This is a genomic window from Bradyrhizobium sp. SZCCHNR1093 (assembly GCF_032381175.1).
In the GTDB taxonomy this organism is placed as follows: Bacteria; Pseudomonadota; Alphaproteobacteria; order Rhizobiales; family Xanthobacteraceae; genus Bradyrhizobium.
On the sequence record NZ_JAUHJJ010000011.1, the window covers coordinates 1 to 113,876 of the forward strand.

Sequence of the window (113,876 nt, forward strand, 5' to 3'; positions counted from 1 at the left end):
CTCCAGCAGAGGCGCTTGACGAGCTGCTGTCACGAATGAAAACACTGGGTGTTGCGACCACCGCTTGAGCCCGCCGGTGCTTTCGGCCGTACCTGTGGTGACCGCCGCGTGCTTTTTTCTTTGCACGCGGGCCATGGGTGCCGGCCAGGCATCCGGCCTTCCCTGCGCCCTCGCGTGTTTTCGAGGGTGAAACGATCGGCAAAGCTCGGCGCGATAGCGCGCGAGGATGAAAACTGATGTCTCCACGTCATTGCGAGCGAAGCGACTTGTCCGCCGAAGCTCGAAGAGCGAAGGCGGAAGCAATCCAGAGTCGCGCGGGACTCTGGATTGCTTCGTCGCCTTCGGCTCCTCGCAATGACGGAAGAGAAACTCTACCCCACCTGCCCCGCAGCCACCGCCGCCTGCGGCACGGCGACAACAGCCGTACGCCGCGGCGACAGGCGTTCGGCCTGCAGCACGGCGAAGGTCAGCACGATGATGGCCGTACCCTGATGCAGCAGCGCCAGCGAGATCGGCACCAGTGCGAGCAGAGTGAGAATGCCGAGCACGACCTGCACCAGGATGGCGGCGAGTAGCCGGTGGGCGCTGCGCACCACCGCCCGTCCGGCGCCCGCGCGCATCACGTCGAAGGCGTGCCAAGCGGCCAGCGCCAGCAGCGTGTAGGCGGTCATGCGATGCATGAACTGCACCGTCAGATCGTTCTCGAACAGGTTGATCCACCACGGCGAATGGATCCACAGATTGGCCGCCTTCGGGATCAGGCCGCCGTCGATCTCAGGCCAGGTGTTGTAGACGAGGCCGGCGCGCAGGCCGGCGACCAGCGCGCCGAGATAGAGCTGCACGAAGGTGACGCCGACCAGCATCCACGCGGTGAGCCGCAGCCGCGCCGGTGCCGCGGTTTCCTCACGCGACGCAAGCCGGCGCAGGGTCCAGACGATCGACGCATAGATCAACAGCGCCAGCGAGAGGTGCGTCGCGAGACGGACCGGCGCCACCTCAGTGCGCTCCGTGAGGCCGGAGGCCACCATCCACCAGCCGACCGCGCCCTGCAGCGCGCCGAGGCTGAAGATCAGCCACAGCCTGCGGCCGAGCGGCCCGGAGACGGCGCCGCGCCACAGGAACCACAGGAAGGGCAGCAGGTAGACCATGCCGATGACGCGGCCGAGCAGCCGGTGGCTCCACTCCCACCAGAAGATGGTCTTGAATTGGTGCAGGGACATGCCGGCGTTCATCTGCCGGTACTGCGGAATGGTCTTGTAGGCCTCGAAGGCGTCGGTCCAGGCCTGCTCCGACAGCGGCGGCAGGGTGCCGGTGACCGGCTTCCATTCGACGATCGACAGCCCCGATTCGGTCAGCCGCGTGGCGCCGCCGACCAGCACCATCAGCGCGATCAGGCCGGCCACGACGAGCAGCCAGATGCGGATCGCGGCGAGATCTGTGGTGCGGGGAACCGTGGTCATGGACGTTGAACGCTCGATTGAACCGGGGCTGACAGGCCCTTATAATCCCGGGGAAATCACGCGCAAGCCGCGCCGCCCCCAGCCGAGGCTGACAATCCCGTCATGACGATCCGCACCCGCAAACTGATCGGCGCCGTCGCGCTGCTGCTGCTCGCTTTCGCCTGGTCGATGATGGGCATGGTGATGGCGCAATTCCCTCTGATCGCCAACTCCGGCTGGCTGCAGGCGGTGTATTACGTCGTCGTCGGCATGGGCTGGGTGCTGCCGGCGATGCCGATCGTGAGCTGGATGCTGCGCCCGGATCCGGAGCGGCAGCAGGGCTGATCAGCCGAGATCGAGCTTCGGCTGCGGCGCGGATTTTTCCCGCGGCAGGGTGATGCCGGCCATCAGCACCTTCAAGGCCCGCAGCGAGCGCGAGCGGCCGTCCCAGGCGATCCGCGGCAGCATGTGCAGATGGGTGCGGCCTTCGCTCTGCACGACGCCTGGCATCGTCGAGGCCGCGCTGACGAAGCCCGCCTGCTCGGCGAGCACGACGTCGCTACGGCGGAACGAATAGCGATTGCCGAACGGATACGCCATGTGCCGGACCGGTCGCCGCAGCGCCGTCTCCAGCACCGCCTTGCCCATCGTGATCTCGCGCTGGGCGTCGGCATCCCGGAGATTGGCGAGCACGGGATAGTGCACGGTGGCACTGCCGATCGTGACGTTGGGGTCGGCGGCGAGACGGGCGATGTCGGCCCAGTCCATCGCGGACTCGCGGCTCAGGGCGGCGAGATCGACCGAATGCCGCGCGCAGAGGTCGCGGATCGCGATCGACAGCTCGGCCGGCGGCAGCTTGCGCAGCCAGCCTGCGAGATGGGCGAACAGCTCGTATTTTTCGGCCGTCGTGACCACATTGAAGCGCTGCTCCCGATGCTCGATCACGAGGCTGATGCGGGCCTCGCGCGCGATCACGGCCTCCAGCGCCAGCCACCAGGCCTCGCCGAGACCATCGGGAAAGGCCGGGGGCACGTAGACGGTGAACGGCACGCCGTGGCGGGCGAGCACGGGATAGGCATGCGTGATCACGTCCTTGGAGGCGCCGTCGAAGCTCAGGCAGCCGAAGCGACGGCTTTCGGGCAGCCGGACCGACCGGTCGCAGGCCTCGTCGAGCGAGACGATCTCATAGCCCCAGCGCTTCAGCGCCCGGATCACCTTGTCGAGGAAAACGGGCGTGATCTCCACGCACTTCAGCGGCTGAAACGCCCCCTTGCGCCGCGGCCGCACCCGCTCGAACCGCAGCACGGCACCGGCGCCGCCCGTGGCCCGCGACGCGAGCAGCGTGCGTCCGCTGAAATAGGCCAGCTCGAGCCGGGCGCTGCGCAGCCACCTGTTGTCCGACGACAATTCCCGCGCCCCTTCCCCGAATCCCACTTGAAACCAAACCGTCCGCGCCCACCTGATGCTGTCAGACCATGGCGCCATCGCGTCATGGTCGCCGCCATCCGATGATAGCGGTCATCCGCCGTCAAGATCGCGTGGCCGATGCCGATTTGAACAGGTCTTTGTTTGTGTCTTTCCCGATTTGGGACGAAGTCATTGCCATTACCTTTTGTTGAGACTTCTTTGCGAGGGTCTCCCGACGTCAAGCAACAAAATTCCACGACAACGCGAGCTGCGCGATGACCATGGCCGCCGTGATCGAGAGCCGGACGGCGCAGGCGCCCGCGCGGCGACTGCCGTCGGGGCTCGCGCGGGTCGACATCGTGTCCGATCTGGCTGCCGCCGAGCCGGTCTGGCGCGCGCTCGAAGTCCCCGAACATGTCTCGACGCCCTACCAACGCTTCGACCTGCTCGGCGCATGGCAGCGCGACGTCGGCGCGCGCGAGCATGCGACGCCTTTCATCGTCATCGGGCGTGATGCCGAGCAACGCCCGCTGCTGCTGCTGCCGCTGACGTTGCGGCACGCCTGCGGCATGCGCATCGCCACCTTCATGGGCGGCAAGCATACGACCTTCAACATGCCGCTGATGGATCGCGAATTCGCCACGCGCGCCAGCGCCGGCGATCTCGACGTCCTGCTCGCAGGGGTGCGCGATCGCGGCGGTGTCGACGTGCTCGCCTTGACACAGCAGCCGCTGCACTGGCGCGATCTCGCCAATCCACTGGCGCAATGGCCGCACCAGTCGTCGGTGAACGACTGTCCGGTGCTGTTGATGCCGCCGGGGGCTGCGCCGACTGCGCTGTTGTCGAATTCGTTCCGAAAGCGACTGAAGAGCAAGGAAAAGAAGCTGCAGGCGCTGCCCGGCTATCGCTACATGGTCGCGAGCAGCGACGCCGAGATCGCCGAGCTGCTCGACTGGTTCTTCCGCACCAAGCCGATCCGCATGGCCGAGCAGAGGCTTCCGAACGTGTTCGCGGAGCCCGGCATCGAGGCCTTCGTGCGAAGCGCCTGCATGGCAAAGCTCGACTGCGGGCATCGCGCCATCGATATCCACGCGCTGCGCTGCGACGACGAGATCATCGCGTTGTTTGCCGGCGTCGCCGACGGGGCGCGCTTCTCGATGATGTTCAACACCTACACGCTGTCGGAGAATGCGCGCTGGAGCCCCGGGCTGATCCTGATGCGCTCGATCATCGATCATTACGCGCGAGAGAATTTTCGCGCCCTCGATCTCGGCATCGGATCTGACGACTACAAGCGGATGTTCTGCAAGGATGACGAGCCGATCTTCGACAGCTTCATGCCGTTGACCGCGCGGGGCCGCGTCGCCGCAACGACGATGGCTGCGGTCGGACGGGCCAAGCATGCCGTCAAGCACAGCCCTGCCCTGTTCCGTCTGGCACAGCAGCTGCGCGGCGCGCTGCGAGCGCGTGGCGGCGCCGCCCAGGTGGACGAAAAGGCCGACGAGAAGGTCGGAGATTAGGCGGCGACGCCGCGCGGCCCCGGCTGGTTGCGGTTGGCGCCTCCGACCGGTGCCTTCAGCATGGTGACGGCGCCGAAGCCGACCTCGCGCAGCTGCTCGCTCATCTGGCTGCGCGCCTCGGCAGGCATGTTGGGATCGGGCACGACGATGGCGCGCGCGCCTGCGGTCAAAAGCTCGGCCGGCAGATCGGAGGCGTTGCCGGCGTCGAGCAGCACGTGGTCGTAGACTCGCAGCAGCGCATCGATCGCGAGCGCGAGCCGCGGCGATTGCAGTTGGCTGCGGTCGGCGCCGGGGCGGCCGGCGTTGACCAGATGCAGCCGCGAGGCCTGGTCCTTGGTGATGATGGACGCAAACGATGCCTCACCCAGCATCAGCTCGATGAGGCCGGGCGCGGCCGGATCGACCGACACGCCTGCAAGCAGTTGCGGGCTGCCGGCGAGGTCGACCAGCACCGCGCGCGCCTGCGCTGCCATGGTGCGGGCGATCGCGAGCGCGGTGGACGTGACGGCCTCGCCGCCGGCCGTACCGAGCACGGTGACCTTGCGGGCGCCCTCGCCCGCGGCGAGCAGATCGGATGCGAGCTGCTCGAACTCGTTCATCGGCGGTGGCTTGACCGGTTCGGGCGGGACGGCGGCCACCGCTGGCGGCACGACCGCGGCGGGACGCGCCGCTGCAGTCGATGCCGACGCGGCAACGGCCGGCGCTGCGGCGACCATGGGCGCCGCGATCATCGGCTCGACCCGGGCCGCGAGCACCATGACATCCGGCATCGCGTTCGCCGCTGGGAGGCGCGGCGCGGTCAGACGCAGCAGCTCGCCGGTGATGACCACGCCCGAGGTCAGCATCAAGGTCGCCAATGTGGCGATCAGCACGATCGGCAGCTTCTTCGGGTACGCCGGCGTGTTGGACAGCACCGCCCGCGAGATGATCCGCCCATCCGCGGGCGGGGTGTCGAGCGACTCACGGGTGTTCGCCTCGCGGTACTTGGCGAGATACGATTCCAGCAGGTCGCGCTGCGACTTGGCATCGCGCTCCAGCGCCCGCAGCTGGACATCGAGGCCATTGGTGGAGGTGGCCTGCTTCTTGGCCTGTTCGAGGCTCTGGCTCAGCATCTGCACCCGCCCGTCGGCGATTCGCGCGTCGCTGTCGAGCGAACGCGATATCTTGCCGGCCTCGTCGCGGATCTGGCGGTCGAGATCAGCCAGTTGCGCTTTCAGCTCCTTGATGCGCGGGTGATTGTCGAGCAGCGTCGACGACTGCTCCGCGAGCTGCGCGCGCAGATTCACGCGCTGCTCGGACAGCCGGCGCATCAGCTCCGAGTTGACCACCTCGGACGCCTCGATCGGCTGGCCGCTCTGCAGCATCTCCCGGATCAGCCGTGCCTTGGTCTCGGCATCCGATTTCAAGGCGCGCGCATTGTTGAGCTGGGTGTTGACCTCACCCATCTGCTGGTTGGACAGCGACGTGTTGTTGGTCCCCATGAACGAATTCGACTTGGCGCGGAACTCCTCGACCCGCGACTCCGCCTCCTCGACCTTCTTGCGCAGCCCCTGGATCTCCCCAGAGAGCCATTGGCTGGCCGATTTCGCCTGCGCCTGGCGGGCATTCTGCTGAACTACGAGATAGCCATCCGCGATCGAATTCGCGACTTGCGCCGCAAGCGCCGGATCCTGCGACTGGAACTCGACGACGAGCACCCGCGATTTGTCCACGGCGTAAACGGTCAAGCGCTCGTAATAGGCGTCCATGACGCGCTCGTCCGGCGTCATGGCGAGCGGATCTTTCACGAGGCCGATCATCGCCGCGACCGACTTCAGCGGGGACACGCCCCGCAGCACGGGATCGAACTCCGGCAGCTCGCCCAGCTTGTTCTTCCTGATGATGTCGCGGGCCAGATCGCGCGACAGGACCAGTTGCACCTGACTCGTGACCGCCTCGGCATCGAGTGCCGTCCGCTCTTCGGTGCGCTCCCCGTTCGGCCGCACGAATACGTTCTCGCGGCCGTCGATCAGAATCCGCGCTTCGGACTTGTAGCGCGGTGTGATCATGTTGACTGCGGCAATCGACAGAACGAGAGCGAGCAGCGTGGGCAGAAGGATGAAGCCACGCTTTCGCGCCAGGGCACGACCGACCAGCCGGATGTCGAGATCGCCGGCCGGACCGGGCTCCGCCGACGACGGCGAGCCTGTCACAGGTCGGGCGGAGGCTCCGTCAACCTGTGTCTTCTTGCCGGCACGCCAGAACGCCAACCGCATCATCCACTCCCGCGAGACCCGCGCCACGCCGCCACCATACGTGGTACAATTACACTCTATTAAGGTTGCTGACGGGTTAACCGGAGCGCCTGCAACCTCGCCCTATCGAACAATCGTCATCCTTCGCCATATGCTGCTCGCAACACGTGAGCTTGCGCCAGATCGTCACAATGCTGGTGCGAGCTTGCCTGGTAGTGACGACAAGTGAGACTTTGTTAACCATCAAGCCTCTATCGAGGTTGGAGCTATCGATATTCAGCGACGAGAGGCGCCCGTGCTTCCGCTATCCGCCAGTCGTCAGATCAGCTCGCGCAGCGGCGCCTGGCAAAACCAAGCGCAAGCCGAGGGCGCGGGCGAGTTCGACATGGCACCGTCGCAGAACAAACCTCTCAAAATCCTTCACGCGGTCAGAGCTCCCGTCGGCGGCATCTTTCGGCATATCCTCGACCTTGCCAACGGTCAGGTCGATCACGGGCACGACGTGGGCATCATCGCGGACAGCCTGACCGGCGGCGAACGCGCCGATGCCGCGCTGGCCCAGATCGCGCCTCGCCTGACACTCGGCGTGCACCGCATCCCCATTCATCGGGAGCCTTGGCCGAGCGACATTCTGGCACTGAGACGGTTTTATCGACTCGCCCGTACACTCGCCCCGAACGTTCTGCACGGCCACGGCGCCAAGGCCGGCGCATTCGTCCGCCTGCTGCCGCACCGGCCAGGAACGATCCGCATCTACACGCCTCACGGCGGTTCGCTGCACTACCCACGCGACACGTTCAAAGGCGCGCTGTATGGCCGGCTTGAACGTGCGCTGATGAACCGGACCGACCTCTTCCTGTTCGAGAGCGTATTCGCCCGCGATACCTATGAGCGCATGATCGGCCATCCTCAGGGACTGGTGAATTGCGTCTTCAACGGTGTCACTGCAGGCGAGTTCGACCCGATCGCGCCAGCCCGGGACCAGACCGACCTGGCGTATGTCGGCGAGTTCAGGCACATCAAGGGCACGGATCTGCTGATCGATGCCGTCGCGGAGCTGCGCTCCCGTGGCCGCCCGCTGACGCTGACTTTGGGCGGCGACGGCGAAGAGATGACGAAACTCAAGGCTCAGGTCGAACGCCTCGGTCTTGCGGCCGCGGTGCGTTTCATCGGCCACGTGAAGGCCCGCGACGGATTTTCCAAGGGACGACTGCTCGTCGTTCCCTCGCGTGGCGATTCCATGCCCTATGTCGTGATCGAGGCGGGAGCCGCCGGGGTTCCGATGATCGCGGCGAGGGTCGGCGGCATCCCTGAGATCTTCGGACCGCACGACGACGCGATGTTCATGCCGGGCAACGCGACCGCGCTTGCCGACGCAATCGCTGTCGCACTGGACGATCCGGCTACCACGCAACTGCGCGCCAAGGCGCTGCGCGAGCGGGTCTTCCAGCATTTCTCGCAGAAAGCGATGGTCGAGGGCGTGCTCGACAGCTACCGCGAGGCGTTTACCAAGACCTGACGTCATTTACCATCGCTAACCGTTTCTTCCGATTTGGCCCTTAATCCCGCCGGTGGGGAATTTCCCCCGGCGCCATCAGCGCTTACATGACCACAAATACTAACAAACATAATCCGGGCTTGTACGACTGTGGAACCGATCAACGCTCGCTCGATGTTGGATGCTGCTGCGGCGACGGCCGCATCGACCGCCGCGGCCGGACGGCCGGCCGTTGAACGGCGTCGCCGCCTGTCGCCGGCGGCCCTCGCGGTCGCCAATCAGAAGGTTCACCGCGCCTACTCTCCAATCGTCCTCGCCGGCATCGTTCGCATCACCGATTTCGTGCTGCTGAGCGTCGTCGGCAGCGTCATCTATTTCGGCTACGTGGTTCCGCTCAGCGGCTTCCATTGGGAGTATCTCGTTGCCATTCTCGGCCTGGCCGTGACCACGGTGGTGTGCTTCCAGGCCGCCGACATCTACCAAATCCAGGTCTTCCGCGCCCAGGTGCGGCAGATGACCCGGATGATCTCGTCCTACTGCTTCGTCTTCCTGCTGTTCATCGGACTCTCCTTCTTCGCCAAGATCGGCAACGAAGTCTCCCGTCTCTGGCTCGCCGCGTTCTTCTTCGTGGGGCTCGGCGCGTTGATCGCGAGCCGCGTCGTGCTGCGCAACCTGATCCGCAGCTGGGCCAGGCAAGGACGCCTCGATCGCCGGACCATCATCGTCGGCGCCGACCAGAGCGGCGAGGACCTGGTGCGTGCGCTGAAGGCGCAGGACGACTCCGAGATCGAAATCCTCGGCGTGTTCGACGACCGCAACGACTCCCGAGCGCTCGAGGCCTGCGCCGGTGCGCCGAAGCTCGGCAAGGTCGATGATATCGTGGAGTTTGCGCGCAGAACCCGCGTCGACCTGGTGCTGTTCGCGCTGCCAATCTCGGCGGAGACCCGCATCCTGGACATGCTGAAAAAGCTGTGGGTGCTGCCGGTCGACATTCGCCTTTCGGCCCATACCAACAAGCTGCGCTTCCGGCCGCGCTCCTACTCCTATCTGGGCGCGGTCCCGACGCTCGACGTGTTCGAGGCCCCCATCACCGACTGGGACCTGGTGATGAAGATGCTGTTCGACCGGCTGGTCGGCGGCCTCATCCTGCTGCTTGCGCTTCCGGTGATGGCGCTGGTCGCGCTCGCGATCAAGCTCGACAGCCCGGGGCCGGTGCTGTTCCGGCAGAAGCGGTTCGGCTTCAACAACGAGCGCATCGACGTCTTCAAGTTCCGTTCGCTCTATCACCACCAGGCCGACCCCACGGCGTCCAAGGTCGTCACCAAGAACGATCCGCGGGTGACCCGCGTCGGCCGCTTCATTCGCAAGACCAGCCTCGATGAGCTGCCGCAACTGTTCAACGTGGTGTTCAAGGGCAACCTCTCGCTGGTCGGTCCGCGGCCGCACGCCGTGCAGGGCAAATTGCAGAACCGGATGTTCGACGAGGCCGTCGACGGCTATTTCGCCCGCCACCGCGTCAAGCCCGGCATCACCGGCTGGGCGCAGATCAACGGCTGGCGCGGCGAGATCGACAACCAGGAGAAGATCCAGAAGCGCGTCGAGTTCGACCTCTACTACATCGAGAACTGGTCCGTGCTGTTCGACCTCTACATCCTGCTCAAGACGCCGCTGGCGCTGATGACCAAGAGCGAGAACGCCTATTGATATCGGGGATCCGGAGCGGGCAAACGGCCGCTTCGCGCGTGTGTCTGGCCGATCCCGCCATGCGTTGCGTATGAGTGTGAGTTCGCGATGGCCATGACGGCGGCAGCCGGAGAGTTCGCATCGAGGCCGATCGCCCCTCCGGGCGTCGTCGCCCTGCAGCGTGCGCTGGTCTGGCTGGTCGGGGTCTCCGGCGCCATCGTGTTCATCGAACCGAGCCCCTATGAACTCGTCACGCTCGCCTCCGCCGCGGTGTTCTTCGCGACCGGCATGAGGCTGCGCCTCGTCTTCCTGCCGCTCCTGCTGTTGCTGGTCCTGGTCAATCTCGGCTACACGATCAGCGCCATACCGCTGCTCGACGATTCCAAGATCGCGACCTGGATCGCTACCTCCTGGTACATGGCCTTCACGGCGATCTTCATCGCCATGCTGACGTCGGACGACACAGAAGCGCGGCTCGACATGCTCCGCCGCGGTCTCGTGATGGGCGGCGCGATCGCAGCCCTCGCGGGCGTCGCCGGCTATTTCCATCTGGTGCCGGGTGGATACGATCTCCTCACCCTGTATGGCCGTGCGCGCGGCACCTTCAAGGACCCGAACGTGCTCGGCGCGTTCCTGATCCTGCCGGCGCTGCTCGCGCTGCAGAACGTCGTGACCGCCCGCTTCGCCGCGACCTTGCGCGCCAGCTTTGCGCTCGGCGTGATGGCGCTCGCCATCCTGCTCGCCTTCTCGCGCGCGGCCTGGGGCGGCCTCGTCCTCACCGCCGCCTTCATGCTGGCGACGATGGTGCTCACCAGCCAGACGCGGGGCGAGCGCTCCCGCATCATCTTCATGACGTTGGCGGCCGCCGTGGCCGGCATCGTCCTGATCGGCGTTCTGCTCTCCATCGATTCCATCGCCGACATGTTCAAGCAGCGGGCAAGCTTCGACCAGAGCTATGACGAGGGCCGGTTCGGACGCTTCGGACGCCACATTCTCGGCGCCGACATGGCGCTCGACCTGCCGTTCGGGATCGGGCCGCTGCAGTTCCACAACTACTTCCCCGAGGACACCCACAACTCCTATCTGAACGCCTTCATGTCGGGCGGCTGGCTGTCCGGCATCTGCTATCCCGCGCTGGTGTTCACCACTGTCATTCTCGGCTTCCGCTATCTGTTCGTGCGCGTGCCCTGGCAGCGCACCTACATCGCAATCTTCGCAGCATTCCTCGGCACGGTCGGCGAAAGCTTCATCATCGACACCGACCACTGGCGGCACTTCTTCCTGATGCTCGGCACGATGTGGGGCATGATCGCCGCCACGCGCGCCCATCAGGCCGAAGCGAACCGATCCGCAGCGATCGGTGCGCACATCACCTCTTAATCCTCCACCGCAAACGTCAGCCCGGCATTATCCACCAGCCGCTTGATCAGGCTGTCGCGGAGCGCAGCGCCCGGGGTCCAGAATCCACCTTTCACGCCGGCGCCGTCGCGTAGCAGGCCGACGGCGCATTCACTGATCATCTTCGAGGTCGAACCGTAGCCGGGATCGCGGTTGCCCTTCACGGATGCGCGGACCTGGCGGCCGTCGGGGGCGATCGCGACGAAGAGAAGATTGTAGTAGCCGTTCTCGCGCTCCTCCTTCGAGGGACCCTCGCCCGGCTTCGGCGCGTTGGGCCCGGTTTTCTCGGCATTTGCCGCCATCACCTTCTTGGCGTTGGCCTCGCCCTTCTCGCCCGGGCCGGTCAGCACCATCTCGTCATAGACGAAGTCCTGCCCGTAGGGAAAACCCATCAGCATGTTGGAGCGGTGGACATTGCGGGTGTTGATCAGCGCCATCATGAACGGTGCCGTCCAGGACTGCAGATCTTCCTCATAGACGGGCTTGTTGCCCGACGGCTGCTTCGGGCCCTTGAAGCCGGGCGTCAGGGCGAACGAGTCCTTGAGGATCGCTACCAGGCTCAGATCCTTGGCGACCGCATCGAAGGTCGCCTTGGCGCTCGCCGCGGTGCCGCCCGAGAGCGTGCCGCTCATGCCGCGGACGCGGCCCTTCACGCGCGACGCTGCGGCGCCGAGCACCTTCTTGGCCTGCTGCTGCACGAAATAGACGCCGAGCTCGAACGGCACGGAATCAAAGCCGCAGGAGAACACGATGCGCGCGCCGCTCTTCTCGGCGGTGGCCTGATGCTTGTCGATCATCTGCCGCATCCACACCGGCTCGCCGCACAGATCGACATAGTCGGTGCCGGTTTCGGCGCAGGCCGCGACGAGCTCGTTGCCATAAAGCTGATAGGGACCGACGGTGGTCAGCACCAGCTTCGTCTGCGCCACCATGGCCTGCAGGGATGCAGGATCTGAGGCGTCCGCCGCGATCAGCGGCGTATCGGCAGGCGCACCGATCTGGTCCCTGACAGCCGCGAGCTTGTCGAGGCTCCGGCCCGCCATCGCCCAGCGCAGCGACGTATCGCCGCGATACTGCGCGGTGAGATATTCGGCGACGAGCTTGCCCGTGAAGCCGGTGGCGCCGTAGACGACGAGGTCGAATTTGGAAGACGTCATTCTTGTTCCCTAGATCTGCTGCAAATGAGTTGCTCCGTCATTGCGAGGAGCGCTTGCGACGAAGCAATCCAGACTGTCTCTGCTGAAGGACTCTGGATTGCTTCGCTGCGCTCGCAATGACGATCACCTATTTCTTCCCATACGACACGCTCATGCCGGCGCGGACATCGTTCTGGATGCCGTAGGGCGCGATCGGGTAGCGCAGGCCGTTCTTGGCGAGCTGTTTCATGCCGGTGATCGCCTTGGCGAGATCGGCCGGCTTGAGCGCCATCAGCATCTCTTCATCCGGCACGCCGCCATAGCGGCGCTCGGCGAAGCACGGCAGCGACAGGCTCGGCTCGCCGGTCTTCAGCGCGCGGCCCCAGGAGTCGGCGCAGGCGGTCTCGCCGACGACGCCCCATTCGAACTTCTTGTAGCCTGTATATTGCAGGCCGTTGATCAGGATGATCATCTGTCCCGGCGTCGCATAGACGAGGCAGATGTCCGGCGGATCGAGCCGGCCGCTCGACAGCGGGCTGACCGCCATGGCCTGGTAGCGGCCGAACGGCACGACGTCGAGCGCCTCCTGCCGCTTGCGCGCATCCTCGGCCGTGCCGTGCCAGACTCCGACATAGTTCTCGCCCTTGAGCCAGGTCTCGTCCTGCGGGCCGAGCCCGATCACGGCCCGGCATTGCGCGCCGACGAGATCGTCGCCGGTGATGCCGACGGTCCAGCCGAGCCGTGCGGCCATGCTGACGATCTGGTCGGTCGTGTGCACGGCGTTGGGACGGCGGATCTTCTCCACCGCCTCCATGTCGGCGACGCGGGCGAACATCTTGATGCCGATGACGGTCGTCTTCAGCCGCAGCAGGTTGTTGAGATCGGCGACCATGGCAACCAGATCCAGCCTGTCCGGCGCGCTCGGCTGTTGCATGTGGCGTTCCCCTCTGCCGCACCCATCGGATGGCGCGATCCGTGCGTTCGATGTCGGGCGCTTGTTAATGCCTTGCACCGGCCGAGGCCAGTATTTCTGCGCGACGCGCTCGCACGCCATACCATGATCCTTCTCGATGTCCCTAGAATCACTTATGAATTTTTGATCCTCGGACAGGGCCCCGCGATGAGCCAGCGCGACCGGAAAGATGGCGCGACAAGCGCGAAGGCCGGCCCCGGCGGAGCGCCGGTGCTGTCGCCGGCCGCGCTCTACGAGGCCGGGCTGCATCACCTCGGCGCCGGCCAGCTGCTCGATGCGCAGATGTGCTGCGAGCAGGCGCTGGCGGCCGACCCGAACCACGCCGACAGCCTCGCGCTGCTGGGCATCGTCGCGCTGCAGACCGGGCAGCACGACCACGCCGTGGCGTGGTTCTCGCGGGCCATCCGACAAACGCCGAAGATCGACTATCTCACCAGCCTCGGCTTCACCTTGAAGCAGATGGGCCGGCTCGACGATGCGCTCGCGGTGTTCGACAAGGCGATCCAGCTCAAGCCCGACGATGCCGAATTGTGGAAGCATATGGGCGGCGTACTGCTGGCGCTCGACCGCGGCGCCGAGGCGCTGCTGAGCTATCAGCACGCGCTGACGATCGATCCCGCCCACCGTGAGGCTGCGTTCCAGAGCGGCCTGCTGCTGCATCAGCAGCAGCGCTATGAGGAAGCCGCCCGAGCCTTCACGATATGCCTGACGCAGCAGCCCGACGACCTGCAGTCGCTGCAGATGCGCGCCCGGTGCGTTCGCGAGCTCAAGCTCTACGACGACTATCTGGCCGATTGCGAACGCGCGCATGTGTTGGCGCCGACCGAGCCGATGGTCTGCAACAATCTCGGTGATGCCTTCGTGTGCCTCGGCCGCAGCGCGGAGGCGCTGCCGTGGTTCGACCAGGCCCTGGCGTTGCGGCCGGACTTCGTTGAGGTGCTGCTCAACAAGGGTTTTGCGCTGCTGCAGCTCCTGCGTTTCGAGGATGCTGCTGCCGTCTACCGGCAGATTCTCGCGCTCGTCCCCGATCATCCCAAGGCGGCGTGGCAGCTCGCGCATATCGAGCTGCAGTGCGGCGACTTCGTCTCCGGCTGGGCCCGGCGCGAGGCCCGCTGGGCCATGCCGGATTTCTCGATCGACTATCCGCGCTTTGCCGAGTCCAAATGGCTGGGCCACGAGGACATCGCCGGCAAGACCCTCCTCATCGAGGAGGACGAGGGTTTCGGCGACACCATCCAGTTCGCCCGCTACCTGCCGATGGTCGCCGCGCGCGGCGCCAAGGTGATCCTGGTGGTCCGGGAGGCGCTGCGGCCGCTGATGGCCGGCATCGACGGCGTGACGCAATGCCTCGCCTACGCACCGGAGCTGAAGCGGCCGGTCTTCGACATGCACTGCCCGGTGATGAGCCTGCCGCTGGCCTTCGGCACCACGCTCGATACCATCCCGCCCGCTTCCTATCTGCCGCCGCTCCCCGCCGGTCGCATTGTGGATTGGGAGCAGCGGCTGGGGCCGCATGATCGGCTGCGGGTCGGCCTGGTCTGGTCTGGCAACCCGCACCAGGGCAACGACCGCAACCGCTCGATGCCACTGTCGACCTTGCTGCCGCTGCTCGATCTCGGGGCGGATTTCATCAGCCTGCAAAAAGAGCTGCGGCCAGCCGACAAGGCCGTGCTGGCGCAGCAGAGCGGCATCCGCGACCTCACCGTCGAATTGACCGACTTCGTCGAGACCGCGGCGCTGATCTCCTGCCTCGACGTCGTCGTCACCGTGTGCACCAGCGTCGCGCATCTCGCCGCCACACTGGGACGTCCGACCTGGATCATGCTGCCCTACCTCGCCGACTGGCGCTGGCTCAGGGATCGCGACGACAGCGCGTGGTATCCGAGCGCGCGGCTGTTCCGGCAGGATTCGAGCTGCCGCTACGAGCCGGTCGTCGCGCGCGTGCGCGGCGAGCTGGCCGCGAAAGCGGCGGGCTTCAGCAAGACGATTGCCTAGGCCGGTCCCGGAAACAGATCGTCGATGCGGCCGCGCAGGCGGTAGGCTACGAGCCCGACCCATTCGCGCACGGCGATGTCGGCGCGGCGCAGTCCGAGCAGCGAGATGCCGTCGAAGTCGAGCACGCGGCCGACGCGCCAGTCCACGGGATAGGGCTCGACCGGGAAGCCGACCTTGCGGAACAGCCCCACCGAGCGCGGCATATGATAGGCCGAGGTCACCAGCAGCCAGCGCTCGCCCGGCTTCGGAGAGATCATCGCCTTGGAGAAGATCGCATTCTCGTAGGTGTTGCGCGACTGCCGCTCCAGCAACAGCCGCTCCCTGGGCACGCCGAGGCTGAGCAGGATCTCGGCGCCGACATCGGCCTCCTTGGCCTCTGTCGCGATCAGGTTGGCGCTGCCGCCGGTGAACAGGATGCGCGCATTCGGGTAGCGCCGCGCCAGCGCGGCTGCCTGGATCACCCGGTCGGCGCCCGCCACCGTCACCGGCATGCCGTACATGACCGACAGGTCGGAATCGACGGGACCGCCAAGCACGATGATGCCGTCCGGCGCGCCGTTCGCCGGGTCCCATTTCGGAAACCGGCTCTCCAGCGGATAGAGCATCAGGCTGCCGAGCGGCGTCAGGCCCACGATCGCCAGCAGCAGCATGGCCGAGACGACCAGCCTGCGCCCCAGCACGGCAAACCGGGTCAGCATGAGGATGGCGCCGAGCAGGCCCAGCGCGATCATGAAATTGGTCGGCAGCGCCAGCAGGCCGAGCGTCTTCGACAGGACAAAGAACATTGCGAGCTCCGGCGCGGGGTGAGGTGCCACGGCCGCCCTCATACACGACAGCCGCCATGCGTCGCCATCTCTCTGCGGCGGCCAGCAGATGCGCTATGCTCGGTCCCGAACCGGTACGAATGAGAGGACCATGGCCCATCACCATCTGCACGCGAGCCCCGAGACCTGCCATTGGGGCTTCTTCGAATCCCGGCTGAAGCCGGTGCTCACGATCGACAGCGGTGACGAGGTCACGATCGATTCGATCAGCGGCGGGCCCGACGTGGTGCCCGACACCAGCAAATTCCACGTGCCGCCGGAATTGTTCGACGTCCACGCCCGCAGCGAGCGCATGGTGCCCGGCCACATCCTGACCGGCCCGATCGCGGTCAAGGGCGCGGAGGTCGGCGACGTGCTCGAGGTCGACATCCTCGACGTCCAGCTGCGGCAGGACTGGGGCTACAATTTCATCCGGCCGCTGGCCGGCACCCTGCCCGACGATTTCCACGAGAGCCGGCTGATGAACATCCCACTCGACAAGACCAGGATGGTCGGCAAGATGCCGTGGGGGCTGGAGCTGCCGCTGGCGCCGTTCTTCGGCGTGATGGGCGTGGCGCCGCCGCCGGCCTGGGGCCGGATCACATCGCTGATCCCGCGGGCGATGGGCGGCAATCTCGACAACAAGGAGCTTAGGCAGGGCGCCAAGCTGTATCTGCCGGTGTTCGTGCCAGGCGCGCTGTTCTCCTGCGGCGACGGCCATGGCGTGCAGGGCGACGGCGAGGTCTGCGTCACCGCGATCGAGACCGCGCTGCAGGGCCGTTTCCGTCTCACCGTGCGCAAGGATCTCAAATTCGACTATCCGCGCGCCGAGACGGCGACGCACTACATGACGATGGCGATGGACCCCGACCTCGACCAATGCGTGGTGCGGGCGCTGCGCGACATGATCGTGCTGCTGGGCGAGAAGCGCAATTTGTCGCGCGAGGACGCCTACACGCTGTGCAGCCTCGCCGCCGATCTGCGGGTGACCCAGACCGTCAATGGCTCCAAGGGCATTCATTGCATGATCGCGAAGGCCGTCGTGCACGGGTGAGAAGACAGGGCTGAGCGTCGGGCCAAACACACTGCTGTCGTCCCTGCGAACGCAGGGACCCATAACCACCGAGCCAAGTCCTGACGAGAGGTGGCTGGACTTGCGCAAGCCAACTGCTCCCTGGGGTTATGGGTCCCCGCGTTCGCGGGGACGACGCCATTGATGCCGCGCGAGGGAGCGCATCGAACGACGCGTGACGTCGCGCTGCCGCGGCAGATCCTGCCCGGGTCATGCTGCAGCATCTCACCCTCTGAAAGGTCGGAGGGCGCAGGGAAGGCCAGGCGTCGGCTGACGCCCGCGGCCCGCCTGCGAGAAAAAATGCAGGCGGCAGGTACCACAGGTGCAGCCGAGAAACGCCCGGCCTTCCCTGCGCGATGGTCTTCACGCTTATACGCAGTCTGCCTGGTGCGCCGGGCTTGTTGGCCACCATGCGCGATGATGCGCTTTCGCGCACCACCGCGGGGACACCAGCATCGGGGTGTCAGCACGCTGCGACTTCACGTCCGCGCCGAGCCGTTCGTCCGCGCGTCCATAAGGACACGCTGCGGCTCCATCGCGGCCATCGCTCCCCGCCTCGCGTGTCGTGACGATCGCGCGCAACGCCCCTCCGGCTGAGACGGGATGGCGGCACTAAAGCACAATTTCCGGAAAAACGAAAGAACAATTTCTGGAATGACGAATTTTTTTCGCAGTGACCGCGATGGCCGCCGCCTGCTCTGCGGAAATTTCAGCCAGGGTTCCCCAACCAGGCACCGTGGCACGACGGTGGTTGAAGAGACCATCGGACACCGCGGCTCACGCGAATCTTCTCGACCCGTGCTTCGCCGTCGGATTCCGGCCCCGGACTCGCCGAGCGGGCGGAGAGTCACCGTCGCGACCGGTCAGGTCCGTCATATTTCCATAAAATTCAATGCCTTAACCAGTTATCCCCAAGCCGCTGTACAACCTATTGGATTCCTAATAGAGTCTAAAAAGTTACTTTTCTGTACACCGGTTACGGACTAGCTTTTAGGCATGGCGACGGAAAAAGCCGAAACTGACCGCATCCCCGTAACCCTAGCCCTGGCAACCATCGGCTATCTCGAAAAGCTCGTGAAACAGGGAACCCATGGCACCAGCGTTCCGGGTGTCTGCAGAACGTTGATTGAAGAAGGCATCCGGCTCGCCATCAAGGATGGGCTGCTGTCGATTCGCGACAACGGACGGGCGTAAGCTAGGGACATGCAACGCGGACAACAGTTTTCGGTGCAGCCGTCGGCCAGGACGATCCAGGACGGATCAAACTTGGAAGCGACAACAATGCCCGCCGAACGACAGACACTCCCCACCTGGACCGAGGAACGGCTCCAGGCCCTGAAGCAGCACTTTGAGGCCGGGCTGACCTGCCGAGAGATTGCCGCCGAGCTCGGCGTCAGCCGCAACGCCGTGATCGGCAAGATCTCCCGCCTGGCACTGACGCGCGACAATGGCGGCGATTCCAGGCGCGTGGTCCGCGCCGAGACGACACGCGATGGCGCACGCCGTCCCGTGCCAAAGCTGCGCCGCCGCATCCTGCGCGCGGTGCAGAACGACCCGCCGCCTGTGATCGTCGAGGAGCCGGTCGGCACCGTCGTGAATGGCTGCTCGCTGTTCGAGCTCTCCAAGGAACGCTGCCGCTGGCCGATCTCGACGCCCGGCGCCGATGATTTCTGCTTCTGCGGGTCGAAGCCGATCGAGGGCTTGCCGTATTGCCCGAGCCATACGCGAATGGCGTATCGGGTGGCGTCGTCAAGGTAATGAGGGCGGCGTAGCAAAGATCCTACGGGCCTAATGGCTTTCACGCTTTGCCTAGTCTCCGCATTTTGCGGGGACGGTGCGGCGGCCTCGTCTCCCCTCCCCCTTGCGGGAAGGGGTCGGGGGTGGGGGTCCACGCGCGCTGAATTTCGTGAAGTACACCTTCGATGTTTCCCAGGACATCGCTGTTCCAGAAGCGCATCACCCGATATCCCAACGCCTCGATCTGCCGCGTGCGGGCCGCGTCTTCCTCCTGCTGCCAATCATGTTGGCCTCCATCAACCTCGATAACTAATTTGGCCTTGCGGCTGACGAAGTCGACGATGAAGGGCCCGTTCTGAGCCTGACGGCGGAAGTGAGAACCGGCCAGATCGAGATCGTGGCGAAGACGTTGCCAGAGGATCCGCTCGGCCTCGGTGGGCTCGGCGCGCATCCGGCGGGCGAATGTTTGCTGGCGATCATCCATGGCGGAAAATCTCATCACACGCAGCGCGACTCGTGGACCCCCACCCCCGACCCCTCCCCGCAAGGGGGAGGGGGCTCACCGTCTCCGGGGCGAGAGATTCCGTCCCAACTCCCCAACTGAACCAATAGGCCCGCCCCTACCCCAGCTTCCACCCCGCCTCCTGCGCGAAGCGCTGGAAGAATTCCGGCTCGTATGCCTGCTCCGGCGACTGGCGGACGCGCAGGTCCAGCAGCTTGGCGTCCTCGCCCACCAGAATCCGCCACTGCTCGGCCTTGACGCCGTCGAGGATGATCTTGGCGGCCTGCGCCGCCGTGGTCGGGGCGTCCTCGAGGAAGCTGCGGGCGCGCTCGCGGGCGGCAGCCTGGATGTCGGCGTCGCTCATGGCGGCGACGTCGATGCCCATGCCCTGCATGCGCTGGCGGGCCAGGATGATCTCGGTCTCGCTGAGCTCGTCGGACTCGGTGCCGCTCTGCACCTTGCGCGAGTTGGAGACGATCGAGGTGCCGATATGGCCGGGCATCACCACGGAGCATTTGATGTGCGGCGCGTTGAGGCGGAGGTCGTTGATCAGCGCTTCCGTAAAACCCTTCACCGCGAACTTCGCGGCGCTGTAGGCGGTGTGCGAGACGCCCATGCCGACCGAGGCCCAGAAGCCGTTGACGCTCGAGGTGTTGACGATATGCGCCTCGTCCGCCTTCAGCAGCATCGGCAGGAAGGTGCGGACGCCGAGATAGACGCCGCCCCAGCAGATGTTGAAGGTGCGCTCCCACTGCTCGCGGCTGTTGGTGAACAGGCTGCCGCCGCCGCCGATGCCGGCATTGTTGAACAGCAGATGGATCTTATCGGTGGCCTGCTGCTCGGCGAGCTCGTCGCGAAAGCGTTGGAGCTGCGCTTCGATCGAGACGTCGGCGACATGGGTGGTGACGCGCAGGCCCTGCGGCAGCTTCTCGGCCTCGCACAGCCGCTTGGTCTCGGCCATCGCCTCGACCGAGACGTCGCACATCGCGACGTTGCAGCCCTGGGCCACGAGCTGGCGGGCAAGCTCGCGGCCCATGCCCGTGCCGCCTCCGGTGATCACGGCGATCCTGCCGGCGAAATCCTTCATCAGATGCTCTTCCTTCCCTGCTGCGGGCGCAGCCCTGCCGCCCGGCCACTTCCTCGTTCTCTTCGCGGAACGCGTCCCGAGCTTAGGTCGTTTCGCGGGCCTGACCAGAGGGGATGTCGGGGATTTGCGTTGCAGCGCACGCAACGAAGATTTCAGCTTGGGGTTGAACCTTTCCAAGGGGTGTCCGACTTATCCCACGGGGAGGCAGGCTCGAGGAGGTTCGCATGGCGTACCAACAGGGGCACTGGCAGGAGGAAGGCTGGCGCGACACGATGGTCGATCCCGCGGGATCGGACGACGGCGCCTATGTGACGGGCTGGACGATCAGCGGGCTCGCTGTGATCGGCACCATCGTCGCGGTCTGGCTGCTCGGGATCTGAGACCCCAGACAGTCTGCAGCAGATATGAAAAGGGCTCGCTCACCGGCGAACAGCCTGCGGAGGACGATTGCGCCACCGCTCCCCCTCACTGCGACATTCGTTCTGCCTCGCTTTGAGCTGGCGGCCGCCGCCGCGTCGCAGCCTCCGGCTCGCGGGCACGGTTGGCGCCGGTCCCACGCGGCCGAACTCGTTGCATACAATTGAAGTCGATTGATTATTTTATAGGCTGAAACCGAGCAGGGAATTCGTCTGCCCAAGCTCCGATCATCTGCAAAATGGCGCCATTTCAACGACTTGGTGCGCCTGCCTGCCCGCGCGGCGCTGGCACAAAGCTTGCGATCACTCCCTTTCGAGGCTCCGCCGTGCCGGTGAAGCCGTGATGACAGCGCGGGCGGATCGACCCGCCGAGGGAGCTCACCAATGGACTTTGGCAGGATTTCACGACGGCATCTGTTGCAGGGTGGCGCGGCGCTGACGCTCGGCGCAGCCGCCGGCCTGCGGCCGGCCTTCGCGGCGGAGACGACGATCGGCTTCATCTATGTCGGCTCGCGCGACGACTACGGCTACAACCAGGCGCATGCGCAAGGTGCAGCGGCGCTGAAGAAGCTGCCTGGGCTGAAGGTCATCGAAGAGGAGAAGGTGCCGGAGACCGACGCGGTCGAGAAGACGATCGAGTCGATGATCAATCTCGACGGCGCCACCCTGCTCTTCCCGACCTCGTTCGGCTACTACAATCCGCACATGATCAAGATGGCCGCGAAGTACCCGAAGCTGCGCTTCGAGCACTGCGGCGGCCTGTGGAGCGAGAAGGACCCGAAGAACGCCGGCTCCTATTTCGGCTATATCGATGAGGCGCAATACATCGCCGGCATCGTCGCCGGTTATACGAGCAAGAGCGGCAAGCTCGGCTTCGTCGCGGCCAAGCCGATCCCGCAGGTCCTGCGCAACATCAACGCCTTCACGCTCGGCGCGCAGCTCGCGAACCCGAAGGCCACCACGCAGGTGATCTTCACCGGCGACTGGTCGATGCCGGTCAAGGAGGCCGAGGCCACCAACAGCCTGATCGACCAGGGCGTGGACGTCCTGACCTGCCATGTCGACGGTCCCAAGACGATGGTCGAGAACGCCGCGCGCCGCGGCGCCTTCGTCACCGGCTATCACGTCAACCAATCGCCGCTCGCGCCCAAGGCGTATCTGACCGGCGCGGAATGGAATTGGGAAGCGCTGTATCCGAAATTCGTCAAGATGCTCCAGGCTGGCGAGAGCATCCCGAACTTCTATCGCGGCGGCCTCAAGGAAGAAGTGGTCAAGATCTCGGCGTATGGCGAGGCGGTCTCCGAGCAGGCACGCAAGCATGCCGACGAAATCAAGAGCAAGTTCCTCGGTGAGGGCTACACCATCTTCAAGGGCCCGATCAAGGACAACAAGGGCAACACCGTGATCACCGCCGGGACCGAGCGCGGCCAGAAGGATCCTGAGCTCGAGAAGATGGACTACCTGGTCGAGGGCGTGATCGGAGCCACGTCGTGACATCAGAGGCGGCCGATCCGGTTGATGCGGCCGCCATCGCGCCGGCCGCCGACGCAGGTTTCCTGCAACGTTACGGCGGGAGCATCGAGTACATATTGATCCCGGGCGCGGCGCTTGTCGCCGCGCTCATCGTGTTCGGCATCTTCGTCGCGCTGTTCGGCAAGAACCCGCTCGATCTCTACTGGTACATGTATTACGGCGCCTTCGGCACCTGGTTCTCCTGGCAGAACACGCTGACGCGGGCAGCTCCCTTGATCCTGACGGCGCTGTGCACCGCCCTGCCCGCGCAATTGGGCATGGTGATCATCGGCGGCGAAGGCGCGCTGCTGATCGGCGCGCTGTCGGCGACCTCGGCGGCCCTGGCGCTGCAGGGCATGCCGCCGCTCGTGGTGCAGATCGCGATGGTGATCGCCGGCATGACTGGCGGCGGTTTGTGGATCCTGCTGTCCGGGGCCTTGCGGCAGTATCGCGGTGTCAACGAGACGATCTCGAGCCTGCTGCTGGTCTACATCGCGCTCGCGATCCTCAATCATCTCGTCGAAGGCGCGATGCGCGATCCGGCGAGCCTCAACAAGCCGTCGACGCGTGAGATCGGCGCGGCCAACATGATCGGCAGCATTCCCGGCACCGACGTGCACTGGGGCCTGGTGTTCGGCCTGATTGCCGCCATCGCGGCCTATGGGCTGATCTACCACACCACCTTCGGCTTTGCCGCGCGCGTCGCCGGCGGCAACATCCGCGCCGCCAAGATCGTCGGTCTGTCGGTCGGCAAATTGATCCTCACCGTCTGCTTCCTCGCCGGCGCCTGCGCCGGGCTGGCCGGCATGGTCGAGGTCGCCGCCGTGCAGGGCCGCACCAACGCCAATCTCGCCGTCGGCTACGGTTTCACCGGCATTCTGGTCGCGTTCCTGGCACGGCAGAATCCGCTCGCCATCATTCCGGTCGCGATCCTGCTCGGCGGCATCAATGCGTCGGGCGGACTGCTGCAGCGCCGGCTCGGCCTGCCCGACGCCTCGGTGCTGGTGCTGCAGGGCATCCTCTTCATCTCGGTGCTGGCGAGCGACGCGCTCTACGGCCGCATCGGTTTCCTCAAGGGAAAGTCGTGATCCATGGCTGACGGCAATATCGGGCTCTGGACCGTGCCGCTCGCGGTGCTCGGCGGCGCCATCCGCGTCTCCACGCCCTTCCTGTTCGTGAGCCTCGGCGAATGCATCACCGAGCGCTCCGGCCGCATCAATCTCGGCCTCGAAGGCACGCTGGTAATGGGCGCAATGAGCGCCTACGGCATCTCCTACCTCTCGGGATCGCCGTGGGCAGGCGTGCTCGCCGCCGGCCTCACCGGCGCGCTGCTGGGGGCCTTGCACGCCGGCATCTGCTCGCTGCCGCGCGTCAACGACGTCGCGGTGGGAATCTCCTTGATGCTGTTCGGCACCGGCCTCGCCTTCTTCCTCGGCAAGCCGCTGATCGAGCCGACGGCGGCGCGGCTTCCGGCGATCGATTTCGGCTGGTGGAGCGACGTGCCGCAGGTGCGTGCGGCCTTGCGCATCAACGTCCTCTTCCTGCTCGGCGTCGTGCTCGCGCCGCTGTTGCTGTGGGCATTCCGAACCACGCGCTGGGGCCTCCTGATCCGCACCGCCGGCGAGAGCGCCGACGCGGCGCGGGCGATGGGCCATTCGGTGCTGATGATCCGACTGCGCGCCACCATGGCCGGCGGCTTCCTCGCCGGCATCGGCGGCTCGTTCCTGTCGCTGTTCTATCCCGGCAGTTGGAACGAGGGCTTGTCGTCGGGACAAGGCATCACGGCGGTGGCGCTCGTGATCTTCGCACGCTGGGACCCGATGCTGTGCCTGTGGGCCTCGCTGGCTTTCGGCGGTGCTGCCGCGCTCGGACCGGCGCTGCAATCGGTCGGCGTCACCTCCGGCTATCATTTGTTCAACGCCGCGCCCTACATCCTGACGCTTCTCATCATGATCATCACCTGCTCCCCGAAGCGCACCCTCAACGGCGCGCCGGCCGAATTGTCCATCACCCGCTAGTCCAGAGGCCCGCCATGACCGCGCGCACCATCCGCTCCGAGCCCTATGCCTGGCCTTACAACGGCGATCTCCGTCCAGAGAACACGGCACTGATCGTGATCGACATGCAGACCGATTTCTGCGGCGTCGGCGGCTATGTCGACAAGATGGGCTATGACCTCTCCTTGACCCGCGCCCCCATCGAGCCGATCAAGACGCTGCTCACGGTGATGCGTGCGCAGGGCTTCTGCATCATCCACACCCGGGAGGGCCACCGCACCGATCTCTCCGACCTGCCCGCCAACAAGCGCTGGCGCTCGCAGCAGATCGGCGCCGGCATTGGCGACCCCGGCCCCTGCGGCCGCATCCTGGTGCGCGGCGAGCCGGGCTGGGAGATCATTCCCGAGCTGGCGCCGCTGCCCGGCGAGATCGTGATCGACAAGCCCGGCAAGGGCTCGTTCTGCGCCACCGATCTGGAGCTGATCCTGCGCCTGAAGGGCATCCAGAACATCGTGCTGACCGGCATCACGACCGACGTCTGCGTCCACACCACGATGCGCGAGGCCAACGACCGCGGCTTCGAATGCGTGCTGCTGTCGGACTGCTGCGGCGCCACCGACAAGGGCAATCACGACCACGCGCTGAAGATGATCAAGATGCAGGGCGGCGTGTTCGGCGCAGTCGCGACATCGTCGGCGCTGATCGAGGCGCTGTCGTGATCGGCGACGATCCGACGCCTGCGGGGGCATTCGGGGTCGAAGCGATCGCGATGACGATGCGCTTCGGCGCGTTCACCGCGCTCGACAATGTCGAGCTGAAAGTGAAGCCCGGCTCGTTCCACGCGCTGCTCGGCGAGAACGGCGCCGGCAAGTCGACGCTGGTCAAATGCATCATGGGCTACTACCGCCCGACCGAGGGCGACGTGCTGATCGGTGAGCGCGAACGGGAGATCAACAATCCCAAGGACGCGCATGCGCTCGGCCTCGGCATGGTCTACCAGCACTTCACGCTGGTACCGGCGATGACGGTGGCCGAGAACCTGGTGCTGGCGCGTGACGACATACCGGCGGTGGTCAACTGGGCCAAGGAGAGGAAGGAGCTGGAGGCCTTCTTGGCGCGCATGCCGTTCCGCGTGCCGCTCGACGCCAAGGTGTCGGACATCTCCGCCGGCGAGCGGCAGAAATGCGAGATCCTCAAGCAGCTCTATCTCAAGCGGCGCTTCTTGATCCTGGACGAGCCGACCTCGGTGCTGACGCCGGGCGAGGCGGATGAAGTCCTGGGCATGCTGCGCAAGATGGTCGAGGCCGGCGAGCTGACCATTTTGATGATCACCCACAAATTCCGCGAGGTGATGGCGTTCGCCGACGAGGTCACGATCCTCCGGCGCGGCAAGCTCGCCGGCCGCGGCAAGGTCTCCGAGCTCACGCCTGACGATATGGCGCGGATGATGATCGGCGCCGAGCAGCTCACCGTTCAGCCGGCGCGCTCCGGCGAGGCCGGCGTGGTCAGGCTGGAGGTCGAGAAGCTGGTGGCGCGCGACGATGCCGGCGGAGTGGCCGTGCATGATCTGTCGCTGACCGTGCGCGCCGGCGAGATCGTCGGCATCGCCGGCGTCTCCGGCAACGGCCAGCGCCAGCTGGTCGAGGTGCTCGCCGGCCAGCGTGAGGCCGAGAGCGGCGCTGTCCGTGTCTCCGGCCAATTCTATTCCGCGAGCCGCGAGGAGATGCGGCGCCACAAGATGTCGCTGCTGCCCGAGGAGCCGCTGAAGAACGCCTGCGTCGGCGGCATGAGCGTCGCCGACAACATCGCGCTGCGCGAGTTCGACCGCGCTCCGTTCGCCCGCGGTGGCTGGTGGCTGAACAAGTCCGCCTTCCGAAAGGATGCGACCGCCAAGATCAACCGCTACAAGATCAAGACCCGCACGCCGGATACGCCGATCTCGGCACTGTCCGGCGGCAACGTGCAGCGCGCCGTCCTGGCGCGCGAGCTCGGCCACGACGTCGAAGTGCTGATCGCCGCCAATCCGTGCTTCGGCCTCGACTTCGCGGCGGTGGCGCAGATCCATGCCGAGATCATGGCCGCCCGCAACCGCGGCGCCGCGGTGCTGCTGGTCAGCGAGGATCTCGACGAGCTGCTCGAACTCTCCGACCGCCTGGTCGTGATTTTCCACGGCCAGCTCGTCTACGAGACCCGCGTCGGCGAAGCCGACCTGACCGAGATCGGCCGCCACATGGCGGGACATTGAGCCGCATGCGGATAGACGACCTCAACGTGTTGACGACTAATTCATCCCACCGCGGTAACATGACCCTCGGCGGGTTTTTATTCGGCTTTTGATACGCCGCGCCTGCCGGCATTTTCGTCATTGTGTTTCAAACCCTTGGATAGCAGGTCGATCTCATGAAGGCCTATTTCATCGGCGGCGGCATCGGCTCGCTCTCGGGCGCAGCATTCATGATCCGCGACGGCGGCATCCCCGGTCAGGACATCACCATTTTCGAGAAGCGCCTGCCCTATGGCGGCAGCCTCGACGGCACCAGGCTTGCCGACGGCTCCTACTCCATGCGCGGCGGACGCATGCTGACGACCGAACAATACGAATGCACCTGGGACCTGCTGTCGACGATTCCCAGCTACTCACGGCCCAAGGAGAACATCCTCAACGAAACCGTCGCCTTCAACGAGCTCCACGTCACGCACGCGCAGGCGCGGCTGGTCGATGCCAACCGGCACAAGGTCGACGTTTCCACCATGGGATTCTCGATGCAGGATCGCATCGAGCTGACGAGGCTCACGGAGACTTCCGAGGAGAAGCTCGGCAATTCGCTGATCTCGGACTGGCTGTCGCCGCCGTTCTTCACCACCAATTTCTGGTACATGTGGCAGACGACCTTCGCCTTCCAGACCTGGCACAGCGCCGTCGAGTTCAGGCGCTATCTGCGGCGCTTCATGAACGAATTCCCGATGATGAATACGCTCGGCGGCGTCAAGCGGACCGTCTACAACCAGTATGACTCGATCGTGCTGCCGCTGGTGCGCTGGCTCGAGGGTCGCGGCGTCAACTTCGTCGGCGGCGCCGACGTCGAGGACATCGAGATCGTCACCACGGACGGCCGCCACCGCGCGAGCCGGCTCGTGCTCAATCAGGACGGCGCACGCCGCAGCATCGATCTCGCGAGCAACGATCTCGTGTTCTACACCGCGGGCTCGATGACCGACGCGACCAGCCTCGGCAGCCATGACAGCCCGCCGAAGCCGCTTACCAAAGCCGACAGCCATGGCTGGACCTTGTGGGAGAAGCTCGCGGCCGGCCGGCCCGAGTTCGGCAATCCCGCCGTGTTCAACGCGTGCATCCCGGAGTCGAGCTTCGAATCCTTCACGGTGACCTGCCGCAATCCACGTTTCTTCGACGCGATGCAGGCCTTCAGCGGCAACGTCGCCGGCACCGGCGGGCTCGTGACCTTCACCGACTCGAACTGGCGCATGTCGATCGTGCTCTATACCCAGCCGTACTTTCCGAACCAGCCTGACGACATCCAGATCTTCTGGGGCTACGGCCTGTTTCCCGATCGCGTCGGCAATTTCGTGCCCAGGCCGATGTCCGAGTGCAGCGGCGCCGAGATCCTGAAAGAACTATGCGGGCACCTGCGCTTTCCGCTCTCGGTGTTCGCCGACGCGAGCTGCGTGCCGTGCTGGATGCCGTACATCATGAGCATGTTCATGCCGCGCAGCTATGGCGACCGGCCGCTGCCGGTGCCGCTCACCTCGCAGAATCTCGCCTTCATCGGCCAATATGTCGAGCTGCCCGAAGACGCCGTTTTCACGATCGAATATTCGGTGCGCGCGGCCATGCATGCGGTCTATCAGCTCTTGAAGATCGACCGTGCCATTCCGCCGGTCACGCCGTATGACAAATCGCTGAAGGTTTTGCTGCAATCGGTGGTGAAATCATTCGCCTGACCGCACGCGCGCGATCGTGATCTCCGCACGCGTCTGCAGTTGATCTGAATCAGTTCCGCCAGGGAACACAGCGGCTAAGCCCCGGATCGCAACAGACGATCCGGGTGAACCATCATGAAGGCGTATTTCATCGGCAGCGGCATCGGCGCATTGGCCGGCGCGGCATTCCTGATCCGTGACGGCGGCGTCGCGGGACACGACATCACCATCTACGAGAAACATCTGCCCTATGGCGGCAGTCTCGATGGCGCGCGGCTGCCCGACGGTTCCTATTCGCTGCGCGGCGGCCGCATGCTGACGACCGATCACTACGAATGCACGTGGGACCTGCTCTCCACCATCCCCAATGCCGGCGATCCCGGCCGCACCGTGCGCGACGAGACGCTCGCCTTCAACGAGGCCCATGTCGCGCATTCGCAGGCGCGCCTCGTCGATCGCAACCGGCACAAGGTCGACGTCTCCACCATGGGCTTTACGATGCAGGATCGGCTCGAGCTCGTCAGGCTGACCGAGGCCTCCGAGGACAAGCTCGGCAACTCCCGCATCACCGACTGGCTGTCGCCGCCGTTCTTCACCACGAATTTCTGGTTCATGTGGCAGACGACGTTCGCATTCCAGCCCTGGCACAGCGCGGTCGAGTTCAAGCGCTATCTGCATCGCTTCATGAACGAGTTTCCGCGCATCGAGACGCTGGCCGGCGTCAAGCGCACCGTGTTCAATCAGTACGACGCGATCGTGGTGCCGCTCGTCAAATGGCTGGAGGGCCATGACGTGAATTTCGCCGGCGGCGTCGATGTCACCGACATCGAGATCGCGACGGAAGCCGGCAAGCACGTCGTCAAGCGCTTGCCCCTCGATCGCAACGGCAAGCCGGAGACGGTCGTGGTAGCAACCGACGATCTGGTCTTCCTGCAAAACGGCTCGATGACGGATGCGACCAGCCTGGGCACGCAGGATGCGCCGCCGCCGCGGCTCACCAAGCAGGACAGCCAGGGCTGGACGCTGTGGGAGAAGATCGCAAGGGGACGCCCGGAGTTCGGCAATCCCGCCGCGTTCAACTCATCGATCCCCGAATCCTGCTGGGAGTCCTTCACCGTCACCTGCCGCAATCCGCGCTTCTTCGACGCGATGGAAGCGTTCACCGGCAATGTCGCCGGCACCGGCGGGCTCGTTACCTTCACCGAGTCCAACTGGCTGATGTCGGTCGTGCTGTATCACCAGCCGCATTTCGCCGGCCAGCCTGCGGACGTGCAGGTGTTCTGGGGCTACGCGCTGCATCCCGACCGCATCGGCAACTTCGTGCCGAAGGCGATGGCCGATTGCGGCGGCGCCGACATTCTCAAGGAACTATGCGGCCATCTCAACTTCGACCTTTCGGTGTTCGACAACGCGACCTGCGTGCCCTGCCGCCTGCCCTACATCACCAGCATGTTCATGCCGCGCAACACCAGCGACCGCCCGCTGCCGGTGCCGGCGAATTCGAAGAATCTCGCCTTCGTCAGCCAGTTCGTCGAGATTCCCGACGACGTCGTGTTCACGGTGGAATATTCGGTGCGCGCGGCGCAGATGGCGGTCTATCAGCTGCTCGGCATCACCCGGGCGATTCCGCCGATCACCCGCCACGACAAGTCATTCCGCGTGCTGATCGAGACGGTGGAAAAGGCCTTCGCATAGCGCCGTGGCCCTTCGCATCTGCAAAAACGCGCGCCCGGATCAGGCTCGATCCGGGCGCTTTCCATCTCGCGAGGCAGAGTGCGCCTCTATGCTTGCGTGAGCTATCAGTAGCCGAGCAGTGCGAGACCGACCCAGCTGACGGCAAACAACGACACCACCGAGGTTGCAGCGGCGAAAACGGACAGCGACACTTTCAAAGTCCTGAGGACCATACGCGCCTCCTTCAACGACAATGAACAGCACATCGAGGTGAACCCCGATGTCAGCCTGAAATTTCCTGAAACCCGACTCCGCGACGAGCCGAACACAGGATTGGTGCGCGCGTGCGCGCAAAGGTTCAATGTCAGGGTGTGGGCCCCGACTGAGCTGCTTGATCGTTAACGACATGGCCGGATCGCGGTTCCCCGACGAGAACTGGAACCGCTCCAAGGTCGGCCCGCTCCCCCGAGCTCTGCATCCGGGACTCGAGGGTTGAGATGGCTCTTGGCTACACGTTTTAGGAAGGGGCAGGCCGTCAGGGGCTATTTGAGCGGCAGGAACAGGTCCGCAGCCGTCTCGTGCTCGGGAACCTCCGGGAAGAAGTTCAGCCGCTGGCAATAGATCGGGAAGTCACGCGCCTCCTCGCCGCTGGCCGGAAGCCAGTCGCGATAGAGAAACAGCGCGGCCGGCTCCAGATTGTGGGTGTTGCCGACGACCCGGAGCACCGCGCAGCGTCCGCCGGGGATCTCGCCGATCCTGATTGTCGCGTCATCCGTCTCGACCGGCTGATCGGTCCCGACACAGAGATCCACGCTGTAATCGGCAGGCGACGCAGGGCGCCGCTCGGAGCGCCAGACCGTGAAGGTCGGATTGGTCCTGGGGTGCAGGCCGGCAGCCTTGCGCCAGGCGATGAAGCGCTGGATCGTGGCGCCGAGCGTCGCCGGGTCGCCGCGATGCGCCATGATCGCCACCGGCGTGGTCGGCACCTCGCGAATCGTCACGTCGTCAGGGGTATAGGTCGTCCGCATCAGCTTGCTCCTTGCTTCGTCGAAAGGCCCGAAGGTCGCAAGCCACGGCTCCCAGTCGGGAGATTTCCGGAACGATGACGGCGATTGCCCGAACCGTTGCCGAAAGGCGCGGGCGAAGGCGTCCGGTGCATCGTAGCCGGCATCCATCGCGACCTCCGTGACGGTTTGGGCATCGCTGTAGGCCAGCTGATAGGACGCCCGCTTCATGCGTGCGAGCTGGATGTAGCGATGCACGGACAGCCCGAAGGTCGCCGTGAACTGCCGGTGGAAATGATATTTCGAGTAGGCAGCGATGCTGCTCAGCGCGTGCAGGTCCAGATCATCGTCCAGATGCCGGTCGATGTGATCCAGGACCCGCTGCATCCGCGCATGGTAGTTCTGCAGCGCCGCCTTCATCGTTCAGTACTCCGTGGCCGCAGCAGCTAAGCGCGCTCAACGCTGACGCGCTCGACCGATCTTGCGGCTTTGTCACGGGGGCAAAACCAGCACGAAGGATCGGGTCACCTCTTGTTGGCCTGGTCCTTTCTGCTCGCGCATATCTTCACGAAGACTGGATAAGCGGCGCCTGTTCCATGCTCATACAAATTGAAAATGTAGCGGCCCGGCTTGTCCGTGTAGATGATCCGATCATCCGCCTCGCGGTAGCCATCCTTGAGGAAACCATCAGGACCGTTCACCCAGACCTGCGCGCCACTATAGACAACCGCCTCCATCCCACCTTTCTCGTTCAATTGCTGCTCGACAATCCCGACGGTCAGAGCTTGGCCGCCCGCAAAGTTGCCGTAAAATCGCGTATCCAATCCTTGGTAGGACCAGCATTGTGAGCCTGGCTGCATATTGATTTGAACGTCGGCCTTCGCCGCCGACAGGAAGCCGACCAACACGGCACCGGCTGAGAGCAGTCTCGTCATCTTGCACATCTCGAAACGCGTTCTTTCTGTCGCATATGCGCTGATCGTAAGCTCCGCGCTCGCATAGATGGCGCCGCGCTTGGGCTCCGGCGCGGCCGTCGCATTACGGATCGACCGCAGTCACGATCCAGAACGATGCCGGCACCACGACGCGCGGCCCCTTGGCGTAGCGCGCCAACGCCTTCCTCACGGCAGCGATCGCGGCCTCCGTGGTCTCGGACGGCTGCCCGGCCACGGCACGGCCGGCGGGCCCGATCGCGAGCGCCGTCTGCACCGCGCTGTCGAGGCCGGCGCCTCCGCCGAAGTCGAGCGCGATGTCGTGGCGCTCCAGCCGAATGCGCCGCAGCCCGGCATCGGTCATGACTTTCTCGATCCATTCGGCGGCTCCGAACGCGAAATCGTCCGGCGCGTGCGGCGGCAATCCCGGCAACTTCGGCACGTGGTCATAGGCCGCCTGCAGCGGCTCCAGCGCCCACGGGTTGTCGCGCAGCTCGCCCCAGCAGGCGAAGGCGACGCGCCCCTCCGAGTGCAGCGCATTGCGGATGTTGAGCACGGCGCGCACCGGATTGGCGAAGTACATGACGCCGAGGCGCGAGATCATGAGATCGGCGCTCGCGGCCTTGAAGTGATGCACCATGGCGTCGCCCTGCACGAAGCTCACCGGCGCATCGGCGGGGGCGAACTCGTGGGCCGCGGTCAGCATGGCTGCGGACACGTCGAGGCCAAGCACGCTGCCGCCGGGGCCGACCTTCTCGGCCGCCGCGATCAAGGTCGCCCCGCAACCGCAGCCGATGTCGAGCACCCGCTCGCCCGCCTGGATCGCCGCACGCTCCAGCAGCGCCTCCTGCACCGGCGCCAGTAGCGCATCGATCTCGGCGCGGCGCGCGACCCAGCGCCCGCCGCCCGCACCGTTCCAGAAGGCGATCTGCTCGGCGTTCTCGAAATGCCCAAAGGAGATGTCGGCGACGGCGGCGTCCATGACGGAAGTCTCGGCAACAAAGTTCACAAATGAAACGAGCCGGATCGAACGGCGTCCAGCGGCCCAATTCGGGAGTTTAGGGGGCGGTCTGCGGCTTGAAAAGCCAGTCTCACGGACGAAGCGGCCGCGGCAGGGCCACGCTGAAACGCATCGGCCGATGTCAAATGTGGCGATTCGAGAAAATGGTCGGAGCGGCGGGATTCGAACCCACGACCCCTAGTCCCCCAGACTAGTGCGCTAACCGGGCTGCGCCACGCTCCGATGGCCGATCGTGTAGCCGTGATCGGGATGGGATGCAAGGCACGGCGGACGGGTTTCGTTGGCGCGCTGGATAGAGCGGAGGTCGGGGACCCCCACCCCCAACCCCTCCCCACAAGGGGGCTACGGGATTCCCGGTTTTATGCTTTGGGTTGCAAGTAGATAGCCTTCAAGCATTGCAGCGAGACGATCCCAGCCGTCTCGCATTGTCTTTGGCCCTGGTGGTTTACCGTAGCAATTCCAGCCGCCGAGGCGTGCCGCGATCCATGCGACGAACGCGAGGGAATCGGGAGGATGTGGGTTCTGCTGCCGCGCGGTCTTGCCTTCGAGCGTTTTTGATAGGTGCCCCAGAGCTGGTCTGAAGGCCGGGTCGATCACGTCGCTCATGGGACGGGGACTGCCGTCTCTGGCGTCGACAAGCTGGATGGTCCGGATAGCGCCAGCAAGCCCGATCGCCGCGAGATTGAACATGCGATCGGCATCGATGACCTGACTGTCGTCGAGAGCCAAGCCATCGCTCTTGAGAGCACGGAAGACCTGTTCGATGCGCCAGCGCAATCGATAGAGTTGCACGATCTGTTCGGCATCTGCCGCGCTGGCAACGGAATGGGTCGTGAGCAGATGCCACAACAACGGTGTTTTGCCGGCGGGCGCATCGATCTCACGCGCCTGTATCAAAGTCATTTCGATGGCATCGCAGGCCTCTGATCGTTTCAGGCTCTGTGGCCGGGCAAGAGACACGCTTCCGGCGCGAAGCTCGACGGTCGCCCCGCGCCCTTTATCGCCGGGGCCGCGCGGCGCCACCTTGACGAGGCTTGTTTTCAGCACCTTCGTCTCGGCAAGCGCTGCAAACAGCATTCTGCCATCGGACAGGCAGCGATCTTGCGCAGCACGCACGATCAGATCGAGCCCTTCCGGCTTACGCGTAAACAACGGGTAGATGTCGCTTTCGCGATCGGCGACCATCGTGACGCTGGCCGCCTCCGATAAGACGCCGGCAGCCGCCTGACAGCCATACAGCCAGCGTATCGACTCCTTATCCTCGATCGCTCGCTTGCGGCGAGCCGGAACTCGTCCGGCTGAGCGCGTCCAGATTTCCGCATCGACAAGTCCCAACACCGCCTCGCTCTCGACGTCGAGGGCAATCACGGGATGGATGAAGAAGCCGGGTGTTTTTCCGTCCCCGCCAGGACCGAAGCCGCGCCGCTTCTTGTCACGGCCGGAGAAATTGATCTCGCTCGTGTCCTGGATCGCCAGAATACGCCGTCCCACGCATTGAGCCGCAGTCCGAGCCGCCAGCGTCTCGACGATCCGATCGACCGAGACGTGGTGCGAGGACAGAAATCGGTGAATGGCCTTCTCGCCGGCTCGCGTCTCCCCCAACTTCCGCAAGACCAGCGTGCCTGCTGTCGCCACCCGTTCGATCAGCCAGTCAGCCCGCTCCGCAACTCGAATATCGCCAAATGACATTCAAAGCTCTCCACCGAACCGGTCGAAAACTTTGAATCACATCCAGAAATCGCTTGGAATCGCTTTCGGGCATCCCGTAGCCACAAGGGGGAGGGGAGCGCACCGACTCGTGGCGCCGCTGCGGCTCCGAACTGGCAAATGGCTTGGCGCCGTCGGCTCATCCTGTGTTTAGGGCAGCAGGCGCCCCTCACACCTCTTTCATGGCGCGATCGAGCAGCGCGCGGCAGTCGAGCAGCTCCTTGAGCACGCCCTGGAGCTTGTCGCGCTCCTCCGGCTTCATGCCGGCGCGGGCGGGCGGGCCGACCCGGAAGGTGTCGAGGATGTCGTCCTCGGTGTCGACGAAGCGGAAGTCGATGCCCTCCTCGTCGGAGGTCTCCTCCTCGTCCTCCGATTCGACCTCGGCCTCGCCGATCGGTTCCTCCTCCATGAGGGCCTGGCCGAGCGTCTCCTCCATCGCACCGAACGAGACCGCGGCAGAGCTGTCGGCCAGTCCCTGGACCGACTTGACGCCGTGCTCCTTCAGGATCCGCTGCACCCCCTTGATGGTGTAGCCTTCGCCATAGAGCAGGCGCCGGATGCCCTTGAGCAGGTCGACGTCGTCGGGCCGGTAATAGCGCCGGCCCCCGCTCCGCTTCATCGGCTTGATCTGGGCGAACCGGGTCTCCCAAAACCGCAGCACGTGCTGCGGAATGTCGAGCTCCTGCGCGACCTCGCTGATCGTCCGAAACGCATCCGGCGCCTTGTCCAAATGCCCGTTCCCCTTCGATCGTGCTGACAAGAAAGTGGCAGACTACGCTGAATAGATTGGACGAACTGTACGCGGAACGAACAATACGCGTTCGTCACGGCCCTGCCGACAATGCGGCGGGGCGACGGCCCCGGCCCTATTCCGGCTCGGCGCCGAACTCGGCGCTGGCCTCGCCGTTCATCTTGCCGTTGCCCTGTTGGCCGTTGATGCGCTGCTTCAGGATCGCGGACGGCTTGAACACCATGACCCGCCGCGGCGAGATCGGCACTTCCGTGCCGGTCTTGGGGTTTCGTCCGATGCGCTGCCCCTTCTTGCGCACCATGAACGACCCGAAGGACGATAGCTTGACCGTCTCGCCGCGCTCGAGGCAGTCGGTGATCTCTTTCAAGACCAGCTCGACGAATGCAGACGACTCCGTCCGCGACAGCCCCACCTTCTGGTAGACTGCCTCGCAGAGATCGACGCGTGTGACTGTTTTTCCGGTTCCCGCCATCGCCTGCCCCAAACTCACGGCGAATAATTCGCTCCGGAAATTAAGAGGTTAAGCGGCGGTGGTCAACAGCAGCGTGAATAGAAGTACAGGCCGTAGTGCCGATCTCTGGGCGTAATCCCGCCGCACGGCAGGCTCACCAGCGCACCAAAGCCGAGCCCCAGGTGAAGCCGCCGCCCATCGCCTCCAGCAAAACCACGTCGCCCTTCTTGATGCGGCCGTCCTTGACGGCCACGTCCAGCGCCAGCGGGATCGAGGCAGCGGAGGTATTTCCATGCAGATCGACCGTCAAGACCACCTTCTCCGGCGCGATGTGCAGCTTGTGCGCCGAAGCGTCGATGATTCGCTTGTTGGCCTGGTGCGGCACGAACCAGTCGATGGTCTCGGCCGACAGGCCGGTGGCATCGAAGGCGTCGACGATCACGTCGGTGATCATGCCGACCGCGTGCTTGAACACCTCGCGGCCCTCCATCCGCAGATGCCCGACGGTCTGGGTCGAGGACGGACCGCCGTCGACATAGAGCTTGGCCTTGTGGCGACCGTCGGAGCGCAGATGCGTGGTCAATACGCCGCGATCGGCCGAGGTGCCGCCCTGCTCCTGGGCGTCCAGGATCACCGCGCCCGCGCCGTCACCGAACAGCACGCAGGTGGTGCGATCGTTCCAGTCGAGGATGCGCGAGAAGGTCTCGGCACCGATCACGAGCGCACGCTTGAACGAGCGGCTGCGGAGGAAATTGTCGGCGGTGGCGAGCGCAAAGACGAAGCCCGAGCAGACCGCCTGCAGGTCGAACGCCGCGCCATGGTGGATGCCGAGTTCGTTCTGGACCGCAACCGCGGTCGCCGGAAAGGTGTTGTCCGGCGTCGAGGTGCCGAGCACGATCAGGTCGATCGACTGCGGATCGACGTCGGCCGCCGCAAGGGCGGCCCGAGCCGCGTTGATCGCCAGATGTGAGGTGAACTCGCCGTCGGCTGCGACATGGCGCTCACGGATGCCGGTGCGCTGGACGATCCACTCGTCCGAGGTCTCGATGCGGCTTGCCAGCTCGGCATTGGTCACGACCCGCTGCGGGAGGTAGGAGCCACAGCCGAGCACGACCGAACGAATTGTCACGAGACAGCCTCCTGGACGACGGATTCGGACGCCGGTGCGCCGCCGTCGGGATTGAGTGTTTGATTGATCTTGGTCAGGAGATCGTAGCGGGCCATCTCATAGCCAACCCTGACCGCCGAGGCAAAGCCCTCGGCATCGGTTCCACCGTGGCTCTTGACCACCATGCCCTTGAGGCCGAGCACCACGCTGCCGTTGGATTTGCGCGGGTCGAGCCGGGCCCGCAAAGCGGCAAAGGCGCCGCGGGCCAACAGATAGCCGATCCGTGCAAGCCAGCTCGCCTGGATTGCGCCGCGCAGGAAATCCGTGACCTGGCGGACGGTGCCCTCGGCCGTCTTCAAAGCGATGTTGCCGCTGAAGCCCTCGGTCACGACCACGTCGGCGGCGCCCTTGCCGATGCCGTCGCCCTCGACGAAGCCGATATAGTCGAGCTGCGGCAGGTTCATCGCGCGCAGCTGCTCGGCCGCCTCGCGGATCTCCTCATGGCCCTTGATCTCCTCGACGCCGATGTTGAGAAGGCCGACGGTCGGCCGCGGCTTGTTGAACAGTACGCTCGCCAGCGCGCCGCCCATCACGGCCAGCGCGACGAGATGGTGGGCATCGCCGCCGATCGTCGCACCGAGGTCGAGCACGACCGATTCGCCGCGCGCGGTCGGCCAGATCGCGGCCAGAGCCGGCCGGTCGATCCCGTCCAGCGTGCGCAAGCAGAAGCGCGCCATCGCCACCAGCGCGCCGGTGTTGCCGGCGGATACGGCGACGTCGGCCTCCCCCTTCTTGACCGCCTCGAGCGCGAGCCACATCGACGAGGTCTTTCGGCCGCGCCGGAGCGCCTGGCTCGGCTTGTCCTCCATGCTGACGGCGACGTCGGTGTGGATGACCCGCGAGACGGCCTTCAGCCGCGGATGCCGGTCGAGTTCGGGTACGATCTTGGCGCTATCGCCGAACAGCAGAAACTCCGCATCCGGATGGCGGCTCAGTGCGATCGCAGCACCGGGAATGACGATGGCCGCGCCGAAATCCCCGCCCATGGCGTCCAGCGCGATTCGAACCTTTTGAGGCATGACGTCCCGGAAACCTGATCTCGAGCTTTGTCTCGTCTTGGCCGTGACTTGCTTGGCCGTGTTTGGCGGTCGTTCAGAGGCATTGCGCGGCCGATGGACGGGCCAGAGGCCGTCCGGGCCTTTTCGTCGCACCCCGACCCGGGCGCGACAATAGCGTCTCTCCGTGTCGAAACAACCTCCCGGGGGCAATGCAATTTGCAACCGCCACGCGGTCCGGGGCCAGCAGGGACCCGTCTTTGCCATCGAAATCAGCAGCTTGAGAGGATTTCGAGAGGCTTTGTGACAGGATCGACCGCTTCCGGCCTGCACGACGGCGCGTCAATCCTCACCCGTTTTCTTCGCTTTGACGACGCCCGGCCCGGCGGCGTCTGCCGATTTCAGCGCCTTCAGCGCCGCGAAGGGATGGTCCTCCGGCTCGGCGGCTGCCGCCATCGGCTGCTCGAACACGGCACCCGGCTTGCGCGGATAGGGATCGATCCCCAGGAACAGCGCGTCGGCGGCAAGCCGGCCGAGGTCGATCTGCCCGCCAATGATCGGCTCCGGCGGATCGGCCGTCTCCACCTCGCTGTTGGGATCGTCCTCGACCAGATCGGCGAGCTCCGGAATCTGCTCCGGCGGGGCGAACATCAGGTCGATCGGCTCGTCGATCTCGATCTCGATCGGATCGAGCGTGACGACGCAGGTCTGACCGATCCGGGCCTGCACACGGCCCTCGACATGCACCTTGCCGTCCCGCTTCTGCACGACGTCGAACGAGGCATGGGCCGAGATGACCTCGCGCAGATCGGCAATCGCGGCGAGCGCGTTGCGCGTGGCCTGGTCGGCCTCGATCTCGCGATGCAGGCCGGCATCCGGAATCTGCGCCACGATCACCGGCGGCGCCCGCCAGGGATCCTTCGCCGGATCTCGCCCCGTCTGTCGCGATGTGTCTGTGTCTCTGCTCATCTCGCTAGTCCTGCTGCACCGGCTGCGGGAAGCTCCAGCCGGCGCCGAGCAGCCTGTTGTCGTCGAGAGCGGCGAGGTGCGCGGCCACCCGCGCCGCATAGGCGGCAAGTCCGGCCGCGCTGTCCGGATGCTCCCCGTTCAAGATATTCTTCTGCAGCGCCTCCGCCAGCCGGGCCTCGCTCTCGGACCAGGCGAGGTCATAGGCGGCGGTGCGGCCATAGAACGCCTCGCCGAACTTCTGCATCCGCTTCGGCACGGTGAGATCCCCCACCCCCATCTCGCGCAGATTGTCGTCCATGTCGTCGCAGAAGCGGTCGAATAGCGCCTGCGATAGCTCCGACCCCACCCCGCGCAGCCGCCGCAGCACCAGCCAGAGGTGCAGAATCAGCAGATCGAGCCGTCCCTCGACCGTGTCGGGGACATTCAAGTGTCTATAAAACAACGGGTCTCGGGTTTGTGCCACGATCGTGCCATAGATCGGCTCGATGGTCCCGCGCGGGGACGGTCGGGATTTGCTGAGAAGGTTGAATGGCCAGAGCATGACGGTTCCGCGGTCGAGTTTCCCTGACCCTGTTCGGGGGCATGTTGCAATCCGCAAGTTTGCCCGGTACGTCAACGCCCTGCCCGACGCAAGGGGACGGGATCCGATCTGAAGAAGATGACCCAGACAATGCGAACGACTGCCCGCCTGCTCTCCCGCGGCCTGAGCACCCGACTGCGCACCGCCGGCGCGATCGCGCTGACCTGTCTGGCGCTGGCCGCCTGCACCGGCGAGCAGTTCCAGAAGGGCTACATCATGCCCCCCGGCGCGCTGGAGCAGATCCCGATCGGCGCCAGCCAGGACCAAGTGCTGATCGTGATGGGCACGCCGTCGACGGTGGCGACGCTCGACGGCGAGGTATTCTACTACATCTCCCAGCGCGCCGAGCGCCCTGTCGCCTTCATGAACCAGAAGGTGGTCGATCAGCGCGTCATCGCGATCTATTTCGACAAGAACCGCCAGGTCCGGCGGCTCGCCAATTACGGCATGAAGGACGGCAAGATCTTCGACTTCGTCAGCCGCACCACGCCGACCTCCGGCCAGGAGCTCAGCTACCTGACACCGCTGTTCAAGCTGCTCAGCTTCAACTGATCCCGACACGATCGCCGCAGCCCGGAATGTGATTCCGGGCCACGGCACAAAGCCGGACCGCTGCGCTGAATTGCGCAGCTTGCGCGCAATTGGCCTGCTTGCTCTGGCGCTGCAATCTTCCCTACCCTGCTGCAAAACAAGAGCAGGGAGGAATCATTGGCTCATTGCATCGCGCTGTCGCGCCGCAGGCTTCTGTCCGGAGCCGCAGCGCTGTCGACCGCCGCCATTCTGCCGCGCACGAGTCTCGCCGACTGGCGTCCGACCGAGACGATCAAGCTGATCGTGCCCGCCGCGCCCGGCGGCAGCACCGACGTGATGGGACGGCTGCTGGCCGCGCATCTGCAGACGGTTTGGGGACAATCGGCGGTGGTCGAGAATCGCTCCGGCGGTGGCGGCACGATCGGCACCGCCGAGGTCGCGCGTAACACCAAGGGGGACGGGTACACGATCCTGATCGGCAATCCCGGTCCCAACGCGATCGCCTATTCGATCTTCCGCAACCTCGCCTACAAGCCGGATCAGCTGCAGGCGGTGTCCAACATGATCCGCATCCCGAACATCGTCTCGGCGCATCCGTCGACCGGGATCAAGTCGATCCCCGAGCTGATCGCCTACCTCAAGGCCAATCCCGACAAGCTCAACTACGGCTCGTCAGGCGTCGGCCAGAGCCCGCATCTCACCGGCGCCTGGTTCCTGCAGCTCACCGGGTTGAAGATGACGCACATCCCGTTCCGCGGCGCCGGCCCCGCGCTGCAGGCCGCGCTCGCCGGCGACATCCAGATCCTGTTCGACAATCTGTTTCCGTCGCTGCCGCAGGTGCAGGACGGCAAGCTGACCGGCCTGTGCGTGACGACGCCGGAGCGCAGCGCCAATGCGCCCGACCTGCCGACGATGCGCGAAAGCGCGCCGGAGCTGGCCAAGTTCGACGTGTCGTCCTGGTTCGGCGTGTTCCTGCCCAAGGCCTGCCCGCCGGAGATCGTCAGCACGCTCAACCTGCAGGTCAAGGCGATGCTGGAGCGCGAGGACATCGCTAAGAACATCGCGGCCATGGGCGCCCGCGCCGACTACGGCACGCCGCAGCAGTTCGGCGACTTCGTCCAGGCCGAGACAGCCAAGTTCGCGTCGATCATCCAGAAGGAAGGCCTGCAGATGGACGTGAAGTAGCCCCTGGGCCCGGCGGCGCCGCGTCTCGGTGGAGCATTGGAATAGGGTTCGTGGTGTAACGGCACCTTAAGCGGGATGGTGCGATAGATGGCGGCCGCGCGTCCTTGATCTGGTTGCGAGATACCATCAGCCGATGCCGGGCCGACGACCTCGCGTGGATGCGGTCCGATCACCGTCCGAGGGGCAGGCGCCGGCGATGTCCATCGCATGAGCCGTGCCTTGCCCAACAGCGTTCTCCACCAGCTCGAAGACATTCTCGCCAGCCGATACGTGTCGCGGCGCGCCGAGATCCTGGAGCGCGTCACCGACCTGTTCGTCGTGGGCTCGGGCAAGTTCACCGAAGAACATGTCGATCTGTTCGACCACGTGCTGTTCAAGCTGCTCGACAACGTCGCCATTGCGGCGCGGGCGCAGCTCGGCAGCCGGCTCGCGATGCTGCCTGACGCACCGCCGCGGCTGCTCCGTCTGCTCGCCAGCGACGAGACGATCGCGGTGGCAGGTTCCGTGCTGCGCCAGAGCGAACGGCTCGACGACGAGACCCTGGTCGCGACCGCGCAGACCCGGGGCCAGGAGCATCTGCTCGCGATCTCCGACCGCAAGATCCTCACGGAATCCGTCACCGACGTTCTGGTCGATCGCGGCAATCAGGCCGTCGTTTCGAACACCGCCAACAATGGCGGCGCGCGCTTCTCCGATCACGGCTTCTCCGGCCTGGTGACGAAGGCATCCGAAGATCCCGGCCTCGCCTTGAAGCTCTGGAGCCGACCCGACAGCCCACGCGAGGTGCTGGTCCGGCTGTTCGTCGAAGCCTCCGACGCGGTGCGCAGCCAGCTCGCCAGCGCTGATGCGGCGCGGGCCGAGATCGTCGAGCTCGCCGTGGCGCAGGCTTCGGATCATCTGCAGGCCGCCGCGCGGACGCGCTCGGCCGATTTCGTCACCGCCAAGGACTATGTCGAGCTGCTGCACGCGACCGGCCAGCTCCACGAGGCGCAGCTGCACGGCTTCGCCAAGGAAGGCAGCTTCGACAAGGTCACGCTGGCGCTGTCATTGATGTGCAAGCTGCCGCTCGACGTGATCGAACGCGCCTTCGTGCGCAACCAGCCGGACCAGCTCCTGGTGCTCGCCAAGGCGCTCGATCTGTCCTGGGTCACGACGACGACGCTGCTGTTCATGCAGGCCAGCGCCAGCGGCAGCGTGCGCCCGCAACTCGACCAGCATCTGGCAAGCTTCTCGCAGCTGCAGCCGCGAACCGCGCAGAGCACGTTGCAATCGTATCGCACGCGGCAGCGCGCGGCGGAATAGACGGCGTCACGACACAACGAGAGACAATAAAAAACCCCGCGGCTCGCGCCGCGGGGCCTTTATTGGTCAGGACATCGCCCCGCTCAGTGCGCGAGGATCGCCAGCAGCAGCAGGGCCACGATGTTGGTGATCTTGATCATCGGGTTCACCGCGGGGCCGGCCGTGTCCTTGTAGGGGTCGCCGACGGTGTCACCCGTCACCGCCGCCTTGTGAGCATCCGAGCCCTTGCCGCCGTAGTGGCCGTCCTCGATGTACTTCTTGGCGTTGTCCCAGGCGCCACCGCCTGAGGTCATCGAGATTGCGACGAACAGGCCGGTGACGATGACGCCGAGCAGCATGGCGCCGACGGCCGAGAACGCCGCCGACTTGCCGGCCGCGCCGCCGCCCGCGATGGCGTAGATCAGGAAGTACACGACGATCGGCGACAGCACCGGCAGCAGCGAGGGGATGATCATCTCCTTGATCGCCGCCTTGGTCAGCAGGTCAACCGCCTTGCCGTAGTCCGGCTTGTCGGTGCCCTGCATGATGCCGGGCTTCTCGCGGAACTGTCGGCGCACCTCCTCGACGATTGCGCCGGCCGCACGGCCGACCGCGGTCATGCCCATCGCGCCGAACAGATACGGCAGCAGGCCGCCGAACAGCAGACCAACCACGACATAAGGGTTGTTCAGCGAGAAGTCCGGCTTGATCCCCGCGAAATAGGGATGGTGCGCCGAATCCGCGATGAAGAACTGGAGGTCCTGGTTATAGGCCGCGAACAGCACCAGCGCGCCGAGACCGGCCGAGCCGATCGCGTAGCCCTTGGTGACCGCCTTGGTGGTGTTGCCGACCGCGTCGAGCGCGTCGGTCGACTTGCGGACCTCCTTCGGCAGACCGGCCATCTCGGCGATGCCGCCGGCATTGTCGGTGACCGGGCCGAAGGCGTCGAGCGCGACGATCATGCCGGCCAAAGCGAGCATGGTCGTGGTGGCGATCGCGATGCCGAACAGGCCGGCCAGGCTATAAGTGACCAGGATGCCGGCGATGATGACGATCGCAGGCAGCGCGGTCGATTCCATCGAGATGGCGAGACCCTGGATGACGTTGGTGCCGTGACCGGTCACCGAGGCCGCCGCAATCGACTTCACCGGGCGGAAGTCGGTGCCGGTGTAGTATTCGGTGATCCAGATGATGAGGCCGGTGACGACCAGGCCGACCACGCCGCACATGAACAGCGCCGTGCCGGTGTAGTCGACGCCGTCGAGCTTGCCGAAGCCGATCAGCCAGGCGATGGCCAGCGCCACGCCACCGAGCGACAGGACGCCGGTCGCAATCAGGCCCTTGTAGAGAGCGCCCATGATCGACTGGCTGGCGCCGAGCTTGACGAAGAAGGTGCCTGCGATCGAGGTGATGATGCAGATGCCGCCGATGGCGAGCGGCAGGGTCATCATGTTGGTCAACAGCGACGACTTGGCGAAGAAGATGGCCGCCAGGACCATGGTGGCGACCGCGGTCACCGCGTAGGTCTCGAACAGGTCGGCGGCCATGCCGGCGCAGTCACCGACGTTGTCGCCGACGTTGTCGGCGATGGTCGCGGGGTTGCGCGGATCGTCCTCCGGGATGCCGGCTTCGACCTTGCCGACGAGATCACCGCCGACGTCGGCGCCCTTGGTGAAGATGCCGCCGCCGAGACGGGCGAAGATCGAGATCAGCGAGGCACCGAAGCCGAGCGCGACCAGCGCGTCGATCACGGTGCGGCTGTCCGGCGCGAGCTTCATGAAGCCGGTCAGGATGCCGAAATAGATGGTGACGCCGAGTAGTGCGAGACCGGCCACGAGCAGACCGGTGATGGCGCCGGCCTTGAAGGCGAGTTCGAGGCCGCCGGCGAGCGAGGTGATGGCCGCCTGTGCCGTGCGGACGTTGGCGCGCACCGACACGTTCATGCCGATGAAGCCAGCCGCGCCGGAGAGGATCGCGCCGATCGCAAAGCCGATCGCGACGAGCATGCCGAGGAAATACGCAAGGAGCACGAAGATCACGACACCGACGATTCCGATCGTCATGTATTGGCGGCGAAGATAGGCCTGCGCGCCCTCACGCACGGCCGCCGCGATTTCCTGCATGCGCGCATTGCCGGCGTCCGCGCTGAGCACCGATTGTGTGGCCCAGATCGCATAGACGATCGACAGCGCTCCGCAGAGCACGATCACCCATAAAGCTGACATTTAGTTTCCTCGGCTCTTTGCTTTTCTAACTACGTCACGCCGCGATGGTGCGACGCACGCCCCCTGTCAGGCCGCCCCGGGCGGAGCCGCCTCGAACATCATGAAGCTTGCCAAAATCGCCATGATGACGCAACGCCGCGACGCCTGAACCGCTCCAAATTCAGACGCTTCTTTGGTCGCATTGTGCGGTGCAAATAGGTATCAGAAGTGGCTGAAGGACAAACGCGTCAGTGTGACTGGACGGCCCTGCCCGTCCAGGAAGCGCGGGGCTCGCGTTCCTTCGACGATGGCGCCGATGTCGGTGACGGCAACGCCCGCCGTCTCGGCTGCAGCACGGAAGGCTGCGCATTGCGCTGCGGGAACAGTGCAGAGGATCTCGTAATCGTCGCCGCCGGAGATCATGCTTTCAAGCTGCGCGGCCCCGACAGCGAGCAGCTTCGCCGCCGCCGGCGATCGTGGAATGTGTGACAGCGTGATGTCGGCGCCCACGGAAGAGGCGGCGCAGAGCTTGATCAGGTCGCCTGCGAGGCCATCGGAGACGTCCATCGAGGCGGTCGCGTAGTCTCTCACGGCCGCGGCCAGGGCATTGCGCGGCTGCGGCGTGCGATAGCGGCCGATCAGCATATCCCGCGCGGCGGGATCGTCGGCCAGCGCCGCCGCCTCCGCTGTGCCCGTCAGCATGCACAGGCCGAGCGCGGCATCACCGATCGTTCCCGTGACCATCACCCGGTCGCCGGCACGCGCCCCGAACCGATGCACCATCCGGCCCCGGGGCACCCGCCCCCAGGCTGCGATCGAGATCATCACGGGACCGGGCGTCGACACGGTGTCGCCGCCGAGCAGCGGACAGCCGAACGCAGCCGCGTCCTCGCCGAGGCCACGCGCGAACTCCGACAGCCACGCCTCGTCCTTCTCGCGCAGCGCCAGCGTCAGGACGAAGCCGGTGGGCACGGCGCCCTTGGCGGCGAGATCGGACAGGTTCACCCGCAGCGCCTTGCGCGCGACGGTGTCGGGGGGATCGCTGGCGAGATAATGGACGCCTTCGACGATGGCGTCGGTCTTGACGACGATGTCGTCACCATTGGCCGGAATGATCGCGGCATCGTCGACGAGGCCGAAGGCGCCGGGGTCGGTCGCCAGCGGCTTGAAATAGCGGGCGATCAGGGAGTCTTCGCCGGAGGGGTTGTGGGTCACGCGCTCGTCCCCCACACTTTGCACACTCTGCTATCATCGCCCGGCTCGACCGGGCGATCCAGTACGCCGCGGCCCTTCCGTATCCCTTGAACGTCTCTGGAATACGGGATCACCCGCCGTCGCGGGTGATGACAGTCGAGGAAAGAGACTGGCATCGCGCCGGTTCGCAGCGATCGTGCTCCGGCGCCCCCCATCGCTACTTCGGCCCCATCTCGTCGGCTCGGTATTGCCGGGCGAGTTGCTCCAGCACGGCGTTGACCATGCCGGTCTCGTCGCGCTCGACGAAGGCATGGGCGATGTCGACATATTCGGACACGACGACCCGCGCCGGAATGTCCTTGCGCCGCTCCAGCTCATAGGCGCCGGCACGCAGCACCGCGCGCAAGATCGCCTCGATCCGCTGCAGCGGCCAGCCGCGCTCCAGCGCCGTATCGAGCACGGGATCGATCTTGGTCTGGTCGCGCACCACGCCGGAGACGATGTCGCGGAAGAAGGCGGCCTCGGCCGGCAGATACTGCTCGCCCTCGACCTCGTTGCCGAGCCAGTGGCTCTCGAACTCGGCCAGCACGTCGTTGATGCCGGCGCCGGCGATGTCCATCTGGTAGAGCGCCTGCACGGCGGCAAGCCGCGCCGCGCCGCGCCGGTTGGCCTTCCGATCGTTTGCTCTGACCGGACCCTTGAACGGTTTGTTGCTGCTCTCGGCCATCTCAGCCTCGCGCCAGACGGCGTTTGATGCGCAGCACGGCGAGCGCGGCCCGCGCAGCATCGCCGCCCTTGTTCATTTCCGAGACGCGGGCGCGCGCCCAGGCCTGATCCTCGGTGTTGACGGTGAGAATGCCGTTGCCGAGCGGCAGGCCGCGCGCCACCGACAGGTCCATCAGCGCCCGCGAGGACTCCTGCGACACGATCTCGAAATGGATGGTGTCGCCGCGGATGACGCAACCGAGCGCGATCGCCGCATCATAGGGCTTGCCGTTCTTGGCGGCCGCATCGAGCGCAATGGCAATGGTCGCCGGAATCTCCAACGATCCGGTGACCGTGAGAACATCATAGCCCACGCCCGCCGCCTTCAGCTCGGCGGTGGCGCCCTCCAGCAGGGCATCCTGAAGATCGTCGTAGAAGCGGGCCTCGACGATCAGCGCCCGGGCGCCGGAGATGTCGGTCTGGTCTTTGAGCGGCGCGCGCCGTGCGTCTGCCATGGTTCTGTTTCCATTGTCTTCAGGTGCCTCGTCCCAAGGGAGCGGCCATCCGGCCGCCTCGCGAAGGGCGAGATGAAATCGGCCTCATGCTGCGAGACGACACATCAGCGCCTCCTCGCAATCAGGGCTGGCCTTGTAGGCGCCAGCGCCCGCAAAGCCAAGACGGAAAGCCCCCTTCGAGGCTACTTCATTTCCGTGAGGCGCGCGGCATAGCGCGCCATCAGGTCGACCTCGAGATTGACCTCGCCGCCGGCCTGCCAGGACGACAGCGTGGTGACCGACAGCGTATGCGGAATGATCAGCACCGAGAAGGCCAGTTCGTCGACGGTGTTGACCGTGAGCGACACGCCGTCGAGGGTGACTGAACCCTTGGTGGCGATGAAGCGCGCCAGATCCCGCGTTGTCTTCAGCACGAACCGCGCCATATCAGGCAGGTCGTTGCGGCTGACGATGGTCGCAATACCGTCGACATGACCCGAGACGATGTGACCGCCGAGCTCGTCGCCGATCTTCAGCGCCCGCTCCAGGTTCAGCTTCGTTCCGACGCGCCAGTGCTTGGCCGTGGTCAGCGCCAGCGTCTCCGCGGCGGCATCGACCTCGAACCAGGTCTTGCCGTCGGCGAGGCCCGACTGCACGACCGTGAGGCAGACGCCGTTGTTGGCGATGGACGCACCATCGGCGATCGTGGCCTCGTCGTAGCTGCAGGCGATGCGCAGCCGGTGCAGCTTGCCCTCGGTCCGCGCCGTCAGGCTGACGATCTCGCCGATGTCGGTGACGATGCCGGTAAACATTACGCGCGCTCGTAAATCGTAAGGGTGTCGGGATCGAGCGTTTCGCTAGCACGAACGCGATAGGCCGGCGACTGCGTGATTGCGGTCAGCGGCAATGCATCCAGCGCAGCGATCCCGTCCGCTCCGATCTCCCCGGCACCACGCAGCAGCCAGATTTCATCGACCAGGCCACTTGCCATGAAAGATGATGCGACGCGGCTGCCGCCTTCGATCATCAAACGGGTGATGCCCTTCTCGGCGAGCGCCTTGAGCACGGCGGGTGGCTCCAGTGCCGACGGTGCGACCTGCGGCGGCAGGCGGATCACCTGCGCGCCGGCGGCCCCCAGCTTGGTCGCTGCGGCGGGCTCCGCCACCTCAGAGGCAACGAGCCAAAGCGGCGTCGTCCGCGCTGACTGCACCAGACGGCTGGCGGTCGGGAGGCGCAGGACGGGGTCGAGCACGACACGGACCGGCGAGCGGGATTCCATGCCGGGCAGCCGGCAGGTCAGCAGCGGATCGTCGGCGATCGCGGTGCGCACGCCGATCAGGATCGCGTCGCTCTGGGCACGCAACACATGCACGCGCGTCCGCGCCGCTTCGCCGGTGATCGCGACCGGCGTGTTGCCCGCGGCTGCAATCTTGTCGTCGGCCGAGACGGCAAGCTTCAGGATCACATGCGGCCGCCCGTCGCGGATGCGTCGGAAATGACCCGAATGGTCGCGCTTGGCGTCCGCCGAGCAGAGGCCGACCTCGACCTGGATGCCGGCGGCGCGGAGCTTCGCATGTCCCTGCCCTGCGACCTCCGGATTGGGATCCTCGATCGCCGAGACGACGCGGCTGATTCCGGCTGCGATGACCGCGTCCACGCAAGGCGGCGACTTGCCGACATGCGAGCACGGCTCCAGCGTCACGTAGAGCGTGGCGCCTTTGGCTGCCTCCCCGGCACGGCGCAGCGCCTCGGGCTCGCCATGAGGACGTCCACCGGGCTGGGTCCAGCCGCGGCCGACGATCACGCCGTCCTTGACCACCACGGCACCGACGGCGGGATTGGGCCAGGTCCGCCCCAACCCGCGGCGGCCGAGCGTCAGCGCGAGCTGCATGAAGCGGCGGTCGGCGTCCTTCTGAGCCTTCAGCTTCTCGCCGACCTGATCGACCAGAACCCGGAAGATCATTTGCGGACCGGCGCGAGGCGCGGTGCTTCGTCCTCCGCCGAGAGCTCGCCGAGCACGGCCTCGAAGTCCTTGGCCTCGCGGAAATTGCGATAGACCGAGGCGAAGCGGACATAGGCGACGTCGTCGAGATCGCGCAGATGCTCCATCACGATCTCGCCGATCGCCTCCGAGGACACTTCCGACTCGCCGCCGCTCTCGAGCTCGCGCACGATCGCCGACACCATCTTCTCGACCCGCTCCGGATCGACCGAGCGCTTGCGCAGCGAGATCTGCACCGAGCGCATCAGCTTGTCGCGATCGAACGGCACGCGGCGGCCGTTGCGCTTGATGACGGTCAGTTCGCGCAGCTGCACCCGCTCGAAGGTCGTGAAGCGGAAATTGCAGGTGACGCAGACCCGCCGCCGCCGGATCACCGAGGAATCCTCGGTGGGGCGGGAGTCCTTCACCTGCGTATCGAGGCTGTTGCAGCTCGGGCAGCGCATTGTGGCTTCAAGCCTTACTGATAGATCGGGAACCGGTCGGTCAGCGCCTTCACCTTCTCCTTGACCGCAGCTTCCACCAGCGGCGCGCTGCCGTCGGGCGCCTGTGCGATCGCGTTCAGCACCTCGGCGATCAGGCTGCCGACCTGCTGGAATTCGGCGACGCCGAAGCCGCGGGTGGTCGCCGCGGGGGTGCCGAGGCGCAGGCCCGAGGTGACGAACGGCTTCTCGGGGTCGAACGGGATGCCGTTCTTGTTGCAGGTGATGCCGGCGCGGACCAGCGCCTTCTCCGAGACGTTGCCCTTCAGGGCCTTGGGCCGGAGGTCGACCAGCATCAAATGGTTGTCGGTGCCGCCGGAGACGATGTCGAAGCCGTGCGCGCGCAGCGATTCCGCCAGCGCCTTCGCGTTCTCGACGATGTTCTTCGCGTAAGTCTTGAACTCCGGCCGCAGCGCCTCGGCGAAGGCCACCGCCTTGGCCGCGATCACATGCATCAGCGGACCGCCCTGCAGGCCCGGGAAGATCGCCGAGTTCAGCTTCTTGGTCAGCGCCTCGTCGTTCCAGAGGATCAGGCCGCCGCGCGGGCCACGCAGCGATTTGTGGGTCGTGGTCGTCGTGACGTGGGCATGCGGCACCGGCGAGGCATGTACGCCGCCGGCGACGAGACCGGCGAAGTGCGCCATGTCGACCAGGAGGTAGGCTCCGACGTGGTCTGCGATCTCGCGGAAGCGCTTGAAGTCCCACGGGCGCGAGTAGGCGCTGCCACCGGCGATGATCAGCTTCGGCTTGACCTCCTCGGCCTGCTTGGCGACCGCATCCATGTCGATCAGATGATCGTCACGGCGGACCGTGTAGTGCGCGGCTTTGAACCACTTGCCGGACATGTTGACCGGCGAGCCGTGGGTGAGATGGCCGCCGGCGGCGAGGTCGAGGCCCATGAAGGTGTCGCCGGGCTGCAGGAGCGCCAGGAACACGGCCTGGTTCATCTGGCTGCCGGAGTTCGGCTGGACATTGGCGAAATTGGCGCCGAACAGCTTCTTGGCGCGGTCGATCGCGAGGTTCTCGGCGACGTCGACCCATTCGCAGCCGCCATAATAGCGCGCGCCCGGATACCCTTCCGCGTACTTGTTGGTCATCACCGAGCCCTGGGCCTCCAAGACCGCCCGGCTGACGATGTTTTCCGAGGCGATCAGCTCGATCTCGTGCCGTTGCCGACCGAGCTCACCCTTGATGGCGGCGGCGATTTCGGGATCGGCCTCGGCCAGGGTGGCGGAGAAGAAGGAATCGACTGACGAGGCGGGCTTGGCGCTGGAAGCGGTCATCGGCGGAATATCTCCACGTCCGCAAGGCCTTAGGTGGCCTGCGGTCGGTTCAGTGAAGTCGGTCGGAAAAGACCCCTGCCCTTACCATATGGGCGGCGGCAGGCCAAGGGACAGGCCAAGCGGTTGCGGGTCAAACCGGATATTTGCGCCAGATATGGTGGACGAGGTCCGGAGCAAGCCCTGCTCAAGCCCCGCCGCAGGAGTGCCAGCTTTCCGACATCTGCCACATTTCCTTGGTCCGGAGATTGGTCGCCTTGTAGATTCGCCCCCGATCATCGCCGGGCGGGCATTGCTTCGGCTTCCAGACGGTGCAGAGACGCACGGGATCGCCCAGTTTGGAATGGGCCACGACGGCGTTCCACTCTGCGTCGATCTGCTCGGCACCGTTCTGGTACAGCACGTGCATCCCCGGATCCATAATGGGATCACCATACTTGTCGCGCTTCTCGCCGCGCTTGAACGGGGTAGGCGACAGCGGCTCATCAAACCGATCAGCAATTTTCGTGATCGTCGTCGCTGCGCAGGCGCCTATTCTGGCCAGTGCTTCTCGACTGTTCGGTCCCTTCTGGGGTTAAACCGTCTCAGCCATACTCCTCGTGGGCAGGCTCAGCTCACCGCACGCGAAGGCCAAGATTGCTGCCACGACAATGACTCGGGACACCAAATGCATCGCCCCCAAATACAAACAACCTGCATGAAACCGGACGGTCTCATACAGGTTGTGAGGCAAGCGCGCGGCGAGCAATGCCGCACCGAAAGACATCAGAGGCCGGTGTAGCCCGCCTTCACCGGATCGACGCGGCCATCGAGCTGACGCAGATAGGTCAGGCCGCATACCGTCAGGCGGTGCGGATCGCGCTCGCCGGCTTCGAACAAGGTCTGGATATAGGCGCTCACCTTGCGGCGCGCCTCGTCGCTCGCCGCGGCGGTGCGGTTCGCCAGCAGGTCGTAAGTGTGCATGATGCGATCGATGGCGGCTTCCATATCATCCCCTCTTGAACGTCAGGCCGTCAGGCAGACTTGAACATCGAGATCGCCTTGTTGGCGAGCTTGAGCTTGTTGAATTCTCCGCGGTGAATCAGCTGAACGATGATGTCGACAAGTCTCTCGTTCGGCGCGAACTCCTCTGGCAGCTCGCCGGAGAGACGCAGATAGTTGGAGGCGATGGCATAGGCATCCCCGACCATCGCCACGTTCATGACTTGCATTCCGGCATCGTGCAGCATGGTCCGACCTCCGGTCCAGGGACATAAGCCCAGGAGCCTCGATTGGTTCCAATTCGGACCGGGGTTTTTGCCAAGGTTTTTGCCAAGGCGAACAAGAAAACGCCGGCCCGAAGGGGCCGGCGCAAGAACGACTTCCAGACGATCAACGGCTGTCCGGTTTTGGCTCTCGATGTCTGAGGCCGGCTCAGCCGAAACGGTGAGACCGGCTCAGAGGCGATACAGGATCTGGTCGGTCCAGAACCGCTCGAGACGATGCAGCGACTTGTTGAGCGTGGAGAACTCCTCGCTCGAAATGCCGCCGACCTGCTCCACGGTCTTGACGTGCTTCTGATACAGCGAGTCGACGATGCGGCGGATCTCCTGCCCCTGCGGGGTCAGGCGGATGCGGACCGAGCGGCGATCGACGCGCGAGCGCTGGTGGTCGAGGAAGCCGAGCTCCACCAGCTTCTTCAGGTTGTAGGAGACGTTGGAGCCGAGATAGTAGCCGCGCGTGCGCAGCTCGCCCGCGGTCAGCTCCTTGTCGCCGATGTTATAGAGCAGCAGCGCCTGGACCGAATTGATATCGGAACGACCACGGCGGTCGAACTCGTCCTTGATGACGTCGAGCAGACGGCGATGCAGCCGCTCCACCAGCGTCAGTGCTTCCAGATAGAGCGACTGCACGGTGCCGCCCTGGCCCGGCGCAGCAGTCTCCACGGCCGTCGCAACGGCTTTCATCATGACACTTCCCCTGTCGTCGTTTTTGTCGACTTATTCGACGAAACTTTTGTCCCGTCTGATAGAACGAACTTAAGGGGCGTGCTTTGAAGATCGCCTTAAATAAGAGCATAAAGAGAGAATGAATCGCGGAGAGTGAATCCTCTTTTAATTCAGTAATTACAGAGGCTTTTGCAATAGTCCGTTGACGGTCGAGGGGCGATGTTCGCGGTTCGTTTCACCCACCTGTCGCATTACAAAACACGCTTGGGTAGCGCCGCTAAGGTCTCTGTAACGGCTGTGGCAGACGCTCTTAAGGTGTTCGAAACATTACTTGCATCGCGCTGAAAAGATTTACAGCGTGCAACGAATTTTCCGCACGACCTATGGTGGCCGCTCCCGGGCCGCCATCCAGGCCAGCACGAGATAGGCGGCGAGCATGACCGCCTCGCCCGCGACCACCAGCAGATTGCCGCCATAGATGCCCGGGAACATGAGCTCGATGACCGCCATCGAGACGACCGTGGTGAGCCACACCACCGCGCCCCACGGCGTGGCCAGCCACAGGCCCACGGCGGCGACGAGCTCGATCACCGCGAAATAGACCGTCGCGGCCTGCCAGGCCATCGCCTGGTTCTCGAACGCGTCGTCCTCGCCGCCGATGAAGCCGGTCACCTGGGCCCAATGGTAAAGGCCCTTGGCGATCGAGAGCATGGCCATGACCCGCAGGAACAGCACGAGCCGCCGCGTCCAGACATTGTCGTCGCTCTCGCGCCGATCCGAGGACATGGCGGCAATCGACATGGCGGCGTTGTCACGCGCCAGATCTCGCGCCGAGGGAATCTCAGCCATGGCAGCTCGAGCAGAACAGGCGGGTCGTCATTGGGGCCTCTCAAGACCAGGAGCATGGCGATTCTTGGCCGGCCGGACCGTGAAATCAACCGGGCCGGAAATCAACCGGGCCGCTTGCGTCAGGTCAAGTGACGGGCGACAGGCAAAATGCTACAGATTGTTGGAATTACAACAAGTCAAAATCCGGCTCGCCGGTCAGCAAGGAGCCAGCCCTCATGGCGATCAAATTCGGGCGCCCGATCGACCTGCGCGACACCGCGCGCAATCCGGCCACTGGACTGACGCCGGCGCTCGACCTCACCATCCGTCCCCGCCGCAACCGCAAAGCTGAATGGGCCCGCCGGCTGGTGCGCGAGAACGTGCTCACGACGGACGATCTGATCTGGCCCCTGTTCGTGGTGCAGGGCGACCGGACCCGCAGCACCGTCGCCTCGATGCCCGGGGTGGAGCGGCTGAGCGTGGACGAGATCGTCCGCGATGCCGAGCGTGCCGCCAAGCTGGACATCCCCTGCATCGCGCTGTTCCCCTATACCGAGCCGTCGCTGCGCGACGAGCACGGCTCCGAGGCCTGCAACCCGGACAATTTGGTCTGCCAGGCGGTGCGTGCGATCAAGAAGGAGTTCCCGGAGATCGGCGTGCTCTGCGACGTAGCGCTCGATCCATTCACCAGCCACGGCCATGACGGCCTGATCCGGGACGGCCGCATCCTCAACGACGAGACGGTCGCCGTGCTGGTGCGCCAGGCCCTGGTGCAGGCCGAGGCCGGCTGCGACATCATCGCGCCGTCGGACATGATGGACGGCCGGGTCGGCGCGATCCGTCAGGCCCTGGACCAGGCCGGCTTCCTCGACGTGCAGATCATGGCCTATGCGGCCAAATATGCCTCCGCCTTCTACGGCCCGTTCCGCGACGCGATCGGCTCGGCCAAGACGCTGACCGGCGACAAGCGCACCTATCAGATGGACAGCGCCAACTCCGACGAGGCGCTGCGCGAGGTCGAGCTCGACATCGCCGAGGGCGCCGACATGGTGATGGTGAAGCCGGGCATGCCCTATCTCGACGTCGTCAGGCGCGTGAAGGACACGTTCAGCATGCCGACCTTCGCCTATCAGGTGTCGGGCGAATACGCGATGATCACGGCCGCCGCCAACAATGGCTGGATCGACGGCGACCGGGCGATGATGGAAAGCCTGCTGGCGTTCAAGCGCGCCGGCGCCGACGGCGTGCTCACCTATTTCGCCCCGCAAGCTGCCGAGCGGCTGCGGCAGCAGCGTTGAGGAGGCGCTGGGATCTTTCCAAGACCCCCACGCTCCTTGAGCGCGCCGCTCCTTTCGCCTGCGCGGGCCGCCGGCTCGCGAAGTTCTGGCTTACAAGTCGCGAAATGGCCGGAAATTTGCCGCGCCCCGTGCAAGAACAGCCCTTGCAAGCGCAAGAGGGGTTCCCATGTCCTGGGTGCCAATCCGGAGGGCTTATTCATGGCGTATATGGGTTCAGGCGATAGCAATGGCGGTCCCGGTGCTCGGCCACACGCCTACGATCCCTATCAGCAGCCGGAATTGTTTCGCGGCGTGCTGACGCGGCGGATGATTGCGTTCCTGATCGATCTCCTGGTGCTCTCGGTCCCGGTGATCCTGGCGGTGATCTTCATTGCCGTGTTCGGCGTGGTCACGCTGGGTCTCGGCTGGGCGTTGTTCTGGCTGGTGTCGCCGGCTGCGGTGATCTGGGCCATCGTCTACTACGGCGCAACGATCGGCGGGCCGAACTCGGCGACGATCGGCATGCGGGTGATGGATCTGGAGGTACGGACTTGGTACGGCGCGCCGGGCTATTTCGTGCTCGGTGCCGTGCACGCGGTCTGCTTCTGGGTCTCGGTCTCGGCGTTGTCGCCGTTCGTGCTGCTGATTGGACTGTTCAACAGCCGCCGCCGGCTGCTGCACGATTTCGTGCTCGGTACCGTCGTGATCAACACGTCCGTGCGCTCGCAACTGACTGAACCGGCTCGCACCTGATGAGACGTCCGGTGGCACTGCAAAAGCGATTGACCGGCCGCCTCCGGAGCGCAATTCTGTTGATGATCGCCCCGGAGGCTCACGACGTTCCTTGACCCAGCATTCGCGTGACACCCCGCAATTCTACCTGACCGCGCCCTCGCCCTGCCCCTATCTGCCGGGGCGGCAGGAACGCAAGGTGTTCACGCATCTGGTCGGCGACAAGGCGACCGATCTCAACGACCTCCTGACCCATGGCGGCTTCCGCCGCAGCCAGTCGATCGCTTACCGGCCGGCCTGCGACCAATGCCGGGCCTGCGTGTCCGTCCGCGTGATCGCCAACGAATTCCGCCCCTCGCGCAACTTCCGCAAGGTGCTCGCGCGCAATTCCGATCTGGTCGGCGAGCAGCGCAGCGCCGTGCCGACCTCCGAGCAATATTCGATCTTCCGCAGCTATCTCGATCAGCGCCATCGTCATGGCGGCATGGCCGACATGACGGTGCTCGATTACGCCATGATGGTCGAGGACAGCCATGTCGAGACGCGAATCATCGAGTACCGCCGCCGCAATCTGAGCAACGGTCCGAATGCCCGCGGCGGCGAACTGGTCGCAGTGGCGCTGACGGACGTGCTCAGCGACGGCCTGTCGATGGTGTACTCGTTCTTCGACCCCTCGGAGACCACCCGCTCGCTCGGCACCTTCATGATCCTCGACCACATCGCCCGGGCGCGGCGCCAGGGCCTGCCCTACGTCTATCTGGGCTACTGGATCGAGGGTTCGAAGAAGATGGACTACAAGAGTCGCTATCTGCCGCAACAACGTCTCGCGGCTGCCGGCTGGCTGCGCGTGGATGCCGAAGGCGACACCGCGCCCGAGCCGCAGGACTAGAGGAGGCGAATAGCGAATGGGGAGTAGCGAATAGAGCGCTTCGAACGTCCCTATTCGCTTTTCCCCTTCGCTATTCGCCTCTCCTCATCATCCCGTGGCCAGATCCCACACCAGCTTGGTATTGAGCGCGATGATCACCACCGCGATCAAGGTCGCGAGCGCCGTCAGCCAGCGCGGCGCCACGAACTGCCCCATCTTGGCCCGGCTCGCGGTGAGCAGCACCAGCGGCACGATCGCGAACGGCAGTTGCAGGCTGAGCACGACCTGACTGAGGATCAGGAGCTGCCCGGTCGCCTTCTCGCCGGCCCAGATCGTCACCACCACGGCCGGCACGATTGCGATCATGCGGGTGATCAGCCGGCGCAGCCAGGGCGCGATCCGCCAGTGAAGAAAGCCTTCCATCACGATCTGACCGGACAGGGTCGCGGTGATCGTCGAATTCAGGCCGCAGCACAAAAGCGCGATCGCAAACAGCGTCGGTGCCAACGTCGACCCGAGCAGCGGCGCCAGGAAGGAATGCGCCTGATCAAGCTCGGCGACGTCGCGTTGTCCGGTCCGGTGGAACGTCGCCGCCGCCAGGATCAGGATCGAGGCGTTGATGGTCAGCGCAAGGCACAGCGCGATGGTCGAATCGATCGTGGAGAGCGTGATCGCCTCGCGCTTGTCCTCTGGGCTGTCGCCGTAGCCGCGGGTCTGGACCAGACCCGAGTGGAGATACAAATTGTGCGGCATCACGGTAGCGCCGAGAATGCCGAGCGCCAGATAGAGCATCTCCGGGTTGGCGATCAGCTGTCCGCTGGGGACGAAGCCTTTCACCACCTCGGCCCAGTCCGGCTGCGCCATCGCGATCTGGATCGCGAAGCACAGCGCGATGATGCCGAGCAGCGCGACCACGAACGCCTCGATCCAACGGAAGCCGAAGGCCTGCAGCGCCAGGATCAGGAAGACATCGAGCGCGGTGACGCAGACGCCGATCGACAGCGGCAGCCCGAACAGCAGGCTGAGACCGATCGCAGTACCGATCACCTCGGCGAGGTCGGTGGCCGTGATCGCGATCTCCGCCGACAGCCACAGCGGCAACGAAACCCAGCGCGGCGTCGAATCGCGGCACGCCTGGGCCAGGTCGCGGCCGGTGGCGACGCCGAGCCGGGTGCACAGCGACTGCAGCACGATCGCCATCAGGTTGGACAGCAGCGCGACCGACAATAGCACGTAGCCGAACTTGGCACCGCCGGCGAGCGAGGTCGCCCAATTGCCGGGGTCCATGTAGCCGACCGCGACCAGATAGCCGGGTCCGAGAAAGGCGAGCAGCTTTCGCCAGAGCGACCCCTTGGTTGCGGTTCGCACCGTCGCGAACATGTCGCCGAGAGAGGGCTCACCGCGCTCACCGCGCCAGCCGGAGCGGCCGTCGCTGGGCTGAACCAAGGCTCGCAGTTGCGAAAGATCTGACGGTTTTGCGTCCATTCCGCTATCCTGAACGAAACCGACCTTTAATGCAACTGATTTGCAAGTAGAGGAGCGCTGCGGGCGGGTACCCGCAAGCGTTGGTATTAATCCAATACCATTCCATCATGGCAGCTGCTCGCCCTTGCCGATTCGCGAGAGCGCCTGAAGCACACACGAATCGGCGCGGCCGGGTCCCCGTCTCCCCACTGACCGGATCCAACATGTCTGCCAACCTTGGCCTCCGACCGATCTCCAACGCGCCTGTTCCTTGCAAGATCTGTGACGGTCCTGCCGACCTCTACGGCGTCGTCGACATGAACCGCCCATGCCAGACGGCGCATGCGTATCGCGCGCCGCTCTCGGGTGTGCCCATCTATTACCGGCGCTGCGCGGACTGCGGCTTTCTGTTCACCGACGCCTTCGACGACTGGAGCATCGAGCAGTTCAAGACCCACATCTACAACGACGGCTACGAAGCCGTGGATCCCGACTATCGGGTCAAGCGCCCGACCGACAATGCGGCGGCCGTCGCCCGCTTCTGGGCGCCACACAAGGCCGGCATGCGGGTGCTCGACTTCGGCGGCGGCAACGACGTGTTCTGCACCGGCCTGCGTGCTCAAGGCTTTGCGGAAGCGGTCACCTATGATCCGATGGTGGCCGAGCACGCCACCCGCCCCGATCGCAAGTTCGATCTCGTCACCTGCTTCGAGACGCTGGAGCACGTGCCCGATCCGCTGGCGACGATCGGAGCCATGGCGGCCTGCGTGGCCGAACCGGGCGCGGTGTTCTACTCGACGTTGACCCAGCCGGACGACTTCGACAGCCAGGGCATGTCCTGGTGGTACATCGCGCCGCGCAACGGCCACATCTCGATCTACACCCAGCATGCGCTGGCGCTGGCCTGGCACCGGTTCGGATTCAAGACGGCGCCGCTGAATGCCGGCACCCATCTGGCGTTCCGCACGCTGCCCCCGGAATGGGGATTGGCCGAGGCACCGACCGCGGCATAGGCCGTCCGCAGCACGACGGCCGATACCGGAGATCAGGAAGCGGGTGGGCGCAAGGAGGCGGCGTGGTGATGATGGCCGCATCATCACATCAGGTTCCTCTTCATGCCTCCTTCTCCCGCCCTGCCCGCCGGCTTCCACCGCCTCGCCTGGTCGAACCTCACCGCGCAATCGGCCGAGCAGATCGCGCTCGCCGCAGCACCGATCGTCGCGGTGCTCGCACTCGGCGTTGGCGAGGGCGCGACCGGCCTGCTGCAGACGGCGCTGACCGCTCCCTTCGTGCTGTTCGCGATCCCTGCGGGGCTGCTCGCCGACCGGATGTCGCGACGGCTGCTGATGGCCCTGGCAGAGACGCTTCGCGCGCTCGCGCTGCTCGCGATCCTCATCGCCTTCGCGTCCGGCGCGCTCACGCTGCCGCTGCTGGCGGCGCTCGGATTCGCGGCGGTGTGCGGCACGGTCGTGTTCAGCGTCGCAGCGCCTGCCCTGGTGCCGAGCCTCGTCGCCCCGGCCCAGTTGGCGTCCGCGAATGCGCGCATCGAGCTTGCCCGCACCATCGCCTTTGCCACCGGGCCCGCGCTGGGCGGCATGCTGGTCGGCTGGATCGGCGGCGCTCCGGCCTTCGGCTGCGCCGCGGCGCTCTCGCTGATCGCAGCCATGTGCCTGGCCGGCATCGCCGAGCCCGCCCGTGCGCCGGTGCCGCGCCGCCATCCGCTCGCCGACATCCGCGAAGGCGCCGCCTTCGTGCTGCATCATCCGCTGCTGCGGCCGGTGTTCGTCACCCAGTTCATCTTCAACACCGCGCATTTCCTGCTGCTCGCGGTGTTCGTGCCCTATGCGGTGCACCGGCTCGGCCTGTCGGCGGGAGGCGTCGGCACGGTGCTGTCGATGTTCGGCGTCGGCATGGTGTGCGGTGCGCTGCTGGCGACGCGCATCATGCGGCGGCTGCCGTTCGGCACCGTCATCGGGCTCGGCCCCGTCACCGGCTTCGCCGCGGCGCTCATCATGGCACTGACCACGTTCGTCCCCTCGCCCTACCTTGCCGCCCTCAGCTTCTTCCTGCTCGGCGCTGGGCCGATCCTCTGGGTGATCTCGACCACGACGCTGCGGCAGTCGGTGACGCCGGCGGGCCTGCTCGGGCGGGTGTCGGCCATCAACATCCTGAGCTATGGCGCCCGTCCGCTGGGCTCGCTGCTCGGCGCGGTCGTCGGCGGCCGTTACGGCGCCGACATGTGTCTCTACCTCGTCGCCGCCATCTTCGGCCTGCAGGCGCTCGTCATCCTCGCCTCGCCGGTCGTCGCGATCGCGCGCCAGCCGGAGCCGCAGCCCGCCTAGCGATAGACCAGGATCGGCACGGTCGAATGCGTCAGCACCTTCAAGGTCTCGCTGCCCAGGATCGCCGAGACGCCGCGCAGCCCATGCGAGGCCATCAGCACCAGATCGCAATGCTGCTTGCGCGCGGTCTCGACGATCGCCTCATAGGGCTTGTCGTGCTCGACGCAGAGCGTGGCGCAGGCGACGCCGGCCTGCTCCGCGTCGTCCTTCACATGATCGAGGTATTTCGCGGTCTGATCGGCCACCAGCGACTTGTATTGCGCAAGCGCCTTGGTCGCAGCGTGGGGATCGACGACCAGCGAATGCAGCGGCGTCGACACCACCAGCGCCGTGACCCTGGCCCCGGTCGCCTTGGCGAGCGCGATACCGTGCTTGATTGCGGCCTTGGAAAGGTCGGACCCATCGGTCGGCAGCAGAATATGTTTGTACATGAGCTTTCACCTCCCGGCAGAGGATGCTGGGCAGACTCGCTTCTGCTGGGCATTGACGTGGGTCAAGGGTGCGACATCTCGTCCGCCAGGTAGTTCTCGTAGGCCCGCGTGGCCGATGCGCTGCCGGCAAGTTCCGGATCGAGCGTGAAGAGATCCTGCGCGCGGCCGATGCCGCGCAGCGCGTAGCGTCCGGTCGACACCAGATAGCGGCGACCTTCGTCGTCGAGCCCCTCGCAGAACTCGGAGGATGCCAACAGTTCACGATCGACCGAGCGGCACATCGAGGCGATGCGGCTGACCTCGTTGACGGCCGGTCCCACGACGGTGAAGTCGAGCCGGTCCTCGCTGCCGATATTGCCGTAGAACACCTCGCCGACATGCAGGCCGACATAGGCCGAGGTGACGGGCCGTCCCTCGCCGGCGCGCCGCGCGTTCAGCTTCATGATGTTCAGCCGAAAGCGATGCTCGGCGCGCAGCGCAGCGTGACGGGCCGAGGCCATGTCGCCGCCGGTGAAGATCGCCAGCACGCCGTCGCCGATCAGCTTCAGCACGTCGCCGCCCGACTCGTAGATCGCGTCGATCGATGCCTCCGCATAGTCGTTGAGCAGCGGGATGATCTCGTCCGGCGAGATGCTCTCGCTGATCGCGGTCGAACTGCGCAGGTCGGAGAACCACAGCACCGCATTGATGCGCTCGGTGACACCGCGGGAGATCCGGCCGCGCAGCACCTGCTCCGAAGCATCGCGGCCGAGATAGACGCGGCCAAGGGTTCGCACGATATCGACCTGCTGCGCGGATTTGATCGTCAGCGCGAGCAGCGGGACCAGGTCGCGCAATGCGCCGATCTGCGTGTCGGTGAAGCCGCCGTCACGTCGCGTCAGCCAGTTGGAATAGAAGCAGTCCATCTGGCCGAGCGTGCCGGCTTCCCCGAACCGGTGCACGAAGGCGAGATAGTGCCGATGCCCCTGTGCGGAAAGCTCCTCGATGACCGGAAAATCGAGATGCGCACAATTCGTGAAGTCGATGCTGAACTCGTCATGGCCGTTCTCCAGCATGTGGTGGAAGACCGAGCGCCGCCAATTCTGTGCCGCCTCTCCCTCATTGCTGGAGCCATATTCAAAGCTGTCCGCTTCGTTCGTGTCGAAATCGTTCCAGCGGAAGCCACGCCCCTCGAAAATCGGATGCAGCGTATCGATGATCGCAAGGCTGCGCGACAATTCAAGCCCGGCCACGCGGCAGCGCTCGCAGAAGCCGCGCAGGATCTCATTTTCGGGCATGCCGGTCAGGCTCTGAGCCACGAGCCAGTTCGCCACTTCGAGACGGGTCGCCGTATCCATGGTTTCAGCTCACCAACGCGTCACGATCCGGAAAGCTTCAGGCAGGCCGGCTCACCACCTCGCCGTCCTCCTTGGTGAAGGAGGAGACGGGATGATCGAGCAGGTCGAGCACAAGTTCGGACGGGCGGCAAAGCCGCGCGCCCTTGCTGGTCACCACGATCGGCCGGTTGATCAGGATCGGATGCGCGAGCATCGCCTCGATCAGCTGGTCGTCGGTCCATTTGGAATCGCCCAGCCCAAGCTCGGCATAGGGCGTGCCCTTTTCGCGCAGCACGTCGCGCACCTTGACGCCCATCGCGTTGATCAGCGCAATCAGCTGCTCGCGGCTCGGCGGGCTTTTCAGATATTCGATCACCTCAGGCTCCTCACCCGAGGCGCGGATCATCGCGAGCGTGTTGCGCGACATGCCGCAGGCCGGATTGTGAAAGATCGTCACGGGCATGGGCTGTCCAGTCGTTGCGTTCCAAAGGCACATTCCCGTGCCATGCGTCTCACCCCACGCATCGTGTCCCTGATGGTGCGGCCGCGATGCGGGAAATGGTCACTGTTACCACGGCGCCGCCGCCGGCCGGAATGGGAACTCCGCCGGTCGAGAGAAATCGCCGGCGCGCTGTGCAGACTGGCTGGCGGGAGCTGACCCATCGCGGCTCACACCACGTCGGCAGGAGCGAGCTTGCAGGCGCAGCCATCGGCCTCGATCTGCAGGGTCGGATGCTGGATGTTGAAGCGATGTGACAGCTCGGCGCAAACGCGATGCAGGAATGCATCATCCGTTCCGCCTGCCCGTACCAGATGCGCCGTCAGCGCGGTCTCGTTGGTGCTCATCGCCCAGATGTGGAGGTCGTGCACCTCGCTGACGCCGTCGAGGGAGGCGAGATATTCGCGCACCTCCGGCAGCGCGATGTCGCGCGGCACAGCGTCGAGCGCCAGATTGACGCTGTCGCGGGCGAGATCCCAGCCACTCAGGAGCACGACGAGCGCGATGACCAGGCTGACCACCGGATCGATCCACAGCCACCCCGTCCAGATCGTGACCAGCGCCGCGACGACCACGCCGAACGACACGGCGGCATCGGCGGCCATGTGCAGGTAGGCGCCGCGAATGTTGAGGTCGGTGTCGCGGCCGCGCATGAACATCATCGCGGTGGCGCCGTTGATGGCGATGCCGAGCGCGGCGACCCACAGCACGGTGGTGCCGGCCACCTCGCCCGGATTGCGCAGGCGATCGAACGCCTCGACGGCGATGCCGCCGACCACCACCAGCAGCAGCCCCGCATTGATCAGCGCCGCCAGAATCGAGGCGCGGCGATAGCCGTAGGTATGGCGGTCGGTCGGCCGCCGGCCCGCCAGCCATAGGGCGCCCCAGGCCAGGAGCAGCGACATCACGTCGGACAGATTGTGGACGGCGTCCGAGATCAGTGCCAGTGAATGCGCGGCATAGCCGAACACAAGCTCGGCGATGACGAAGGCCGTGTTGAGCGACACGCCGATCGCAAAGGCCGCACCAAAGCTCACCGGCGCATGGCTGTGGCCGGCATGGCCGTGGGCATGTGAGGGGCCATGATCATGGGAATGGTCATGGCCGTGATGATGAGAATGCGAGTGCGCCATCCAACGTGCCCCCGGGCGATCGCGCACCTCGCGATCGCCCGCTGCCTGATATAGACGGCCGCTCGACGGATACTATTACGTCGCTACTCGATCGGCCGGTTGAACTTGTTCGACTTCGGCAGCCCCTGCGCGATGCGCCCGGCATCGGCGCGGTTGCCGCGGTAGTCGGCCAGCTCCTTCCAGCTCAGCCCCTGGTCGCGGCCGGCGGAATCCTTCCAGGCCAGTCCCTGCTTCTGCTCGAAGGTGGTGACGTCGGAGAGCTGCGCGCTGGTGTATTTCTGCAGCCGGACGCCGCGGCCGCGCGCCATCTCCGGCACCTGGTCGAGCCCAAACACCACCATCTTGTGGTTGGTGCCGATGACCGCGACCTGATCGCCCGCGACCGTCGTGATCGCGCGCGCTTCCGCCGGCGCGGTCACGTTGAGCACCTGCTTGCCCTTGCGGGTGTTGCTGACGCAATCCTCCTCCTTGACCACGAAGCCCTGACCGTCCGAGGCGGCAATGAGGAACTTGCGCTCCCCCTTGTTGACGAACATCGACACGATCGAGGCGTCCTGGTCGAGGTCGATGAACATGCGGATCGGCTCGCCGTGGCCGCGGCCGCCGGGCAGCTTGCCGACGTCCAGCGAGTAGAACTTGCCGTTGCTGGCGAACAGCAGCACCTTGGAGGTGTTCTCGGCGAAGAACGCCTGGCCGAGCTGGTCGTCGGTCTTGAACTGCAGGTTCGACAGGTCGGCGACGTGGCCCTTCAAGGTGCGCACCCAGCCCTTGTCGGAGACGACGACGGTGACCGGCTCGCGCTCGATGAAGGCTTCTTCAATAGCGGCGAGATCGTGCTCCGGCGCGTCGGCGAAATTGGTGCGGCGCTTGCCGAGCGGCGTCTTCGGCCCGAACATGTCGCGGACCGTCTTGACCTGCTCGCCAACCTTGGCCCATTGCAGCTCCTCGGATCCGAGCAGCGCATTGATGCCCTTCAGCTCGCCGCGCAGATTCTTGTCCTCGGTGCGGATCTCCATTTCCTCGAGCTTGCGCAAGCTACGCAGGCGCATGTTGAGGATGGCCTCGGCCTGCACCTCGGTGAGCTTGAACGTCTTCATCAGCACCGGCTTGGGCTCGTCCTCGGTGCGGATGATCCTGATCACCTCGTCGATGTTGAGGTAGGCGATCAAATAGCCACCGAGAATCTCCAGCCGGTTCTCGATCTGCTTCTTGCGGTAGTTCGAGCGCCGCAGCAGCACGTCGCGCAGATGGTCGAGCCATTCGCGCAGGCACTCGGCCAGGCCCACCACCTTGGGGATGCGGCCTTTGATCAGCACGTTGAGGTTCAGCGGAATCTTGCTCTCGAGATCGGTGAGCCGGAACAGCGATTCCATCATCAGCGCCGGATCGACGTTCTTCGACTTCGGCTCGATCACGAGCCGCACGTCCTCGGCCGACTCGTCACGGACGTCGCCGACCAGCGGCAGCTTCTTCTCGTTGAGCAGCTCTGCGATCTTCTCGACCAGCCGTGACTTCTGCACGAGATAGGGAATCTCGGTGATGACGACGATCCAGGTGCCGCGGTTGCCCTCCTCCTGCTTCCACTTGGCGCGGACACGGAACGAGCCGCGGCCGGTGGTGTAGGCCTCGATGATCGACTCCTTGGAATCGATCACGGTGCCGCCGGTCGGGAAGTCCGGCCCCTTCACCCAGCGCAGCAGCGCGCGCGACTTGGCGTCAGGCTTCTCGATCAGATGCAGCGCGGCGTCGCAGAGCTCCGCGGCATTGTGCGGCGGAATCGAAGTTGCCATGCCCACCGCGATACCCTGGGCGCCGTTGGCCAGCAGGTTCGGGAAGCCGCCGGGCAGTACGACCGGCTCCTTCGACTGGCCGTCATAGTTCGGCCGGAACTCGACGCCGTCCTCGTCGATGCCTTCCAGCAGCAGCCGCGCGACATCGGTCATGCGCGCTTCGGTGTAGCGGTAGGCTGCCGGATTATCGCCGTCGATGTTGCCGAAATTGCCCTGGCCGTCGACCAGCGGATAGCGCGAGGAAAAATCCTGCGCGAGGCGCACCATCGCGTCGTAGATCGCCTGGTCGCCATGCGGATGGAACGAGCCCATCACGTCGCCGACGATCTTGGCGGATTTCTTGAACGCCGTGCCCGGGTCGAGCCGCAGCAGCCGCATGCCGTAGAGGATGCGCCGGTGCACGGGCTTGAGGCCGTCGCGCGCGTCCGGCAGTGCGCGGTGCATGATGGTCGAGAGCGCGTAGGCGAGATAGCGCTCTTCCAGCGCATCCCGGAGCGTCACCTCGTGAATCTCGGCTGGTTCCGGCGGAATCAGTGATTTTCCCATTCGCGTTGAGCTTTCAGTGGGTTAGCCCTTGAGCCTGAGCTAGCGTGAACGATTTGGGAACAGGCTTTATGCGATGATGCGCTGGGGCGCAATGTCGGCCCTGCCCGGTTCCCCGAGGAAAAAGCCGGGACTTCGGCCGCGGAACCGCAACCCGGCCCGAAAATCATGCAGTTCACGTGACGCCGACGCATGTCGCAACGCTCACGGATTGAGCAGCCGACCCGCGTCCCGTTGAGGTGCAACGATGTCGCACACGAGTCTGTGTAGCTGAGATCGTCACCCGCCGTCGCTAAGGTGACGGCGCTCATCCTCGCCGACGCAACGGCCCTGCGAGGAGAGCCATCGCGCCGCGCCTTGAACGCGGCAGATCCCATCCAGTGAGAAAGGCAGATGCTCCATGAGCTCAGGATTCGTGACGACATCGGACGGCACGCAGATCTTCTACAAGGATTGGGGCTCGGGCCAGCCCATCGTCTTCCACCACGGCTGGCCGCTGTCGTCCGACGATTGGGACGCGCAGATGCTGTTCTTCCTCGACAAGGGTTTTCGCGTCATCGCGCACGACCGGCGTGGTCACGGCCGCTCCAGCCAGACGGAGACCGGCAATGAAATGGACACCTACGCCGCCGATGTCGCTGCGCTTGCCGCGAAGCTCGACCTGCGAGACGCGATCCATGTCGGCCACTCCACCGGCGGCGGCGAGGTCGCGCGCTACGTCGCCAAGCACGGCAAGGGCCGCGTCGCCAAGGCCGCGTTGCTCGGAGCGGTACCACCGATCATGCTGAAGACGGCGAGCAATCCCGGCGGACTGCCGATCGAGGTGTTCGACGGCTTCCGCACGGCGCTCGCCGCCAACCGCGCGCAATTCTTCCTCGATATTCCGACCGGCCCGTTCTACGGCTTCAACCGCGACGGCGCCAAGGTCTCCGAAGGCGTGATCCGCAACTGGTGGCGCCAGGGCATGATGGGCGGCACCAAGGCCCATTACGATTGCATCAAGGCCTTCTCGGAGACCGACTTCACCGAGGACCTGAAGGCGATCGACGTGCCGGTGCTGCTGATGCACGGCGAGGACGACCAGATCGTCCCGATCGACGATTCCGCGCGCATCGGCATCAAGCTGTTGAAGCACGGGACCTTGAAGACCTATCCGGGATTTCCGCATGGCATGGCGACCACGCATGCCGACGTGATCAATGCCGACCTGCTGGCCTTCATCAAGGGGTAGCTCGATCATTGCACTTCGCCGAATGCGCATTCCGATGCCGATGAAGCGATAGATCTCAAATCTTGCTCGTCATGGCCGGGCTTGTCCCGGCCATCCACGCAGCACTGCACACGCCGAACGACGTGGATGCCCGGGACAAGCCCGGGCACGACGAGTTCGGGGCTACCATTGATCCACTATCTCAATTTCCGCGTTGGAGACGTCGTCCTGCCTTCTCGCGACGCGCTCCGCGCCCGAGCTATCAGGATCGATCACCCTCATCTAACAGAGGGCGCAGGGAAGGCCGGACCTCGACTGAGGCCCGTGGCCCGCCTGCGAAAAAAAATGCAGGCGGCAGGTACCACAGGTCAGCCGGACGACCCGGCCCTCCCTGTGCGATGGGCTTACGAGTTATACGCAGTCTCCCCGGTGTCCGGCTTGTGAGCCACCGTCGCCCCTGGGATCATCACCCACGGACTTGGCGCCAGCATCGGGGCGCCAGGACGCTGCGATTTCCTCGTCCTGCCGGACACGTTCGTCCGCGCGCACATGCACGCTGCGATCCGACAGGCCACCGCTCCCCGCTTCCTACGTCTCGTGACGATCGCGATGCGCCCCTCATGTGGAGGCGGGATGCCGGGAAACATCGTCCTGATTTGCCCGACGACACAAGGCGCGCCCCCTGCGGCAGATTGGCTCGACGGGCAATTGGCGCATGGGAGATCGCGCAATTCTGCATATCAGAAGCGGGACCACGCAGCTCAGCGCAACCGCGGGAACCGATAGCGCCCAAGGCGCGTTCTCTCCGCATCAACGTAATGCGTATGCGATATCAACCGAAGCACGACCTGCTGGCGGGCATCTTTGCATGAAGAATTTTTCCGATGCGTCCTTTTCGCCTGATGTCATCGCGCTGATGACCGAAGCCCTCAACGCGTCGGTCGCCGCGCTGCCTGAGCCGGTGAGTTCGACGAACGTGAACCTGCTTGCGGAAGCCGTGCTGCGTGCCGCCAAGGCCGGCGAGCGCGACGTCACCGCGATGCAGCGGCTCGCGCTGCTCGAACTGCAGATCATGCCGCGCATGTAGAGCGGATCACAGGCTTTCCTACAGTCGTAAAGCATCCCCAACGCGCTCACTTCGGGACCTCTTGGTTCGAGATGCGCCGCACGCGGCGCTCCTCACCATGAGGACGTCGGATCGCGCCTGACGCGCCGCCGGCCTCCATCTTCTATCCCCCGGCCGCTGCGCCACGTCCCACCCGTTCGCAATTGACAAATTTATTCGTCAATGTCTAATTCCCATCACCGCCGACAGAGCGGAGCAAAACGGGGAGGATCTTCATGCGACGGCAGCTGCTCGCCTGCGCGTTCCTGGCAACGACATCATTCATCGCGACAGGCGCTTCAGCCCAGGTTTCTGACGACGTGGTGCGGATCGGCGTACTCACCGATCTCTCGAGCTGGGGACGCGACAACAGCGGGCCGGGCTCGGTCGAGGCGGCCAAGATGGCGGTCGAGGAGTTCGGCCCCAATGTGCTCGGCAAGCCGATCGAGATCATCAGCGCCGATCACCAGATGAAGACCGACGTCGGAACGACGGTCGTGCGCGACTGGTTCGACAACGGCAAGGTCGACGCCGTCGTCGACATCCCCAACTCCGGCATCGCGATTGCCGTGCACAACATGGTGCGCGAGCGCAACAAGATCGCGCTGCTGTCCGGTCCCGGCGCGAGCTCGCTGACCGACGAGCTGTGCAGCCCGAACACCGTGCATTTCACCTATGATACGTATGCGCTGTCCAAGGTGACGACTTCGGCCGTGATCGGCCAGGGCGGCAAATCCTGGTACTTCATCACCGCGGACTATGCCTTCGGCCAGCAGTTGGAGAAGGACGCCACACGCTTCATCAAGGAGCTCGGCGGCACCATCCTCGGCGGCGTCAAGCATCCGACCAACACCGCCGACTTCTCCTCCTTCGCGCTGCAGGCGCAGAGCTCCAAGGCCGACGTCGTCGCCTTCGCCAATGCCGGCCAGGATACCGACAACGCGATCAAGCAGTCCGGCGAGTTTGGCCTGGTGAAGGGCGGCCAGAAGCTGGTGGGCCTCCTGATGTTCGACACCGACGTGCATGCGATCGGGCTCGAGGCCGCGCAGGGCACCTACATGACCACGGCGTCCTATTGGGCGATGGACGAGGCCACCCGCGCCTGGTCGAAGAAGTTCTACGCTCGCGCCAAGGTGATGCCGACCATGATCCAGACCGGCGTCTACGGCTCGGTGCTGCACTATCTCAAGGCGATCAAGGCGGCCGGCACCGATGATCCCAAGGCTGTCATGGCGAAGATGCGCGAGCTGCCGATCGAGGACACCTTCGTTCACGGCGGCAAGTTGCGCGAGGATGGCCGGGTCATCCGCGACATGTACCTCGCCCGCGTCAAGAAGCCGTCGGAGTCGAAGGAGCCGTGGGACTATCTGGAGATCGTCAAGACCGTGAAGGGCGAGGATGCGTTCCGGCCGGTCTCCGAGTCCAAGTGCCCGTTGCTGAAGAAGTAGGAGCGCGCGCATGAGCGGAGCCGATACCAAGGACGGCGACAGCTATGATTGCGACGTGCTGGTGGTCGGCTCCGGCGCGGCCGGGCTGTCAGCGGCGGTTACCGCCGCCCATGCCGGGCTGAAGGTCCTCGTCACCGAAAAGGAGCCGCGGTTCGGCGGCACCACCGCGCGCTCCGGCGGCTGGCTGTGGATCCCCGGGACCTCGCTGGCGAAGGCGTGGGGCATCGACGAGCCGCCCGAGCTGGCGCGCAGCTATCTGCGTCATGAAGCCGGCAACAGTTTCGATGCGGCGCGGGTCGATGCGTTCCTGAGCAAGGGCCCGGAGGCGGTCGACTTCTTCATCGGCAAGACGGCACTCAAGTTCGACATGCCGCTGACCTTCCCTGACTATCACGCGGAGGCGCCGGGCGGCACGCAGGGCGGCCGCTCGATGGTGACGCGGCCGTTCGACGGCCGCGAGCTGGGCGATCACATCAACGATCTCGGCCAGCCGCTGCCCGAGCTCACCGTGTTCGGCATGATGCTCGGCTCCGGCAAGGAGATCATCCATTTCATGCGCGCGACCAAGTCGCTGGCGTCCGCGTTCTATGTCGCCAAGCGGCTGTCGAAACATGCGCTGGACGTGCTGCGCCATGGCCGCGGCATGACGCTCACCAACGGCAACGCGCTGGCAGGGCGGCTGGCGAAATCCGCGTTCGATCTCGGCATTCCCCTGTGGCTGTCGTCGCCTGTGGCGGAGCTGATCCGCGACGGCGATGCCGTGCGCGGCGCCGTGGTGACGCGACAGGGCAAGCGCATCAGGGTCAATGCGCGGCTCGGCGTGGTGCTTGCCTGCGGCGGCTTCCCGCATGACGTCGAACGACGCAAGGCGATGTTTCCGCATGCGCCGACCGGCCAGGAGCATGTGTCGCCCGGCCCTGTCGGCAACACCGGCGACGGCCTGCGGCTGGCGGAAGCGGTCGGCGGCCGGGTCGAGGACGGCCTGCCGCATGCGGCGGCCTGGGTGCCGGTCTCCGTCACCACGCGCAAGGACGGCAGCAAGGGCGTGATGCCGCACTTCATCGACCGTGCCAAGCCCGGCGTGATCGCAGTGACCGCGGACGGCGTGCGCTTCGCCAATGAAGGCAATTCCTACCACGACTTCGTGCAGGCGATGGTCAAGGCGGCCAAGCCCGGCCGCGAGATCGCTGCCTGGCTGATCACCGATCACCGCTCATTGCGCCGCTACGGCCTCGGCTGCGTACCACCGTTCCCGATGCCGCTCGGGCATCATCTCAGCACCGGCTATCTCAAGCGCGGCGCGACGCTCGCCGAGCTCGCGCGCGTAGCCGGCATCGACGCGATGGCGCTGGAAGCAACCGTCGCCGCCTTCAACGCCGATGCGGCGCTGGGCCAGGATCCGACCTTCGGCAAGGGCTCGCGCGCCTACAATCGCTACCAGGGCGATGCGCTGCACGGGCCGAACCCGTGCGTGGCGCCGATCAAGGACGGGCCGTTCTACGCGATCAAGATGGTGATCGGCGATCTCGGCACCTATGCCGGCATCCGCACCGACGAGCATGCCCGCGCGCTCGATGCGCAGGGCCAGCCGATCGAGGGGCTGTATGCCGCCGGCAACGACATGGCGAGCATCATGGGCGGCAACTATCCCGGCGCCGGCATCACGCTGGGCCCGGCGCTGACCTTCGGCTACATTGCCGGCCGGCATCTCGCCGAACGCGCCAGGCAAAGGAGCCCCGCATGAGCGACAGTCAGATGTTGGCCGGCAAGCTCGCGCTGGTGACGGGCGCGGCGCACGGCAATGGCCGCGCGATCGCGCTGGGGCTCGCCGGCCGCGGCGCCGACGTGATCATCACCGACATCGACTTGGAGGGCGCCGAGCGCTGCGCCGCCGAGATCCGCGATCACGGCCGCAAGGCGTGGGCACATCGGCTCGACGTCACCGACGCCGCGGGCTGCACCGCATTGGCGGCGCAGTTGCGCACCGAGGTCGGCGCCATCTCCATCCTCGTCAACAACGCCGGCATCATCATTCGCGAGGGCATCGACTCAGCCCGCGCGCCACAGAACTGGCAGCGCGTGCTCGACGTCAATCTCAACGGCGTGTTCAACGTCACCTACGCGTTTCTCGCCGCGTTGCGCGCGACGCGCGGCACGATCGTCAACATCGCCTCCGTCGCCTCCTTCATCGGCATCAGCAACACGCTCGGCTACTCGCCCTCCAAGGGCGGCGTGAAGTCGCTGACCCAGGCGCTGGCGCGCGAGCTCGCCGCCGACGGCATCCGCGTCAACGCGATCGCGCCCGGCGTGATCGCCACCGCGATGACGGAGTCGACCCGCAACGATCCCGAGCGGCTCGCCGGCTTCATGAGCCGCACGCCGCTCGGCCGCGTCGGCCAGCCCGAGGAGCTCGCGGGCCCGGTGGCGTTCCTGGTCTCGGACATGGCGTCCTACGTCAACGGCGTGACCTTGCCGGTCGACGGCGGCTTCCTGGCGGTGTAGGCACGGCGCCGGACCAGGGGGCACAACGAGACATGGGACGAGAGAGCCGCGGCATCCAGTCGATCGAGGTCGGCGGCACCCTGCTGCAGGCACTGGCGCGCAGCGGCGAGCCGATGATGCTGCGCGACCTCGCGCGCGAGGCCGGGCTGCCGCCCGCCAAGGCGCATCCCTATCTCGTCAGCTTCTCGCGCATCGGTTTGATCGAGCAGGACGAAACCACCGGACGCTACGAGATCGGCCCGCTCGCGCTCGAGCTCGGCCTGATCAGCCTGCGGCGGCTGTCGGCGGTACGGATCGCAACGCCGAAGATCGCCGCGCTCGCCGGGGCCATCGATCACGCGGTGTCGCTCGCCGTGTGGGGCACCAACGGCCCGACCGTGGTGCGGCTGGAGGAGCCGAGCCATCCGGTGCACATCGTGATGCGCGTCGGCTCGATCATGGCGCTGCTGGAGACGGCAACCGGCCGGGCCTTCGCGGCGTTCCTGCCGCCGAAGACCGTGAAAGCGGCGCTGGACGCCGGCCTCGACCATCTCGGCGTCGGCTACAATCCGAAGCGCTCACCAAAGAGTCCGAAGGTCGCCGAGATACTGGCCGAGGTGCGCGCGCAGGGGCTCGCGCGCGCCGTCGGCGATCCGCTGCCCGGCGTCAACGCCTTCGCCGCGCCGGTGTTCGATCACGCCGGCCACGTCGCACTGGTCATCACGGCGATGGGCCCGGCCGGCACCTTCGACGCCGGCTGGCAGTCACCGCTGGCGACGCGGCTGCGTGCCTGCGCGGCCGAGATCTCCAAGCAGCTCGGCCACGGCATCGCGCAGCCGTGACGCTCAGGCCGCGACCGAGCGCTTCTCCGGCCACGGCTCGGCCCACGCCGGCAGCCGCATCAGGCCATCGAGCCAGCGCACGATGTTCGGAAACGCCTCCATCGGCATCTCGGCCTCGCGCCAGTCGGTCGCCATCGACGCCGCCGCGAAATCGGCGATGGTGAGCCGGTCGCAGGCGATGTGGCTGCGCGCCCGCAGATGCGCATCGAGCACGGCGGCGAAGGTCTTCAGGTTGGCGACCTTGCCGGCCAGCGCGGCACGGTCAGGCACACCGAGGCCGAACGTCTTGCGGACGATGTGCTCGAAATAGAACGGTCCGACCGCCGGCGCCCAGTGGCAGTCGTTCCATGCCAGCCAGCGCAGCACCTCGATCTGCTCCTGCGGATCGCGCGCCGGCCACATGTCGCAGCTCTCGCGAATGCAGAGGTGCGCCATGATGGCGGTCGACTCCCACAGCACGGTGTCGCCATCGACCAGCACCGGCGCCTTCATGTTGGGGTTGAGCGCGGCGAACTCCGGCGTCTTCAGGCCGCGGCTGATATCGATGAACTCGGCGGGAACGCCGAGGTGCTTCACCAGCGCGAGCACGCGGCGCGGCGCCTGGGCCTTGATCCAGTAGATCTTCATGACGGGTCTCCATCTCCTGTGCCTTGAAGACGAACGTAGCAGCACCGGATCGACAGCGACGGAGCAAAAATTCAGCGACGGTTCCGTCGACTCGTACGGTTCCCGTAGCGTCACATTGCGCGCACCGCCGCCCGTGCGGTGAGAATGCAACCCGGCAGGAACGTACCCTCCAGCGATCGCTTGCCGGACGCGCCGCCGCCGCCGAAGCCGGCCGCTTCGCCGACCGCATAGAGGCCGCCGATCGGCGCACCCGTGGTGTCGAGCACCCGGCTCTGCAGATCGGTCTTGAGGCCGCCGAGGCTCTTGCGGGTGATGAGTTGCATGTGAATGGCGATGTAAGGCCCGGCGCCCGGCGCCTGCAGCGGCGCAGGCTTGCAGGTGCGGAGCTTGTCGGGCCCCCATTGCCGCGCGTGCAGGATGCGGCGCAACTGGTCGTCGTTGTGGAGCTTGTCGCCATTCCCAAAGTTCGCGTCGAAGGCGTCGGCGGTGGCCTGCAGCACCTCCGGCTTCACGTCGCCGGTGCCGGTCAGCGCATTCATCTTGGCGGCGAGACCGGCCAGCGTCTCGTCGACCAGGAAATGCCGGCTCTCGCGCTGCATCTGCCTGACCAGGCGATGATTGCCGAACAGGGTCTCCTTGAGGAACATCGGCATCTGCCGGTCGCGGATGCGCGGATTGTGCTCGGCCCCGGAGATGGCGAACTCCTTGGCGGCGATGCGCCAGTTCAACAGATGCCACGTATACGGCTTCTCCTGCGCCGCGACGCGCTGGCACAGATCATGGGTGTCGAAGCCGGTCACCAGCGGCTCGGGCCCGATGCGCTCGCCCCTGTGATTGAGCCACAGTGCCGATTTGCACGGCACCAGCGACAGGCCATGGCCGTCGAAATGCGGAAACGGATGCGGGATGCCGGCGGCGTAGTTCCACATCTCGCCGGCATGCGTGATCTCGGCGCCGAGCGCCTCGGCCGCGTGGTGATGCAATTTGCCATCAGAGAACGGATGCGCGCCATTGAGCATCGCCTGCGGCAGCGGCCGGCTCTTCAGCCAATTGGCGCGGGCCTCCGCATGGCTGCCATTGAGGCCGCCCATCGCCAGCACTGTCAGCGGCGCGGCGATGCGGATTTCGGCGCCCGTCTCCTCGTTGACGGCAACCACGCCCGATACGGCGCCGGCAGCGCGATCGAGGCTGACGACGCGGTGACGGTGCAGCACCGTCAGCCGGCCGCCGCTATCGGCCGCACGCATCGCTTCGATCATCACGCGCGTGAGCCGCTGCGAGGTGCCCCAGACGATGTGATAGCGCGGCAGCGCATTGCCGTCGCCGTGCCGGCCGCGCTCGACCCAGTTCACCGCCGGCATGAACGTCACGCCGTGCGCCAGCAGCCAGTCGTAAACGTCGCTGCGCGAATGCGCGACGTAGTAGCGGGCCCATTGCAGCGGCCAGTGCTCGACGGCATCGAGCTCGCCAAACCTGATCCAGTCGCGCAACGCGATCTCGGGCGTATCCGGGATCTTCATGCGCGCCTGCAACGGCGTCCCGACCAGCGCCATGCCCCCGAACGCCCACAACGCCAGCCCGCCGAACCGCTCGGGCGTGTCCCGGTCCACGATGGTCACCGACTTGCCGGCGCGCAGTGCCTCCAGCGCGGTGACGATGCCGGCGAGACCGCCGCCGGCGATGACGACATCGGATTGCAGCGTCGCGCTCATGTCACGGCGCGATCTTGCGCTTGAGCATCCGCGCCACCGGCAGCGGGACGCGGTCGAGCGATCCCAAGAGGTGCGGCAAAAGCTTCAGCTTGAGGCCGGTCAGCGCCGGCGGCACCATGGCCTCGATCAGATGCGGCCCCGGCCGCGCCAGCGCTCCCTGCAACGCGCTGGTGAATTCGTCCGGCGTGCCGACGCGGGTCGCGCGTACGCCCATGCCGTCGGCGATCTGCGCGAGCTTGAGGACCGGTCCGTGAAGGTCGAGCTGCGCCCGCGCCTTCGGTCCGATCTCCTCGGCGCCGACCCGCTCCAGCTCGACGTTGAGCACCGAGTAGGATGCATTGTTGAAGATCACGGCGGTGACGTTGAGCCGCTCGCGCGCGATCGTCCACAGCGACTGGATCGTATACATCGAGCTGCCGTCGCCGATCAGCGCGATCACCGGCCGGTCCGGACAGGCGATCGCCGCCCCGATCGCATTCGGCAGCCCCTGCCCGATGGCGCCGCCGGTCAGGGTGATCAGATCGTGGCGCGGAGCGCCCGCGGTGAATTTCGACAGCATCAGGCCGGAGCTGATCGCCTCGTCGATGATGATGGCGTTCTCGGGCAGGAGATGACCCACGGCCTTGCAGACCTTTTCCGCGGTGAGCTTCTTGCCGCGCGGACGTCCGGGCCGCGAGGCCGGTGACAACGCCGGCGTGGCGCGCGCTGCCTCCAGGGCGGCGGCCAGCCTGGTCAGGCTGCACGCGGCGTGCTGTGCCGGCGTCGACAAGGTCAGCACCTTGCAGCCGTCATGCGGCAGATAGCTCTTCTTGCCGGGATAGGCGAAGAACGACACCGGCGCCTTGGCGTCGACCAGGATCAGCGTGTCGATCTCCTTGAGCTGGATCTGCGCCATCTCGGCGAGATAGGCGATCCGCTCGACGGCCGGCAGGCCCGCTCCACGCTGCATGCGTGTCGGAAAGGTTTCGGCGTAGACCTTCACACCGCAGGCCGCGGCGATGCGCGCGGCCGCCAGCAGGGATTCCTCGTGCAGCGCCGTACCACCGAGCAGAAGCGCGCTGCGGCCGCCCGACTTGATCGCCTCGGCGACGGCCTGCACAGCGGAATCGTCGGCGGGCGCCGGCGGCTCGATCACCGGCGCCGGCTCGGCGACGCCTCCCTCACCCCAGGACACGTCGGCCGGCAGGATCAGCGTCGCGACCTGCCCGGGCCAGGAGCATGCCGCCTTCACGGCCGCCACCGCGTCACGGCACAGCTCCGACGTCACCTGCGAGGTCCAGACGAATTCCGGCGAGACGTTGCGTGCGACGGTCTCGATGTCGGACTGGAGCTGCGCGTCATACGGGACATGATAGGTGGCGTGGTCGCCGACGATGTTGACGACGGGCACCTTGCCCTTGCGCGCATTGTGCAGATTGGCGAGGCCGTTGCCGAGACCGCAACCGAGATGCAGCAGCGTTGCCGCGGGCGTGCCGGTCATCCGGGCGTAGCCGTCCGCCGCACCGGTCGCCACCCCTTCGAACAGGCACAGCACGGCGCGCATCTCCGGCGCGGAGTCCAGCGCGGCGACGAAATGCATCTCGGAGGTGCCGGGATTGGTGAAGCAGACCCGGATGCCGGAATTGACCAGGGTCCGTATCAGAGCTTGTGCGCCGTTGGGCATGAGAAAAGCCTGTTGCGGGGAAACTGCCGCAGCTCGGGGCGACTTGGCCGGCCCCGCCATGGCATTTCCCCTGTTTATATTTGCGCCATTTTGGAATTGACGGTCTCAGAAATCCAATGAATTGTTATGGCTTGATCAATGATTTCGGTGCATCGATGTACACCCCCACCCTGCGCCAGCTGCAGCAGTTAGTCTACCTCGCGGAAGAGCGGCATTTCGCCCGGGCGGCCCAGCGCGCCCACGTCACGCAGTCGGCGCTGAGCCGCAGCTTGCAGACCCTGGAGGACGCCGTCGGGATGCGGCTGTTCGACCGCAGCTCGCGCTCGGTGGAGATCACACCGGTCGGCGAGCGACTGGTGGCGCGGGCCCGCTCGCTCCTGTCGAGCGCAGACGACCTTGGCCGCGAGATGCGCCTGCTGCGCTCGGGAGATGCCGGCGAGGTGACGGTGGGCGTCGGCGCGTTCACCGGGCTGACGCTTCTGCCGGATGCCATGGCGCGGCTGTATTCGGAGCACCCGTCCGTGCGCATCATCGTGGTACAGGACAATTGGCGCGCCCTGATGGAGGTGCTGCAGCAAGGAAAGCTCGATTTCTTCCTCGCGCACATCACCGACATCCGCGCCGACGACAGCCTCGACATCGAGCCGCTCGGCGGCCTTCCAGGACACTTTTACTGTCGGGCGACTCATCCGTTGGCGCGCCGACGGGAGCTTTCGGCACGCGAGCTCGCCGGCCAGCACTTCGCTTCCGTTGCGCTGCCACCGGAATTCAGCAGGCGCCTGGAAGCGCTCATCGCTGCGCCGGAGGGCCGCGGCTTCGACGTCGCGCTCGAATCCGAGAACGCGAGCCTGCTGATTCAAATGGCCATTCGCTCCGACATCGTGCTCGTCGCCGGCGATGCCGTGCTCACCCATGAGCTCGCCTCCGGCCAGTTGGTCAGGCTCAACGTGGCCGAACTGAAAGAGCCGCGCGCGTCGGACCTGCTGATGGCGCAGTTCGGCATCCTGCGGCTGAAGGGACGGACCCTATCGCCCGCAGCGATGATGCTGATGGACCTGGTGCGCGCGCAAGCTGCGCGAACGCTGACCGGACCACGCCGGCCGCCAGCTCCCCGCGCCGCACGTGACACGCATCGGTCTCGACCCGTCCCACGCAAGAAGCCGAGCACAACCGGACGTAGCCAATCGCGTCATCCCACCAGGGGCAAAGCCTGACTCGGTCGCCGGCCTTGCGCAATCATCTGCTGGCCGCGCTGCGGGACAGCTCCTGCAGAAGCCGCATCGCCTGCTCTCCCTGCGCTTCCGGGACGAACAGGTGATCATGATGAAAGGCCGAGACAGCGTTGACGCTGATGCCCGCCCCTGCGAGGCAGGTTGTGACCGCGGCGAGGAAGCCGACCGCATCGAGCGCTGATAGCACCGACAGCGTGATCAGGCGCGCGACGAACTGATACGGCAGCCCGACCTGCTCGGCGTCCTCGCGCCGGACGATCAGCGTGATCCCTTCGCGCTCTCGAAACAGCATCAAGGGCGTCAGCTCGGCCGGGATGTCGTGATGCGTATCGACAGTGCAGAACACGAAGACATCGTCCTGCAGCTCCGGAGCCATCGTGCGCAGCAGCGTATCGAGGTTGGGTTCGCCCGCCATGGATCCTCGTCAGTTCGCCGCGAGGCGCTCGCGACCATGCGGCACGGTGAAATCCTGCAGCGGCCCGACCGGGACGATGCCGGTCGGGTTGATGGTGCGATGGCTCTCGTAGTAGTGCCGCTTGATGTGCTCAAAATTCACTGTCGCGGCAATCCCCGGCCATTGGTAAAAATCGCGCGTGTAGGCTGAAAGATGCTGATAGTCGGCGATGCGGCGGATGTTGCACTTGAAGTGGCCGACATAGACGGCATCGAAGCGGATCAGGGTCGTGAACAGCCGGATGTCGGCCTCGGTCATGGTGTCGCCGAGCAGGAAGCGGCGGGTCGACAGCCGCTCCTCCAGCCAGTCGAGCGTGGCGAACAGCGGCCCGATCGCCTCCTCATAGGCTCCCTGCGTGGTCGCGAAGCCGCATTTGTAGACGCCGTTGTTCAGCGTGTCGTAGACGCGCACATTGATGGCGTCGATCTCATCGCGCTGGGCTTGCGGATAATAGTCACCTTGCCTGGCGCCGACGCCGTCGAACGCCGAGTTCAGCATGCGGATGATCTCGGATGACTCGTTGTTGACGATGGTGCGGTTTTGCTTGTCCCAGAGCACGGGCACGGTGACGCGGCCGGAATAATGCGATTCCGCGGCGGTGTAGACCTGATGCAGAAGGCCGGCGTGATTGACGCTGTCGGCCACGACGCCCGGCCCCTCGGCAAACGTCCAGCCCTGCTCGCGCATCAGCCAGTGCACGACCGATACCGAAATCATGTCATCGAGCCCCTTCAGCGCGCGCATGATCAGGGTGCGGTGAGCCCACGGGCAGGCCAGGCTGACATAAAGATGGTAGCGGCCCGCTTCGGCCTCGAAGCCGCCGGTGCCGGACGGGCCCGGACGGCCGTCAGCCGTGACGAAGCTACGGAACGCCGAATCCTTGCGGATGAAACGGCCCCCGGACGCCGCCGTGTCGTACCAGACGTCGTGCCATTGGCCGTCGACCAGGACTCCCATGACGCTCTCCTCCCACAGCGTGGCCTGGGCGGAGGGCCGCAATGTGCCGCCCTTTTGCCTTGGCCCCTCGCATGACAGGAGTACACATCACTCCGCCGCTGCGCCAGCGGAGAGCCCGCGCTTCAAGGCACGGCTCCGCCGAAACACGCGGTCACGACTGGAACGGGATGGTGCGGCCCGGCTGCGCCGCCTGTTCCCGCGTATAGGAGACGCCGTGCACCTTCACGCCCGCGGCATTCAACAGGGTGATGATTCCGCCGCGGTTCGACAGCGCGACCGGCGCGACGATGGGCACCACCAAGGTGGCGCCGCGCGCGATCGTGCCGCTCAGTTGCATGGCGTTCTTCTGCCTGTCCTTGATCTGCCAGCCGGTGAGATCGACGTCGACATCGGCAGTGTTCAGCAGCGTGACCGTCTCCTGCTCCGGCGTGCGCACGTCGTTGACATAGGCCGCGATGATCCGCACCAGCCCATCGGGCACGTCGAGCGGCGGAATGTGGTCACGGTCGGGAGGCGTATGCGGCGCGTTCGGGTGATCGGGATCGGGCGGAAGGATGACCCCTCCGCTGGCATCGTCCGAATGCCAGGCCTGGGTCTGGAACTTCAGGAAGACGGCGACCCATTGCTGCTGGTCGGGAAACTCGAAGAGCAGTCCGCCATCCTGCCAGGGACCGTTGTCCTTGGCGTATTTGCCGGGCGGATTGCCCTGGTTGAAATGGATGTCGTGGATGCCGCGGCCTGGCTTGAAGCCGAAATAGCGGTCGGCCTTGTCCTCCGGTCCCCATGCGACGCCGAAGGCGTAGATGAGAGCCGTCTCGTCCGACATGGCGCGCTGAACGTAGGCGTCGATCTTCTCGTTGAGATCGTTGTCGGGGCCCGCGGCCGACAGCGGCAGCGGCTTCAGCTCCCATGGCTGCATCAGATTGCCCCGGATGAAATCGAGCGCCACGCCGCCGGGCTTGCTCTCCAGCGGATGCAGCCCTTCCGAAAACGCCTTCAGGCCATCGACGATCGGATGTTCGAAGCGCGAGCGGACCAGGAATTCGACCTCGCTGCCATCCTGGGAGCGGACATTGATGGCGATGCGATAGAGCTCACCATCGGCGGAGACCTGCACCTGATAGTGCGGACTGCTTCCCGTCGCCAGACGATTGTTGATGGGCCGACCCTTGAGAAGCGAATAGTCGTTCAATGGCATGGTCGTCTCCAACTCTGTCCGTAACGACATCTAGGACGAGAACAGCAATCGATCGCGTTCGGCCTGCGACCCCTCGACATAGAAGCGCTCGAACCAGGCCGGCTTGCCGGACAATGCGGTCGGCTTGCGCAGCGTGATCGCGGCAGGCGCGGATGCAGCGCGCTGCCGCTCGGACTTGCCGTGGAACGCGTCGCGCATCCGGTTGCGAAACTGCAGGTGATCGAACACGCGGGTGGCCTCGATCGCATAGGAGGTGGCGATCTTTCGGTCCTCGATCATGATGAGATGGTCGCCGTTGCCCTTCTCGCCGCTCGGCGAGAAGTTGCTCGATCCGGTGAACACTTTCGCGGTCGGCAGGCTGAAATCGGTCACCAGGAACTTGTGATGGATGTTACGGCCCTTGCCGCCGGACCATTCGCTGCGGAACGGCTCCGGCGCCTTGCTCGCGAGATAGGCGAAATCGACGAGACCGATCGAGCCGTCGGGCTTGCGCAGCTCCAGGGCGCCGCGCTTGTCGACGGTACCGTAGCTGAAGATCGGCCGCTCCATCACGCGGTCGAACGCCTCCTTGGTCGGACCGTCACCGAGCTGGCTCAGAAATGCGACCGAGTAGAACACGGACGAGGTGGCCTGATCGATCGCGGCCCGGATCGGATTGAGCGAGAGATCAGTGGCCTGATGCGGTGAGAAGCAGAGCTGTACGGTCGGCTTTCCCTCGGTGTGGACGGCGTGCCACTTCTTGGAAAAATCATTCGTCCGGAAGGCCGAGGGGTCCTCGAAGGCGATGTCGAACATCTCGCCGAACAGCCCGGCGACATCAGGCGAATGAAAAACCAGCATGTTGTTGGCCTGAATATAGAGGCCGCGGAAGGTGAAATTGGTCGAGCCGCACAGCACCTTCTCGGGCTTGCCGTTGCGGCGCGTGATCAGGACCTTGTTGTGCTGGAGATTGCTGAAATGCGTGCGCAGCACGGCAGCACCCGCCTGCTTGAAGCGCTTGGCGCTGCGCGATTCCGCGCTGCCGGGCAGCTTGTGGCTGTTATCCTTGGCGTTGGAGTCGTCGATGATCGCGCGCAGCCGCGGGCCGAACTGCTCCAGCAGGCCGATCACGTCGGGCTCATTGAGGTCATAGGCCATCACGTCGAGCGTGAGCCCGGGATCCGCCAGGGCCTCTTTCAAGAAGCCGAACAGGAGGTCGTAGGCCTCGAACCCCAGCCACTCGTAGACGCTGTCGCCGGCCTCGTTGGCGAGGTCGAGCTTCTCGAAGCTCGGCCCGTCGCGGCTCTCGACGGGGATGATCTCGGCATTGTTGCCGAACTGATCGCGATAGGCCTGAGACGAGGCGAAGTTGCGGGTGAAACCGATGTCGATGAGGCCATCATAGGTCACGGCGCTCTGCGTGATGTCGAGCGAGAGGCTGGTCCCTGCCACGAGCGTGCCGTCATTGCGCATGTGCTGCTTGGCGACGCGATACGTATAGACTCCGTCCTTGGGCCGGTAAGGAAAATGGATCCAGCGGAATTTCTGGAACGGCGCCTCGGTCGACGGGAAATTCCGGTTGCCGTCGACCTCCGCGCCGGCCCCGGCCGGATAGGAAAACGCGATCCTGTTGCGCAACTGGGAAAAATCCCGCGCGCCCGGCGACTTCACCTCGATCGAGAATCCGACCAGATCGGGTTCGGGCTCGGCGACGTCGAAGCCGATCATCGTCATGCGCTCTCCACGCCACAGCTTGGACGTGAACCCGTTGCTGGATTTGCTGTTCTCGAAATCGCTCATGATCGAAATGCCCCACGGTGATGAAAAAAGGCGCGCACGAAACGCATCTCGCCGAAGGGCTACAATCTTCGCCATGAGCCGCGGACGACGCAACCTCAAAATGATGCGAAACTGGTCATCAACCAGGATTGTTGCATGATCCTACGTCGGTCATGTGAAGGCGGATGTGAATGACGTCACAGTCGGAGACGGTATCCGGATCAGCTTTGCCGTGATGCCGGCGCGTGTGTCGTCAGTCTCGACGTTGGCGAACAAGCGCGAGGGCACATGACGACGAGCGTCGAAAACCGAGCCCTATCGCGGGGCGGGCCTAGCCCGCGTCACGGCGTTGATGAAGCCCTCGCGGGCGTCGGAATGCCCCTGCCCGCGCGGCTCCAACACGTGACGCAGCAGGAACAGGCCGGTCAGCCGGAAACCGTCGAGAAGATCCTGCTGCGACCAGCCATGGCCCCGCTCGCTCTCGCGCAGGAAGGGCGGCAACGGCAGCAGCCGGTCGGCCCATGGCGCGCCGGCCGTGCGCGACACCGCGCCGCCCGACTTCGGGGATACGTAGATCAGGTCCGAGGTCTCGCCGGTCGCAGCGCAGGAGTAGAGATCGAGCCCGAAGCCGAGTTCGGCGAGGATCGCCAGCTCGAAGCGTACGATGTGGACGGCGGCGCCGCCCGCATCCTCGAAATCATCGAGCGCATGTTCGAGCCGCAGATACATCTCCTCGTGCGGATCGCGCTCCGGCAACAGCCGGGCCAGCGAGGCAAGATGCGTCACGCCGTAGGCGCCGTGTTGCGCGGAGATCAGCCCCGCCGCCCGCAAGGTCAGCGCGTCGATGGCGTACATGCCGAGATGCTCGTCGAGCCGCGCGCGCCAGATCGCGCGCACCGTGTTGCCCGGTTGCAGCACCGGGCGCATGCGCTTGCCGCTGGCCCCGCGCACGAGACCGAGATGCCGGCCATGCTCGCGGGTCAGCAACTCGACGACGGCCGAGGATTCGCCGTGCCGCCGCACGCCCAGCACGATGCCATCGTCGGTCCATTCCATCGGTGTGGGATCTCCACCACTCGCAGACGCCAAGCCGTGAGCGCCAGTCGACGATCAAGCCCCAACGTTGCTCGCCCGTGCTGCCGCCACAAACACCGTCATTGCGAGCGCAGCGAAGCAATCCAGAGTTTCACGCGCAGCCCTGGATTGCTTCGCTGCGCTCGCAATGACGGAATGATCGTTATGCGCCAAACGCAGGGTGGGCACGCTGCGCTTTGCCGACTCTGCATTCTGCATTCCATCCATCACGCGTTGAACCAGCCGCGCGCATCGCCCGTGAACGAGTAGTACAATCCCATCGTCGTCAGCGCGCAGGAGATGACCTCGATGCCGGCATCGAGCGTCATGCCCTTCTGACCAATCACCTGCACCAGGGAGATGTCGGACAGCACCAGCGCCGCCAGCAGCACCCAGCGCGGCCAGTTCTTGCGGCGCTGCGCCGCCAGATAGACGAAATAGAACAGCAGCAGGATGACCACCCCGTTGAGCACGGTCTGCGCGGTGATCATGTCCTCGGTCATGTCGAAGGTCGGCGTCCGATCCGAGACGGCAACAGACAACGCATCCAGCATCAGCGAGATGTAGAGCAGCACTTCGAACCACAACACGTTGCGCGGCACGCTCATTGTCATTCCCTGGGGAACTCGAGCCCCATTTCCCGGTAGCGGTCGGGATCGTCGCCCCAGTTCTCGCGGACCTTCACGAACAGGAACAGGTGCACCGGCACACCGGTGATCTCTGAGATTTCCTTGCGCGACTGCGCGCCGATCGACTTGATCGTCGCGCCGCCCTTGCCGAGCACGATCTTGCGCTGGCTGTCCCGCTCCACGAAGATCGTCTGCTCGATCCGGATCGAACCGTCCTTGCGCTCGGTCCAGCTGTCGGTCTCGACGGTGGACTGATACGGCAGCTCCTGATGCAGATGCGAATAGATCTTCTCGCGGGTGATCTCGGCCGCGAGGTGCCGCATCGGCGCGTCCGACATCTGGTCCTCGGGATAGTGGAACGGACCGGGAGGCACCATCTCCGCCAAGGCCCGCCTGAGATCGTCGACTCCGTCGCCCGAGATCGCCGAGATCATGAAGGTGCGCGCGAAGGACAGCTTCTCGTTGGCAGCCGCGACCAGCGCCAGCAGCTTCTCGCGCGGCACCAGGTCGACCTTGTTGACCACCAGGATCTTCTCGTGCGCGACCGCGGCCGCCTTGTCGATGATGGACTGCGCCTCGTCGTCGATGCCCTTCTTGGCATCGAGCAGCACGCAGACGACATCGGCGTCGTGCGCGCCGCTCCAGGCCGTCGTGACCATGGCGCGGTCCAGCCTGCGCTTCGGCGCGAAGATGCCGGGGGTATCAACCAGAATGATCTGGGACGCCCCCTCGATGACGATGCCGCGGATCAGCGCTCGCGTCGTCTGCACCTTGCGCGAGACGATCGTGACCTTGGAGCCGACCAGCGCGTTGACGAGCGTCGATTTGCCGACGTTGGGCGCGCCGATCAGCGCAACGAAACCGCAGCGGGTCTGGACAGACGGCACTGATTGCTGTTCAGCCGTCATTGCTGCCGCCGCTGACGCCTTCGCGCTCGATCATGACCGATGCCGCCACCTTTTCTGCCGCCCGCTTGGAGCCACCGACGCCTTCAGCGGGCTCCAGGCCCGGCAGGTCGACGGCGACGCGGAACTGCGGATCGTGATGCGGGCCGGTGCGCTCGACCTCCCGGTACACCGGGGTCGGCAGGCCCTTGCCCTGGGCCCATTCCTGCAGCACCGTCTTCGGATCGCGCAGCGGGCGCCGCGGCTTGTGCATGCGCTCGGTCCAGTTGCGCTCGACGAATCCCGCGGCGGCCGCGTAGCCACCGTCGAGGAAGATCGCGCCGATCACCGCCTCGCAGACGTCGCCCAGCACCGACTTGCGCAACCGCGCCCCGGCGCCGGCGCCGACCGCGCCGAGCTTGATGTCGTCGAGCAGGCCGAGCGACTTGGCGACGTCGGCGCAGCTCTCCTTGCGCACGAGATCGGCCAGCCGCTTCGACAATTCGCCCTCGTCCGCGCTCGGAAACGAGCGATACAGCATGTCGGACACGATCAGGCCGAGCACGTGGTCGCCGAGGAATTCGAGCCGCTGATAGCTGTCGCCACGCTTCTTGGACGACTTCAGCGCCGAGACGTGGGTGAAGGCGGTGCTGAGCAGTGACGGATCGGCGAAGTGATGACCGATGCGCGCCTCGATCGCGGCATTGGCGGCCTTGTCCGCGGCCTTGGCGCCCTTGGCCGCGCCGGTTCCCGCGCTCTTGGTGCGGCGACTGCCCTTCGCCTTGCTGCGCGGCTTGCCGTCGGGATCGGTCTCGGCAACGAGCAGGGCCGTGTCCGCCGCGTCCGGGCTCGCGATCGCCGATTCGGACTCGACGGTCTTCGTATCCGCCTTGAAGCTCGGCTTCGGATCGGTCTTGGAATCGGTCTTCGACTCGGTCTTGGGCTCGCTCTTCTGCTCAGGCTTGATCTCAGACTTCGGCCGCGACGCGGCCTTGGGCGTCGCCTCCATCGCACCCGTGCCGGGTTGCGGGCTCGATGCGGCAGCCTGCGTCGTCTGGATTTCGGGTGAGTCGTCGATCATCGGACGAATTTGAAGATTCGATTCCAGCGCACCGATACCGGCCAGCGCCAGAACGCCCAGGCATGCTCGCCTTCGGCAATGGAAAAGAAGATCAGCTGCGCGCGGCCGACGATGTTCTCGAACGGCACGTAGCCGACCTGGCTGAGGAAGCGGCTGTCTGTCGAGTTGTCGCGGTTGTCGCCCATCATGAAGAAGTTGCCGGCCGGCACGGTATACACCGCGGTGTTGTCGACATAACCGTTGTCGACGCAGTCGAGCGTCTCGTAGCTGACGCCGTTCGGCAGGGTCTCCTTCCAGCGCTTGACGCGCGCGGTCGAGTCGGGCTGCCCGCAGGGATCCTCGCCGATGAAATCGGAGAGCCGCTCGCGCTGCACCGGCTTGTCGTTGACGTAGAGCAACCCTTCGCGCACCTGGATGCGGTCGCCAGGCAGACCGATCACGCGCTTGATGTAGTCGGTGGTGTCGTCCTTGGGCAGACGAAACACGACGATGTCGCCGCGGCTCGGCTCCGAGCCGAACATGCGGCCCGAGAACAGCGGCGGCGACAGCGGAATCGAGTAGTGGCTATAGCCGTACGAATATTTCGATACGAACAGATAGTCGCCGACCAGCAGGGTCGCCTTCATCGATCCGGAGGGGATGTTGAACGGCTGGAACAGGAAGGTGCGGATCACCAGCGCAATCAGTAGCGCATGAACGACGACGCGAACGGTTTCACCGAGGCCGCTCTCAGTCTTGGTTCCGGAGGTCACGCTCATCGCTCTTTCAATGTCCCTTGGCGAATGGTCCGACGATTCGCCAGCCGTTGCCGAACACCCCTCCGCCCGCGAACACCATACCGTTCCGCGGCTTAAGGGAGTCTGTCCTGATTCTGGTGGTTAAGGCCAACTCCGGTTTGACCCAGAATCCGCCCGTGATGCAGCCGGTTCAATCCGGCGGGTTTTAGACGACTGCGCGGGGCCGCGCAATCAATCGCCGTATCAAAACTATATAACTCGCTGGAATCGATCGCATTTTTGTTTTTCCTGCGGGGCGGCCGCCCATCAGGATGTCTCGCGGCGCACCGCCGAAATTATGACGAAGGCTTGCGCCAGCGGCCAGTCGTCGGTGATCGACAGGTCGATGCGGGCCTCGTGGCCCTCAGGCGTCAGCGCCCTGAGCCGTTCGGCCGCGCCACCCGTAAGCTGCATGGTCGGCCTGCCCCCGGGCAGGTTCACCACCCCCATGTCACGCCACCACACCCCGTGACGGATTCCGGTGCCGAGCGCCTTGGCGCAGGCCTCCTTGGCGGCGAATCGCTTGGCGTAGGTGGCGATCACCATCTTCTCGTTCTTGGCCCGCCGCTCGGCCTTGGCGCGCTCGGCCGCGGTGAAGATGCGGTTCAGGAAGCGCTCGCCATGGCGCCCGATGACCTCGCCGACCCGGCGGATGTCGATCAGGTCGGAGCCGATGCCGATGATCATGCTGATGTCCCCAGCCGCGCGCGGCCGCGATCCATCGCCGCGCGCATGGTCCGCACCGACTGGGGCAAACCCACGAACAGCGCCTCGCCCATCATGAAGTAGCCGATGTTGAGCTCGACGATCTCCGGCAGGGTCGCGATCCGCTCGGCGGTGGCATAGTCGAGCCCGTGTCCGGCATGGACCTCGAGCCCGGCCGCATAGGCCAGCCGGGCGCCGGTCACGATCCGCTCCCACTCGGCAGCCGCCTTGTCATCATGGCCGTCGGTAATGGCATCGCACCAGCCGCCGGTGTGGATCTCGATCACGGGCGCGCGCAACCGGGCCGCCATCTCGATCTGCGCCGGGTCGGCGGCGATGAACAGCGAGACCCGGATGCCGGCATCGCTCAGCCGGGCGATCGCCGGTGCCAGCGCCTTGTGCTGGCCGACCACGTCGAGGCCGCCCTCCGTGGTCAGCTCCTCGCGCCGCTCCGGCACCAGACAGCAGGCGTGCGGCCGCGTCGCGAGCGCGATCCGCACCATCTCCTCGGTGGCCGCCATCTCGAAATTCAGCGGCTTGGAGATCTCGGCCTTCAGCCGCGCCATGTCGTCGTCGCGGATGTGCCGGCGGTCCTCGCGCAGATGCGCCGTGATGCCGTCGGCCCCGGCCTCGATCGCGAGCAGCGCGGCGCGCACCGGATCGGGGCTACGGCCGCCGCGGGCATTTCGCAAGGTGGCGATGTGATCGACGTTGACGCCGAGGCGCAGCTTCGGAGGATGTGACTTAGACGGATCGGACATGGGCCGGCTCGCAGGACTTTCGAGTAGACTACGGCTTGTTTAGCGCATCCCGGAGCAGAACGCCGCTGCCATCCCCGCAGATTAGCCATTCACCCGGTCGACCCGCGCCACGATGGTCTTGGCGCGCAACTGGTTGATGATCGCCGAGAGATGCTTGAGGTCATAGACCTCGAGATCGATCGTGAGTTCGGTGAAATCAGGCGAGCGGCGGCTCATGCTGATGTTGTCGATGTTGCCGTCGTGCTCGGCGATCACGGTCGCGACCTGGGCGAGGCTGCCGGGCTCGTTGACGTTCTCGACGCGAATGCGCGCCGGGAAGCGCTGCGGGGAGGTCTCGTCGACATCCCAGCGCACGTCGAGCCAGCGCTCCGGCTCCTCCTCGAAATCCTTCAGCGCCGGCGACTGGATCGGATAGATCGTGATCCCCTCGCCCGGCGTCACGATGCCGACGATGCGGTCGCCCGGCACGGCGCCGCCGTTCGGCGCGAACTTCACCGGCAGACCGGAATTGAGCCCGCTGATCGGGATCGCAAACGGGCCGCGGTGGGGCTCGGCCGCAGGCGCGGTAGCCTTGGCTGCCGGCGCGGCGACCGTCTTCTTGGCGCCGTAGCGCACGACGCGCTCTTCCTTGTAGTCCGGATACATCGCACGCGCGACGTCGGAGGCCTTGATCTCGCCGCGTCCGACCGCCGCCATCACGTCGTCGATCGAGGCGCGGGCCAGGCGCGGCAACGCCCCTTTCAGCTTGTCGTCGGCATATTCGAGCTTGGTGCGCTCGAACAGGCGCTCGACGATGCGGCGGCCGAGCCCGGCATATTGATCGCGCACGGCGGTGCGGGTGGCGCGCCGGATCGCCGCGCGGGCCTTGCCGGTGACGGCGAGCGTCTCCCAGGCCGAGGGCGGCGCCGACTGCGCGTCCGAGGTCAGGACCTCGACCTCGTCGCCGTTCTGCAGTTCCGACGACAGCGCGGCGAACTTGCCGTTGATCTTGCAGCCGACCGCGCTGTTGCCGACATCGGTATGCACGGCATAGGCGAAGTCGATCACGTTTGCGTGGCGCGGCAGCGCGATCAGCTTTCCCTTCGGCGTGAAGCAGAACACCTGATCGTGAAACAGCTCCAGCTTGGTGTGCTCGAGGAACTCCTCCGGATTTGCGCTCTCCGAGAGGATGCCGATGGTGTGGCGCAGCCACGCGAATGCGTTCGATTCGCGTTTGAGCCGTTCGGTCGGCGAGCCGATGTCGTCCTTGTAGAAGGCATGGGCGGCGATGCCGAGCTCGGCGATCTGATCCATGTCCTCGGTGCGGATCTGCAGCTCGACGCGCTGCTTGCCCGGGCCGATCACGGTTGTGTGTATCGAGCGATAGTCGTTCTGCTTCGGCGTCGAGATGTAGTCCTTGAAACGGCCCGGCACGACCGGCCAGGTCGTATGCACGATACCGAGCGCACGATAGCAGGATTCGAGATCCGGCATGATCACGCGAAAGCCGAAGATGTCGGACAGCTGCTCGAACCCGATCGATTTGCGCTCCATCTTGGTCCAGATCGAGAACGGCCGTTTGCGGCGGCCGAACACCCGGGCCGTCAGGCCATGGTCGCGAAACTTGCGCGCCAGCTGGCTCTCGATTTCGCCGATCAGATTGCGGTTGCGCTCCGCCAGCGCATCGAGCCGCTGCATCACCACGCTGTAGGCCTGCGGGTCGAGCGTCCGGAACGAGAGATCCTCGAGTTCCTCGCGCATCTCCTGCATGCCCATCCGGCCCGCCAGCGGCGCATAGATGTCGAGCGTTTCCTCGGCGATGCGCCGGCGCGACGTCTCGGGCACGAACTCCAGCGTGCGCATGTTGTGCAAGCGATCCGCGAGCTTGACCAGCAGGACACGCACGTCGTCGGCGATGGCGAGCAGCAGCTTGCGCAGGTTCTCGGCCTGCTTGGCCTCGCGCGAGACCAATTCGAGCCGCTTCAGCTTGGTCAGTCCCTCGACCAGAGCGCCGATCTCGGGCCCGAAGAAGCGGTCGATCTCGGCGCGGGTCGCCTCGGTGTCCTCGATCGTGTCGTGCAGCAGCGCCGCGACGATGGTCGCGTCATCCAGCTTCAGGTCGGTCAAAATGGCTGCGACCTCGAGCGGATGCGTGAAATACGGGTCGCCGGACGCGCGGGTCTGCGACCCATGCGCCTTCATGGCGTACACATAGGCGCGGTTGAGGAGATCCTCGTTCGTATCCGGATTGTAGGAGCGGACCCGTTCCACCAGATCGTACTGCCGCATCATGCGGGAGCGCGGCTTCTGCGGCCGCGGCCGCTCAGCCGGCGGCGGAGGCGCCAACGCGGCCGATTCGGCCGCCGCCTGCATCTGCTGAGGAATGTGGCCCGAAACCACCATGGAAAATGACTAAACCTTTATCTTCGTGACCAAATCTGCCGGACGGCAGGCGCTGGCCGCAGCCCTATGGTAATCACGGAATCACGTTCAAATGCAAAGGCCCGGACGCGGTCCGGGCCTTCACAATCTCACAAGTGAACTGGAGCGCGCTGACGGCGACGAGGCCGTCACTCGTCCTCTTCGGGCTGCTCTTCCGGCGGAGCGAGGCCCTCGAGGCCCTTCAGCAGTTCTTCCTCGGTCATGCGCTCGACGGCGACCTCGGTGTCGTCGGCATCGACGCTGGCACCGGCCGAGCCGATCAGCGGCACCGTGTCCGGCTCCGGCTCGTCGACCTCGACGAACTTCTGCAGCGAATGAACCAGTTCTTCCTTCAGATCCTCGGGAGAAATGGTCGAATCCGCAATTTCGCGGAGTGCGACGACGGGATTCTTGTCATTATCTCTATCGATTGTAAGTTGTGATCCCGACGAGATCATGCGCGCGCGATGCGCGGCCAGAAGGACCAGGTCGAACCGGTTGTCGACTTTATCGATACAATCTTCCACAGTGACGCGCGCCATTGTCGCTCCGGTCCTTTGTGTGCTTAATATGCTGATTATGCTGGGCTAGTTATAGAGGCTGGCCGGTTTTCGCAAGGCTAAACTGGCGTCAGGTTTCTGTAAGGGGCAAGGTGTACCGAATTCGGCAACCTTGACTGGCGCTCCGTCCAGACCCGCGGAATTCGGGCGTTGGACAAGAAAACGCTTCATTACGTCGTCACAAGTGCGCCTTTGTTGCCCCGATCACTCCCGTTTGCGGTAACCTCACACCAGATGGACCGCCGACGCCTTGGCAGTATCTTGAGCCGACGCCTTGGCAGTATCTTGAAATGGAATGCGCGACCGACTGGAGTCGCGCCAAAAATAGAATCTAACTGAACGCGAGACACTGAATGTCATCTTCGACCAACAAGATTGCGCTCTTCATTGACGGCGCCAACCTATACGCCACGGCCAAGACGCTCGGCTTCGACATCGACTACAAGCGCCTGCTCAAGGAATTTCAGAGCCGCGGCACGCTGCTCCGCGCGTTCTATTACACCGCGATCATCGAAGATCAGGAGTACTCGTCGATTCGGCCCTTGATCGACTGGCTCGACTACAACGGCTATACGGTCGTCACCAAGGCGACCAAGGAATTCATCGACGCGAGCGGCCGCCGCAAGGTCAAGGGCAACATGGACATCGAGCTCGCCGTGGATGCGATGGAACTCGCCGAGCATATCGACCAGATGGTGCTGTTCTCGGGCGACGGCGACTTCCGCTCGCTGGTCGAAGCGATGCAGCGTCGCGGCGTTCGCGTCACCGTGATCTCGACCATCTCCAGCCAGCCGCCGATGATCGCCGACGAGTTGCGCCGCCAGGCCGACGTCTTCACCGACCTCATGGAGTTGCAGTCCAAGCTCGGCCGCGACCCGTCGGAGCGCCCCGCCCCGCGCGAGCCGCGCCACCATTCCCCGCAATTCCTCCAGCGCAGCACGACCGCACCGGCCGCACGCACCACCACGACCACCCCCACCACCGATGACGATTTCGACGACTAGGCGGCGGACGGACGCCACATCTGCGCCATCCACCCCGTCCTCGACCAATCCCGATCGAGACTGTCCGCTGTGCCCTCGCCTCGTGGAGTTCCGCGAGGCACAGCGCGCGCGTGAGCCGTCGTGGTTCAACGCGCCGGTGCCGTCGTTCGGTGATCCCGATGCGCGGCTCCTGATCGTCGGGCTCGCGCCGGGGCTGCAAGGCGCCAATCGGACCGGGCGTCCCTTCACGGGCGACTACGCCGGCGAGCTGCTCTATGGGACGCTGCTGCATTACGGATTTGCGAAAGGCCGGTTCGAAGCTCGCCCCGACGACGGGCTGACGCTGGTGGACTGTCGAATCAGCAACGCGGTGCGCTGCGTGCCGCCACAGAACAAGCCGCTGCCGGCCGAGATCAACCAGTGCCGGAGCTTCCTCGGCGCCACCATCGCCACGATGCCGCGGCTGCGCAGCATCGTCGCGCTCGGCCGCATCTCCCACGACACGCTGCTGAAGCTGCTGGGCTTGCGCGCGGTCGCGGCGCCCTTCGGCCATGGCGCCGTGCACCAGGCCGGCAGGATCAGGCTGTACGACAGCTATCACTGCTCACGCTACAACACGAACACCGGCGTGCTCACGACCGAGATGTTCCACGCCGTGTTCGCGCGCGTAAAGGCGGAGCTGGATTAGTTCGGCGCACCCCACCCTCACGCGGCAGATGCGCGGTTGTCCTTCAGCCACGCCAGCACGTCGCCCGCGTTCCTGTCCGGCGGAAACACCGGGTAGAACACATGGGTGATGCGCGCGGCGTCCACGATCATGGCAAGCCGCTTGATCATGGTCAGCCCGGCGATCTCCATGGTCGGCAACCGCAGCGCATTGGTGAGCTCGAGCTTCTCGTCCGACAGCACCGGAAACGGCAGGTGCAGGCGCGAGGCCATCTCGGTCTGATAGGCATTGCTCTGCGTCGACAGACCGAACACATGCACGGCGCCCGCTGATTTCAACTCGCCGAACAGGTCGCGGAAGCTGCAGGTCTGCGGCGTGCAGCCGCGCGCGCCCGGGATCATGTCCCAGTCCTCGACCAGTGACACCTTGCCGGGTTCGCCGGTCCGTGGATAGGCGAACACCACGGTCCGTCCCGGCAGATCCGACAGCGTGACCAGCGTGTCGTCGGTGGCACGCAGTCCGATCGCGGGAATGGTCATCCCGACCAGATGATCGGCTGCGCCGTCGTCGATCGGAGCCGGAATCCGGCTCCAGTCGACGTCCAAGAGGTTCTTCTGATTCATCGGATGCTTTCCCAAGGCTCAGGCGTGCCGCCGAGGAGCGCACGGCAAAGGTCTCGTTAGCCGCGCGCCCGCAGCAGCCGGCCCTTCTCGCGGCCCCAATCGCGCTTCTTCTCGCTCTCGCGCTTGTCGTGCAGCTTCTTGCCCTTGGCCACGGCGAGCAGCAGCTTGGCGCGGCCGCGCTCGTTGAAATAGAGCTTCAGCGGGATCAGCGTCATGCCTTCGCGCTCGACCGCACCCATCAGCTTGTTGATCTGCTTGCGATGCAGCAGCAGCTTGCGCGGCCGCTTCGGCTCGTGATTGAAGCGGTTGGCCTGCAGATATTCGGGAATGTTGGCGTTGATCAGCCAGATCTCGCCGTTACGCGAATCCGCATAGGATTCCGCGATCGTCGACTTGCCGCCGCGGACCGACTTCACCTCGGTGCCGGTCAGCGCGATGCCGGCCTCGATGGTGTCCTCGATCGCGTAGTTGAACCGCGCCTTGCGATTCTCGGCGGCGACCGTGATCTTGGGTTCGTTCTTTTCAGCCATCAGGACTTTTTCAGGAGATCACGGATCTCGGTCAACAGCTCGACCTCGGCCGAGGGCTTCGCCGGCGCCGCGGGAGCTGCCGCTTCGTTCCGCTTCAACCTGTTTATCACACGGATGATCATGAACAGCACGAAAGCGATGATGAAGAAGTTCAGGGTCAAGGTCAGGAACTGTCCATAGGCCAGCACGGCACCCTGCTTCTTCGCGTCCGCAAGGTTGCCCGCATTGACCGTCTTGGACAGCGGGATGAAGTAGTTCGAGAAATCGAGACCGCCGGTGATGGCGCCGATGATCGGCATGATCACATCGGCAACGAGCGAAGTGACGATGGCGCCGAAGGCCGCGCCGATGATGACGCCGACGGCGAGGTCGACGACGTTGCCCTTCATCGCGAATTCACGGAATTCCTTCAACATGCTCGCGTCCCCCTCAGACTTGCGAGAAATCCTCGCGACCTTCGCCGATCCCGAGCTCCCTCGGAACCTAGTTGATCAATCCGGCATGAACCATCGCCTCGCGCACCGCGACCCGGGTCGGCTCCGACACCGGCACCATCGGCAGCCGCAGCTTCTCCTCGATCTTGCCGAGCAGCGACAGCGCGTATTTCACCGGCGCCGGGTTGGACTCGATGAACAGATTGGTATGCAGCGGCATCAGCTTATCGTGGATCTTCAGCGCCGTTGCGACATCGCCCTTCTGCCAGGCCTGGTGGAATTCCGAGCACAGCCGCGGCGCGACGTTCGACGTGACGGAGATGCAGCCATGGCCGCCATGCGCCATGTAGCCGATGATCGTCGCATCCTCGCCCGAGAGCTGGTTGAACTCCTCGCCCATCGCGGCGCGCTGCTGCGACACCCGCACCATGCTCGCGGTGGCATCCTTCACGCCGGCGATGTTCTTCAGCTCGAACAGGCGCTTCATGGTGTCGACGGACATGTCGATCACCGAGCGCGGAGGAATATTGTAGATGATGATCGGAATGCCGATCGCATCGTTGATCGCCTTGAAGTGCTGATACAGGCCTTCCTGCGTCGGCTTGTTGTAATAGGGCGTCACCACCAGCACTGCGTCCGCCCCCGCCTTCTCGGCGTGCTGGGCGAGCTCGACCGCCTCCTTGGTCGAATTGGAGCCGGCGCCGGCGACGACGGGCACGCGTCCCCGGGCCTCGGCGATGCACCACTCGACCACCTGCTTATGCTCGTCATGGCTGAGCGTCGGGCTCTCGCCGGTCGTGCCGACCGGCACGAGGCCGTTGGTGCCCTCGTCGATCTGCCAGTTCACCAGGCTGCGAAAAGCGGCCTCGTCCACGGACCCGTTCTTGAAAGGAGTGACCAAGGCGGTGAAAGAACCCCGGAAATTCGTCTTGGCTGCCATGAAACTCCCTCCCAAACGCCGCTTGGCCCCTGTACGAGCCACTTCATACCGGGTCTGCCGACGAGGCGGAAGGCCCGCCCGCGGTTGGGCTGCCTTCTCAACAGGCACACGGATCGCTCGAATCGCATTGCCGAGGCCCGCGATCACCCTTCGCTGAAGCCCCACGGCCCGCACGCCGCCCTTCGGTCGTGATTTCGCCGCGGTGTTGGCGCAGGTTGCAATCCTTCCCGGTATATTTAGGATTTGTTCACCTTTTCGATAGACCCATGTTGGTCAGGGGATCGAAGTCATCCGCCGCAAAAGGAACGCCGTGCCCTTTTCTGCCCGCGCCACTGCATTGCGATCGACCGCCCTGTCGGTGTCACTCTCGGTGTCCTTGGCCGCCGGCCTGACACTCGGATGGGCTCTCGCCGGGCATAGCGCTCTCGCCAAGGACCAGGCTGCTGGGTCCAAGGTTTCGGGATCCAAGGCTGCCGCGGCCAAGGTTCCGGTGCCGAAGGCGCGTCCGATCGCGCGCAGCGCGGTTCCGAAGACGAACACCCACGAGGCCGCCGGGACCAAGAGCGAGGTCGACGCGCGGGCCGAAGCGAAGGCCGAGGTCAAGAGCAGCCCCAAAGGCGCCGGCGAGACGGCGCGCGCGGCGCCGAAGGACATCACCCCCGGCGCGGCGGCTGCGAGCCTGCCGGCCCGCCAGCATGCCGCCCTGCCCGCCTCCCGCAAGCCCGTGGTGCCGGCTGCGATCGCCGCGACGTCCTCGACCTCGCAATCCGACAAGGAGGCGCTCGAAAACGTGATCGAGCTCGTCCGCAAGCGCAAGCCCAGCGATGCCACCGAGGTCGTGCAGGCGATCTCGGATCCCGTGGCGCGCAAGCTCGCGGAGTGGGTGATCCTGCGCAGCGACAACAACAATGCCAGCGTGGAGCGCTACCGCGCGTTCATCGCCGCCAACCCGTCCTGGCCGTCGCAGACCTTCCTGCGGCGCCGGCTCGAGGCCGCGTTGTGGGACGACAAGCGCGACGATGCCGTGGTGTGGTCCTGGTTCGAGAACGAATCGCCGCTGTCGGCCAAGGGAAAGTTCGCGCTGGCCCGGGTGATGCTCAATCGCGGCGACCGCGCCAATGCCGAGCGCCTGGTGCGCGATGCCTGGCGCAACGACGCGATGTCCGAGGAGACCGAGAACAACATCCTGGACCAGTACGGTGCCCTGTTGTCCGGCGGCGATCACAAGGCGCGGATGGACACGCTGCTGTATGGCAGCGAGCACGAGGCCGCCATGCGCGCTGCCCGGCGGCTTGGCTCGGGCCACGTGGCGCTGGCAAAAGCGCGAATCGCGACCTACCGCAAAGCCTCCAATAGCCAGAGCCTGCTCGAAGCCGTGCCGCGCGAACTCCACGGCGATGCAGGCTATATCTTCAGCCGCATCCAACTGCTGCGGCGCGACGAAAAATTCGCCGAGGCGGCGCAGCTGATGCTGAACGCGCCCAAGGATCCCGGCCGCCTGCACAATCTGGACGAATGGTGGATCGAACGCCGACTGCTGGCGCGAAAGATGATCGACACCGGCGAATATCGCAGCGCCTATCTGATCGCGCGGGATGCGGCGCTGCCGAACCGCGACATCTACAAGACCGAGCAGGAATTCACTGCCGGCTGGATCGCACTGCGTTTCCTCAACGATCCGGCCACCGCGGCCCAGCACTTTGCGCGCATCGGCGTCGGCAGCGTCAATCCGACCACCCTGGCGCGGGCCGGCTATTGGCAGGGCCGCGCGGCAGAAGCGATGGGGCGCATGCAGGAGGCGCGCGCGGCCTATACGTCGGCCGCCGAGCAGTCCACGAGCTATTACGGACAGCTGGCGCGCGCGAAGCTCGGCCTGCCGCAGCTCGGCCTCAATGCGGCGCCGAGCGGCCGCGGACGCGGCGTCGAGCGGCTCGAGGTGGTGCGCGCGGTGCAGCTGCTCTACGAACTCGACGAGGGCGAGGTCGCGATCCCGATCTTCGCCGACATGGGCGACAATGGCGACCCCGACGTGCTGGTCGGACTCGCGGAAATCGCCGCGCGAAACAGCGATGCGCGAGCGATGCTGCTGGTCGGCAAGGCCGCACTCAATCGCGGGCTGCCGTTCGACCATTACGCCTATCCGATCACGGGCATTCCTGCGTTCCGCTCGCTGGGACCGGAGGTCGAGCCGAGCGTGGTCTTCTCGATCGCGCGCCAGGAGAGCGCCTTCAACCAGGCCGTGGTCTCGCCGGCACAGGCCTATGGGCTGATGCAGGTCACGCCGGATGCGGGTCGCTACGTCTGCAAGCGCGCGGGCGTCAGCTTCGATCTGAACCGGATGAAGACCGACCCGGTCTACAACGCGCAGCTCGGCGCCGCCGAGCTCGGCGGCCTGCTCGAGGACTATCGCGGCTCGTACATCATGACCTTCGCGGCCTACAATGCCGGCCGCGGCAGCGTCAGAAAATGGGTCGAGCGCTATGGCGATCCGCGCGATCCCAAGGTCGATGCCGTCGACTGGGTCGAACTGATCCCCTTCTCGGAGACCCGCAACTACGTGCAGCGGGTGATGGAGAACCTGCAGGTCTATCGCGCCCGCTTCGGCGGCGGCTCGCGGCTGCAGATCGAGGCCGATCTGCGCCGCGGCGCTGTGGTGGAGTAGCGAGTAGCGAGTAGCGAGTAGCGAGTAGCGAGTAGCGAGTAGCGAGTAGCGAGTAGCGAGTAGCGAGTAGCGAAGCCTGGGCTCCGCTCCGTCGTCAACCGCTATTCTCTACTCCCTATTCGCCATTCGCCCGCACTTACCAGTTGCGCTGGGCACGCACCAGCAGCGAGACCGAGTCCTGGTCCTTCAACTGGTAGGTCGTGGCCGGCTTGGCAACGGCCGCGACCGCCGGTGCGTTCACCACGCCGGTGAACTTCTGGTCCAGCCTGGTCCAAGCGACGTCAGCAGAGAAGGTCAGATTCTTGACCGGCGTCCAGCGCGTGATCACACCCACCGTCGAAATGTTGAAGTCGGGGTTGCAATTCGCAGGCGTGATACCGAGAGCGACCATGCCTGCACCGTTGCAGATCAGTCCCTTCGCGGTGTTGTTGTATCTGACACCGCTCCAGGAGCCGTAGACCGCCGTATTCCAGAACGGATCCCAGTTGTGGGTGAAGGCCCCGCGGAAGCCGTAGGTGGTGGTCAACTGCTGCTGCGTATTCGCCCCGAACACCGAATCTGACACGCCCGCGAAGCCCAGGCTCTGGAAAGCGCCGGCCATGTTGCTGCCGCCATACATCGCGTAGTTGATCGGCGCGAGGCTCTGGAAATTGTAGCGGCTGGCGCCGTTGGTGTAGACGCCCTGCAGATTGATGGTGTCGCCGGCGCCGGTCGGGATGTTCTTGATCGACAGGGCGAGCTGACCCGCATAGCCCCATTTGTCGGCCGGGTGGCCGGTCGTCTCGTTGGCACCGAAGAAGGCGGCGTGATTGTCATGCGCCGCGAACGACGCCTGGAACAGACCCCAGGCCTGATCGACGCGCACCATGCCGACGATGTCGGGCGCGACGTTGCCGCCGAAATTCGACGTGCCATAGCTGCCGGTGAGCACGCCGGCGGCCGTCTGTCCCGCCGTATTCCAGATCTGCGACTGCGAATACTGCGTCGCATCCTGGGCCGAGATCGCGGCCGTAATGCCCGAGCCGAAGTCGGCGGTGTAGGTGAACTGGTTGACGCCGGTGATGGTGCCGCCGCCGCCGGTCAAACCGTCGAAATTGTTGCCGGGATAGTTGGCCCAGGGCGCGTCAAACTGCGACACGGCCTTGCCCATCGTGAATCCGGCAAACTGGATGAAGGCGTAGAAGACACCGAGCCCGCCTTGCGCGATGTTGCCATCGGCCTGGGCTCCAGGCGCGCCCGCCGTCGAATAGGCAGTCGCGCCCGTGGGCGAGCCGGTCCCCGCGTAGCTGCCCCCGGTCCACTGGAAGACACCATCGAAGAAGGTGCGCACGACGCCATATTCGGTCGCGGTGCGGGTGTCGATGTTGAGGTCGGCACGCGAACGCGTCGTGTAGTAGTTGCTGAGACGATTTCGCCCGCCGGCGACGCCGTTCACGGCATTCTGGAAGATCGTATTCGTACCGAAGCCTGCTTCGGCACGCAGAAAGCCGCCCAGCTTGATGCAGGTGTCGGTGCCCGGAATGTAGAAGAATCCCGCTCCGTACATGGAGCAGACCCTCACATACTCGACCGCTTTGGCCTTGATCGGAAGGTCGGCGGCCTGAGCCCCACCCATGGCGAGCAACGCCGCCCCTGAGCCCAGAACAAGGCTCCTCACAGTCTTCATACTAACCTCCAAATTGCTCAGTTCAGACCGGCCCGGCTCGACATCGAACGACCGCCCCCACGGTCAGCCCGTCTCCAGCTGCACCACAGTGCTCGCGCATAGCGTTGCAGTCGGAACGATCGAGAGGCGGACTTGGTGCTTTATCGGACCATTCTCGTGACCGGCCGGATCACGCATGTGGCGCGGCCGCGGCACGGCGCACGGCTGCCAAATCTCCAAGAGTAATGTGTCGGGGAAGACTTTCGCCGCCGAATGCATGTCGCGGTCGTGGCGGGAATGCAGCAGGACGGGCGCCGAGAAGGGCGGCGAGCGCGAGTCTCCCAGTTCTCCGGCCTGACCATCGCGGCACCCGCCCTCGCCTGCCCGAGGTCACGCAGGCCAAGCTTGGCTCAAACGTGCGGTCGAACCGAACGAACCCGGCGACCGCCTCTCACGGATGTTTGAGCCGGCTGGCCACGAGTCGGTCGCGAAATTCCATCCAGATTACATTGCGTCGCGTGGCCGCGCGGTGTGGTTCTCGGGCGGGTCTGCAGCATGTTTGTCAGCGACGGAGCGGAGCGGCGAGGAATGCGGGTCTCGGCGCTGGAGCACGAGCTGGCCAGGCAAAGAAAAACCCCCGGCAGTTGCCTGCCGGGGGCTGGTCAAACCGTCATGAGACGGTCTGGATCACCAGTTGCGCTGAGCGCGGAGCAGCAGCACAGCCGACTGCTGATCCTTGATCTCGTACACAGCGGCCGGCTTCGCGACGGCAGCAACCGCCGGCGAGGTCACCGAACCAGAGTGCTTCTGGTCGAGCCAGGAGTAGGCGAAGTCGGCCGAGAAGGTCAGGTTCTTGACCGGGGTCCAGCGCGTGATCAGGCCGATGGTGGCCAGATCGAAGTCCGGATTACAGGTCGAACCCGCGTTGAAGGCCGCGACAACGCCGGGGCTGGTGCAGATCAGGCCCTTGGCAGTGCCGTTGTAACGGACGGCAGCCCAAGACCCGTAGATCGCAGTGTTCCAGGCCGGGTTCCAGTTGTGCGTATAAGCACCACGGATACCGTAGGTCGTGGTCAGCTGCTGCTCACCGCCGGTCGTGAAGACCGAGTCGCCCACGCCCGCAAAGCCGATGCTCTGATAGGCGCCAGCCAGACCCGTGCTGCCGTACATCGAGTAGTTGTTCGGCATCAGGCTCTGGATGTTGTAGCGGCTCGCACCATTGGTGTAGACGCCCTGCACGTTGATCGTGTCACCAGGTCCGGTCGGGATGTTCTTGATCGACAGGGCCAGCTGAGCCGCCCAACCCCACTTGTCGGCCGGGTGGCCGGAGGTCTCGGACGCGCCGTAGTAAGCGACATGGTTGTCATGCGCCGCGAACGACGCCTGGAACAGACCCCAGGCCTGGTCGACGCGGACCATACCGACGAAGTCCGGAGCAACGTTGCCGCCGTAGGCGCTGGTGCCGTAAGCACCACCGATCACGCCAGCCGCCGTCGAACCAGCCACGTTCCAGAGGTTGTTCTGGTAGTAGGCAGTCGCATCCTGGGCCGAAACCGTGGCCGTGATGCCGGAGCCGAAGTCAGCGGTGTAGCTCAGCTGATTGACGCCGGTGACCGTGCCGCCGCCGCCAGCGAGACCGTCGAAGTTGTTGCCCGGATAGTTGGTCCAGGGCGTGTCGAACTGCGACACGGCCTTACCCATCGTGAAGCCGGCGAACTGGATGAAGGCATAGTACACGCCGAGCGAGCCCTGCGCGATGTTGCCGTCGGCCTGAGCGCCAGGCGCACCCGCCGTCGAGTAGGCGGTCGCACCGGTGGCCGAACCCGTGCCGGCATAGCCGCCCGAGGTCCAGCTGAAGGTCAGGTCGGCGAAGGTGCGGACCACGCCGTATTCGGTCGCCGTGCGGGTGTCGATGTTCAGATCTTCACGAGCACGAGAGGTGTAGTAGTTGCTGAGGCGGTTGTGTGCGCCGCCCTGGCCGCTGAACGTTCCGTTGAAGATGCTGTTGCTGCCGGCGACCACTTCGGCGCGCAGGTAGCCACCCAGCTTGATACAGGTGTCGGTGCCGGGGATGTAGTAGAAGCCCGCACCATACAGGGAGCAAACCTTCACATACTCGACCGCTTTGGCCTTGATCGGAAGGTCGGCCGCCTGAGCCGCGGACATGGCGAGCAGAGCTGCCGCCGAGCCGAGGACAAGGCTCTTAACCGTCTTCATTTAAACCTCCAAGTTGCTCTTTTGAGAAAGAACCGGACCAAGATCCCCCAGGACGATCCGCTTCCTCCGCTCCCGAAAAACCGCTTCAGCCGCTTCGCGCCATCGGACACACCCGCATCACGCGAGGGACTTAAGCGAACCACCTGTCACGGGACGATCGAGTAACCCCCCACCGTCGCCAGGAACTATGCCTTCGCTCATTCGGTAAGCAAAATAGTTTATGCAGTCAGGTAATTGAATGAAGCCGAAATGTGTCTTAAGGGCAACACAATGGCAGCTTGTTGTGCAGCGCACGGGGGACGACGGATGTCCTCCTAGATAAGTGATTTTGTTGCGGATTTTTTTTCTTTAGGGTCAAGCTTCGTACCGGAACTCCTGAGCAATGGCGCCCTTGAAGAACATGTCTGCCGCACCTGTGGAAGCGGACGCGCAACCGAAGACTGCCGAACATCTGCCGAAGAATCGCGACGCCATTCTTCGCTTCGCCAGGGAGATCTCCACGATCAACGTCCATCTGGAGGAGCTGAGGTACTTCTGGGCCAAGAGAATCGGCATCAGTGGCCCGCAATGGATGATCCTGATGGCGATCTCCGAACTGGATCAAGGCGAGGGAGTTGCCGTGAATGCGGCGGCCAAGCGGCTGCACGTCGACCCCTCCTTCGTCACGACGCAGTCGAAGCTGCTCGAGAAGAAGGGCTTCATGGAACGCAAGCCCGCCCCCAACGATGCGCGCGTGGTCCGGATGTCGCTCACCGCCAAGACATCGGAGCAGTTCGCCGAGCTGGAAGCTCAGCAAGCGCAGATCTTCGGCTTCATCTTCGAGGAATTCGACGCTCGTGAGCTCGCGACCTTCACGGACAAGCTGGCTGGCCTCAAGGACCGTTTCGAAAAGGCCAGCGCGCGACTCACGATGGGGCTCTGAGGCCCCCCGAGGCGGTCACGGCCCAACCGCCTCTTACAGGCAGCGAGCGCAGACATGCGGTCGCGTCAGCCTGGAGGCCGCGGAGACCCCGCCAGACGCTTGGCGATCCAGTCGAAGACGAAGGCATCGGCTTCGAGCCAATCGGCGCCCGCGCTGGAGACGATCTTCAGGGTGATGTCCGGGTGCTCGCGCTTGATCTGCGCGATCAGCCGGGTTGCGATGTCGGCTCGAAGCCAGCCACGCTCCGGCACCGTCACCAGCAGCGGACACATGATCTGCCGCGCCGCCAGCCCATCGGCCGCGATCGACAGCCTGCCCCGCTCGCCCGCACCGGGTCGGCGCGACAGGAAGACGCGCTCGTGAATGTCCCACAAGCCGGCGTCGCAGACCGCCGCAGCATACCGCGGATCGAGTGCGATGCCGCGCGCGACAAAGGACGAGCTCCAGTCGTCGGCCAGGATCGCGATCCGGCCTTCGTCCACGTCATCACGGGACGTCACGTAGTCCGTCACGCTCGCGATGGCTGATTCGAGATCGCGACCGCCGACGATCTCCTCGAAGCGGCAGTCCGGTCCGCTGCCCAGCAGATCGACCACCAGCAACGCCAAGCCGCGCTGCTCCGCATGGGCTGCAAGCTTGAACAGGGACGTTTCCTTGCGACGGCCGGGCTCACCGATGCAGATGACGGTGGGCGCCCTGCCTGCCTCGCAGCGCGCCGGCAGGAAATAGGCTTCGAGCGAATAGTCCGCGCGCCAGGGAATCGTGACGACCTCTCCTGGCGGATCGGCGCAGCGCAGGAATTCGCGCGCACATTCGCGCATGCGGGACAGCACGACGGCCTGGCGGGAGCGTGAGCTGCTGAACGGACAGGCCGCAGCCTCATAACAATCGACCGCGCGCGACCATTTGCGAAACGCCAGCTCGGGACGGCCGCTGCTCACAGCGTCGGCGGCGGCAGCCTTCATTGCATCCGCGCAATGCATCCACTCGCGATACCAGGACTCGTCGTCGCTGGCGTCGATCCGCTGCGCAACCGCCAGACATTCCGCAAGCTCGGCCCGGCCCTCCGGCCGCGCCTCCAGCAACCGCGTGATGGCGCCCGCCAGATCGTCTTGCTCGGACCACGGACGCAGCACTCCCACAGAGCCTTCCGAACTCATCTTGGACTGATTCCTCGCTGGCGTGACGGTGTGGCCCCGTCATCTAGCGGTCATCGTGACCACCCGGGATTTCCCGGTCAAGCCGATGCGCAAGGAATTTTGCTCCGACCTTTGGTCTACGATGGATGCTTTGCGCTGACGCGCAGCGGTTGCACCGGTACGTTGCAACCGAAAGCCAACCTCAGGAACCGGGCGACGAGGAGATCCTGAAATGAAGAAACCTCCGGCGGGGCATCGCCAGAGGTTTCGTGGAGTCTAACATCATAGGATCGTCGAACTTGGATCGGCAGTGTCCTCTTGAGGAGGGATCGCTATCAGCGCGTGACAAAATTAGCTTATCAACTCATCTGTTTTCAACACCAATTTAAAAAAATACCGACAGACTGTCAAGTTACTGAAAAGAAACTGATTTTCGATCAACGAGGCGTTCGGAATCCTCCTCATTGCCTCAGCCGCCGATTTTGATTTGTCTCAGTTGCCGATCTTGCATCGATCTTCGAGCGAGCCTGACTCGGGTGCTGGGCCGGAATGCGCTGCCACAAACAGCAAAAACCCCCGGCAGTTTCCTGCCGGGGGCTCTTGAATCCCGATCAGACGATCAGGATCAGAAGTTGCGCTGAGCGCGGAGCAGCAAGGACACCGAGTTCTGGTCCTTGAGCTGGTAGGTCGCCGCCGGCTTGGAAACCGTGGCCGAACCCGGGTACGCGATGTTGCCCGAGTACTTCTGGTCCAGGTTGGTCCAGGCCACGTCGGCCGAGAAGGTCAGGTTCTTGACCGGGGTCCAACGGGTGATCAAGCCGAGCGAGGAGATGTTGAAGTCGGGGTTGCAGGTGAAGCCTGCGCCCGCGATCGCACCCATCGCCGCGCTGCCGCAGATCAGGCCCTTGGCAGTGTTGTTGTAGCTCACGGCAGCCCACGAACCGTAGATCGCCGAGTTCCAGGTCGGGCTCCAGTTGTGGGTGTAAGCACCACGGAAGCCGTAGGTCGTGGTCAGCTGCTGCTCACCGCCGGTCACGAAGACCGAGTCGCTGACGCCAGCGAAGCCGAGCGTGCCGTAGACACCAGCCGTGCTGCTGCCGCCGTACATCGCGTAGGTGGTCGGCACCAGGCTCTGAGCGTTGTAACGGCTCGCACCGTTGGTGTAGACGCCCTGGATGTTGATGGTGTCGCCGGGGCCGGTCGGGATGTTCTTGATCGACAAGGCCAGCTGAGCCGCCCAGCCCCACTTGTCAGCCGGGTGACCGGTGAGCTCGGTGGCGCCGTAGTAGCCGGTGTGGTTGTCATGCGCCGCGAACGACGCCTGGAACAGACCCCAGGCCTGGTCGACGCGGACCATGCCGACGATGTCCGGAGCAACGTTGCCGCCGAACGAGTTGGTGCCGTAGGAGCCGCCGACGATGCTGGCGGCAGTGATGCCCGACACGTTCCACAGGTTAGTGGTGTAGTACTGGGTCGCGTCCTGCGCCGAGATCGCCGCCGTGATGCCCGAGCCGAAGTCGGCGGTGTAGCTGAACTGGTTGACACCGGTCACGGTGCCGCCGCCGCCCCACAGGCCGTCGAAGTTGTTGCCCGGGTAGTTGGTCCAGGGCGCGTCGAACTGCGACACGGCCTTACCCATGGTGAAGCCAGCGAACTGGATGAAGGCGTAGTACACGCCCAGGCCACCCTGCGCGATGTTGCCGTCGGCCTGTGCGCCAGGAGCGCCGGCCGTCGAGTAGGCGGTTGCGCCGGTCGCCGAACCCGAGCCGGCGTAGGTGCCGCTGGTCCAGGTGAACGTCAGATCGGCATAGGTACGAACCACGCCGTACTCGGTCGCGGTGCGCGTGTCGATGTTGAGGTCCTGACGAGCGCGGCTGTAGTAGTAGTTGCTGTGGCGGTTGTTGCCACCGGAGACGCCGTTCACAGCGTTGTTGTACTGGCCGTTGCTGGCGAACGAGGTCTCGGCGCGGACGTAGCCGCCGAGCTTGATGCAGGTGTCGGTGCCGGGGATGTAGTAGAAGCCAGCGCCGTAAAGCGAGCAGACCTTCACATACTCGACCGCCTTGGCCTTGATCGGAAGGTCAGCTGCCTGAGCCCCGGACATGGCGACGAGAGCGGCCGCCGAGCCCAGGACAAGGCTCTTGATCGTGTTCATAATGTTAAACCTCCAAGTTGCTCAGTCAGGGAAGGTTCCGCCTCCGCTGGGTGAGAGACACCCTTGGGGTTGGTACCGTTATCCCTCTTCGACCCGTCGCTCAGCCGCTTCGCGCTATGGGACACACCCGCATGAACGCGAGGGACTTGAGCGAACGACCTAAACGGGACGACGTCGGGATGCCCCCCTTCGTCGTGCGAGCAGAATTACCGAAGGCCTTTGCACACGCAACAAAGGAACCATCATTGCGGCGCCCAGGCGGCGCCTTTTCGGACTGGTGTTGCACAAAAGGCACGCGACCGTGGTTCTGCGGGAACACCTAACTTGCTGTTTATGTTATCGTTTTGTCACAACGCAATTTTGGGTGTTCAGGGCCGCGAGCACTCGCCCGCCAGGAACCCGCCCCAAGTCAGGCACCGGGGCCACGAATCCAGCCAACGCGCTGAACGAGAATCGGACCGGAGGACGATGCCCTCTGCGCCCCTGCCACCGGCCCGTCGTTCCAGGCGACCCTCTATATTGGTGACGCTCTATATCAGGGACCATCGAGAGGGCCTGCGCCGCCCGTCGACTTCCATGCCGTGCCGCGTCCGATCAAACGGCAGGCTCAGCTCGGATCGATCGCCAACGGTGGAGATCACCGTCCGGGGCCGATCCGGCGAAGACGCAGCCCTGTGAGGATTTCGAAACCGCATGCAATCTGCCGCTTGCGGCTCAGCGCGGCGTCGGGCATACCGACCCTCGCTGGAGACGTGGCCGAGTGGCTGAAGGCGGCGGTTTGCTAAACCGTTATAGGGTTGTAAAGCCCTATCGAGGGTTCGAATCCCTCCGTCTCCGCCAGCCGCCCGTCGGCGCGGCCAGCAGCCCCCTACCCCTGATCATCCGCATCAAAGCCGAGCCGTTCACGCACCTGCCGGATCGCAACGGACCGTGGCCGCCGTGATCACGGTTGCCGCGCGATCACGCGCGGGCTCAATCGAACAGGCCACGGCTGATATTGATCACGAAGGCGGCGGGCACGCCGATGACGGTGCCGACGAAGCCATAGCCCAGCGCAGCCCACCATGACGCCGCGCCTCCTGCTCCCATCACGGCACCGTAGATGGCGCCGAGGCCCGCACAGAGCACGGTCACCACGACGAGGCAGCGGTCATTGTGGGCCTCGACCCGCAGACGCTTCAACTCCCGCCGGCTCTGCACCGCGGGCCCGGCCGGCTCGGTCGATCCGCAATGCGGGCACGCCACTGCGCTGAAGGAGACGCCGCTGCCGCAGTCATGGCAGTCGATCAGCTCTTGCCGCCGCGCCTGTCGCCGTGCCTGGCCCATGCCGTCAATCCCGCTTGCCTGCGTCACATCGGACGACAGATAGGAGATTCATAGGCGCGCGGCGAGGCCCGCTTCCCACGAGAATGAACGATCGAGCGCGGGTCACCCCAGCGCTCCCGGTTCGCGGCCGGCGAACTGGCTCGTGCGGCATGGTTCGCACCGAAAGCGAGATCCGCCAAGTCGCGGCCTAGCTCGCTCAGTGCGCAGTCATCCAGGCGCGCGCCTCGCGCTGCGCGGTCGCGATCTCGGCATCCGACATCTGCTCGGCGACCTCGCGGCGCATTGCCACGGCGTCGACGCGCCCCCTGAGGGCGGCGAGATTGAACCATTTGTGCGCGGCGATCAGATCGACCGCACCGTCGCGACCGCTCGCATAGAGCATGCCGAGCTCGAACAGGACATCGCCGCTGGCGCCCTGCTCCGCGGTGGTCACATCATCAAAATTGAGTTGTCCCTGAAACATCGTCGCTCTCCTTCGCCCGAGGAGGCGGCCGGTCACCCGAGCACGCCCCCGTCCAACTGTTCAACGCCTGGTTATCCCCATGCCGTCTCGCGGCTTATGCGCGAAGGATGACCGATCAAGTTTGAAAGGCAGTTTAAACATCGTGCTGAACGAGCCCTGAACGCGGAACCCCGCATTTTCCCGGGACGGCTTCAATACATTGATTCGAAATGGATTCTTCAACTCGGCAAAGAGCGGTTTACCGTTCTGTTTGGCAAACCCCTAACCATCCGCGAAAGCGCTTCACCGCGCCAGGGCGGAGCGCACCACACAGGCGGTCAACAGCCGCACTGGGACCGGACACGTCTCGACACAGGGTGCGGGAGATTGCGTAGCGCACTGCGGCACGAGTACGCGCGCACCGAGCTGCTAATAAGGTCGTTCGTCTATGGGAGACTGGGAGGCACGCAGTCGCCGGAGGCGCGGTGCTCAGGGATCGAGGGCGTCGGCGAACACGTCAGGATCAGATCCCACTCTGGCTGATAGCCGCTCGTGAGATTGCAGACCGGAAACGCGATCTGCACCGAACGAAGAAATCCTGTTTCTTCTGCCGGACCGCACCGCGAGCGAAGCCGCTCTCGAGTTCGATCCGACCGTTGACCTGATGTCTCGCCGACACCCTCTATCGTCTGTTGGAGCTTCAGGAGATCTGCCCGGCTCGCGAGGAGCTATGCCGACCTGCGTTCCAACGACGTGCCGGCATCAGCTGCCGGACTCATCTCGCAAGGACTGCGAGAGTTACTTCTTCTTGGCGACCTTCTTGGTCTTCTTGGCAGTCTTCTTCGCCGCGGTCTTCGCGACCTTCTTCACTGCCTTCTTCGCCTTCTTCGCTTTCTTGGCCATGTTGCCCTCCGATGTGAGATGGCTTAGTCGATGCGTGCACTCGGGAATCGAGCTGCACTCCTCATCGATACACCAACGAGTGAAAAAAAACAGCTTCCGGCTTAAGGAAGTGTTGACAGGCGCGCGCGCACGCGGCTGACGCAACGCGCGAAGCAGTGCGAGGTTCGACATCGCAAACGCGCACGCGGCTGCGCGCGACGCCAAGCGCGCTACTGATAGACATTGCAGGAAAAGCCTACGCTGCAAGCATTTTCTGAACTGCTACATGACAGCGCGAAAGCGGCGGCGTGCACATCGCAAGGCGCGGACTCGCACGATGAAGGCGGCGCGCGGACTCTGAGTCGTAAATTTTGGCAACGAAAAAATTTTCATTGCACACGCCCTCGTGTGCGTTCGAACGCTCGGCAATGGTGGCTTTTTTGCGAATCGCGCGCAGCGATTCGCGAAGTCGTCGGGTCAAACAAAACGGCGCGCACCGTGTGCGCGCCGCTGGAACGAAGACGAGCGATCGCCGTTTCAGATGCCGAGCTTGCTCTTCAGGATGTCGTTGACCGCCTGCGGATTGGCCTTGCCGCCCGACGACTTCATCACCTGACCGACGAACCAGCCGGCCAGCTGCGGCTTCGCTTTCGCCTGCGCCACCTTGTCCGGATTGGCGGCGATGATCTCGTCGACCACCTTCTCGATCGCGCCGAGGTCGGTCACCTGCTTCATGCCGCGGCTCTCGACCAGCTCGCGCGGATCGCCGCCCTCGCTCCAGACGATCTCGAACAGGTCCTTGGCGATCTTGCCGGAGATCGTGCCGTCGCCGATCAGCGCGACGATGGCGGCGAGCTGGCTTGCCGACACCGGCGCGGACGCGATGTCGCGGCCTTCCTTGTTGAGCCGGCCGAACAGCTCGTTGATCACCCAGTTGGCGGCGAGCTTGCCGTCGCGCGCCCGGTCGGACAGCGCCTCCAGCACGCTCTCATAGAACGCCGCGCTCTCGCGCTCGGCCACCAGCACCGAGGCGTCATAGGGCGAGAGGCCGACATCGGCGATGAAGCGCGCCTTCTTCTGATCCGGCAGCTCCGGCAGTGCCGCCTTCAGCTCGTCGACGAAGGCCTGGCTGAACTCGAGCGGCAACAGGTCCGGGTCCGGGAAGTAACGGTAGTCGTGCGCCTCCTCCTTGGACCGCATCGAGCGCGTCTCGCCCTTGTCGGGATCGAACCTCCGGGTTTCCTGCTCGATCGCGCCGCCGTCCTCGATGATCTCGATCTGGCGCCGCGCCTCGGCCTCGACCGCCTGGCCGATGAAATTGATCGAGTTGATGTTCTTGATCTCGCAGCGGGTGCCGAGCGGGCCGCCCGGCTTGCGCACGGAGACGTTGACGTCGGCGCGCAGGCTTCCCTTCTCCATGTCGCCGTCGCAGGTGCCGAGATAGCGCAGGATCGAGCGCAGCTTGCTCACATAGGCCTTGGCCTGCTCGGCATCGCGGATGTCCGGCTTGGAGACGATCTCCATCAGCGCCACGCCACAGCGGTTGAAGTCGATATAGGACAGCGACGGCGACTGGTCGTGCAGCATCTTCCCGGGATCCTGCTCGAGGTGCAGGCGCTCGATGCCGATCGTGGCGGTCTTGCCGCCGTCGAGCTCGACCGCGACCTCGCCCTCGCCCACAATCGGGTCCTTGTACTGGCTGATCTGATAGCCCTGCGGCAGGTCGGGGTAGAAATAGTTCTTGCGGTCGAACACCGAGCGCAGGTTGATCTTGGCATTGAGCCCGAGCCCGGTGCGCACGGCCTGCCGCACGCACTCCTCGTTGATGACCGGCAGCATGCCCGGCATCGCCACGTCGACCAGCGAGACGTGGCTGTTGGGATCGCCGCCGAACGCGGTCGAGGCGCCCGAGAACAGCTTCGACTTCGAGGTGACCTGGGCATGGATCTCCATGCCGATCACGACCTCCCAGTCGCCGGTGGCGCCCTTCATCAGCTTGCCGCTGGTTGCCGTCATGGCCCTCAACTCCCCATCAGCGCGGAGACGATCCGCTCAAATTCGATATCCAATGCATCCTTGGCGACGGGCTGCCCGGCCTGCCGATACCAGTAGGCGGCATTGCCGAGATCGCCTTCGACGCGATGCAGATGCGCGTGCACCCAGGCCGCGTCGCGGCCGGTCTCGTCCTGAATGATCTTGTGCGAGCGGTCCCAGTCGCCCTTCGCCAGCCACCACAGGCCGGTCAGCACGGGCGACAGTCCGGCCGCGGGCGCGTCGCCCGCGAGGCTCGTCTTGAAATCGGCGACGCTTACCACCACCGGACCGGCGTGAAGCGTCCCGCCGCCTGCTCGATGACCTCGCCGAGCGAGAACAGCGTCTCCTCGTCGAACGGACGGCCGATCAGTTGCAGCCCGAGCGGCAGCCCCTGACTGTCCTTGCCGGCGGGCACGGCGATGCCTGGCAGTCCCGCCATGTTCACGGTCACCGTGAAGATGTCGTTGAGATACATCTCGATCGGATCGGCGCCGCCCTTCTCGCCGATGCCGAAGGCGGCCGACGGTGTCGCCGGGGTCAGGACGGCGTTGACGCCCTTGGCGAAGCAGTCCTCGAAATCCTTCTTGATGAGGGTGCGGACCTTCTGCGCGCGCAGATAATAGGCGTCGTAATAGCCGGCCGACAGCACATAGGTTCCGATCATGACGCGGCGGCGGACCTCGGCGCCAAACCCCTCGGCCCTGGTGTTCTCGTACATCTCGCCAATGGACTTCCCCGGCACGCGCAGGCCATAGCGGACGCCGTCGTAGCGGGCGAGGTTCGAGGACGCCTCGGCCGGCGCCACGATGTAATAGGCCGGGAGCGCGTATTTGGTGTGCGGCAGCGACACCTCGACCAGCTCGGCACCGGCCGCCTTCAGCCACGCCGCGCCCTCGCTCCAGAGCTTCTCGATCTCGGCCGGCATGCCGTCCAGCCGGTACTCCTTGGGAATGCCGATCTTCATGCCCTTCACCGACCTGCCGATCGCCGCCTCGTAGTCCGGCACGGGGATGTCGACCGAGGTCGTATCCTTCGGATCGTGGCCGGCCATCGAGCGCAGCAGGATCGCCGCATCCCGGGTCGTGCGCGCGATCGGCCCGGCCTGGTCGAGCGACGAGGCAAAGGCGACGATGCCCCAGCGCGAGCAGCGGCCATAGGTCGGCTTGATGCCGACGGTGGCGGTGAACGCCGCCGGCTGGCGGATCGAGCCGCCGGTGTCGGTTGCGGTCGCGCCCATGCAGAGCAGCGCGGCCACCGCCGAAGCCGAGCCGCCGGACGAGCCGCCCGGCACCAAGGTGGTGTTGGAGCCCTCGCGGCGCCACGGGTTGCCGACCGGGCCGAAGCACGAGGTCTCGTTCGACGAGCCCATGGCGAACTCGTCATTGTTGAGCTTGCCGAGCATGACCGCGCCGTCGCGCCAGAGCTGCGAGGTCACGGTCGACTCGTAAGGCGGCACGAAATTGCCGAGGATCTTCGAGCACGCCGTGGTGCGGACGTCCTTGGTGGCGAAAAGATCCTTGATCCCCAGCGGAATGCCGGCCAGCGGCCCGCCTTCGCCCTTATTGATCCTGGCGTCGGCGTCGCGCGCCATCGCGCGCGCCTGATCCGGCGTCTCCATCACGAAGGCGTTGAGGGCGCGCGCGTCCTCAATGGCCTTGAGATGAGCGTCGGTCAGCTCGAGCGACGTGAAGGTCTTGCTCGCGAGCCCCTTGCGGGCATCGGCGAGCGTCAGCGAAGTCAAATCGGTCATTTGTTGATCGGGCTGCAGAAGAAAGGAGAAAGCGTCTTGTCGTCGGCCGGGTCGTCCGCGAAGAACTTGTTCTTCGCAGGGGAGGCTTTCTTGGTATTGGCGGCCGCTTCGAGCTGGTCGAGGATCTCGTTGACGGCCTTGTCCGGATCGGCGGCCTTGCCCTGCCGCTCCATCGCGTCGAGATAGTCCATATAGGCCTTGTAGGCCGCTTCATCGTCGCAGAGCAGGCACATGGGAATGGCTCGTCGTTGGTTTGCGGCGTTCGAAACTATTCCACGACCTTCGGCACCAGGAAGAAATGGTTCTCGGTCGCCGGCGCGTTCTTGACGATGTCGTCGGCGATCTCGCCGTCATTGACGACGTCCTCGCGCTTCTTCATCGCCATCGGCGTCACCGAGGTCATCGGCTCGACCCCGTCGACATTGACCTCCGACAGTTGCTCGACGAACGCCAGCATCGCATTCAGCTCGCCCTGCAGATGCGGGACCTCGGCGTCAGTGACAGCGATCCGCGCCAATTGCGCGATCCGGCGGACGGTGGCGGCATCGACCGACATTATATAGGACCTCTCGGGACAAGGTGAACCCGCCCTATAGCAGAGGCCGCTTTCGCGCCGCAACCGGCAGCCGCGGGGCTTTCCTGGGGCAGCGCCCTGCCCGACGCCTCAGCCCGCCAAGCTTCGCAGCCGTGCCAGAGCCTGTGCGGCCAGCATCCGCGTCAGTTCGGCCGCCGGCATCTCGCGCCCAAGCGGCAGCGCCTGCCCGGCCCAGAGATTGGTGAAATCGACCCGGCCCTGCTTCTCGGCTGCGGCTTTCAGCGGTCCGAGCGCCGTCGCCGCATGCGGAAAGGCCGGTGCATCCGG

105 protein-coding genes and 2 tRNA genes (1 of these 107 running past the window's edge) are annotated in these 113,876 nt (G+C 65.3%); 37 read left to right on the forward strand and 70 right to left on the reverse strand.

Annotated elements, in window-relative coordinates:
• Positions 1-371: 371 nt before the first annotated feature.
• Positions 372-1,460: a COX15/CtaA family protein gene (locus QX070_RS26895; protein ID WP_315740185.1), complete on the reverse strand. Its 1,089-nt coding sequence runs from the start codon at positions 1,458-1,460 to the stop codon at positions 372-374.
• Positions 1,461-1,562: 102 nt separating this feature from the next.
• Between QX070_RS26895 and QX070_RS26900 the strand changes: the two genes are divergently transcribed.
• On the forward strand, positions 1,563-1,784 hold the full coding sequence (locus tag QX070_RS26900; RefSeq protein WP_315711497.1) for a DUF2842 domain-containing protein: 222 nt from the start codon (positions 1,563-1,565) through the stop codon (positions 1,782-1,784).
• Here QX070_RS26900 and QX070_RS26905 read toward each other — a convergent pair whose 3' ends face one another.
• Positions 1,785-2,846, reverse strand: a complete 1,062-nt coding sequence (locus tag QX070_RS26905) for a polysaccharide deacetylase family protein (protein ID WP_315740186.1) — start codon at positions 2,844-2,846, stop codon at positions 1,785-1,787.
• 275 nt (positions 2,847-3,121) lie between these two features.
• On the opposite strand from QX070_RS26905, the gene QX070_RS26910 reads away from it, so the two are divergent.
• Positions 3,122-4,366 carry a GNAT family N-acetyltransferase gene (locus QX070_RS26910; protein ID WP_315740187.1) on the forward strand — a complete coding sequence of 415 codons (1,245 nt, stop codon included), beginning with the start codon at positions 3,122-3,124 and terminating at the stop codon, positions 4,364-4,366.
• Here the strand turns inward: QX070_RS26910 and QX070_RS26915 are convergent.
• Positions 4,363-6,621 (reverse strand): exopolysaccharide transport family protein, encoded by a 2,259-nt coding sequence (locus QX070_RS26915; RefSeq protein ID WP_315740188.1) that lies wholly within the window; start codon positions 6,619-6,621, stop codon positions 4,363-4,365. The two genes, QX070_RS26910 and QX070_RS26915, sit on opposite strands and share 4 nt — an antisense overlap.
• Positions 6,622-6,985: 364 nt before the next feature.
• On the opposite strand from QX070_RS26915, the gene QX070_RS26920 reads away from it, so the two are divergent.
• From QX070_RS26920 to QX070_RS26930, 3 genes are all read left to right on the forward strand, one after another.
• Entirely contained in the window at positions 6,986-8,119 is a 1,134-nt protein-coding gene (locus QX070_RS26920) for a glycosyltransferase family 4 protein (RefSeq protein WP_315740355.1), read from the forward strand.
• A gap of 153 nt (positions 8,120-8,272) precedes the next feature.
• On the forward strand, positions 8,273-9,802 hold the full coding sequence (locus tag QX070_RS26925; protein WP_315740189.1) for an undecaprenyl-phosphate glucose phosphotransferase: 1,530 nt from the start codon (positions 8,273-8,275) through the stop codon (positions 9,800-9,802).
• Between the two features lie 87 nt (positions 9,803-9,889).
• Positions 9,890-11,161: an O-antigen ligase family protein gene (locus QX070_RS26930; RefSeq protein WP_315740190.1), complete on the forward strand. Its 1,272-nt coding sequence runs from the start codon at positions 9,890-9,892 to the stop codon at positions 11,159-11,161.
• Here QX070_RS26930 and QX070_RS26935 read toward each other — a convergent pair.
• Positions 11,158-12,336, reverse strand: a complete 1,179-nt coding sequence (locus tag QX070_RS26935) for a saccharopine dehydrogenase family protein (RefSeq protein ID WP_315740191.1) — start codon at positions 12,334-12,336, stop codon at positions 11,158-11,160. The two genes, QX070_RS26930 and QX070_RS26935, sit on opposite strands and share 4 nt — an antisense overlap.
• A gap of 127 nt (positions 12,337-12,463) precedes the next feature.
• The gene (locus QX070_RS26940) at positions 12,464-13,249 is read right to left on the reverse strand and encodes a DUF169 domain-containing protein (protein ID WP_315740192.1); all 786 of its coding nucleotides are present in this window, start codon (positions 13,247-13,249) and stop codon (positions 12,464-12,466) included.
• 186 nt (positions 13,250-13,435) lie between these two features.
• Here QX070_RS26940 and QX070_RS26945 point away from each other — a divergent pair, with 186 nt between their 5' ends.
• The gene (locus QX070_RS26945) at positions 13,436-15,283 is read left to right on the forward strand and encodes a tetratricopeptide repeat protein (protein ID WP_315740193.1); all 1,848 of its coding nucleotides are present in this window, start codon (positions 13,436-13,438) and stop codon (positions 15,281-15,283) included.
• Here the strand turns inward: QX070_RS26945 and QX070_RS26950 are convergent.
• Entirely contained in the window at positions 15,280-16,068 is a 789-nt protein-coding gene (locus QX070_RS26950; RefSeq protein WP_315740194.1) for a YdcF family protein, read from the reverse strand. The genes QX070_RS26945 and QX070_RS26950 overlap by 4 nt on opposite strands.
• Before the next feature lie 130 nt (positions 16,069-16,198).
• On the opposite strand from QX070_RS26950, the gene QX070_RS26955 reads away from it, so the two are divergent.
• From QX070_RS26955 to QX070_RS26965, 3 genes are all read left to right on the forward strand, one after another.
• A complete protein-coding gene (locus QX070_RS26955; RefSeq protein WP_315740195.1) occupies positions 16,199-17,140 on the forward strand; it encodes an acetamidase/formamidase family protein in 942 nt (313 codons plus the stop codon).
• 1,014 nt (positions 17,141-18,154) lie between these two features.
• Positions 18,155-18,352: a hypothetical protein gene (locus QX070_RS26960; RefSeq protein ID WP_006614936.1), complete on the forward strand. Its 198-nt coding sequence runs from the start codon at positions 18,155-18,157 to the stop codon at positions 18,350-18,352.
• Between the two features lie 87 nt (positions 18,353-18,439).
• A complete protein-coding gene (locus QX070_RS26965; protein ID WP_315740196.1) occupies positions 18,440-18,916 on the forward strand; it encodes a GcrA family cell cycle regulator in 477 nt (158 codons plus the stop codon).
• A gap of 40 nt (positions 18,917-18,956) precedes the next feature.
• On the opposite strand, the gene QX070_RS26970 is transcribed toward QX070_RS26965, so the two are convergent.
• On the reverse strand, positions 18,957-19,379 hold the full coding sequence (locus QX070_RS26970; RefSeq protein WP_315740197.1) for an endonuclease domain-containing protein: 423 nt from the start codon (positions 19,377-19,379) through the stop codon (positions 18,957-18,959).
• Positions 19,380-19,515: 136 nt separating this feature from the next.
• On the reverse strand, positions 19,516-20,484 hold the full coding sequence (locus tag QX070_RS26975) for an SDR family NAD(P)-dependent oxidoreductase (RefSeq protein ID WP_315740198.1): 969 nt from the start codon (positions 20,482-20,484) through the stop codon (positions 19,516-19,518).
• Positions 20,485-20,708: 224 nt separating this feature from the next.
• On the opposite strand from QX070_RS26975, the gene QX070_RS26980 reads away from it, so the two are divergent.
• From QX070_RS26980 to QX070_RS27015, 8 genes are all read left to right on the forward strand, one after another.
• Positions 20,709-20,864: a hypothetical protein gene (locus QX070_RS26980; protein ID WP_315740199.1), complete on the forward strand. Its 156-nt coding sequence runs from the start codon at positions 20,709-20,711 to the stop codon at positions 20,862-20,864.
• Positions 20,865-21,284: 420 nt separating this feature from the next.
• Positions 21,285-22,394 carry a BMP family ABC transporter substrate-binding protein gene (locus QX070_RS26985; protein ID WP_315740200.1) on the forward strand — a complete coding sequence of 370 codons (1,110 nt, stop codon included), beginning with the start codon at positions 21,285-21,287 and terminating at the stop codon, positions 22,392-22,394.
• Positions 22,391-23,500, forward strand: coding sequence for an ABC transporter permease (locus QX070_RS26990; protein WP_315740201.1), 1,110 nt, complete (start codon positions 22,391-22,393; stop codon positions 23,498-23,500). Before QX070_RS26985 ends, QX070_RS26990 begins: the two co-directional genes overlap by 4 nt.
• A gap of 3 nt (positions 23,501-23,503) precedes the next feature.
• On the forward strand, positions 23,504-24,430 hold the full coding sequence (locus QX070_RS26995; RefSeq protein ID WP_315740202.1) for an ABC transporter permease: 927 nt from the start codon (positions 23,504-23,506) through the stop codon (positions 24,428-24,430).
• A 14-nt stretch (positions 24,431-24,444) separates the two neighbouring features.
• Positions 24,445-25,128: an isochorismatase family cysteine hydrolase gene (locus tag QX070_RS27000; protein ID WP_315740203.1), complete on the forward strand. Its 684-nt coding sequence runs from the start codon at positions 24,445-24,447 to the stop codon at positions 25,126-25,128.
• Between the two features lie 50 nt (positions 25,129-25,178).
• On the forward strand, positions 25,179-26,654 hold the full coding sequence (locus tag QX070_RS27005; protein WP_315740356.1) for an ABC transporter ATP-binding protein: 1,476 nt from the start codon (positions 25,179-25,181) through the stop codon (positions 26,652-26,654).
• Between the two features lie 155 nt (positions 26,655-26,809).
• Positions 26,810-28,369 carry an oleate hydratase gene (locus tag QX070_RS27010; RefSeq protein ID WP_315740204.1) on the forward strand — a complete coding sequence of 520 codons (1,560 nt, stop codon included), beginning with the start codon at positions 26,810-26,812 and terminating at the stop codon, positions 28,367-28,369.
• A 114-nt stretch (positions 28,370-28,483) separates the two neighbouring features.
• Entirely contained in the window at positions 28,484-30,043 is a 1,560-nt protein-coding gene (locus QX070_RS27015; protein WP_315740205.1) for an oleate hydratase, read from the forward strand.
• 521 nt (positions 30,044-30,564) lie between these two features.
• Here QX070_RS27015 and QX070_RS27020 read toward each other — a convergent pair.
• The 11 genes from QX070_RS27020 to QX070_RS27070 all read right to left on the reverse strand — a co-directional run bounded on the left by QX070_RS27020 (position 30,565) and on the right by QX070_RS27070 (position 39,561).
• Positions 30,565-31,446, reverse strand: a complete 882-nt coding sequence (locus tag QX070_RS27020) for an AraC family transcriptional regulator (RefSeq protein WP_315740206.1) — start codon at positions 31,444-31,446, stop codon at positions 30,565-30,567.
• A 104-nt stretch (positions 31,447-31,550) separates the two neighbouring features.
• On the reverse strand, positions 31,551-31,961 hold the full coding sequence (locus QX070_RS27025; protein WP_315740207.1) for a hypothetical protein: 411 nt from the start codon (positions 31,959-31,961) through the stop codon (positions 31,551-31,553).
• Positions 31,962-32,064: 103 nt separating this feature from the next.
• The gene (locus QX070_RS27030) at positions 32,065-32,940 is read right to left on the reverse strand and encodes a class I SAM-dependent methyltransferase (RefSeq protein WP_315740208.1); all 876 of its coding nucleotides are present in this window, start codon (positions 32,938-32,940) and stop codon (positions 32,065-32,067) included.
• Between the two features lie 183 nt (positions 32,941-33,123).
• Positions 33,124-33,201, reverse strand: a tRNA-Pro gene (locus QX070_RS27035).
• Positions 33,202-33,321: 120 nt separating this feature from the next.
• Positions 33,322-34,668: an IS4 family transposase gene (locus QX070_RS27040; protein WP_315740209.1), complete on the reverse strand. Its 1,347-nt coding sequence runs from the start codon at positions 34,666-34,668 to the stop codon at positions 33,322-33,324.
• A 187-nt stretch (positions 34,669-34,855) separates the two neighbouring features.
• Complete coding sequence (locus QX070_RS27045; protein WP_315740210.1) at positions 34,856-35,416, reverse strand: MerR family transcriptional regulator; 561 nt, start codon at positions 35,414-35,416, stop codon at positions 34,856-34,858.
• A 136-nt stretch (positions 35,417-35,552) separates the two neighbouring features.
• Positions 35,553-35,909, reverse strand: coding sequence for an integration host factor subunit alpha (locus tag QX070_RS27050; protein ID WP_315740211.1), 357 nt, complete (start codon positions 35,907-35,909; stop codon positions 35,553-35,555).
• Between the two features lie 133 nt (positions 35,910-36,042).
• Positions 36,043-37,017, reverse strand: a complete 975-nt coding sequence (locus QX070_RS27055) for a beta-ketoacyl-ACP synthase III (RefSeq protein ID WP_315740212.1) — start codon at positions 37,015-37,017, stop codon at positions 36,043-36,045.
• On the reverse strand, positions 37,014-38,075 hold the full coding sequence (plsX, locus tag QX070_RS27060) for a phosphate acyltransferase PlsX (RefSeq protein ID WP_315740213.1): 1,062 nt from the start codon (positions 38,073-38,075) through the stop codon (positions 37,014-37,016). Before plsX ends, QX070_RS27055 begins: the two co-directional genes overlap by 4 nt.
• 318 nt (positions 38,076-38,393) lie before the next feature.
• A complete protein-coding gene (locus QX070_RS27065) occupies positions 38,394-39,020 on the reverse strand; it encodes a DUF177 domain-containing protein (protein WP_315740214.1) in 627 nt (208 codons plus the stop codon).
• A gap of 4 nt (positions 39,021-39,024) precedes the next feature.
• Positions 39,025-39,561, reverse strand: coding sequence for a ubiquinol-cytochrome C chaperone family protein (locus QX070_RS27070; protein WP_315740215.1), 537 nt, complete (start codon positions 39,559-39,561; stop codon positions 39,025-39,027).
• A 129-nt stretch (positions 39,562-39,690) separates the two neighbouring features.
• Here QX070_RS27070 and QX070_RS27075 point away from each other — a divergent pair, with 129 nt between their 5' ends.
• The 3 genes from QX070_RS27075 (at position 39,691) to QX070_RS27085 (ending at position 42,618) form a co-directional block, all read left to right on the forward strand.
• On the forward strand, positions 39,691-40,152 hold the full coding sequence (locus QX070_RS27075) for an outer membrane protein assembly factor BamE (protein ID WP_315740216.1): 462 nt from the start codon (positions 39,691-39,693) through the stop codon (positions 40,150-40,152).
• A 156-nt stretch (positions 40,153-40,308) separates the two neighbouring features.
• Positions 40,309-41,316: a tripartite tricarboxylate transporter substrate binding protein gene (locus tag QX070_RS27080; protein ID WP_315740217.1), complete on the forward strand. Its 1,008-nt coding sequence runs from the start codon at positions 40,309-40,311 to the stop codon at positions 41,314-41,316.
• A gap of 219 nt (positions 41,317-41,535) precedes the next feature.
• Positions 41,536-42,618: a DUF2336 domain-containing protein gene (locus QX070_RS27085; RefSeq protein WP_315740357.1), complete on the forward strand. Its 1,083-nt coding sequence runs from the start codon at positions 41,536-41,538 to the stop codon at positions 42,616-42,618.
• Between the two features lie 83 nt (positions 42,619-42,701).
• Here QX070_RS27085 and QX070_RS27090 read toward each other — a convergent pair whose 3' ends face one another.
• The 13 genes from QX070_RS27090 to QX070_RS27150 form a co-directional block, all read right to left on the reverse strand.
• Positions 42,702-44,822 carry a sodium-translocating pyrophosphatase gene (locus QX070_RS27090; protein ID WP_315740218.1) on the reverse strand — a complete coding sequence of 707 codons (2,121 nt, stop codon included), beginning with the start codon at positions 44,820-44,822 and terminating at the stop codon, positions 42,702-42,704.
• 201 nt (positions 44,823-45,023) lie between these two features.
• A complete protein-coding gene (gene thiL, locus QX070_RS27095) occupies positions 45,024-46,016 on the reverse strand; it encodes a thiamine-phosphate kinase (RefSeq protein ID WP_315740219.1) in 993 nt (330 codons plus the stop codon).
• A 196-nt stretch (positions 46,017-46,212) separates the two neighbouring features.
• Positions 46,213-46,722 carry a transcription antitermination factor NusB gene (nusB, locus tag QX070_RS27100; protein ID WP_315740220.1) on the reverse strand — a complete coding sequence of 170 codons (510 nt, stop codon included), beginning with the start codon at positions 46,720-46,722 and terminating at the stop codon, positions 46,213-46,215.
• A gap of 1 nt (position 46,723) precedes the next feature.
• Positions 46,724-47,215 carry a 6,7-dimethyl-8-ribityllumazine synthase gene (gene ribH / locus QX070_RS27105; protein WP_315740221.1) on the reverse strand — a complete coding sequence of 164 codons (492 nt, stop codon included), beginning with the start codon at positions 47,213-47,215 and terminating at the stop codon, positions 46,724-46,726.
• Positions 47,216-47,397: 182 nt separating this feature from the next.
• Positions 47,398-48,006, reverse strand: a complete 609-nt coding sequence (locus QX070_RS27110; protein ID WP_315740222.1) for a riboflavin synthase — start codon at positions 48,004-48,006, stop codon at positions 47,398-47,400.
• Positions 48,006-49,157, reverse strand: coding sequence for a bifunctional diaminohydroxyphosphoribosylaminopyrimidine deaminase/5-amino-6-(5-phosphoribosylamino)uracil reductase RibD (ribD, locus tag QX070_RS27115; RefSeq protein ID WP_315740223.1), 1,152 nt, complete (start codon positions 49,155-49,157; stop codon positions 48,006-48,008). Before ribD ends, QX070_RS27110 begins: the two co-directional genes overlap by 1 nt.
• On the reverse strand, positions 49,154-49,639 hold the full coding sequence (nrdR, locus tag QX070_RS27120) for a transcriptional regulator NrdR (RefSeq protein WP_006612773.1): 486 nt from the start codon (positions 49,637-49,639) through the stop codon (positions 49,154-49,156). The genes ribD and nrdR overlap by 4 nt, the downstream gene beginning before the upstream one ends.
• 14 nt (positions 49,640-49,653) lie before the next feature.
• A complete protein-coding gene (gene glyA / locus QX070_RS27125; RefSeq protein WP_315740224.1) occupies positions 49,654-50,958 on the reverse strand; it encodes a serine hydroxymethyltransferase in 1,305 nt (434 codons plus the stop codon).
• Between the two features lie 184 nt (positions 50,959-51,142).
• A complete protein-coding gene (locus tag QX070_RS27130; protein ID WP_315740225.1) occupies positions 51,143-51,364 on the reverse strand; it encodes a hypothetical protein in 222 nt (73 codons plus the stop codon).
• A 356-nt stretch (positions 51,365-51,720) separates the two neighbouring features.
• Complete coding sequence (locus tag QX070_RS27135) at positions 51,721-51,942, reverse strand: hypothetical protein (RefSeq protein ID WP_315711437.1); 222 nt, start codon at positions 51,940-51,942, stop codon at positions 51,721-51,723.
• A 26-nt stretch (positions 51,943-51,968) separates the two neighbouring features.
• Positions 51,969-52,184: a hypothetical protein gene (locus QX070_RS27140; protein ID WP_315740226.1), complete on the reverse strand. Its 216-nt coding sequence runs from the start codon at positions 52,182-52,184 to the stop codon at positions 51,969-51,971.
• 207 nt (positions 52,185-52,391) lie between these two features.
• On the reverse strand, positions 52,392-52,904 hold the full coding sequence (ldtR, locus tag QX070_RS27145) for a transcriptional regulator LdtR (RefSeq protein WP_008962376.1): 513 nt from the start codon (positions 52,902-52,904) through the stop codon (positions 52,392-52,394).
• A 360-nt stretch (positions 52,905-53,264) separates the two neighbouring features.
• Positions 53,265-53,732, reverse strand: coding sequence for a DUF6163 family protein (locus QX070_RS27150; protein ID WP_315740227.1), 468 nt, complete (start codon positions 53,730-53,732; stop codon positions 53,265-53,267).
• Between the two features lie 215 nt (positions 53,733-53,947).
• Here QX070_RS27150 and hemB point away from each other — a divergent pair, with 215 nt between their 5' ends.
• From hemB to QX070_RS27165, 3 genes are all read left to right on the forward strand, one after another.
• Positions 53,948-55,009, forward strand: coding sequence for a porphobilinogen synthase (hemB, locus tag QX070_RS27155; protein ID WP_315740228.1), 1,062 nt, complete (start codon positions 53,948-53,950; stop codon positions 55,007-55,009).
• A gap of 198 nt (positions 55,010-55,207) precedes the next feature.
• The gene (locus QX070_RS27160; RefSeq protein ID WP_315740229.1) at positions 55,208-55,741 is read left to right on the forward strand and encodes an RDD family protein; all 534 of its coding nucleotides are present in this window, start codon (positions 55,208-55,210) and stop codon (positions 55,739-55,741) included.
• Between the two features lie 91 nt (positions 55,742-55,832).
• Positions 55,833-56,609: an arginyltransferase gene (locus QX070_RS27165; protein WP_315740230.1), complete on the forward strand. Its 777-nt coding sequence runs from the start codon at positions 55,833-55,835 to the stop codon at positions 56,607-56,609.
• 87 nt (positions 56,610-56,696) lie between these two features.
• On the opposite strand, the gene QX070_RS27170 is transcribed toward QX070_RS27165, so the two are convergent.
• Positions 56,697-58,073, reverse strand: coding sequence for an Nramp family divalent metal transporter (locus QX070_RS27170; RefSeq protein WP_315740231.1), 1,377 nt, complete (start codon positions 58,071-58,073; stop codon positions 56,697-56,699).
• 203 nt (positions 58,074-58,276) lie between these two features.
• Between QX070_RS27170 and QX070_RS27175 the strand changes: the two genes are divergently transcribed.
• Positions 58,277-59,065, forward strand: a complete 789-nt coding sequence (locus tag QX070_RS27175) for a class I SAM-dependent methyltransferase (protein ID WP_315740232.1) — start codon at positions 58,277-58,279, stop codon at positions 59,063-59,065.
• Positions 59,066-59,167: 102 nt separating this feature from the next.
• A complete protein-coding gene (locus QX070_RS27180) occupies positions 59,168-60,394 on the forward strand; it encodes an MFS transporter (protein WP_315740233.1) in 1,227 nt (408 codons plus the stop codon).
• Here the strand turns inward: QX070_RS27180 and QX070_RS27185 are convergent.
• The 5 genes from QX070_RS27185 to parC form a co-directional block, all read right to left on the reverse strand.
• Complete coding sequence (locus tag QX070_RS27185; RefSeq protein ID WP_315740234.1) at positions 60,391-60,825, reverse strand: universal stress protein; 435 nt, start codon at positions 60,823-60,825, stop codon at positions 60,391-60,393. The genes QX070_RS27180 and QX070_RS27185 overlap by 4 nt on opposite strands.
• A gap of 62 nt (positions 60,826-60,887) precedes the next feature.
• Positions 60,888-62,162, reverse strand: coding sequence for an adenylate/guanylate cyclase domain-containing protein (locus QX070_RS27190; RefSeq protein WP_315740235.1), 1,275 nt, complete (start codon positions 62,160-62,162; stop codon positions 60,888-60,890).
• Positions 62,163-62,199: 37 nt separating this feature from the next.
• Positions 62,200-62,604, reverse strand: a complete 405-nt coding sequence (gene arsC / locus QX070_RS27195; RefSeq protein ID WP_315740236.1) for an arsenate reductase (glutaredoxin) — start codon at positions 62,602-62,604, stop codon at positions 62,200-62,202.
• 206 nt (positions 62,605-62,810) lie between these two features.
• Positions 62,811-63,773: a cation diffusion facilitator family transporter gene (locus QX070_RS27200; RefSeq protein ID WP_315740237.1), complete on the reverse strand. Its 963-nt coding sequence runs from the start codon at positions 63,771-63,773 to the stop codon at positions 62,811-62,813.
• Between the two features lie 83 nt (positions 63,774-63,856).
• The gene (parC, locus tag QX070_RS27205) at positions 63,857-66,109 is read right to left on the reverse strand and encodes a DNA topoisomerase IV subunit A (RefSeq protein WP_315740238.1); all 2,253 of its coding nucleotides are present in this window, start codon (positions 66,107-66,109) and stop codon (positions 63,857-63,859) included.
• Between the two features lie 397 nt (positions 66,110-66,506).
• Here parC and QX070_RS27210 point away from each other — a divergent pair, with 397 nt between their 5' ends.
• The 6 genes from QX070_RS27210 to QX070_RS27235 all read left to right on the forward strand — a co-directional run bounded on the left by QX070_RS27210 (position 66,507) and on the right by QX070_RS27235 (position 73,192).
• Entirely contained in the window at positions 66,507-67,337 is an 831-nt protein-coding gene (locus QX070_RS27210; RefSeq protein ID WP_315740239.1) for an alpha/beta hydrolase, read from the forward strand.
• Between the two features lie 694 nt (positions 67,338-68,031).
• Positions 68,032-68,403, forward strand: coding sequence for a hypothetical protein (locus QX070_RS33080; RefSeq protein ID WP_409998904.1), 372 nt, complete (start codon positions 68,032-68,034; stop codon positions 68,401-68,403).
• A 254-nt stretch (positions 68,404-68,657) separates the two neighbouring features.
• Positions 68,658-69,869 carry an ABC transporter substrate-binding protein gene (locus QX070_RS27220; protein ID WP_315740240.1) on the forward strand — a complete coding sequence of 404 codons (1,212 nt, stop codon included), beginning with the start codon at positions 68,658-68,660 and terminating at the stop codon, positions 69,867-69,869.
• Between the two features lie 10 nt (positions 69,870-69,879).
• A complete protein-coding gene (locus QX070_RS27225; protein WP_315740241.1) occupies positions 69,880-71,613 on the forward strand; it encodes an FAD-dependent oxidoreductase in 1,734 nt (577 codons plus the stop codon).
• A complete protein-coding gene (locus tag QX070_RS27230) occupies positions 71,610-72,371 on the forward strand; it encodes a glucose 1-dehydrogenase (protein WP_315740242.1) in 762 nt (253 codons plus the stop codon). The genes QX070_RS27225 and QX070_RS27230 overlap by 4 nt, the downstream gene beginning before the upstream one ends.
• 32 nt (positions 72,372-72,403) lie before the next feature.
• Complete coding sequence (locus tag QX070_RS27235; RefSeq protein WP_315740243.1) at positions 72,404-73,192, forward strand: IclR family transcriptional regulator; 789 nt, start codon at positions 72,404-72,406, stop codon at positions 73,190-73,192.
• A 3-nt stretch (positions 73,193-73,195) separates the two neighbouring features.
• Here the strand turns inward: QX070_RS27235 and QX070_RS27240 are convergent, their stop codons facing one another.
• The 3 genes from QX070_RS27240 to QX070_RS27250 form a co-directional block, all read right to left on the reverse strand.
• Complete coding sequence (locus QX070_RS27240; RefSeq protein WP_315740244.1) at positions 73,196-73,819, reverse strand: glutathione S-transferase family protein; 624 nt, start codon at positions 73,817-73,819, stop codon at positions 73,196-73,198.
• Positions 73,820-73,929: 110 nt separating this feature from the next.
• Positions 73,930-75,531, reverse strand: a complete 1,602-nt coding sequence (locus tag QX070_RS27245) for an FAD-binding protein (protein WP_315740245.1) — start codon at positions 75,529-75,531, stop codon at positions 73,930-73,932.
• Between the two features lies 1 nt (position 75,532).
• Positions 75,533-77,194, reverse strand: coding sequence for an acetolactate synthase large subunit (locus QX070_RS27250; protein WP_315740246.1), 1,662 nt, complete (start codon positions 77,192-77,194; stop codon positions 75,533-75,535).
• 155 nt (positions 77,195-77,349) lie between these two features.
• Here QX070_RS27250 and QX070_RS27255 point away from each other — a divergent pair, with 155 nt between their 5' ends.
• A complete protein-coding gene (locus QX070_RS27255; RefSeq protein WP_315740358.1) occupies positions 77,350-78,408 on the forward strand; it encodes a LysR family transcriptional regulator in 1,059 nt (352 codons plus the stop codon).
• Between the two features lie 22 nt (positions 78,409-78,430).
• Here QX070_RS27255 and QX070_RS27260 read toward each other — a convergent pair whose 3' ends face one another.
• The 13 genes from QX070_RS27260 to rpoZ form a co-directional block, all read right to left on the reverse strand.
• A complete protein-coding gene (locus QX070_RS27260; protein WP_315740247.1) occupies positions 78,431-78,841 on the reverse strand; it encodes an ACT domain-containing protein in 411 nt (136 codons plus the stop codon).
• A 9-nt stretch (positions 78,842-78,850) separates the two neighbouring features.
• A complete protein-coding gene (locus QX070_RS27265; protein WP_315740248.1) occupies positions 78,851-79,837 on the reverse strand; it encodes a glutathione S-transferase family protein in 987 nt (328 codons plus the stop codon).
• Between the two features lie 151 nt (positions 79,838-79,988).
• Positions 79,989-81,035: a DUF2278 family protein gene (locus tag QX070_RS27270; protein ID WP_315740249.1), complete on the reverse strand. Its 1,047-nt coding sequence runs from the start codon at positions 81,033-81,035 to the stop codon at positions 79,989-79,991.
• Positions 81,036-81,065: 30 nt separating this feature from the next.
• Complete coding sequence (locus QX070_RS27275) at positions 81,066-82,814, reverse strand: phospholipase D-like domain-containing protein (protein ID WP_315740250.1); 1,749 nt, start codon at positions 82,812-82,814, stop codon at positions 81,066-81,068.
• A 294-nt stretch (positions 82,815-83,108) separates the two neighbouring features.
• On the reverse strand, positions 83,109-83,849 hold the full coding sequence (recO, locus tag QX070_RS27280) for a DNA repair protein RecO (RefSeq protein WP_315740251.1): 741 nt from the start codon (positions 83,847-83,849) through the stop codon (positions 83,109-83,111).
• A gap of 245 nt (positions 83,850-84,094) precedes the next feature.
• Complete coding sequence (locus QX070_RS27285; RefSeq protein WP_315740252.1) at positions 84,095-84,475, reverse strand: hypothetical protein; 381 nt, start codon at positions 84,473-84,475, stop codon at positions 84,095-84,097.
• Positions 84,476-84,477: 2 nt separating this feature from the next.
• Positions 84,478-85,404, reverse strand: a complete 927-nt coding sequence (gene era / locus QX070_RS27290) for a GTPase Era (protein ID WP_315740253.1) — start codon at positions 85,402-85,404, stop codon at positions 84,478-84,480.
• Positions 85,394-86,461, reverse strand: coding sequence for a ribonuclease III (gene rnc, locus QX070_RS27295; RefSeq protein ID WP_315740254.1), 1,068 nt, complete (start codon positions 86,459-86,461; stop codon positions 85,394-85,396). Before rnc ends, era begins: the two co-directional genes overlap by 11 nt.
• Positions 86,458-87,219 (reverse strand): signal peptidase I, encoded by a 762-nt coding sequence (lepB, locus tag QX070_RS27300; RefSeq protein WP_315740255.1) that lies wholly within the window; start codon positions 87,217-87,219, stop codon positions 86,458-86,460. Before lepB ends, rnc begins: the two co-directional genes overlap by 4 nt.
• Positions 87,220-87,504: 285 nt before the next feature.
• A complete protein-coding gene (gene acpS / locus QX070_RS27305) occupies positions 87,505-87,924 on the reverse strand; it encodes a holo-ACP synthase (RefSeq protein ID WP_315740256.1) in 420 nt (139 codons plus the stop codon).
• Positions 87,921-88,703 (reverse strand): pyridoxine 5'-phosphate synthase, encoded by a 783-nt coding sequence (locus tag QX070_RS27310; RefSeq protein ID WP_315740257.1) that lies wholly within the window; start codon positions 88,701-88,703, stop codon positions 87,921-87,923. The genes acpS and QX070_RS27310 overlap by 4 nt, the downstream gene beginning before the upstream one ends.
• Positions 88,704-88,784: 81 nt before the next feature.
• A complete protein-coding gene (locus QX070_RS27315; RefSeq protein ID WP_315740258.1) occupies positions 88,785-91,085 on the reverse strand; it encodes a bifunctional (p)ppGpp synthetase/guanosine-3',5'-bis(diphosphate) 3'-pyrophosphohydrolase in 2,301 nt (766 codons plus the stop codon).
• A gap of 167 nt (positions 91,086-91,252) precedes the next feature.
• A complete protein-coding gene (gene rpoZ / locus QX070_RS27320) occupies positions 91,253-91,645 on the reverse strand; it encodes a DNA-directed RNA polymerase subunit omega (protein ID WP_006612728.1) in 393 nt (130 codons plus the stop codon).
• Between the two features lie 371 nt (positions 91,646-92,016).
• Between rpoZ and QX070_RS27325 the strand changes: the two genes are divergently transcribed.
• Both QX070_RS27325 and QX070_RS27330 read left to right on the forward strand, forming a co-directional pair.
• Positions 92,017-92,667, forward strand: a complete 651-nt coding sequence (locus QX070_RS27325; protein WP_315740259.1) for an NYN domain-containing protein — start codon at positions 92,017-92,019, stop codon at positions 92,665-92,667.
• Positions 92,648-93,334 (forward strand): uracil-DNA glycosylase, encoded by a 687-nt coding sequence (locus QX070_RS27330; RefSeq protein WP_315740260.1) that lies wholly within the window; start codon positions 92,648-92,650, stop codon positions 93,332-93,334. The genes QX070_RS27325 and QX070_RS27330 overlap by 20 nt, the downstream gene beginning before the upstream one ends.
• A 17-nt stretch (positions 93,335-93,351) precedes the next feature.
• Here the strand turns inward: QX070_RS27330 and QX070_RS27335 are convergent, their stop codons facing one another.
• The 4 genes from QX070_RS27335 to dapA all read right to left on the reverse strand — a co-directional run bounded on the left by QX070_RS27335 (position 93,352) and on the right by dapA (position 95,840).
• Positions 93,352-93,936, reverse strand: a complete 585-nt coding sequence (locus QX070_RS27335; protein WP_315740261.1) for a peroxiredoxin — start codon at positions 93,934-93,936, stop codon at positions 93,352-93,354.
• A gap of 56 nt (positions 93,937-93,992) precedes the next feature.
• Positions 93,993-94,466 (reverse strand): SsrA-binding protein SmpB, encoded by a 474-nt coding sequence (gene smpB, locus QX070_RS27340; protein ID WP_315711387.1) that lies wholly within the window; start codon positions 94,464-94,466, stop codon positions 93,993-93,995.
• Positions 94,466-94,882 carry a large conductance mechanosensitive channel protein MscL gene (mscL, locus tag QX070_RS27345; RefSeq protein ID WP_315740262.1) on the reverse strand — a complete coding sequence of 139 codons (417 nt, stop codon included), beginning with the start codon at positions 94,880-94,882 and terminating at the stop codon, positions 94,466-94,468. Before mscL ends, smpB begins: the two co-directional genes overlap by 1 nt.
• Before the next feature lie 67 nt (positions 94,883-94,949).
• Entirely contained in the window at positions 94,950-95,840 is an 891-nt protein-coding gene (dapA, locus tag QX070_RS27350) for a 4-hydroxy-tetrahydrodipicolinate synthase (RefSeq protein ID WP_315740263.1), read from the reverse strand.
• A 310-nt stretch (positions 95,841-96,150) separates the two neighbouring features.
• Here dapA and QX070_RS27355 point away from each other — a divergent pair, with 310 nt between their 5' ends.
• Positions 96,151-98,502, forward strand: coding sequence for a lytic transglycosylase domain-containing protein (locus QX070_RS27355; RefSeq protein ID WP_315740264.1), 2,352 nt, complete (start codon positions 96,151-96,153; stop codon positions 98,500-98,502).
• Positions 98,503-98,638: 136 nt separating this feature from the next.
• On the opposite strand, the gene QX070_RS27360 is transcribed toward QX070_RS27355, so the two are convergent.
• A complete protein-coding gene (locus QX070_RS27360) occupies positions 98,639-100,168 on the reverse strand; it encodes a porin (protein WP_315740265.1) in 1,530 nt (509 codons plus the stop codon).
• Positions 100,169-100,834: 666 nt separating this feature from the next.
• Entirely contained in the window at positions 100,835-102,364 is a 1,530-nt protein-coding gene (locus QX070_RS27365) for a porin (protein WP_315740266.1), read from the reverse strand.
• Between the two features lie 400 nt (positions 102,365-102,764).
• Here QX070_RS27365 and QX070_RS27370 point away from each other — a divergent pair, with 400 nt between their 5' ends.
• The gene (locus QX070_RS27370) at positions 102,765-103,286 is read left to right on the forward strand and encodes a MarR family winged helix-turn-helix transcriptional regulator (RefSeq protein ID WP_315740267.1); all 522 of its coding nucleotides are present in this window, start codon (positions 102,765-102,767) and stop codon (positions 103,284-103,286) included.
• Positions 103,287-103,351: 65 nt separating this feature from the next.
• Here the strand turns inward: QX070_RS27370 and QX070_RS27375 are convergent, their stop codons facing one another.
• Together QX070_RS27375 and QX070_RS27380 are read right to left on the reverse strand one after the other, a co-directional pair.
• A complete protein-coding gene (locus QX070_RS27375) occupies positions 103,352-104,428 on the reverse strand; it encodes a hypothetical protein (RefSeq protein WP_315740268.1) in 1,077 nt (358 codons plus the stop codon).
• Between the two features lie 622 nt (positions 104,429-105,050).
• Positions 105,051-106,580, reverse strand: coding sequence for a porin (locus QX070_RS27380; protein ID WP_315740269.1), 1,530 nt, complete (start codon positions 106,578-106,580; stop codon positions 105,051-105,053).
• A 746-nt stretch (positions 106,581-107,326) separates the two neighbouring features.
• On the opposite strand from QX070_RS27380, the gene QX070_RS27385 reads away from it, so the two are divergent.
• Positions 107,327-107,420: transfer RNA gene (locus tag QX070_RS27385), tRNA-Ser, on the forward strand.
• Between the two features lie 132 nt (positions 107,421-107,552).
• On the opposite strand, the gene QX070_RS27390 is transcribed toward QX070_RS27385, so the two are convergent.
• The 8 genes from QX070_RS27390 to QX070_RS27425 form a co-directional block, all read right to left on the reverse strand.
• Positions 107,553-107,906, reverse strand: a complete 354-nt coding sequence (locus QX070_RS27390) for a hypothetical protein (RefSeq protein WP_315740270.1) — start codon at positions 107,904-107,906, stop codon at positions 107,553-107,555.
• A 196-nt stretch (positions 107,907-108,102) separates the two neighbouring features.
• Positions 108,103-108,369, reverse strand: a complete 267-nt coding sequence (locus QX070_RS27395; RefSeq protein WP_315740271.1) for a hypothetical protein — start codon at positions 108,367-108,369, stop codon at positions 108,103-108,105.
• Between the two features lie 1,398 nt (positions 108,370-109,767).
• Positions 109,768-111,246: an Asp-tRNA(Asn)/Glu-tRNA(Gln) amidotransferase subunit GatB gene (gene gatB, locus QX070_RS27400; protein WP_315740272.1), complete on the reverse strand. Its 1,479-nt coding sequence runs from the start codon at positions 111,244-111,246 to the stop codon at positions 109,768-109,770.
• A 5-nt stretch (positions 111,247-111,251) separates the two neighbouring features.
• Positions 111,252-111,548, reverse strand: coding sequence for a hypothetical protein (locus QX070_RS27405; protein WP_315740273.1), 297 nt, complete (start codon positions 111,546-111,548; stop codon positions 111,252-111,254).
• On the reverse strand, positions 111,539-113,014 hold the full coding sequence (gene gatA, locus QX070_RS27410) for an Asp-tRNA(Asn)/Glu-tRNA(Gln) amidotransferase subunit GatA (protein WP_315740274.1): 1,476 nt from the start codon (positions 113,012-113,014) through the stop codon (positions 111,539-111,541). The genes QX070_RS27405 and gatA overlap by 10 nt, the downstream gene beginning before the upstream one ends.
• Positions 113,011-113,247: a hypothetical protein gene (locus QX070_RS27415; RefSeq protein ID WP_315740275.1), complete on the reverse strand. Its 237-nt coding sequence runs from the start codon at positions 113,245-113,247 to the stop codon at positions 113,011-113,013. The genes gatA and QX070_RS27415 overlap by 4 nt, the downstream gene beginning before the upstream one ends.
• 35 nt (positions 113,248-113,282) lie before the next feature.
• Complete coding sequence (gatC, locus tag QX070_RS27420; RefSeq protein ID WP_315740276.1) at positions 113,283-113,570, reverse strand: Asp-tRNA(Asn)/Glu-tRNA(Gln) amidotransferase subunit GatC; 288 nt, start codon at positions 113,568-113,570, stop codon at positions 113,283-113,285.
• A 108-nt stretch (positions 113,571-113,678) separates the two neighbouring features.
• On the reverse strand, positions 113,679-113,876 hold the 3' end of the coding sequence (locus QX070_RS27425; protein WP_315740277.1) for a nitronate monooxygenase family protein. Its footprint extends 879 nt past the window's final position; only the last 198 of its 1,077 coding nucleotides appear in the window; its start codon lies beyond the right edge, outside the window; its stop codon occupies positions 113,679-113,681.

Bases quoted from the DNA above. Each gene is read 5' to 3' on its own strand.
- QX070_RS26895 (WP_315740185.1), bottom strand. From the start codon at position 1,460: ATGACCACGGTTCCCCGCACCACAGATCTCGCCGCGATCCGCATCTGG.
- QX070_RS26900 (WP_315711497.1), top strand. From the start codon at position 1,563: ATGACGATCCGCACCCGCAAACTGATCGGCGCCGTCGCGCTGCTGCTG.
- QX070_RS26910 (WP_315740187.1), top strand. From the start codon at position 3,122: ATGACCATGGCCGCCGTGATCGAGAGCCGGACGGCGCAGGCGCCCGCG.
- QX070_RS26915 (WP_315740188.1), bottom strand. From the start codon at position 6,621: ATGCGGTTGGCGTTCTGGCGTGCCGGCAAGAAGACACAGGTTGACGGA.
- QX070_RS26920 (WP_315740355.1), top strand. From the start codon at position 6,986: ATGGCACCGTCGCAGAACAAACCTCTCAAAATCCTTCACGCGGTCAGA.
- QX070_RS26925 (WP_315740189.1), top strand. From the start codon at position 8,273: ATGTTGGATGCTGCTGCGGCGACGGCCGCATCGACCGCCGCGGCCGGA.
- QX070_RS26930 (WP_315740190.1), top strand. From the start codon at position 9,890: ATGGCCATGACGGCGGCAGCCGGAGAGTTCGCATCGAGGCCGATCGCC.
- QX070_RS26935 (WP_315740191.1), bottom strand. From the start codon at position 12,336: ATGACGTCTTCCAAATTCGACCTCGTCGTCTACGGCGCCACCGGCTTC.
- QX070_RS26940 (WP_315740192.1), bottom strand. From the start codon at position 13,249: ATGCAACAGCCGAGCGCGCCGGACAGGCTGGATCTGGTTGCCATGGTC.
- QX070_RS26945 (WP_315740193.1), top strand. From the start codon at position 13,436: ATGAGCCAGCGCGACCGGAAAGATGGCGCGACAAGCGCGAAGGCCGGC.
- QX070_RS26950 (WP_315740194.1), bottom strand. From the start codon at position 16,068: ATGTTCTTTGTCCTGTCGAAGACGCTCGGCCTGCTGGCGCTGCCGACC.
- QX070_RS26955 (WP_315740195.1), top strand. From the start codon at position 16,199: ATGGCCCATCACCATCTGCACGCGAGCCCCGAGACCTGCCATTGGGGC.
- QX070_RS26960 (WP_006614936.1), top strand. From the start codon at position 18,155: ATGGCGACGGAAAAAGCCGAAACTGACCGCATCCCCGTAACCCTAGCC.
- QX070_RS26965 (WP_315740196.1), top strand. From the start codon at position 18,440: ATGCCCGCCGAACGACAGACACTCCCCACCTGGACCGAGGAACGGCTC.
- QX070_RS26970 (WP_315740197.1), bottom strand. From the start codon at position 19,379: ATGGATGATCGCCAGCAAACATTCGCCCGCCGGATGCGCGCCGAGCCC.
- QX070_RS26975 (WP_315740198.1), bottom strand. From the start codon at position 20,484: ATGAAGGATTTCGCCGGCAGGATCGCCGTGATCACCGGAGGCGGCACG.
- QX070_RS26980 (WP_315740199.1), top strand. From the start codon at position 20,709: ATGGCGTACCAACAGGGGCACTGGCAGGAGGAAGGCTGGCGCGACACG.
- QX070_RS26985 (WP_315740200.1), top strand. From the start codon at position 21,285: ATGGACTTTGGCAGGATTTCACGACGGCATCTGTTGCAGGGTGGCGCG.
- QX070_RS26995 (WP_315740202.1), top strand. From the start codon at position 23,504: ATGGCTGACGGCAATATCGGGCTCTGGACCGTGCCGCTCGCGGTGCTC.
- QX070_RS27000 (WP_315740203.1), top strand. From the start codon at position 24,445: ATGACCGCGCGCACCATCCGCTCCGAGCCCTATGCCTGGCCTTACAAC.
- QX070_RS27005 (WP_315740356.1), top strand. From the start codon at position 25,179: ATGACGATGCGCTTCGGCGCGTTCACCGCGCTCGACAATGTCGAGCTG.
- QX070_RS27010 (WP_315740204.1), top strand. From the start codon at position 26,810: ATGAAGGCCTATTTCATCGGCGGCGGCATCGGCTCGCTCTCGGGCGCA.
- QX070_RS27015 (WP_315740205.1), top strand. From the start codon at position 28,484: ATGAAGGCGTATTTCATCGGCAGCGGCATCGGCGCATTGGCCGGCGCG.
- QX070_RS27020 (WP_315740206.1), bottom strand. From the start codon at position 31,446: ATGAAGGCGGCGCTGCAGAACTACCATGCGCGGATGCAGCGGGTCCTG.
- QX070_RS27025 (WP_315740207.1), bottom strand. From the start codon at position 31,961: ATGACGAGACTGCTCTCAGCCGGTGCCGTGTTGGTCGGCTTCCTGTCG.
- QX070_RS27030 (WP_315740208.1), bottom strand. From the start codon at position 32,940: ATGGACGCCGCCGTCGCCGACATCTCCTTTGGGCATTTCGAGAACGCC.
- QX070_RS27040 (WP_315740209.1), bottom strand. From the start codon at position 34,668: ATGTCATTTGGCGATATTCGAGTTGCGGAGCGGGCTGACTGGCTGATC.
- QX070_RS27050 (WP_315740211.1), bottom strand. From the start codon at position 35,909: ATGGCGGGAACCGGAAAAACAGTCACACGCGTCGATCTCTGCGAGGCA.
- plsX (WP_315740213.1), bottom strand. From the start codon at position 38,075: ATGCCTCAAAAGGTTCGAATCGCGCTGGACGCCATGGGCGGGGATTTC.
- QX070_RS27065 (WP_315740214.1), bottom strand. From the start codon at position 39,020: ATGAGCAGAGACACAGACACATCGCGACAGACGGGGCGAGATCCGGCG.
- QX070_RS27070 (WP_315740215.1), bottom strand. From the start codon at position 39,561: ATGCTCTGGCCATTCAACCTTCTCAGCAAATCCCGACCGTCCCCGCGC.
- QX070_RS27075 (WP_315740216.1), top strand. From the start codon at position 39,691: ATGCGAACGACTGCCCGCCTGCTCTCCCGCGGCCTGAGCACCCGACTG.
- QX070_RS27090 (WP_315740218.1), bottom strand. From the start codon at position 44,822: ATGTCAGCTTTATGGGTGATCGTGCTCTGCGGAGCGCTGTCGATCGTC.
- nusB (WP_315740220.1), bottom strand. From the start codon at position 46,722: ATGGCCGAGAGCAGCAACAAACCGTTCAAGGGTCCGGTCAGAGCAAAC.
- ribH (WP_315740221.1), bottom strand. From the start codon at position 47,215: ATGGCAGACGCACGGCGCGCGCCGCTCAAAGACCAGACCGACATCTCC.
- QX070_RS27110 (WP_315740222.1), bottom strand. From the start codon at position 48,006: ATGTTTACCGGCATCGTCACCGACATCGGCGAGATCGTCAGCCTGACG.
- ribD (WP_315740223.1), bottom strand. From the start codon at position 49,157: ATGATCTTCCGGGTTCTGGTCGATCAGGTCGGCGAGAAGCTGAAGGCT.
- nrdR (WP_006612773.1), bottom strand. From the start codon at position 49,639: ATGCGCTGCCCGAGCTGCAACAGCCTCGATACGCAGGTGAAGGACTCC.
- glyA (WP_315740224.1), bottom strand. From the start codon at position 50,958: ATGACCGCTTCCAGCGCCAAGCCCGCCTCGTCAGTCGATTCCTTCTTC.
- QX070_RS27130 (WP_315740225.1), bottom strand. From the start codon at position 51,364: ATGCACGTGCTGTACCAGAACGGTGCCGAGCAGATCGACGCAGAGTGG.
- QX070_RS27135 (WP_315711437.1), bottom strand. From the start codon at position 51,942: ATGGAAGCCGCCATCGATCGCATCATGCACACTTACGACCTGCTGGCG.
- QX070_RS27140 (WP_315740226.1), bottom strand. From the start codon at position 52,184: ATGCTGCACGATGCCGGAATGCAAGTCATGAACGTGGCGATGGTCGGG.
- ldtR (WP_008962376.1), bottom strand. From the start codon at position 52,904: ATGATGAAAGCCGTTGCGACGGCCGTGGAGACTGCTGCGCCGGGCCAG.
- QX070_RS27150 (WP_315740227.1), bottom strand. From the start codon at position 53,732: ATGGCTGAGATTCCCTCGGCGCGAGATCTGGCGCGTGACAACGCCGCC.
- hemB (WP_315740228.1), top strand. From the start codon at position 53,948: ATGGCGATCAAATTCGGGCGCCCGATCGACCTGCGCGACACCGCGCGC.
- QX070_RS27160 (WP_315740229.1), top strand. From the start codon at position 55,208: ATGGCGTATATGGGTTCAGGCGATAGCAATGGCGGTCCCGGTGCTCGG.
- QX070_RS27170 (WP_315740231.1), bottom strand. From the start codon at position 58,073: ATGGACGCAAAACCGTCAGATCTTTCGCAACTGCGAGCCTTGGTTCAG.
- QX070_RS27175 (WP_315740232.1), top strand. From the start codon at position 58,277: ATGTCTGCCAACCTTGGCCTCCGACCGATCTCCAACGCGCCTGTTCCT.
- QX070_RS27180 (WP_315740233.1), top strand. From the start codon at position 59,168: ATGCCTCCTTCTCCCGCCCTGCCCGCCGGCTTCCACCGCCTCGCCTGG.
- QX070_RS27185 (WP_315740234.1), bottom strand. From the start codon at position 60,825: ATGTACAAACATATTCTGCTGCCGACCGATGGGTCCGACCTTTCCAAG.
- QX070_RS27190 (WP_315740235.1), bottom strand. From the start codon at position 62,162: ATGGATACGGCGACCCGTCTCGAAGTGGCGAACTGGCTCGTGGCTCAG.
- arsC (WP_315740236.1), bottom strand. From the start codon at position 62,604: ATGCCCGTGACGATCTTTCACAATCCGGCCTGCGGCATGTCGCGCAAC.
- QX070_RS27200 (WP_315740237.1), bottom strand. From the start codon at position 63,773: ATGGCGCACTCGCATTCTCATCATCACGGCCATGACCATTCCCATGAT.
- parC (WP_315740238.1), bottom strand. From the start codon at position 66,109: ATGGGAAAATCACTGATTCCGCCGGAACCAGCCGAGATTCACGAGGTG.
- QX070_RS27210 (WP_315740239.1), top strand. From the start codon at position 66,507: ATGAGCTCAGGATTCGTGACGACATCGGACGGCACGCAGATCTTCTAC.
- QX070_RS33080 (WP_409998904.1), top strand. From the start codon at position 68,032: ATGGGAGATCGCGCAATTCTGCATATCAGAAGCGGGACCACGCAGCTC.
- QX070_RS27220 (WP_315740240.1), top strand. From the start codon at position 68,658: ATGCGACGGCAGCTGCTCGCCTGCGCGTTCCTGGCAACGACATCATTC.
- QX070_RS27225 (WP_315740241.1), top strand. From the start codon at position 69,880: ATGAGCGGAGCCGATACCAAGGACGGCGACAGCTATGATTGCGACGTG.
- QX070_RS27230 (WP_315740242.1), top strand. From the start codon at position 71,610: ATGAGCGACAGTCAGATGTTGGCCGGCAAGCTCGCGCTGGTGACGGGC.
- QX070_RS27235 (WP_315740243.1), top strand. From the start codon at position 72,404: ATGGGACGAGAGAGCCGCGGCATCCAGTCGATCGAGGTCGGCGGCACC.
- QX070_RS27240 (WP_315740244.1), bottom strand. From the start codon at position 73,819: ATGAAGATCTACTGGATCAAGGCCCAGGCGCCGCGCCGCGTGCTCGCG.
- QX070_RS27245 (WP_315740245.1), bottom strand. From the start codon at position 75,531: ATGAGCGCGACGCTGCAATCCGATGTCGTCATCGCCGGCGGCGGTCTC.
- QX070_RS27250 (WP_315740246.1), bottom strand. From the start codon at position 77,194: ATGCCCAACGGCGCACAAGCTCTGATACGGACCCTGGTCAATTCCGGC.
- QX070_RS27255 (WP_315740358.1), top strand. From the start codon at position 77,350: ATGTACACCCCCACCCTGCGCCAGCTGCAGCAGTTAGTCTACCTCGCG.
- QX070_RS27260 (WP_315740247.1), bottom strand. From the start codon at position 78,841: ATGGCGGGCGAACCCAACCTCGATACGCTGCTGCGCACGATGGCTCCG.
- QX070_RS27265 (WP_315740248.1), bottom strand. From the start codon at position 79,837: ATGGGAGTCCTGGTCGACGGCCAATGGCACGACGTCTGGTACGACACG.
- QX070_RS27270 (WP_315740249.1), bottom strand. From the start codon at position 81,035: ATGCCATTGAACGACTATTCGCTTCTCAAGGGTCGGCCCATCAACAAT.
- QX070_RS27275 (WP_315740250.1), bottom strand. From the start codon at position 82,814: ATGAGCGATTTCGAGAACAGCAAATCCAGCAACGGGTTCACGTCCAAG.
- recO (WP_315740251.1), bottom strand. From the start codon at position 83,849: ATGGAATGGACCGACGATGGCATCGTGCTGGGCGTGCGGCGGCACGGC.
- QX070_RS27285 (WP_315740252.1), bottom strand. From the start codon at position 84,475: ATGAGCGTGCCGCGCAACGTGTTGTGGTTCGAAGTGCTGCTCTACATC.
- era (WP_315740253.1), bottom strand. From the start codon at position 85,404: ATGACGGCTGAACAGCAATCAGTGCCGTCTGTCCAGACCCGCTGCGGT.
- rnc (WP_315740254.1), bottom strand. From the start codon at position 86,461: ATGATCGACGACTCACCCGAAATCCAGACGACGCAGGCTGCCGCATCG.
- lepB (WP_315740255.1), bottom strand. From the start codon at position 87,219: ATGAGCGTGACCTCCGGAACCAAGACTGAGAGCGGCCTCGGTGAAACC.
- acpS (WP_315740256.1), bottom strand. From the start codon at position 87,924: ATGATCATCGGCATCGGCTCCGACCTGATCGACATCCGCCGGGTCGGC.
- QX070_RS27310 (WP_315740257.1), bottom strand. From the start codon at position 88,703: ATGTCCGATCCGTCTAAGTCACATCCTCCGAAGCTGCGCCTCGGCGTC.
- QX070_RS27315 (WP_315740258.1), bottom strand. From the start codon at position 91,085: ATGGTGGTTTCGGGCCACATTCCTCAGCAGATGCAGGCGGCGGCCGAA.
- rpoZ (WP_006612728.1), bottom strand. From the start codon at position 91,645: ATGGCGCGCGTCACTGTGGAAGATTGTATCGATAAAGTCGACAACCGG.
- QX070_RS27325 (WP_315740259.1), top strand. From the start codon at position 92,017: ATGTCATCTTCGACCAACAAGATTGCGCTCTTCATTGACGGCGCCAAC.
- QX070_RS27330 (WP_315740260.1), top strand. From the start codon at position 92,648: ATGACGATTTCGACGACTAGGCGGCGGACGGACGCCACATCTGCGCCA.
- QX070_RS27335 (WP_315740261.1), bottom strand. From the start codon at position 93,936: ATGAATCAGAAGAACCTCTTGGACGTCGACTGGAGCCGGATTCCGGCT.
- smpB (WP_315711387.1), bottom strand. From the start codon at position 94,466: ATGGCTGAAAAGAACGAACCCAAGATCACGGTCGCCGCCGAGAATCGC.
- mscL (WP_315740262.1), bottom strand. From the start codon at position 94,882: ATGTTGAAGGAATTCCGTGAATTCGCGATGAAGGGCAACGTCGTCGAC.
- dapA (WP_315740263.1), bottom strand. From the start codon at position 95,840: ATGGCAGCCAAGACGAATTTCCGGGGTTCTTTCACCGCCTTGGTCACT.
- QX070_RS27360 (WP_315740265.1), bottom strand. From the start codon at position 100,168: ATGAAGACTGTGAGGAGCCTTGTTCTGGGCTCAGGGGCGGCGTTGCTC.
- QX070_RS27365 (WP_315740266.1), bottom strand. From the start codon at position 102,364: ATGAAGACGGTTAAGAGCCTTGTCCTCGGCTCGGCGGCAGCTCTGCTC.
- QX070_RS27370 (WP_315740267.1), top strand. From the start codon at position 102,765: ATGTCTGCCGCACCTGTGGAAGCGGACGCGCAACCGAAGACTGCCGAA.
- QX070_RS27380 (WP_315740269.1), bottom strand. From the start codon at position 106,580: ATGAACACGATCAAGAGCCTTGTCCTGGGCTCGGCGGCCGCTCTCGTC.
- QX070_RS27390 (WP_315740270.1), bottom strand. From the start codon at position 107,906: ATGGGCCAGGCACGGCGACAGGCGCGGCGGCAAGAGCTGATCGACTGC.
- QX070_RS27395 (WP_315740271.1), bottom strand. From the start codon at position 108,369: ATGTTTCAGGGACAACTCAATTTTGATGATGTGACCACCGCGGAGCAG.
- gatB (WP_315740272.1), bottom strand. From the start codon at position 111,246: ATGACGGCAACCAGCGGCAAGCTGATGAAGGGCGCCACCGGCGACTGG.
- gatA (WP_315740274.1), bottom strand. From the start codon at position 113,014: ATGACCGATTTGACTTCGCTGACGCTCGCCGATGCCCGCAAGGGGCTC.
- QX070_RS27415 (WP_315740275.1), bottom strand. From the start codon at position 113,247: ATGTGCCTGCTCTGCGACGATGAAGCGGCCTACAAGGCCTATATGGAC.
- gatC (WP_315740276.1), bottom strand. From the start codon at position 113,570: ATGTCGGTCGATGCCGCCACCGTCCGCCGGATCGCGCAATTGGCGCGG.